This window comes from Finegoldia sp. P1-F-LS, from assembly GCF_052932205.1.
On record NZ_JBRFJH010000001.1, the window covers coordinates 224,984 to 340,326 of the forward strand.

The 115,343-nt window shown below is 28.6% G+C and carries 109 protein-coding genes and 1 other RNA gene (2 of these 110 running past the window's edge); 15 read left to right on the forward strand and 95 right to left on the reverse strand.

Annotation, left to right across the window (positions count from 1 at the left end; genetic code table 11):
* The 7 genes in view from ACU68Y_RS01365 to ACU68Y_RS01395 are tightly spaced (at most 56 nt apart) and all read left to right on the forward strand, a layout consistent with a single transcriptional unit that may run on beyond the window.
* Window positions 1-819: the 3' portion of a PASTA domain-containing protein gene (locus tag ACU68Y_RS01365; protein ID WP_446755248.1), read on the forward strand. It extends 615 nt beyond the left edge of the window; 819 of the gene's 1,434 nt are visible here — the last part of the coding sequence; the start codon falls outside the window, past its left edge; it ends in the stop codon at window positions 817-819.
* Between the two features lies 1 nt (window position 820).
* Window positions 821-1,495, forward strand: a complete 675-nt coding sequence (locus ACU68Y_RS01370; protein ID WP_094225621.1) for a PP2C family protein-serine/threonine phosphatase — start codon at window positions 821-823, stop codon at window positions 1,493-1,495.
* Between the two features lie 56 nt (window positions 1,496-1,551).
* The gene (miaB, locus tag ACU68Y_RS01375) at window positions 1,552-2,937 is read left to right on the forward strand and encodes a tRNA (N6-isopentenyl adenosine(37)-C2)-methylthiotransferase MiaB (protein WP_094225622.1); all 1,386 of its coding nucleotides are present in this window, start codon (window positions 1,552-1,554) and stop codon (window positions 2,935-2,937) included.
* A gap of 1 nt (window position 2,938) precedes the next feature.
* Window positions 2,939-5,509 carry a DNA mismatch repair protein MutS gene (gene mutS / locus ACU68Y_RS01380; RefSeq protein ID WP_446755249.1) on the forward strand — a complete coding sequence of 857 codons (2,571 nt, stop codon included), beginning with the start codon at window positions 2,939-2,941 and terminating at the stop codon, window positions 5,507-5,509.
* 1 nt (window position 5,510) lies between these two features.
* Window positions 5,511-7,394 (forward strand): DNA mismatch repair endonuclease MutL, encoded by a 1,884-nt coding sequence (gene mutL, locus ACU68Y_RS01385; RefSeq protein WP_446755250.1) that lies wholly within the window; start codon window positions 5,511-5,513, stop codon window positions 7,392-7,394.
* Window positions 7,391-8,335 carry a tRNA (adenosine(37)-N6)-dimethylallyltransferase MiaA gene (gene miaA, locus ACU68Y_RS01390; protein WP_002838371.1) on the forward strand — a complete coding sequence of 315 codons (945 nt, stop codon included), beginning with the start codon at window positions 7,391-7,393 and terminating at the stop codon, window positions 8,333-8,335. Before mutL ends, miaA begins: the two co-directional genes overlap by 4 nt.
* Complete coding sequence (locus ACU68Y_RS01395) at window positions 8,322-9,596, forward strand: methionine gamma-lyase family protein (protein WP_002838127.1); 1,275 nt, start codon at window positions 8,322-8,324, stop codon at window positions 9,594-9,596. The genes miaA and ACU68Y_RS01395 overlap by 14 nt, the downstream gene beginning before the upstream one ends.
* A gap of 48 nt (window positions 9,597-9,644) precedes the next feature.
* Here ACU68Y_RS01395 and lexA read toward each other — a convergent pair whose 3' ends face one another.
* A complete protein-coding gene (lexA, locus tag ACU68Y_RS01400; protein WP_002838320.1) occupies window positions 9,645-10,271 on the reverse strand; it encodes a transcriptional repressor LexA in 627 nt (208 codons plus the stop codon).
* 174 nt (window positions 10,272-10,445) lie between these two features.
* On the opposite strand from lexA, the gene ACU68Y_RS01405 reads away from it, so the two are divergent.
* Window positions 10,446-10,757, forward strand: coding sequence for a LysM peptidoglycan-binding domain-containing protein (locus ACU68Y_RS01405; protein ID WP_002838135.1), 312 nt, complete (start codon window positions 10,446-10,448; stop codon window positions 10,755-10,757).
* A gap of 77 nt (window positions 10,758-10,834) precedes the next feature.
* Here ACU68Y_RS01405 and ACU68Y_RS01410 read toward each other — a convergent pair whose 3' ends face one another.
* From ACU68Y_RS01410 to lepB, 37 genes are all read right to left on the reverse strand, one after another.
* Complete coding sequence (locus ACU68Y_RS01410; protein WP_094225627.1) at window positions 10,835-11,815, reverse strand: tyrosine recombinase XerC; 981 nt, start codon at window positions 11,813-11,815, stop codon at window positions 10,835-10,837.
* A gap of 102 nt (window positions 11,816-11,917) precedes the next feature.
* Window positions 11,918-13,093, reverse strand: a complete 1,176-nt coding sequence (locus tag ACU68Y_RS01415; RefSeq protein WP_002838204.1) for a pyridoxal phosphate-dependent aminotransferase — start codon at window positions 13,091-13,093, stop codon at window positions 11,918-11,920.
* The gene (locus ACU68Y_RS01420; protein ID WP_446755251.1) at window positions 13,074-13,901 is read right to left on the reverse strand and encodes a PHP domain-containing protein; all 828 of its coding nucleotides are present in this window, start codon (window positions 13,899-13,901) and stop codon (window positions 13,074-13,076) included. The genes ACU68Y_RS01415 and ACU68Y_RS01420 overlap by 20 nt, the downstream gene beginning before the upstream one ends.
* A gap of 68 nt (window positions 13,902-13,969) precedes the next feature.
* Complete coding sequence (gene rny, locus ACU68Y_RS01425) at window positions 13,970-15,511, reverse strand: ribonuclease Y (RefSeq protein WP_446755252.1); 1,542 nt, start codon at window positions 15,509-15,511, stop codon at window positions 13,970-13,972.
* A 118-nt stretch (window positions 15,512-15,629) separates the two neighbouring features.
* Complete coding sequence (locus ACU68Y_RS01430) at window positions 15,630-16,268, reverse strand: chromosome partitioning protein ParA (RefSeq protein WP_231840049.1); 639 nt, start codon at window positions 16,266-16,268, stop codon at window positions 15,630-15,632.
* 10 nt (window positions 16,269-16,278) lie between these two features.
* Window positions 16,279-16,518, reverse strand: coding sequence for a hypothetical protein (locus ACU68Y_RS01435; protein WP_002838254.1), 240 nt, complete (start codon window positions 16,516-16,518; stop codon window positions 16,279-16,281).
* Window positions 16,518-18,101, reverse strand: a complete 1,584-nt coding sequence (locus ACU68Y_RS01440) for an AAA family ATPase (RefSeq protein WP_002838134.1) — start codon at window positions 18,099-18,101, stop codon at window positions 16,518-16,520. The genes ACU68Y_RS01435 and ACU68Y_RS01440 overlap by 1 nt, the downstream gene beginning before the upstream one ends.
* The gene (locus ACU68Y_RS01445; RefSeq protein ID WP_002839010.1) at window positions 18,101-19,051 is read right to left on the reverse strand and encodes a metallophosphoesterase family protein; all 951 of its coding nucleotides are present in this window, start codon (window positions 19,049-19,051) and stop codon (window positions 18,101-18,103) included. The genes ACU68Y_RS01440 and ACU68Y_RS01445 overlap by 1 nt, the downstream gene beginning before the upstream one ends.
* A 36-nt stretch (window positions 19,052-19,087) precedes the next feature.
* On the reverse strand, window positions 19,088-20,173 hold the full coding sequence (gene recA / locus ACU68Y_RS01450; RefSeq protein ID WP_002838340.1) for a recombinase RecA: 1,086 nt from the start codon (window positions 20,171-20,173) through the stop codon (window positions 19,088-19,090).
* 69 nt (window positions 20,174-20,242) lie between these two features.
* A complete protein-coding gene (gene pgsA, locus ACU68Y_RS01455) occupies window positions 20,243-20,779 on the reverse strand; it encodes a CDP-diacylglycerol--glycerol-3-phosphate 3-phosphatidyltransferase (RefSeq protein WP_002838234.1) in 537 nt (178 codons plus the stop codon).
* 1 nt (window position 20,780) lies between these two features.
* Complete coding sequence (locus ACU68Y_RS01460) at window positions 20,781-23,003, reverse strand: DNA translocase FtsK (protein ID WP_446755253.1); 2,223 nt, start codon at window positions 23,001-23,003, stop codon at window positions 20,781-20,783.
* 2 nt (window positions 23,004-23,005) lie between these two features.
* Window positions 23,006-23,437, reverse strand: a complete 432-nt coding sequence (gene dut / locus ACU68Y_RS01465) for a dUTP diphosphatase (protein ID WP_316449234.1) — start codon at window positions 23,435-23,437, stop codon at window positions 23,006-23,008.
* 51 nt (window positions 23,438-23,488) lie between these two features.
* Complete coding sequence (locus tag ACU68Y_RS01470; RefSeq protein WP_002838153.1) at window positions 23,489-25,633, reverse strand: polyribonucleotide nucleotidyltransferase; 2,145 nt, start codon at window positions 25,631-25,633, stop codon at window positions 23,489-23,491.
* Window positions 25,634-25,679: 46 nt separating this feature from the next.
* Entirely contained in the window at window positions 25,680-25,946 is a 267-nt protein-coding gene (gene rpsO / locus ACU68Y_RS01475) for a 30S ribosomal protein S15 (protein WP_002838220.1), read from the reverse strand.
* An 81-nt stretch (window positions 25,947-26,027) separates the two neighbouring features.
* Window positions 26,028-26,954 (reverse strand): bifunctional riboflavin kinase/FAD synthetase, encoded by a 927-nt coding sequence (locus ACU68Y_RS01480; protein ID WP_446755254.1) that lies wholly within the window; start codon window positions 26,952-26,954, stop codon window positions 26,028-26,030.
* Entirely contained in the window at window positions 26,945-27,808 is an 864-nt protein-coding gene (gene truB, locus ACU68Y_RS01485) for a tRNA pseudouridine(55) synthase TruB (RefSeq protein ID WP_094225635.1), read from the reverse strand. Before truB ends, ACU68Y_RS01480 begins: the two co-directional genes overlap by 10 nt.
* Window positions 27,792-28,760, reverse strand: coding sequence for a DHH family phosphoesterase (locus tag ACU68Y_RS01490; protein WP_094225636.1), 969 nt, complete (start codon window positions 28,758-28,760; stop codon window positions 27,792-27,794). The genes truB and ACU68Y_RS01490 overlap by 17 nt, the downstream gene beginning before the upstream one ends.
* On the reverse strand, window positions 28,750-29,115 hold the full coding sequence (gene rbfA, locus ACU68Y_RS01495) for a 30S ribosome-binding factor RbfA (protein WP_002842001.1): 366 nt from the start codon (window positions 29,113-29,115) through the stop codon (window positions 28,750-28,752). The genes ACU68Y_RS01490 and rbfA overlap by 11 nt, the downstream gene beginning before the upstream one ends.
* A 7-nt stretch (window positions 29,116-29,122) precedes the next feature.
* Window positions 29,123-31,414, reverse strand: a complete 2,292-nt coding sequence (gene infB / locus ACU68Y_RS01500) for a translation initiation factor IF-2 (protein WP_446755255.1) — start codon at window positions 31,412-31,414, stop codon at window positions 29,123-29,125.
* A gap of 18 nt (window positions 31,415-31,432) precedes the next feature.
* Window positions 31,433-31,696, reverse strand: a complete 264-nt coding sequence (gene rnpM / locus ACU68Y_RS01505) for an RNase P modulator RnpM (protein WP_002838279.1) — start codon at window positions 31,694-31,696, stop codon at window positions 31,433-31,435.
* A 26-nt stretch (window positions 31,697-31,722) separates the two neighbouring features.
* The gene (nusA, locus tag ACU68Y_RS01510; protein WP_446755256.1) at window positions 31,723-32,991 is read right to left on the reverse strand and encodes a transcription termination factor NusA; all 1,269 of its coding nucleotides are present in this window, start codon (window positions 32,989-32,991) and stop codon (window positions 31,723-31,725) included.
* Window positions 32,992-33,000: 9 nt separating this feature from the next.
* Window positions 33,001-33,465, reverse strand: a complete 465-nt coding sequence (locus tag ACU68Y_RS01515) for a ribosome maturation factor RimP (protein WP_094225639.1) — start codon at window positions 33,463-33,465, stop codon at window positions 33,001-33,003.
* Between the two features lie 106 nt (window positions 33,466-33,571).
* On the reverse strand, window positions 33,572-33,916 hold the full coding sequence (locus ACU68Y_RS01520) for a hypothetical protein (RefSeq protein ID WP_304151348.1): 345 nt from the start codon (window positions 33,914-33,916) through the stop codon (window positions 33,572-33,574).
* A gap of 68 nt (window positions 33,917-33,984) precedes the next feature.
* Complete coding sequence (gene floA / locus ACU68Y_RS01525) at window positions 33,985-34,968, reverse strand: flotillin-like protein FloA (RefSeq protein ID WP_002836436.1); 984 nt, start codon at window positions 34,966-34,968, stop codon at window positions 33,985-33,987.
* Window position 34,969: 1 nt separating this feature from the next.
* Entirely contained in the window at window positions 34,970-35,587 is a 618-nt protein-coding gene (locus tag ACU68Y_RS01530) for an NfeD family protein (protein ID WP_002838331.1), read from the reverse strand.
* A 105-nt stretch (window positions 35,588-35,692) separates the two neighbouring features.
* Window positions 35,693-35,872 carry a 30S ribosomal protein S21 gene (rpsU, locus tag ACU68Y_RS01535; protein ID WP_002836438.1) on the reverse strand — a complete coding sequence of 60 codons (180 nt, stop codon included), beginning with the start codon at window positions 35,870-35,872 and terminating at the stop codon, window positions 35,693-35,695.
* A 94-nt stretch (window positions 35,873-35,966) separates the two neighbouring features.
* Entirely contained in the window at window positions 35,967-36,302 is a 336-nt protein-coding gene (locus ACU68Y_RS01540; protein WP_002838150.1) for a histidine triad nucleotide-binding protein, read from the reverse strand.
* A 46-nt stretch (window positions 36,303-36,348) separates the two neighbouring features.
* Window positions 36,349-37,641: a tRNA (N(6)-L-threonylcarbamoyladenosine(37)-C(2))-methylthiotransferase MtaB gene (gene mtaB, locus ACU68Y_RS01545; protein ID WP_002839072.1), complete on the reverse strand. Its 1,293-nt coding sequence runs from the start codon at window positions 37,639-37,641 to the stop codon at window positions 36,349-36,351.
* Window positions 37,641-38,366: an RsmE family RNA methyltransferase gene (locus tag ACU68Y_RS01550; RefSeq protein WP_446755257.1), complete on the reverse strand. Its 726-nt coding sequence runs from the start codon at window positions 38,364-38,366 to the stop codon at window positions 37,641-37,643. The genes mtaB and ACU68Y_RS01550 overlap by 1 nt, the downstream gene beginning before the upstream one ends.
* Entirely contained in the window at window positions 38,359-39,282 is a 924-nt protein-coding gene (prmA, locus tag ACU68Y_RS01555; protein WP_446755258.1) for a 50S ribosomal protein L11 methyltransferase, read from the reverse strand. The genes ACU68Y_RS01550 and prmA overlap by 8 nt, the downstream gene beginning before the upstream one ends.
* Entirely contained in the window at window positions 39,282-40,400 is a 1,119-nt protein-coding gene (dnaJ, locus tag ACU68Y_RS01560) for a molecular chaperone DnaJ (RefSeq protein ID WP_446755259.1), read from the reverse strand. The genes prmA and dnaJ overlap by 1 nt, the downstream gene beginning before the upstream one ends.
* A gap of 98 nt (window positions 40,401-40,498) precedes the next feature.
* Window positions 40,499-42,325, reverse strand: a complete 1,827-nt coding sequence (gene dnaK, locus ACU68Y_RS01565) for a molecular chaperone DnaK (protein WP_316530198.1) — start codon at window positions 42,323-42,325, stop codon at window positions 40,499-40,501.
* 41 nt (window positions 42,326-42,366) lie between these two features.
* Window positions 42,367-42,927, reverse strand: coding sequence for a nucleotide exchange factor GrpE (locus ACU68Y_RS01570; protein WP_446755260.1), 561 nt, complete (start codon window positions 42,925-42,927; stop codon window positions 42,367-42,369).
* On the reverse strand, window positions 42,917-43,963 hold the full coding sequence (gene hrcA / locus ACU68Y_RS01575; RefSeq protein ID WP_316534697.1) for a heat-inducible transcriptional repressor HrcA: 1,047 nt from the start codon (window positions 43,961-43,963) through the stop codon (window positions 42,917-42,919). Before hrcA ends, ACU68Y_RS01570 begins: the two co-directional genes overlap by 11 nt.
* An 81-nt stretch (window positions 43,964-44,044) precedes the next feature.
* Complete coding sequence (gene hemW / locus ACU68Y_RS01580) at window positions 44,045-45,148, reverse strand: radical SAM family heme chaperone HemW (protein ID WP_446755261.1); 1,104 nt, start codon at window positions 45,146-45,148, stop codon at window positions 44,045-44,047.
* A gap of 47 nt (window positions 45,149-45,195) precedes the next feature.
* On the reverse strand, window positions 45,196-47,007 hold the full coding sequence (gene lepA / locus ACU68Y_RS01585) for a translation elongation factor 4 (RefSeq protein ID WP_304139957.1): 1,812 nt from the start codon (window positions 47,005-47,007) through the stop codon (window positions 45,196-45,198).
* Between the two features lie 9 nt (window positions 47,008-47,016).
* Window positions 47,017-47,541 carry a signal peptidase I gene (gene lepB, locus ACU68Y_RS01590; RefSeq protein ID WP_446755262.1) on the reverse strand — a complete coding sequence of 175 codons (525 nt, stop codon included), beginning with the start codon at window positions 47,539-47,541 and terminating at the stop codon, window positions 47,017-47,019.
* 122 nt (window positions 47,542-47,663) lie between these two features.
* Between lepB and rpsT the strand changes: the two genes are divergently transcribed.
* On the forward strand, window positions 47,664-47,927 hold the full coding sequence (gene rpsT / locus ACU68Y_RS01595; RefSeq protein WP_002838176.1) for a 30S ribosomal protein S20: 264 nt from the start codon (window positions 47,664-47,666) through the stop codon (window positions 47,925-47,927).
* 53 nt (window positions 47,928-47,980) lie between these two features.
* Here the strand turns inward: rpsT and holA are convergent, their stop codons facing one another.
* From holA to ACU68Y_RS01655, 12 genes are all read right to left on the reverse strand, one after another.
* Window positions 47,981-48,979: a DNA polymerase III subunit delta gene (gene holA, locus ACU68Y_RS01600; protein ID WP_002839035.1), complete on the reverse strand. Its 999-nt coding sequence runs from the start codon at window positions 48,977-48,979 to the stop codon at window positions 47,981-47,983.
* Window positions 48,945-51,230 carry a DNA internalization-related competence protein ComEC/Rec2 gene (locus ACU68Y_RS01605; protein WP_446755263.1) on the reverse strand — a complete coding sequence of 762 codons (2,286 nt, stop codon included), beginning with the start codon at window positions 51,228-51,230 and terminating at the stop codon, window positions 48,945-48,947. The genes holA and ACU68Y_RS01605 overlap by 35 nt, the downstream gene beginning before the upstream one ends.
* A 73-nt stretch (window positions 51,231-51,303) precedes the next feature.
* Entirely contained in the window at window positions 51,304-52,590 is a 1,287-nt protein-coding gene (gene eno, locus ACU68Y_RS01610) for a phosphopyruvate hydratase (RefSeq protein WP_002839066.1), read from the reverse strand.
* The gene (gene gpmI, locus ACU68Y_RS01615; RefSeq protein WP_002838094.1) at window positions 52,590-54,140 is read right to left on the reverse strand and encodes a 2,3-bisphosphoglycerate-independent phosphoglycerate mutase; all 1,551 of its coding nucleotides are present in this window, start codon (window positions 54,138-54,140) and stop codon (window positions 52,590-52,592) included. Before gpmI ends, eno begins: the two co-directional genes overlap by 1 nt.
* Window positions 54,130-54,885 (reverse strand): triose-phosphate isomerase, encoded by a 756-nt coding sequence (tpiA, locus tag ACU68Y_RS01620; RefSeq protein WP_002838133.1) that lies wholly within the window; start codon window positions 54,883-54,885, stop codon window positions 54,130-54,132. Before tpiA ends, gpmI begins: the two co-directional genes overlap by 11 nt.
* A 4-nt stretch (window positions 54,886-54,889) precedes the next feature.
* Window positions 54,890-56,077, reverse strand: coding sequence for a phosphoglycerate kinase (locus ACU68Y_RS01625; protein WP_446755264.1), 1,188 nt, complete (start codon window positions 56,075-56,077; stop codon window positions 54,890-54,892).
* A 65-nt stretch (window positions 56,078-56,142) separates the two neighbouring features.
* Entirely contained in the window at window positions 56,143-57,144 is a 1,002-nt protein-coding gene (gene gap / locus ACU68Y_RS01630; RefSeq protein ID WP_002838322.1) for a type I glyceraldehyde-3-phosphate dehydrogenase, read from the reverse strand.
* 73 nt (window positions 57,145-57,217) lie between these two features.
* Window positions 57,218-58,816 (reverse strand): Na/Pi cotransporter family protein, encoded by a 1,599-nt coding sequence (locus ACU68Y_RS01635; protein WP_002838222.1) that lies wholly within the window; start codon window positions 58,814-58,816, stop codon window positions 57,218-57,220.
* Window positions 58,817-58,824: 8 nt separating this feature from the next.
* Entirely contained in the window at window positions 58,825-59,292 is a 468-nt protein-coding gene (locus ACU68Y_RS01640; protein ID WP_002838118.1) for a tRNA (cytidine(34)-2'-O)-methyltransferase, read from the reverse strand.
* 142 nt (window positions 59,293-59,434) lie between these two features.
* The gene (gene tkt / locus ACU68Y_RS01645; protein WP_002838384.1) at window positions 59,435-61,402 is read right to left on the reverse strand and encodes a transketolase; all 1,968 of its coding nucleotides are present in this window, start codon (window positions 61,400-61,402) and stop codon (window positions 59,435-59,437) included.
* Window positions 61,403-61,451: 49 nt separating this feature from the next.
* Window positions 61,452-62,522: a DNA-processing protein DprA gene (dprA, locus tag ACU68Y_RS01650; protein WP_094202640.1), complete on the reverse strand. Its 1,071-nt coding sequence runs from the start codon at window positions 62,520-62,522 to the stop codon at window positions 61,452-61,454.
* 93 nt (window positions 62,523-62,615) lie between these two features.
* Window positions 62,616-64,025 carry a L,D-transpeptidase family protein gene (locus ACU68Y_RS01655; protein ID WP_002838189.1) on the reverse strand — a complete coding sequence of 470 codons (1,410 nt, stop codon included), beginning with the start codon at window positions 64,023-64,025 and terminating at the stop codon, window positions 62,616-62,618.
* 204 nt (window positions 64,026-64,229) lie between these two features.
* Here ACU68Y_RS01655 and ACU68Y_RS01660 point away from each other — a divergent pair, with 204 nt between their 5' ends.
* The 3 genes from ACU68Y_RS01660 to ACU68Y_RS01670 all read left to right on the forward strand — a co-directional run bounded on the left by ACU68Y_RS01660 (window position 64,230) and on the right by ACU68Y_RS01670 (window position 69,034).
* Window positions 64,230-65,048, forward strand: a complete 819-nt coding sequence (locus tag ACU68Y_RS01660) for a pyruvate, water dikinase regulatory protein (protein WP_002838233.1) — start codon at window positions 64,230-64,232, stop codon at window positions 65,046-65,048.
* Window positions 65,049-65,062: 14 nt separating this feature from the next.
* Entirely contained in the window at window positions 65,063-67,693 is a 2,631-nt protein-coding gene (ppdK, locus tag ACU68Y_RS01665; protein ID WP_002838361.1) for a pyruvate, phosphate dikinase, read from the forward strand.
* A 111-nt stretch (window positions 67,694-67,804) separates the two neighbouring features.
* Window positions 67,805-69,034, forward strand: a complete 1,230-nt coding sequence (locus ACU68Y_RS01670; protein ID WP_002838087.1) for a lipid II:glycine glycyltransferase FemX — start codon at window positions 67,805-67,807, stop codon at window positions 69,032-69,034.
* A 42-nt stretch (window positions 69,035-69,076) separates the two neighbouring features.
* Here ACU68Y_RS01670 and ACU68Y_RS01675 read toward each other — a convergent pair whose 3' ends face one another.
* The 16 genes from ACU68Y_RS01675 to ruvC form a co-directional block, all read right to left on the reverse strand.
* Entirely contained in the window at window positions 69,077-70,417 is a 1,341-nt protein-coding gene (locus ACU68Y_RS01675; RefSeq protein WP_002838408.1) for an MATE family efflux transporter, read from the reverse strand.
* Between the two features lie 11 nt (window positions 70,418-70,428).
* The gene (hslO, locus tag ACU68Y_RS01680; protein WP_446755265.1) at window positions 70,429-71,307 is read right to left on the reverse strand and encodes an Hsp33 family molecular chaperone HslO; all 879 of its coding nucleotides are present in this window, start codon (window positions 71,305-71,307) and stop codon (window positions 70,429-70,431) included.
* A 49-nt stretch (window positions 71,308-71,356) separates the two neighbouring features.
* Window positions 71,357-71,560, reverse strand: a complete 204-nt coding sequence (locus ACU68Y_RS01685) for a cold-shock protein (protein ID WP_002838099.1) — start codon at window positions 71,558-71,560, stop codon at window positions 71,357-71,359.
* Between the two features lie 73 nt (window positions 71,561-71,633).
* Window positions 71,634-72,365 carry a class I SAM-dependent DNA methyltransferase gene (locus ACU68Y_RS01690; RefSeq protein WP_446755266.1) on the reverse strand — a complete coding sequence of 244 codons (732 nt, stop codon included), beginning with the start codon at window positions 72,363-72,365 and terminating at the stop codon, window positions 71,634-71,636.
* On the reverse strand, window positions 72,358-72,879 hold the full coding sequence (gene hpt / locus ACU68Y_RS01695; protein ID WP_002838339.1) for a hypoxanthine phosphoribosyltransferase: 522 nt from the start codon (window positions 72,877-72,879) through the stop codon (window positions 72,358-72,360). Before hpt ends, ACU68Y_RS01690 begins: the two co-directional genes overlap by 8 nt.
* Before the next feature lie 144 nt (window positions 72,880-73,023).
* Window positions 73,024-75,642: a valine--tRNA ligase gene (locus tag ACU68Y_RS01700; RefSeq protein WP_002838315.1), complete on the reverse strand. Its 2,619-nt coding sequence runs from the start codon at window positions 75,640-75,642 to the stop codon at window positions 73,024-73,026.
* Between the two features lie 13 nt (window positions 75,643-75,655).
* Complete coding sequence (locus ACU68Y_RS01705) at window positions 75,656-76,264, reverse strand: MBL fold metallo-hydrolase (RefSeq protein ID WP_002838429.1); 609 nt, start codon at window positions 76,262-76,264, stop codon at window positions 75,656-75,658.
* The gene (gene dtd / locus ACU68Y_RS01710) at window positions 76,264-76,710 is read right to left on the reverse strand and encodes a D-aminoacyl-tRNA deacylase (protein WP_002838147.1); all 447 of its coding nucleotides are present in this window, start codon (window positions 76,708-76,710) and stop codon (window positions 76,264-76,266) included. The genes ACU68Y_RS01705 and dtd overlap by 1 nt, the downstream gene beginning before the upstream one ends.
* On the reverse strand, window positions 76,710-78,881 hold the full coding sequence (locus ACU68Y_RS01715) for a RelA/SpoT family protein (protein WP_002838433.1): 2,172 nt from the start codon (window positions 78,879-78,881) through the stop codon (window positions 76,710-76,712). Before ACU68Y_RS01715 ends, dtd begins: the two co-directional genes overlap by 1 nt.
* A gap of 64 nt (window positions 78,882-78,945) precedes the next feature.
* Window positions 78,946-80,688 (reverse strand): single-stranded-DNA-specific exonuclease RecJ, encoded by a 1,743-nt coding sequence (gene recJ, locus ACU68Y_RS01720; protein ID WP_002838139.1) that lies wholly within the window; start codon window positions 80,686-80,688, stop codon window positions 78,946-78,948.
* 66 nt (window positions 80,689-80,754) lie between these two features.
* Window positions 80,755-81,063, reverse strand: a complete 309-nt coding sequence (gene yajC / locus ACU68Y_RS01725; protein ID WP_002838251.1) for a preprotein translocase subunit YajC — start codon at window positions 81,061-81,063, stop codon at window positions 80,755-80,757.
* A gap of 23 nt (window positions 81,064-81,086) precedes the next feature.
* Window positions 81,087-82,226, reverse strand: a complete 1,140-nt coding sequence (gene tgt / locus ACU68Y_RS01730) for a tRNA guanosine(34) transglycosylase Tgt (protein WP_316449562.1) — start codon at window positions 82,224-82,226, stop codon at window positions 81,087-81,089.
* Window positions 82,219-83,256, reverse strand: a complete 1,038-nt coding sequence (queA, locus tag ACU68Y_RS01735) for a tRNA preQ1(34) S-adenosylmethionine ribosyltransferase-isomerase QueA (RefSeq protein WP_002838448.1) — start codon at window positions 83,254-83,256, stop codon at window positions 82,219-82,221. The genes tgt and queA overlap by 8 nt, the downstream gene beginning before the upstream one ends.
* Before the next feature lie 9 nt (window positions 83,257-83,265).
* Window positions 83,266-84,273 (reverse strand): Holliday junction branch migration DNA helicase RuvB, encoded by a 1,008-nt coding sequence (gene ruvB, locus ACU68Y_RS01740; protein ID WP_002838178.1) that lies wholly within the window; start codon window positions 84,271-84,273, stop codon window positions 83,266-83,268.
* Between the two features lie 8 nt (window positions 84,274-84,281).
* On the reverse strand, window positions 84,282-84,878 hold the full coding sequence (gene ruvA, locus ACU68Y_RS01745; protein WP_002838203.1) for a Holliday junction branch migration protein RuvA: 597 nt from the start codon (window positions 84,876-84,878) through the stop codon (window positions 84,282-84,284).
* Between the two features lie 8 nt (window positions 84,879-84,886).
* Window positions 84,887-85,381, reverse strand: a complete 495-nt coding sequence (ruvC, locus tag ACU68Y_RS01750; protein ID WP_002838341.1) for a crossover junction endodeoxyribonuclease RuvC — start codon at window positions 85,379-85,381, stop codon at window positions 84,887-84,889.
* A gap of 117 nt (window positions 85,382-85,498) precedes the next feature.
* On the opposite strand from ruvC, the gene ymfI reads away from it, so the two are divergent.
* The 3 genes from ymfI to ACU68Y_RS01765 are packed head-to-tail and all read left to right on the forward strand — an operon-like array spanning window position 85,499 to window position 88,287.
* Window positions 85,499-86,236, forward strand: a complete 738-nt coding sequence (ymfI, locus tag ACU68Y_RS01755; protein ID WP_446755267.1) for an elongation factor P 5-aminopentanone reductase — start codon at window positions 85,499-85,501, stop codon at window positions 86,234-86,236.
* Window positions 86,229-86,948: a response regulator transcription factor gene (locus ACU68Y_RS01760; RefSeq protein ID WP_002838238.1), complete on the forward strand. Its 720-nt coding sequence runs from the start codon at window positions 86,229-86,231 to the stop codon at window positions 86,946-86,948. The genes ymfI and ACU68Y_RS01760 overlap by 8 nt, the downstream gene beginning before the upstream one ends.
* The gene (locus tag ACU68Y_RS01765) at window positions 86,938-88,287 is read left to right on the forward strand and encodes a sensor histidine kinase (protein WP_446755268.1); all 1,350 of its coding nucleotides are present in this window, start codon (window positions 86,938-86,940) and stop codon (window positions 88,285-88,287) included. The genes ACU68Y_RS01760 and ACU68Y_RS01765 overlap by 11 nt, the downstream gene beginning before the upstream one ends.
* Before the next feature lie 35 nt (window positions 88,288-88,322).
* Here the strand turns inward: ACU68Y_RS01765 and rnpB are convergent.
* The 29 genes from rnpB to rnc all read right to left on the reverse strand — a co-directional run.
* Window positions 88,323-88,652: RNase P RNA component class A (gene rnpB / locus ACU68Y_RS01770), an RNA gene on the reverse strand.
* 19 nt (window positions 88,653-88,671) lie between these two features.
* Window positions 88,672-89,451, reverse strand: a complete 780-nt coding sequence (locus ACU68Y_RS01775) for a Nif3-like dinuclear metal center hexameric protein (protein ID WP_446755269.1) — start codon at window positions 89,449-89,451, stop codon at window positions 88,672-88,674.
* The gene (locus ACU68Y_RS01780) at window positions 89,441-90,133 is read right to left on the reverse strand and encodes a tRNA (adenine(22)-N(1))-methyltransferase (protein ID WP_446755270.1); all 693 of its coding nucleotides are present in this window, start codon (window positions 90,131-90,133) and stop codon (window positions 89,441-89,443) included. Before ACU68Y_RS01780 ends, ACU68Y_RS01775 begins: the two co-directional genes overlap by 11 nt.
* Window position 90,134: 1 nt before the next feature.
* Window positions 90,135-91,301 carry an RNA polymerase sigma factor RpoD gene (gene rpoD, locus ACU68Y_RS01785; protein WP_002838335.1) on the reverse strand — a complete coding sequence of 389 codons (1,167 nt, stop codon included), beginning with the start codon at window positions 91,299-91,301 and terminating at the stop codon, window positions 90,135-90,137.
* 17 nt (window positions 91,302-91,318) lie between these two features.
* Window positions 91,319-93,118: a DNA primase gene (dnaG, locus tag ACU68Y_RS01790; protein ID WP_060790534.1), complete on the reverse strand. Its 1,800-nt coding sequence runs from the start codon at window positions 93,116-93,118 to the stop codon at window positions 91,319-91,321.
* A gap of 2 nt (window positions 93,119-93,120) precedes the next feature.
* A complete protein-coding gene (locus ACU68Y_RS01795; protein ID WP_012290649.1) occupies window positions 93,121-94,131 on the reverse strand; it encodes a deoxyguanosinetriphosphate triphosphohydrolase in 1,011 nt (336 codons plus the stop codon).
* 114 nt (window positions 94,132-94,245) lie between these two features.
* Complete coding sequence (locus ACU68Y_RS01800; RefSeq protein ID WP_002838324.1) at window positions 94,246-96,273, reverse strand: bifunctional 4-hydroxy-3-methylbut-2-enyl diphosphate reductase/30S ribosomal protein S1; 2,028 nt, start codon at window positions 96,271-96,273, stop codon at window positions 94,246-94,248.
* Window positions 96,273-96,842, reverse strand: coding sequence for a lysophospholipid acyltransferase family protein (locus ACU68Y_RS01805; protein WP_094225670.1), 570 nt, complete (start codon window positions 96,840-96,842; stop codon window positions 96,273-96,275). The genes ACU68Y_RS01800 and ACU68Y_RS01805 overlap by 1 nt, the downstream gene beginning before the upstream one ends.
* Window positions 96,832-97,701 (reverse strand): (d)CMP kinase, encoded by an 870-nt coding sequence (cmk, locus tag ACU68Y_RS01810; RefSeq protein ID WP_002839125.1) that lies wholly within the window; start codon window positions 97,699-97,701, stop codon window positions 96,832-96,834. Before cmk ends, ACU68Y_RS01805 begins: the two co-directional genes overlap by 11 nt.
* The gene (locus ACU68Y_RS01815; protein WP_060790533.1) at window positions 97,698-98,900 is read right to left on the reverse strand and encodes an NAD(P)/FAD-dependent oxidoreductase; all 1,203 of its coding nucleotides are present in this window, start codon (window positions 98,898-98,900) and stop codon (window positions 97,698-97,700) included. The genes cmk and ACU68Y_RS01815 overlap by 4 nt, the downstream gene beginning before the upstream one ends.
* Complete coding sequence (locus ACU68Y_RS01820) at window positions 98,900-99,439, reverse strand: tRNA (mnm(5)s(2)U34)-methyltransferase (protein WP_002838383.1); 540 nt, start codon at window positions 99,437-99,439, stop codon at window positions 98,900-98,902. Before ACU68Y_RS01820 ends, ACU68Y_RS01815 begins: the two co-directional genes overlap by 1 nt.
* On the reverse strand, window positions 99,429-99,776 hold the full coding sequence (locus tag ACU68Y_RS01825) for a hypothetical protein (protein ID WP_060790532.1): 348 nt from the start codon (window positions 99,774-99,776) through the stop codon (window positions 99,429-99,431). Before ACU68Y_RS01825 ends, ACU68Y_RS01820 begins: the two co-directional genes overlap by 11 nt.
* A complete protein-coding gene (locus ACU68Y_RS01830) occupies window positions 99,751-100,479 on the reverse strand; it encodes a pseudouridine synthase (protein ID WP_002838423.1) in 729 nt (242 codons plus the stop codon). The genes ACU68Y_RS01825 and ACU68Y_RS01830 overlap by 26 nt, the downstream gene beginning before the upstream one ends.
* A complete protein-coding gene (gene scpB, locus ACU68Y_RS01835; RefSeq protein WP_012290654.1) occupies window positions 100,466-101,014 on the reverse strand; it encodes an SMC-Scp complex subunit ScpB in 549 nt (182 codons plus the stop codon). The genes ACU68Y_RS01830 and scpB overlap by 14 nt, the downstream gene beginning before the upstream one ends.
* 2 nt (window positions 101,015-101,016) lie before the next feature.
* Window positions 101,017-101,724 (reverse strand): segregation and condensation protein A, encoded by a 708-nt coding sequence (locus ACU68Y_RS01840; protein ID WP_060790531.1) that lies wholly within the window; start codon window positions 101,722-101,724, stop codon window positions 101,017-101,019.
* On the reverse strand, window positions 101,721-102,329 hold the full coding sequence (locus ACU68Y_RS01845; RefSeq protein WP_002838146.1) for a site-2 protease family protein: 609 nt from the start codon (window positions 102,327-102,329) through the stop codon (window positions 101,721-101,723). Before ACU68Y_RS01845 ends, ACU68Y_RS01840 begins: the two co-directional genes overlap by 4 nt.
* Entirely contained in the window at window positions 102,329-102,859 is a 531-nt protein-coding gene (locus ACU68Y_RS01850) for an NUDIX hydrolase (protein ID WP_002838462.1), read from the reverse strand. The genes ACU68Y_RS01845 and ACU68Y_RS01850 overlap by 1 nt, the downstream gene beginning before the upstream one ends.
* Before the next feature lie 2 nt (window positions 102,860-102,861).
* The gene (recN, locus tag ACU68Y_RS01855) at window positions 102,862-104,559 is read right to left on the reverse strand and encodes a DNA repair protein RecN (RefSeq protein ID WP_446755271.1); all 1,698 of its coding nucleotides are present in this window, start codon (window positions 104,557-104,559) and stop codon (window positions 102,862-102,864) included.
* Between the two features lie 4 nt (window positions 104,560-104,563).
* Window positions 104,564-105,016: an arginine repressor gene (locus tag ACU68Y_RS01860; protein ID WP_002836519.1), complete on the reverse strand. Its 453-nt coding sequence runs from the start codon at window positions 105,014-105,016 to the stop codon at window positions 104,564-104,566.
* A gap of 4 nt (window positions 105,017-105,020) precedes the next feature.
* Window positions 105,021-105,779 carry a TlyA family RNA methyltransferase gene (locus ACU68Y_RS01865; protein WP_446755272.1) on the reverse strand — a complete coding sequence of 253 codons (759 nt, stop codon included), beginning with the start codon at window positions 105,777-105,779 and terminating at the stop codon, window positions 105,021-105,023.
* A gap of 1 nt (window position 105,780) precedes the next feature.
* The gene (locus tag ACU68Y_RS01870) at window positions 105,781-106,590 is read right to left on the reverse strand and encodes a polyprenyl synthetase family protein (RefSeq protein WP_446755273.1); all 810 of its coding nucleotides are present in this window, start codon (window positions 106,588-106,590) and stop codon (window positions 105,781-105,783) included.
* Window positions 106,583-106,819: an exodeoxyribonuclease VII small subunit gene (gene xseB / locus ACU68Y_RS01875; RefSeq protein WP_012290659.1), complete on the reverse strand. Its 237-nt coding sequence runs from the start codon at window positions 106,817-106,819 to the stop codon at window positions 106,583-106,585. Before xseB ends, ACU68Y_RS01870 begins: the two co-directional genes overlap by 8 nt.
* Window positions 106,812-108,146: an exodeoxyribonuclease VII large subunit gene (gene xseA / locus ACU68Y_RS01880; protein ID WP_446755274.1), complete on the reverse strand. Its 1,335-nt coding sequence runs from the start codon at window positions 108,144-108,146 to the stop codon at window positions 106,812-106,814. The genes xseB and xseA overlap by 8 nt, the downstream gene beginning before the upstream one ends.
* On the reverse strand, window positions 108,133-108,546 hold the full coding sequence (gene nusB / locus ACU68Y_RS01885; RefSeq protein WP_002836525.1) for a transcription antitermination factor NusB: 414 nt from the start codon (window positions 108,544-108,546) through the stop codon (window positions 108,133-108,135). Before nusB ends, xseA begins: the two co-directional genes overlap by 14 nt.
* 40 nt (window positions 108,547-108,586) lie before the next feature.
* The gene (locus ACU68Y_RS01890) at window positions 108,587-108,919 is read right to left on the reverse strand and encodes an Asp23/Gls24 family envelope stress response protein (RefSeq protein WP_002837875.1); all 333 of its coding nucleotides are present in this window, start codon (window positions 108,917-108,919) and stop codon (window positions 108,587-108,589) included.
* A gap of 50 nt (window positions 108,920-108,969) precedes the next feature.
* A complete protein-coding gene (gene ftsY / locus ACU68Y_RS01895; protein ID WP_446755275.1) occupies window positions 108,970-110,106 on the reverse strand; it encodes a signal recognition particle-docking protein FtsY in 1,137 nt (378 codons plus the stop codon).
* Window positions 110,100-113,603 carry a chromosome segregation protein SMC gene (gene smc, locus ACU68Y_RS01900; protein WP_446755276.1) on the reverse strand — a complete coding sequence of 1,168 codons (3,504 nt, stop codon included), beginning with the start codon at window positions 113,601-113,603 and terminating at the stop codon, window positions 110,100-110,102. Before smc ends, ftsY begins: the two co-directional genes overlap by 7 nt.
* Window positions 113,594-114,670, reverse strand: a complete 1,077-nt coding sequence (locus ACU68Y_RS01905) for an elongator complex protein 3 (protein WP_446755277.1) — start codon at window positions 114,668-114,670, stop codon at window positions 113,594-113,596. Before ACU68Y_RS01905 ends, smc begins: the two co-directional genes overlap by 10 nt.
* On the reverse strand, window positions 114,663-115,343 hold the 3' portion of the coding sequence (gene rnc / locus ACU68Y_RS01910; protein WP_002837934.1) for a ribonuclease III. It continues 36 nt past the right edge of the window; the window shows 681 of its 717 coding nt (coding positions 37-717); its start codon lies beyond the right edge, outside the window; it ends in the stop codon at window positions 114,663-114,665. The genes ACU68Y_RS01905 and rnc overlap by 8 nt, the downstream gene beginning before the upstream one ends.

The window sequence follows — 115,343 nt, forward strand, 5'->3', positions numbered from 1 at the left end:
AATTATAATAAAATGCCAAGTTCAAATAATGAGTCAATTGATAATACTATAAAGCTAGACTTGAAAAATGAACACGAGAAAAATATGTCTTATAAAATAGATGAAAATATATTCGAAGAAGAAATAAAGAAAAAAAAGAAATCGCATAATTATCTCAAATCTTTTTTAGTTTATTTTACATCTGTATTATTAGCTTTTTTTGCTGCAGCAGCAATTATTTTTTATTATAATTCGAGACCGAAAGCACCTGATTATGTTGGAAAAAATTTAATGCTAGCTGTTGATCAAGCTACTGCAAATAACATAGAATTGGTAGTAGATAAGTCAGTTAGTGTTGATAAGTCAAACTATAATAAATATGTTGTCATAGGACAAAGTCCTAAAGTAGGAGAGAAACTGTTATTTAAGAAAAAAATAAAAGTAGAACTTGGGTTAGAAAAAGAAAACACAATGATTAACCTAATAGGTTTAAATTTGAAAAAAGCGAAGAAAGAACTATCTAATTTAGGTTTAAATGTTAAGAAAGTTAGATACAAAAAAAGTACCGTATATGATGAAGGTCTTGTTATTGATCAAAGTATTGAAGCAGGCAGAAAAATCCAGAATGGAGATTTTGTTACGATAACTGTAAGTTCTGGTAAAATAAAAAGGAAAGAAACTGTCGATGATGAATATACTCCACCAGAGGAAAATGAAAGGCCTAATGAAGATGAAAATGATAATTCTAGTGTAGATAATAATGATTCTAATTCAAATAATAATCAAGAATCTAATAATGAAAATACTAGAAAAAACGACAATAGTAACAGCGGGGAATAATATGGAGTATTTTTCGATTTCATATAAGGGTGATTTTAGAGATAAAAACGAAGATTACTATAAAAACGAAGCATTTAAAGATACTCAAATATTTTTAATTGCAGATGGCATGGGTGGATGTGAATATGGTGAAAAAGCATCTGAAATCGCAGTAGAAGAGTTTTTAATTTGTTTTAAAAATCACTTCGCAGAAGAACTTAGCATGAAGGATTTGATTTATGGCTCAATTCATCATGCAGGTTATAAAATTTTAGATTTTTCAAATTCAAACAATTGCCCAAACAATATAGGAACAACATTCTTAGCCACTATTATTAGAGAAAACACAATGTATCTATTTAATATTGGAGATAGTAGAGCTTATTTACAAAATGAATATGGTTTTTATCAAATTTCAAAAGATCATGTTGTAAAAAACAATGAAAATCTTAAAAATGCCATAACCAGAGGGCTTGGTTTTAGGAGTATGGATAAACCCGATTATATTATTAAGGAACTAAGCTCTGATGATCAAATACTAATGGCTACTGATGGTTTTTATAAATTTATTGATAAAAGCAATATTCAATCTATTTTGAAATCAAACTTAAGCGTAAAAGAAAAATGCAATAAATTATTAGAGGATGTAATTAATAAATCTGATGATAACATTACAATTACATTGATTAAAATATAGAATTTATTTATAAGCTATCGAGTATCGATGGCTTATATTTTATAAAGGAGATATACATGGAAGAAAATAACGATAAATTAGCCACAAATTCTTATGTTAATTTATTTATAAATAGACACGAACACGCTCCAACCTATTCGATAATTACTCATGGTTGTCAAATGAATGAACATGATTCTGAAAAAATAAAAACATTATTAGAAAATATGGGATTTGAAAAATCTGATGAAAAATTAGATGCGGATTTCATAATTTTCAATACTTGCTTAGTAAGAGAAAATGCAGAGATGAAGGTTTATGGACAACTTGGAGCATTAAAAAATTTAAAAAGAGAGAATCCAGATATGCTTATAGCTGTATGTGGCTGTATGATGCAAACTGGTCCTGCGCGCGATATTATTAGAGAAAAGTATCCACAAGTGGATATAGTATTTGGAGTAAATAACATAAATTCATTACCATATCTTATAGATAGACACCTTAGCAGTGGCAAATTAGTTGTAGACATTGAAAGAAAAGATGACATTGATGAAGATATCGCTATTAAAAGAGATAATGAATATGTCGGATATGTAAATATAATGACTGGATGCAATAATTTTTGTACTTATTGCATAGTTCCATACGCAAGAGGTAGGGAGCAAAGTAGATCTGTTGAAAGTATATTATCTGAAGTGAAAAGAATGGTAGATCAAGGATATAAAGATATAACTCTACTAGGACAGAATGTAAATTCATACGGTAAAACACTTGAAAATCCTGTTACTTTTACAGAGCTTTTAACTAAGGTTAATGATGTTGAAGGACTTGAGAGATTAAGATTTTTAACAAGTCATCCAAAAGATATTTCTGATGAATTAATTGAAGCAATGGGTAAATTAGATAAAGTTTGCGAAAACATTCATTTACCATTTCAAGCAGGATCAAATTCGGTTTTAGAAAGAATGCACAGAAGATATACAAAAGAATCTTACTTAGAAAAGGTAGAGAAATTAAAGAAAAGTGTAAAAGGAATTACTTTTTCAACGGATATTATAGTAGGATTTCCAGGAGAAACTGAAGAAGATTTCCAGGACACTTTAGATGTAGTTAGAAAAGTTGGTTACGAACAAGCTTTTACATTTAAATATAATAGAAGACCTGGAACAAAGGCGGATTTATTTGAAGATCAAGTTGATGAAGATGTAAAACAAGATAGACTAGAAAGACTTTTAGATGTTGCTTATCCGATTTTTTACGAGAAAAACAAATCTTATCTTGGGACTATACAAGAAGTATTAATTGAAGGAGAAAGCAAGAATAATCCAGAAGTCATGACAGGAAGAACTAGAACATTCAAATTGGTAAATGTTAAATGTGATAAATCTTATATTGGTAAATTAGTAAATACGAAAATTGTAGATTTCAATTCTTTTGCATTAACTGGGGAAATGGTGGATTAAAATGGCTTATACTCCTATGATTAAACAATACAAAGAAATAAAAGAACAAAACAAAGATTGTATATTATTTTTTAGATTAGGAGATTTTTATGAAATGTTCTTTGATGATGCTTTGATCGCATCCAAAGAGCTTGAAATTGTTTTGACACAAAGGGATTGTGGAGAAAATAAAAAATGTCCAATGTGTGGTATTCCTTATCATGTGAGTGATGTATATATTAACAAATTAGTCTCAAAAGGGTATAAGGTTGCTATATGTGAGCAATTAGAAGATCCCAAATTAGTTAAAGGTCTAGTAAAAAGAGGAATAATTAAGATTTATACTCCGGCTACAGTAATAGAAAATGAAAATTCTGATACTGGAAACTTTAATTATTTGATGAGTATTTCAAAAAAATCAAATGAGGTCGCTATTTCGTATATAGATATTTCAACAGGTGATGTTTCATATACTAATACCACATCTGATGATATTTATAAAATAATTGAAAATGAGATTTCAAAAATTACTCCAAAAGAAATCATATTTAATGATCATGAGTTTTCAACTAATTCATTAGAAACAATTGCAAGTAAGTTCTCAATTGTATTGACTACTGTTAATAATGGCACTAATTCTATAGATTTCATTAATAGCAAGATAAAATACGATAATAGCAACAGCGAAACAACTAATATTTGTGTTGCTAATTTATTAAAATATGTGTTCAGATATCAGGATGATTTAGTTCATATCAATAGTTCTAGAAAATATTATATAAATGAATTTATGGAAATTGATTCTAATAGCGTTATTAATTTAGAAATTCAAAAAAATTTATACACTAATTCTAAAAATGGTAGTTTGTTTGGAGTGTTGAATCATACAAAAACATCAATGGGATCTAGACTATTGCATAGTTATTTAGAAAGACCATTGATGGATAAAGAAGAAATTTTGATTAGGCAAAATAGAGTTGAAGAAATTTTTGAAGATTATGAGTTATTAGTTAATTTAGAGAATTGCCTAGATGGTATCTACGATTTGGATAGACTTTTAGCGAAATTATCTTATAAAAGTGCTAATGCCAAGGATTTAATTGCTTTAAAGGTCTCTATTGAAAAGATTCCATACCTGAAAAATCTTTTAAATTGTAACAAGAAAAACATACAATTAATAGGAGAAAAATTAGATGATTTACGTGACATATACGATTTGATTGACAAATCAATAGTGGACGATCCTCCTGTAATTTTGACAGAAGGAAATCTAATAAAACCTAATTTTTCTAATGAATTAGATCAATTGCGTTATAACAGAGTTAATGGAAAAAATGAATTAGTAGAATACGAAATGTCTGAAAAAGACAGGTTAGGGATAAAGAATCTAAAAATTGTTTTTAATAAAAAACTTGGATATTTTATCGATGTTACTAAATCTAACTTAAATAAGGTTGGAGAAGATTACGAAAAAAGACAAACGTTGACTAATTCATCAAGGTTTAAGACAAAACAATTAGAAGCTATAGAATCAAAAATATTAGATTCTGAGGATGAGATTTTTGAACTAGAATATAAGATATTTGAGGACATTAGAAAAATAATTTTAGAAAATTTATCGAGAATAAAAAAATCTGCAGATTTGATTGCAATTATTGATGTTTCAAATTCGCTAGCTAAATGTGCGTACTTGAATAATTATATTAAGCCAGATATCAATACTTATGGGTTAATTGATGTTTTAGAATCTAGACATCCTATTGTAGAGCTAAGCGTAGGCCAATCTGAATTTATAACTAATGACATACTAATCGGATCTGGGAAAAATGATATACAGTTAATTACAGGGCCTAATATGAGTGGGAAATCCACTTACCTTAGACAAGTTGCCTTAATTTGCATATTAAATCAAATTGGATCATTCGTACCTGCTACCAAGGCAAATATTTCTATTGTCGACAAAATTTTTACAAGAATAGGATCAAGTGATAACTTATTTAAAGGTGAATCTACTTTCATGGTTGAAATGAAAGAAATGAGCAATATTATTAAATATGCAACTTCAAATAGTTTATTAGTATTAGATGAAATAGGTCGAGGTACATCAACATTTGATGGATTAAGCTTAGCATGGGCTATAGTTGAATATATTTCAAAGAATATTAAAGCAAAAACATTATTTGCAACCCATTACCATGAACTAACAGAATTAGAGAAAAAATTAGATAATCTTATTAATATGAAAGTCGATATTAAAGAAACTAATGATTCTATTATTTTCTTGAGAAAAATTACTAGAGGTTCAACTGATAAAAGTTATGGTATTGAAGTAGCTGAATTAGCTGGAATGCCAAAGACTCTGATAAAACGTGCAAAATCAATCTTAAAAGAAATAGACAAAGAAGATACTAAAATTGATTTTCCAATTGCTGATTTTGCAGTTCAAAATGAAATGGAAGATGATAAAAATATTCATGAATTAAAAGACTTTAAGGATGAAATTAAAAATATTAATGTAAATGAGATTACTCCAATACAGTCTCTACAACTATTAAATGAGCTAGTTATTAAAGCTTCAAAATTAGGTGATTAAAATGATTAAATTATTATCAGAAGATACAATACAAAAAATTGCAGCAGGTGAAGTTATTGAAAGGCCTGTTTCTGTTATTAAAGAATTAGTTGAAAATTCAATAGATGCTGGAAGTGATACCATTATTGTAGAAATTAAAAATGGCGGAAAAGATTATATATCAGTTAGCGATAATGGATCGGGAATTGAAAAAAATGAAATAGAATTAGCGTTTAAAAGACATTCAACTAGTAAACTTGAAAAATTTGATGATTTATATGATATAAGGACATTGGGTTTTAGAGGAGAAGCTTTGGCTAGTATTCTAGCTGTGAGTAAACTTATTGTAAGTACTAGAACAAAATCAGAAAAAATCGGGGAAAAAGTTGAGTTTAGAAATTCAAAAGTTATAAATGAATCAGATGTTGCCATGAATGTAGGAACTAAGATAGTAATAAAAGATCTGTTTTATAATGTACCTGTAAGAAAAAAGTTTATGAAGTCAGATCAGACAGAAGCAAATCTAATAACAACAACAATGTATAAATTTGCTATTTGCAACACAGATGTTTCTATCAAATACATTAAAGATAACAAAACTTTGTTTGAGACTAAGAAGAATTCTTCAATTAAGGAGAATATTATTAATTTATTTGGCACTTCAATGTCCAATAACTTAATAGATATTGATATAAGTTCACACGATTACAAAATTCACGGATACATTTCAAATAATAATTTGTATAGAGCTAATAGGCAGATGCAATATATTTTCTTAAATGGTAGATTTATTAAATCGGAAGATATCAGAAATACTGTTGAATCTAACTATAAATCTGTAATTCCTAACGGGAGATTTCCACTATTTTGGCTTTTTTTTGAAATAAATCCTAAGCTTGTAGATGTTAATGTCCATCCAAATAAACAAAAAGTGAAAATATCTATTTTGGATGAAATATTGGAACAACTCAATAAAAAGGTTAGATTTTTGCTAGAAAATAACGTTAGAATTACAAATATTAGTCAATCAATTCCTGATGATGATAAGTACAAAGATTTAAGAAGAAATTATTTTGAATCTGATTCTAACTTAACTAACTATAAATATGATAAGGTATCAGAGCCAACATATTCTTATAATCTTTTCAACGATAATTCAAAATTAAGCAATTTAAGAAATATAAGATATAAAGATGAGTCAGAAGCATTTAATAAAAAGCCAGAAACTAATAAATATTTTTTTAAAGAGAAAGATATAGCGAAACAAGATAACTTCTTTCTTGACGAAATCGAACAAATTAAAGTTGAATCTTATTTAGCAAAATATGAAAAATTTGATATACTTACAGTTTTATTCAAAACATATATTTTAGCTAAGGATGAATATGACAGTAAAATTTATTTATTTGATCAACATGCCTGTCATGAGAGAATTAATTATGAAAAGTTAACAAAACAAATGTTAGATAAGGAAGTAGTGTCACAAAATTTAGCATTTCCAATTAACATTTCATTAACTGATGAACTCATGGAAATATATACCAATAATAAGAGCATATTTGAAGAATTGGGATATGAAAGTGATGTTTTTTCTGATGATTCAGTAGTGGTTCGTGCTGTCCCTTATCTATTCGGAAACTCAAATGCCGAGTTTTTATTTACCGATATTTTGGATACAATTGCTAAGAATTCAAATGATCCTTTTGATGTAATTGAATCTAAAGTTATAAAAAGATCTTGCAAAATGAGTGTAAAAGCAGGTGACACTTTAAGTAACTTCGAAATAATTAAACTTTTAGAAGATTTGTTTAAATGTGAATATCCATTAACATGTCCTCATGGAAGGCCAACTTTTATTGAAATGAATGAAAAAGATCTAGAAAAAATGTTTATGAGGATAAAATGAGGAAAAAATGTATTGTAATAGTTGGACCTACTGGAGTGGGGAAGACCAGGTTGAGTATTTTTTTAGCAAAAAGATTAAGTAGTGAGATTATTTCTGCAGATTCAATGCAAATATATAAGTATATGGATATTGGAACTGCAAAAGTAGAACCAAAATATCAGAGAGTAATTAAACATCATTTAATAGATATAGTTGAACCATATGAAAATTTTAATGTTGAACAATTTAAAAATCTATGCATAGAAAAAATTGAAGAAATTTCATCTAAAAACAAAATCCCAATTATTGTTGGAGGCACAGGCTTATATATAAACTCGATAACTCATAAGTTAGAGTTTAATGCTGTTAAATCTGATGACAAATTAAGAGAAGAATTGGAAAATATTTCTTTACAATATGGAAATGAGAAACTTCATGAAATATTAGAAGATATAGATCCAAAGTCCGCTGATAAGATTCACATGAACAACGTGAGACGTGTTATTAGAGCAATCGAAGTATGTAAACTAACTGGGCATAAGTTTAGTGAAATTAACGATAAATTTGACCATTATAACGATGATTATGATTTTTATATAATTGGATTAAATGATGACAGACAGGTCCTTTACGAAAGGATTAACAAAAGAGTTGATGAGATGATTGATGAAGGTTTTATGGCTGAATGCAAATACATTTATGAAATGACGGATGAAAACTCTCAATCAATTCAAGCTATAGGCTATAGAGAAGCTTTTATGTATTTAAATAATAAGATATCTTTTAAAGATATGATTAGTCTAATGAAAAAAAATAGTAGAAAATATGCTAAGAGACAGTTAACGTGGTTTAGACAAGATAAAAGAATTCATTGGATGAATTTGAAAGACTTTAGAGAATTTGAAGACATCGAACAAATTTGTTTGAAAAATGTGAAAGAATGGTTATATGATAAGAGATAAAATAAAAGAATGGTACGGTATAGATGATTATAGTTTTGATACAGTTATGGAAAGTGATTATCTACTATCCGAAAAATTTAAAGAATTAGAAAACTTGGAATTTGTTAATCAACTTAAAGTTTTGAAGGCTTTCCAAGATAATAAGTTACAAGCTACTGATTTTGCATCAACAACGGGTTATGGATATGGTGATGTTGGTAGAGATAAATGTGAAGCGATATTTAGAGATATTTTCAAAGCTGAGGATTGTTTAGTTAGACCGTCTATTGCTTCTGGAACTCATGCACTAAGTCTATTGATGAAAGGTGCATTATTACCTGGAGATAAATTATTATATATCACAGGATTACCTTACGATACATTACAAGAAGTTATAGGAATCGAAGGCAATTCTCCGTGTAATTTGAAAGAATTTGGAATTGATTTTGATTATGTAGATTTGGTAGATAATGAAATAAATTTGAAAGCTGTGGAATCAAAGATAGACTCTACTGTAAAAATGATAGCCATACAAAGATCAACAGGTTATAGTTTACGAAATGCTATAAATATTGAACAAATCGAACGAGCAGCTCAATTTATCAAAGAGAAATTTCCTGAAATTATAATCATGGTTGATAATTGTTATGGAGAATTCACTGAATATAAAGAACCTATTGAGGTAGGATGTGATGTTATTGCTGGATCTTTGATAAAAAATCCAGGTGGTGGAATAGCTCTTTCAGGAGGATATATTGCTGGTAAAAAGTCTATTATCGATAGGGTAGCGAATACTTTAACAGCACCAGGAATAGGAAAGGAAGTAGGAATAACTTTTGGTACGACTCGAAACACATTACAAGGCTTATTTTTAGCTCCTAAAATTACTATTGAAGCAATGAAGTCGGCATTATTATTTTCTCATGTTTTCAAAAAATTGGGATTTAAAACAATTCCTGATGTAGAAGATAAAAGAAGTGATATAATTTGTGCGATTATTCTTAAAAACGAAGAAAGAGTTGTTGAGTTTTGTAGATCCATTCAAGAGTCATCTGTTGTAGATTCACATGTAGTTCCTTATCCTTGGGATATGCCAGGTTACGATGATAAAGTAATAATGGCATCAGGAAGCTTTATAGATGGTTCTAGTATAGAGATTTCAGCAGATGGACCTTTAAGAGAACCATATGTAGCTTATTTTCAAGGATCTTTAACCTATAAACAAGCATTACTTGCTTGCATGAAAGTTGTTATGAATTTAAAAAATAAAAACTTAATATAAAATAATAAAAGCCTTCTATTTATAACAATAATTAGAAGGCTTGTTTTTTTAATAAATTGTTCTGTAAAGGCCGATAACTTTTCCTAAAATCTCAACATCTTTTACAATAATAGGATACATCGTTGAATTAGAAGGTCTTAGTTCAATATGATCAGAATGTCTATAAAATCTTTTTACAGTTGCTGATTCATCCATTAACGCAACAACGATATCTCCATTGTTTGCAGTATTTTGTTTGCGAACAATTATCTTATCTCCGTTTAATATTCCGTCTTCAATCATAGATTCCCCTTGAACTTTTAGAATGAATACTATTCCTTGTGATGTATATTCAATAGGAAGAGGAAATGTGTCCTCTACATTTTCTATAGCTAAAATCGGCATTCCAGCTTGAACTTTCCCAACGATAGGAACATCTATAGTTTCTTTTTTGATTTCATTTTCTTGTTCTTCATAAACACTATCTATGATTTCTAATGCTCTATTTTTTAGAGGATCTCTTCTTAAATAACCCTTCATCTCTAATTTCAAAATATTATTGTGGACGGTAGATGTTGAATTTATATTTAAACTATCGCCAATTTCTCGAATAGCAGGGGGATATCCTTTGTAATCTATATATCTTTTTATAAATTTTAATATTTCAATTTGTTTTGAGGTTAAATCATCGTACATTAATATACTCCTTTTCTATTCTTTTCTTGATTATATCATATTTCTTCAAAAAATGAAACATTTGTTTCTTTTTTTAATAGAACATAAAATCTTTTATTGACACACAAGAACATATGTTGTAGAATAAACATATAGAACATATGTACAGAAAGTGATTTCTGGTAGGGAGGAAATATGAAAAAATATAGAATAACAAATAAGTTTAAATTTTTTAGATTCATATCAATTTGTTTTGTAGCACTATGCTTGATGATATTAGTAGTAACTACTAATATGAGTTATGGTAATTATGAGAATTTAGAATATAACACTGAATATTATATTGTAGAGCCATCGGATTCATTGTGGAAAATTTCTACAAAATTCAAACCTGATAGCATGAGTACAAGACAATTTATATCTGTAATAAAACACTACAATAGATTTATAGAAGGCAGTTCAATTAAAGTAGGCGAACATTTGAACATACCTTTAATAAATAAATAATGATACTGTTATACTCCTAATACTATCTAATAACAGTAATGAAGATCAAGCACATGTCTTGATCTTTTTATTTTTTTCTATTTAGTGTTTTTTAAATCGTTATTTAAGCTATTAAGTGGGTTTTTATTTACTGCATTTCTTAAACTGTTATTATCGACATGAGTATATATTTGAGTTGTAGACACTGATTCATGACCTAAAATTTCTTGCAATACTTTTATATCAACATTACCATATTGATACATTAAAGTAGCTGCTGTGTGGCGTAATTTATGAACACTGTATATACTAGTGTCAAATCCACCTATTTTTAAATAATGTTCAATTCTGTATTGTATTGCACGATTACTCATGCGATTTCTTTTTTTGCTAATAAATAAAGCGTCATTATCTATTTCTGGTCTTATTTTAAGATAATTATCGATAGCATCTAAACACATATCATTTAGATAAACAGTTCTTTCTTTGTTTCCTTTTCCGATAACTCTCAAAGTATTTGTTTTTATATGATCAATATTTATGCTGCTAAGCTCAGATAGTCTCATACCACAATTTAAAAATAATACTGTAATACAGTAATCACGGGATTTAATTTCTTCATCTTTTTCGCGAAGGATAACCTTAAGTAAATCTAATGATTCATCAAGCGTAAGATATACTGGTTGTCTAATGTTTTTTTTGGGTGAATCTAAAAGTTCTGCAGGGTTTATTATATCAAGTTTTCTAATATTTATAAGATACTTATAAAACGTTCTGATACTAGAAGTTTTACGGCTACGTGTAGATGATCCATTGGATCTATTGTGATCTAAAAATCCCATGAAAGAGTGCAGATCAATGACATCAATATTTTTGAAAAAATTTAAATCTACATCAGAAGAATCAATATTAACAATATCATCAAATGATTTTAATTTTATATTTTGCTTACGTGCTATAATGTATTTTATCATTAAATTAATATCATAAGCATATTCTTTAACGGTGTTTGACGAACGACCTTTTATAGTTTCTAAGTAGTCTAAAAAGTCCATAAGTATCATAGGATAGCTATTCATAGTACCTCCAAATTCTATAAGCTTAATGTCACAAAATTATTATTTTGTGACATTATAATTTTATCAAAATACTCCTCCATTGTCAAAAAAATATAGCAAATTTTATTTGCTATATTTTTTGTTATCTGCTATGAATTTGTTTAAGTTTTTCATACCTTGTTTTATATCTTCAATACTTGTCGCATAACTCATTCTAATATATTTATCATCACCAAAAACAATACCTGGTACGAATGCAATATTATATTCTGAAAGCAATTTATTACACAATTCTAAAGAATTTTTAATTGTGCTATTATAAAATTGATCCATCTTAATAAATACATAGAATGCTCCATTTGGATAAATATATTCTAAGCTAAGTTCGTCTAATTTAGATACTATATAGTCTCTTCTGGATTTAAATTCAATTATCATTTCATTAACTTCATCAGTTTCATCTTTTAACGCCGCTAAGCCTGCTATTTGGCTTAATGTATTGGCATTGGATGTAATATGTCCTTGAAGCCTTTTTATGAGCGTAGAAACGTCTTTACGGCTACAAGAATATCCTAATCTAAATCCAGTCATTGCATAAGACTTAGAAAAACCATTAATTGTTATTGTTATATCATTAATCTTTTCCGACAATGAAGCCATGCTTATAAATTCTGTATCGTATGATAATCTTTCATAAATTTCATCTGATATTATATAAACATTATTTTCAACTGCCCAGTTGCCAATATTAAACAATTCATCTTTTGAGTATATTACTCCTGTTGGATTAGAAGGGTTATTTAATATAAGGCATTTAGTATTCTCGGTTTTATATTGGTTTAATATATCTACATCCACTTTAAAGTTATCATTATATGGTAAAACTACAGGTTTACAATCAGTGAGTTTACACATTTCTGGGTAACTTAACCAATATGGTGACGGTATAAGAACTTCATCATTAGGGTTTGTTAATGCAAATAAACTATTGACAATTGCTTGTTTAGCGCCAGTAGATACTACTATAGAATCTTTATCACATTTAATATGATTAATATTGTTAAGTTTTGAACTTATTTCTTCTCGCAAATCTGATATTCCACTAGTATCAGTATATCTAACTACTCCATTATCTAAATAATTTATAGTTTTATCAATTATATATCTTGGAGTTTTAAAGTCTGGTTCGCCAACAGTAAAGTTATAAACTTTAACTCCTTCATTTTTTAATTTATTAATTTTAGCACTCAATTCAAGTGTTAAAGATGGATTTATACTGTTAATTTTTTTTGATAGCATAATCGCTCCTTAATTCATGTAGTTTTTTTATAGATTCAAAAGTTGAATAATTTAAGGCGAAATTTCCCATTAAATATTCTTTATCAAATTGCTTTCCGTGACAGTCACTTCCCGCCGTGTATAGTAACTTGTTTTTTAATGCTATATTCAAGTATTTTTTAATATCAGTAAATGAATGTTTAGAATTAATTACTTCAATTCCATCAATACCCATTTCTATGATTTCATTTACTATATTATCATCATTCAATGTTACAGGATGTGCTAAAATACATACACCGTTAGCTGATTTTATAGAATTAATAATGTTTTGTAGTGATGTGAAGCTTTTTTCGACATAGCATTTACCTTTTGGAGATAAATATTCGTTAAAAGCTTCATTTTTATTTTTACAAATATTAATATCTACTAAATATTGAGCTAAATTACTTCTAGAAAAAACTCTGTCTTTACTATAATTCAGGACTTTATCCTTGTCAATTTTTATTCCGATTTTCGAAAAATTTTTTTCAAAAATATCAAGTCTTTTTGCTCTATCATTTATAGCTAATTCAGATATTTTTTGTAATTTTTCATTGGACCTATCTACATAGTATCCTAAAATGTGTACTTCTTTGTTTTTATAAGTTATTCCAAATTCTACAGCTTTTATGATGTTAGCATTACAGAATGGGGTATTAGATGGCATTAGTATATCATGATCAGTAATAGCAATTTTATCAATAGAATTTTTATTTGCATTATATTGAATTTCTTCAATGCTTAATCTCCCATCACTTTCTGTGGAATGTACGTGCATATCAATCATTTTTAAATCCTTTTAAAGTTTTTCATATTAGAAGAAGGTCAACAAATGTTGACCTTCTAAGTTAATTCTTATTTTGCGTAATCAGATACCCTATTTTCTCTTATGACATTTACTTTAATTTGTCCAGGATATTCTAATTCACTTTCAATTTTATGAGCTACATCTTTTGCTAATATAACCATAGAGCTTTCATCAACAACATCAGGTTTTACCATGATTCTAATTTCTCTACCAGCTTGTATAGCATAAGAACTTTCAATACCATCAAATGAATTAGCTATTTGTTCTAGATTTTCTAATCTTTGGATATAGTTTTCCATAGATTCACGTCTAGCTCCAGGTCTTGCTGCGGATATTGCATCAGCAGATTGAACTAATATAGATTCGATACATGTTGGTTCAACATCACCGTGATGAGCCTCAATACAATTAATAACATCTTTTGGCTCTTTAAATCTTTTAGCAGCGTTAACGCCTAGTTCAACGTGAGGTCCCTCGATTTCGTGGTCAATTGCTTTTCCTAAATCGTGTAGTAGTCCACCTCTTTTAGCTAATTTAACATTTACTCCTAATTCACTTGCAAGCATTCCAGCGATATTGGAAACTTCAATAGAATGTTTAAGAACATTTTGACCATAACTTGTTCTGTAATGTAGTTTACCGAGAATTTTAATCAATTCTGGATGTAAACCGTGTACATTTGTTTCATCACAAGCTTCTTCACCTTTTTCTCTTATAGTATTATCTACCTCTTTTCTGGCTTTTTCAACCATTTCTTCAATTCTAGTAGGATGGATTCTTCCATCAACTATAAGTTTTTCCAAAGCAATTCTTGCGATTTCACGTCTTACAGGATCAAAAGCTGATAATACAACAGCTTCTGGAGTATCATCAATAATCAAATCTACGCCTGTTAAAGTTTCAAAAGCTCTTATGTTTCTTCCTTCACGACCAATTATTCTGCCCTTCATGTCGTCATTAGGTAAATTTACGACAGATACGGTAGATTCTGCAACTTGATCTGCGGCATACCTTTGAATTGATGTACTAATGATTTCTCTTGCAAATTTTTCAGATTCTTCCTTAGTTTTGGATTCGATTTCTTTAATAATAGCAGCTTGCTCACGTATTGTTTCAGTTTTAACTCTTTCAAGAACGATGTTTTTAGCTTCGTCACTTGTTAATCCAGCAACTTTTTCCAATTCTAATTCTTTTTCATCTATCAAAGATTGGATTTTAAGTTGCATATCGTCAGCTTTCTTCAATTCAGAATCTAGCTTTTTATGTTTCTTTTCTAATGATGCATTTTTTCTTTCTAAATTCTCTTCTTTAGAATTAAGTCTATCTTCTTGACGACTGATTTCTTTTAATCGAGATTTATTTTCACGATCCAAATCACTTTTCATCTTAAAGATTTCGTCTTTTGCTTCTACTAATAATTCTTTCTTTTTAGTTTCAGCATCTTTATTTGCATCTTCAATTATTTTAACAGCATAATCTTCAGCACTTCTGATTTTTTTCTCAGCTAAGCTTTTTCTAAAAAAGAAACCTATTACAATACCTAAAATTGCAGCAAGTATAGCAATTATTAAAGATGTTGTGGTGCTCATAAATACACCCCCTTTATTCAATTTTCAATATTCATTAAATAAATCTTTTGGATAAATTTACTCTTTAAGTGTAGTACAAATACAGTTGATTGTCAATATTTAGATATATAATAGAAAATTATATAACATTTATTTCTGAAGTGTTATTTCTATTAGTAATTCTGTAGTTAATATCTCCTATTGCCGATAAATGCGCATTATGAGAAATCATTATGATTTGTTTATTATATTCTTCGCTTATTTCGTTAATAAAATTTGCTACATTGTGTATATAGTCTTCACTAACATGCTTACAAGGCTCATCAAGAACAATAATATTAGCTAAACTATTTTCATACAGCATTATAAAGGAAATTCTTAGAGCTAGAGATACAATGTCTACTACCCCACCACCCCTAGCATCAACTATATCGTAAGTGAAAGATTTAATCTCTCCATCGATATCAAGTTCTTCTTCTATGAAGAATTTTGCTGATGGATTGTTATTTTTAATTTTAATCTCTATTTTAAAATTCATTTCTTTTTCAAAAATATAACTTAAACATCTACTAACAAGGTTTTCTATTTGAATTTTGGCTTGTTCTCTTGAATATTCTGAAGTCTTATCATAAAGCATCTTTATAATTTCGAGTTTTTCGATTTGTTTTTCAAGTGCATCAATACTTTCTTTAGTAGATTCAATTTCTTTTTCTATTGATTTCTTTACTGCTAATTCACTTCTATAATTAATTTCCATTGAAGTTATTTTGGATTGCATATCAATTAAATCAATTTTTTGCATCAGGAAGAAGCTCCTCTGCTTTTTGTAGGTCTTGCTCAATTTGATTTTTTAATTTTATAATCTCTGATTCCAAATTTTCAGGATCTATATTTAATTCTTTCAACTGATTAAGTATATCTTCTTTTTGCTTCTCTAAATTTTCTAACGCAATTTCGGCACGATTTTTATCTTCTTTAGCTTTATCAAGTCTTTCTTTTATACTATTAAAACGTTCATTAATATTCATTATTTTCTCAACTCCTTTATTATTTGATCTACATGGTTATCATCTATCTCGCTTAGACAAAATGGACATGTTTTTTCTTTATACAAATTATCCTTGTATTCCTTTATTAACTCATCTATTAATATATTACTTTGATTCAATTCTCTGGATTTCTGTTGACTAATCTCTTGTTGTTTATCCAACGTATTCTTTATAATTTCAAGTTTTGTTAGCAATTCATATGACTTATTAATATTAAATATCATGTTCGGCAAACAATTTATAGACTTCAGTTTATTTAAGTTAAAATTTTTGTCGGAAATCAACCTATTTACATTTTGATATGAAATGTTTAGATTGTTTAGCTGAATATACTTTTCTTTATTTTCCTCAATTCTATCTGTTATTTTTGATATTATAGAAGTATAAAGATTATTTAATATTTTCTTGTTATTGCTTATCTCTAGATTTACTTCATAATAATTTTTATTTAAATTTGATAAATTGCTTAAAACTTGAATATACTTTTGAGTATTAAATAAAATCTCATCTGACACAGCAACGTTTTTTAATTTATTTAATTTAATTTTCAAATTATAGTAACTATTATTCACGTAATTTATTCTATTATATAATGGGTTCATAAACCTAACTAAAGTCAGATTTTTATCAAGGTTGTCAATAATTTCCGATATTAAATCAGTATTTTTTAAATTCTTCAAGCTAATATTATTAAATTCAATTCCTTTTAATATTTGTTGATAATTATCATTTATTTCAGTAAGCTTTGATAAAAATAAAATATTATTTTGAGTATTATGCAAAGTTTTGAAACAAAGGTCTAATCCTTTGTAGTTATCTAAGTATTTATATCCATTTTTAATTCTAGAATTTAATTCAGAAACTTGATCTGATAATGTTTTTAATAAATTTAGATTTTTAGAATTAATTTCTAAATTATTATATAAACTTTTTAACTTGTCGATTTTAATTTTATCTTCATTTAAATGATTATAATTATTTAAAGATTTTTCTTTTTCTTTAATAAAACTTTTTTTAAAGTTTAATTCATTTTTAGTAGTTTTTATTTCTCTGGAAACATTTCTTGATGCATTGTCTAATATATCAACATTTACCAATTTACCTATGGCATTTGCTTTTGTAGAATCAGTTTCTGAAAGCAGAAATGAATTTTCTAATTGTGATGCAATCAATATATTGTATTGTTCGTTTAGTAGATTGACTTTTTTGAAAAGAAAATCATCTTGAATTTCTGTTGGTATTTCCCTACCAAAATTCACGTATTCCTTAATATCTTCATTATCTACATTATTTTTTATGTGATAATAATTAGTATTGCCTTTTCTTCCTCTAAGAATAAAATTACCGTTGTTAAATACAATTTTGACTTCAACATTATTGTATCCATTTCGTATTAGCAAATCGGTTGTATAATCGTTGAATAAAACCCATGATAGCGCTCTAATTAAGGCAGTTTTACCACTATCAGAAGCTCCTGTGATTAAATTAACTTTTTCTGAAAGTTCAAAATGGCCTTGTTCGTAAGATTGAAAATTAGTTAAATATATATCTGTAATATACATTATTCTATTCTCCTTATTGCTTCATCGATAATATCTTCATCGATTTTCATTTCTTTTCCTATATTTTTCAAATTATTATTAATATCTATAATTGGATTACTTGATAATTTTGATAGTTTTTCTTTTATGTCTAGCAAACTTTTGCTTTTTATTGAATAAGGATTTACTTGTTTTTCGGAAAAAATTTCTTCACTTTTTTTAGCACTCTTTAAATAAATATCACTAATATTGATTTCTTCTTTTGTGAGTTCAATTAATAAAACTTTTGGGATTCTCTTTCTTTCTGATTCCGTATTAGTCATTCTTGCGATGCTTCCAGGATTAGAAAAATATTTTTCGTTAACTTTAACAGTTTTAAATCCAGTATGATAATGGCCGCTTAAAACTATATCACAATCTGTATCCATAATCTGATCAATTAAAGTATACTCAATTTGTTCAATAAATTTCTTATATAATAAAAAGCTGTGAATCATTAGTATGTGATAGTCTACATCATCCAATCTTTTCGGATAATAATGTGATTTATCTGATGAATCAATATCGTGCGTATATGGTTGTCCAGATATTTGAACTCTTAAACCATCTTTTTCAATAATTACAGGCTTACCTTCTTCGATTAGCTCTAGTACATCTAACGAATTAAAAAGCCCCATCATAGCTCTATCTATGGAGTTTGGATTATAACCATAGATATCATGATTTCCGCTAATTATAAAAACTTTCTTAGGAAATGTTTGAAACAATTTTCCGAATCTTGATGCTGTTTTGATTCCGACATCAGCTTTATCAAACAAATCTCCACCGTGAAGTATAACATCGACATTTTCATTAATTGATATTTCTCTAATTTCTTCAATTTTTTTATAAATAGAATCTTCATAATCATCTATTCTAGATCTAGGGTTTTTGGATTTTATATGTGTATCAGTAAAAAATAATATCTTCATAATATAAATAATGGGCAAGTATTACTTGCCCTATTCTTATTCATCCTCGCTTATTTCATTTTTTAATTCTTCATCGATTTGATCAATTATTTCTGTTTCAGTATCATCTGAAGAATCTTTTGATTTTAATCCGTAAAATTCGTAAGTTTTATCGATTATTTCTTCGAGTATTTTAGGATTTTCTTCTAAAAATACCTTAGAGTTTTCACGGCCTTGACCTAATTTTTCTTCTTCATAGCTATACCAAGCACCAGCTTTTTTTATTACTTTACAGTCGGTAGCTAAATCTAAAATTGTACCAATTTTGGAAATTCCTTCACCGTACATTATGTCAAATTCTACTTGTTTAAAAGGAGGTGCAACTTTGTTTTTGACGATTTTTACTTTAGTACGATTTCCAACTATATCGTCACCTTTTCTAATAGCTTCTCCTCTTCTAATTTCAATTCTAACTGAAGAATAGAATTTTAATGCTCTACCACCTGTAGTAACTTCAGGATTACCAAACATTATTCCAACTTTTTCTCTAAGTTGGTTTATAAATATAACGGTACAATTACTTTTCGAAATAACACCTGTTAATTTACGTAAAGCTTGAGACATCAGTCTTGCTTGCAAACCAACATGGCTATCTCCCATGTTGCCTTCTATTTCAGCCCTTGGAACTAATGCCGCAACAGAGTCAATGATTATGATATCTACTGCAGAACTTCTTACAAGAGAATCACATATTCCTAAAGCTTGTTCACCTGTATCTGGTTGTGAAATGATAAGATTATCAGTATCAACACCTAAGTTTTTAGCATAAATTGCATCTAATGCATGTTCAGCATCTATAAATGCTGCTGTACCACCCATCTTTTGAGCTTCAGCGACTACATGTAACGCTAAAGTTGTTTTACCAGAAGATTCAGGTCCATATATTTCAATTACTCTACCTCTTGGAAGTCCCCCTATTCCTAAAGCAACATCCAAGTTTATAGCTCCAGTAGGAATAGCCTCGATATCTTTTTGAACATGATCTCCGAGTTTCATAATAGAGCCTTTTCCAAATTGTTTTTCAATACTTGCAAATGCTTCTCTCAAAGCTTGATCCTTTTCTGTACCATTAGAAAAGTCCATGACTACCTCCTAAAAATTTTAAACAGAACATAAGTTCTTGTATTTATTATACCACAAATTAGAAAATATTTATATATTTTTTAAATCTAAAACATTAACATTTTTAAAAATATAATCACACAAGCTGATTACAGTTAATATGATTGAAATATAATATAGGTACATATCTAGAGCAAATCCTAATTTATTACTTGTATTAATTAAAATCAAAACTATAGCAATAAACTGTGTCATAGTTTTAGATTTTCCCCAATAACTTGCAGCTAATGTAACACCGTTAGATGCGGCTAATATTCTAAATCCGCTTATAGTAAGTTCCCTTAGTACTACAATAACAACACTCCATGCAGGAACTTTTCCTAGTTGTACTAGAACAATCAATGCGCTACAGCTCAACATTTTATCAGCCAATGGATCCATAAACTTACCAAATGTAGTAACTAAATTTTTCCTTCTTGCTAGTTGACCATCAATAAAATCTGTTATTGCAGAGATTACAAAAATTAACGCAGGTATATAATTGTCTGTTTTAAATACAAGTAATGATGCTACAAAAAATGGTATAAGAATTACTCTTAATGTTGTGAATTTATTTGCAATATTCATATTAATCACGTCTTTCTAAATAATCTTTTGGTATTAAAATTTTTCTAGGCTTGCTTCCTTCACTAGGGCCAACAATACCTTTTTCTTCCATTTGATCTATGATTCTACCTGCTCTGGCATACCCTATTTTTAATTTTCGTTGTAATAGAGAAATTGAAGCAGATTCTTCATTTAAAATAATTTCTACTGCATCTGTAAATAAAATGTCTGTATCGTCATCATCAATATCTATTGTTTCTGATTTATCAATATCTTCTATAATCTCTTCTTTGTAATCGGTTTCGTTCTTATTTATTAAAAATTTAACTACATTATCGACTTCTTCATCAGAAATAAAAGCTCCTTGAACTCTGCTTGGTTTTGACATTGACGAAGGGAAGAACAACATATCGCCTCTTCCGATAAGTTTTTCTGCACCAGATTGATCTAAAATAGTTCTAGAATCAATTTGGCTACTAACAGCAAAAGAAATTCTTGATGGTACATTTGCCTTTATTGTGCCTGTGATTACATCCACGGTTGGTCTTTGAGTTGCAATTATCAGATGAATACCACAAGCTCTTGCCATTTGAGCTAGTCTGCAAATAGCATCTTCAACATCATTTGCTGAAACCATCATTAAATCACTTAATTCGTCTATTATAATGACTATATATGGTAGTTTTTCAAGTTCATCATTCTTATTCTTCTTATTATAAGCTTTGATATCTCGAACATGATTTTCTGAAAATATTTGGTATCTTCTTTCCATTTCTCTAACAGCCCAATTCAAAGCAGCGCTTGCTTTTTTAGGATCAGTAACAACCGGAATAGCTAGATGAGGAATATTATTGTAAATGCTTAATTCCACAACCTTAGGATCAATCAATATAAGTTTTACGTCATTTGGATTTGACTTATACAAAATACTCATTATTATTGTATTGATGCAAACAGATTTACCACTACCTGTAGCTCCTGCAATAAGTAAATGTGGCATTTTATCTACAGAGGTTACAATACATTTTCCTGAGATATCTTTTCCTAAAGCTATTGGCATCAATGATTTTTCTTTTACAAAATTATCAGACATTAGAATCTCTTTTAACATTACAGAGTTTTTGACGTCATTCTCCACTTCAATACCTACTACGGATTTACCAGGAATTGGAGCTTGTATTCTGATTCCGCTTGTTGCGAGTGAAAGTGATAAATCATCCGCAAGATTAACTATCCTTGAAACTTTTACTCCTGGTTTAGGTTCTAACTCATAGCAAGTAACAGTAGGACCCCTATCAATTTGAACAACAGTTGCATCTATCGAAAAGTTTTTTAGTGTGTCTTCAATCATTTTCGCTTTTTCTAATACTGAATCATCATTATCCTCAAAGTATTCAGCATTTTTTAAAAGTTCCAATGGAGGAAAAGTATAATTACTTTGACCGGATAATTCGCCAAAATCTATAACAGATAATTGTTCTCCAGAATCTTTTTCATTAGATTTATAATCATTTAATTTAGGTTTTGGAGATTCAAAATCTATAGTTTTCTTAAAGTCAGACTTTTCTTTAATAGGACTTTTAGGATTTATTTCTTTTGTAATTTTGTTTTGCTTAGTTACGCGTGATTTTTTGATGTTGTTATTTCTCTTGAACTGATCCATTTTAGTTATTATATCTAAAATGGATTTTTTAACAAAATCGAAGAATTTTTGAAATAATTCTTTTAAAGTTAAATTCATTATTACCGCTATTAAAAATAAAAAACAAAACACAAGTGCAACATATAAACCGATGTATCCTATAGCTATGTTTAATAATGATGCAATGATAGCTCCAATTACTCCAATACCACTGTAGTTATTTGCCAACGTTAAATTTAAATCAATCCTTTGATTAATATTAAGGTTTGGATAATTTGATAAATTAATAAGACTCATTATGAAAATTGATGAAACAGCCAATATAAAAGTAATTTTTTTTATTTTATCCCCATTTTTTATCCCAGATATTGTAGATATTGTAAAAAGTATACCAAGTGATATAAAAACGTATGAAAATAGTCCAAAAGTATTAAAATAAATGTTTTTTACAATTATTCCTAAGACTCCAACTCTACTACTAGCCATAAATATTAGTGAAATGATTAACACTAATATAATTATTAATTTTGTAGAAGAATTGGAGTTTTTTTTGCTTTTGGATTTTGCTTGAGTTTTATTTGGTGATTTAGTATTTCTAGCCATAATTAGTAGCCTGTATGGCCAAATCCGCCATCATTTCTATCTGTTTCATCTAATACTTCAACTTCCGCAAATTCAATATTTTCGTATTTTTGAAGTATCATTTGACAAATTCTATCCCCAGTGGAAATTGTATATTCTTCATTCGACAAATTTACTACAGGGATTTTTAATTCTCCTCTATAATCACTGTCTATTGTGCCTACACAATTTATCAGAGTTATTCCATGCTTAATACTTAAACCACTTCTTGGTCTGATTTGAATTTCATAACCTTCTGGAATGGCAATATAAATTCCGGTAGGTATTAGTGTTCTTTCAAGTGGTTTTAAAGTAATATCATTTTCTGTATAAGCTCTCAAATCCATACCACTAGACCCAATTGTTGAATATTTTGGTAGAGGGTTATTAGATTTATTAATTATTTTAACTTTCATAATGTCCCCTTTCAAAAATATAGTTGAGTAATATAATTACTCAACTATTAATTATTTATCTTCTGAGTTTTGATCTTCAGATTTTTTATCAAAATTCTTTTTTTCTTTTCTTTCCGGTTTTGGTAAAAGAGCTTTTCTGGATAATGTCATCTTACCTTGATCATCTATATCCATAAGTTTTACCATAATTTCATCGTTTTCTTTTAAAACATCTTCAACTTTATTAGTTCTTTCGTGTGCTATATTAGATATATGAAGAAGACCTTCTTTTCCAGGTAATATTTCAACAAAAGCACCAAAATTCATAATCTTAGTAACTCTTCCTAAATATTTTTCACCAATTTCAGGTTCTCTAACTATTTCTTTAATCATATCTATAGCTCTTTGTGCGCTTTCAGTATTTTCACCAGCTACTGTAATTTTACCGTCATCTTCAGTATCTATTTTAACACCGGTCTCATCAATAATTTTGTTGATTACTTTTCCGCCTGGTCCGATAACTTCTCTTACTTTTTCAGGAGCTATATTAATTACCATAATTCTAGGAGCGTACTTTGAAATTTCTTTATTAGGTTCACTTATACACTCGTTCATTAATGATAAGATATGAAGTCTACCAACTCTAGCTCTTTCTAGTGCTTCAGTTAATATTTCTTCAGAAATTCCGGTAATCTTAATATCCATTTGTAATGCAGTTATTCCATCTTTTGTACCTGCAACTTTAAAATCCATATCTCCCAAATGATCTTCTAAACCTTGAATATCAGAAAGAATTACTACATTATCATCTGCTTTAATTAATCCCATAGCAATACCTGCAACAGGTTCTTTGATTGGAACACCGGCATCTAATAAGCTCAAAGTTGATCCACAAACAGATGCTTGAGAACTAGAACCGTTAGAACTTAAAACTTCAGAAACTACTCTTATTGTGTAAGGGAATTCTTCTTCTGATGGAATTACTGGTAAAAGAGCTCTTTCAGCTAAAGCTCCGTGACCAATTTCACGTCTTCCAGGACTTCTTAAAGGTCTAGCATCACCTACAGAGTAAGGTGGGAAATTATATTGATGCATATATCTTTTATCTTCTTGATCAATTAATCCATCTAGTACTTGTGCATCAGATGGAGTTCCTAAAGTTGTAACAGATAAAACTTGAGTTTGACCTCTTTTAAACAAACCTGAACCATGTGGTCTAGGCAAGATATCTACATCACAAGTTATTTCTCTAATTTGATCAAGTTTTCTATTATCAGGTCTGATATGATCTTCCAATATTAAACGTCTTACTTCTGATTTTTCTAAATCATCATATATAGTAGAAACTTTTGAAGCTATACTTTCATCATATTTTTCAACAAAATGATCCACTACACTTCTTTTAAGAGTATTAATGTGATCTTCTCTATCTAATTTATCTTCATTAACTGTAATTTTCTTTAAATCTTCAATGCAAAATGATTTAACTTCTTCATCTAATTCAATATTTTTTTCAGGTTGAATGAATTCTTGCTTTGGCTTTCCACATTCTTTTTGAATTGATTCAATGAATTCACATATTTTTTTGATTTCTTCATGCGCTCTAAGTATAGCCTTCAATACTTGTTGTTCTGTAATATTATTGCAGCCAGCTTCAACCATCATAATAGCATCTTTTGTACCCGCAACAGTCAATTCAAGATCTGACTTTTCTCTTTGTTCTTTTGTAGGATTTATAATAAATTCGCCATCTATCATTCCTACAGCTACAGAGCCAGTAGGTCCTAAGAAAGGAATGTCTGAAATACTCAATGCAATAGATGAACCTATCATAGCTAAAATATCTGGAGTATTGTCTTGATCTACAGAAAGTGCAGTAGCTATAACTTGCACATCGTTATGATATCCTTCTGGGAATAATGGTCTTAAAGGTCTATCTATTAATCTAGCAGTTAATGTAGCTTTTTCACTAGGTCTACCTTCACGTTTTATAAACCCTCCTGGAATTTTTCCAACAGAATAAAGTTTTTCTTCAAAATCACATGTTAATGGGAAAAAATCAACTCCCTCACGAGGTTCTTTTGATCCTACAGCAGTAACTAGAAGTACAGTTTCACCAGATTGAATCAAACACGCTCCGTTTGCTTGTTCGGCAACTTTTCCAATCGTAACTTCTATTTTTTTACCGCATAAATCATATTCGTATTTTTTTATCATATATTCTCCTTATAAATAAAAAGAGCGGAAAAACCCGCTCTTTCAATTATCTTCTAATGTTTAATCTTTTAATTAAATCACGGTATCTTTCAATGTCTTTATTGCTAAGATAGTTAAGAAGATTCCTTCTTTTACCGATCATTTTGAAAAGACCTCTTCTTGAATGGTGATCATTCTTATGAGACTTTAAATGTTCAGTTAAGTAGTTTATTCTGTAAGTTAATAAAGCTACTTGAACTTCTGGAGAACCAGTGTCTCCTTCTTTAGTTTGGTATTCTTTGATTATTTCTTCTTTAATTTCTTTGTTGTACATAATTTCCTCCATAAAATTTATTATTCACCATTACAGTGATATCGTCGAGGTTTCGAATATCAATGTAACAGTAGTACTTATTTATATTATCATATAATCTTGTAATTGTAAATCTAAATCTTGATTTTTTGCAAAGTTGTAATCGTTTTTTAATTTATTGATAAGTTCAATCTCAGAATTAAATTTAATATTGTTTCTTATTTTATTTATAAATACTAATGTCAAATTTTTCCCATACAAATCACCTTTAAAATCTAATATATGAGTTTCAATTTTGACATCATGCTCATCGTATGTTAGGTTTTCTCCTACTGAAGTTATGCCTTTGTATAATTTGTTATCATAAATAACGTTAGTATAATAAACTCCTGCTGCTGGTATAATATATTGTTTACATTCCAAATTAGCAGTAGGATAACCTAAATTTCTCCCTCTATGTTTCCCATCGACAACAACCCCCTTAATGCTAAAGGGTCTGTAAAGTATTGAATTAGCATCCTCAACGTCTCCACTCATCAAAAATTTTCGTATTGTTGTTGATCTAATAGGTACACCATTAATAAATTGATCATCTATAATATAAAGTTTATAATTAAAAACTGCTTGAAAATTTTTCAAAGTAGATACATCACCAGATGCATTAATACCAAATTTAAAATCATTGCCAACAACTAAATTTTTGAAATTGGTATGCTCTTTTACATAATTTAAAAACTCTTTAGGATTTAAGGATAAGAAATCTTTATCAAATGATTTGATTAAACAATAATCTACATTCATTCTTTTTACTAGATAGATTTTATCTTCCATCGTTAATATGTTTTTAAACTTGTCATCTTCTAAAACTTCTGAAGTATGGGACTTGAATATAATAACCCCTGATTTACCTAAACTAACACATTTATTTATAAGTTTTTGATGTGCTAAATGTAATCCATCAAAATTTCCCAGAGTAATAGCATCTATATTAATTTTTACGTTATCTTTGTCTAAATCAATTATTTGCATATATCAAATACCTTATTCATTTTTAAAATATGATCTTCAATACTACCAATACCAATAAATCTATCATTACAAATTACTTTGATATTATCAATGTTATCGTGAACGATATTTATTTTAACACCATTGGTAATTTTTTTATATAAACTTTCATCGAGTTCAATAGATTTCATTTCTTTCAAACTTTCGTAAACAGAATATGATACATCTTCAATATTACATTTTCTAAGTGAATCTATTTTTACTGAATCTTTTATATCGAAACCACCAGAATTTACTCTGATAAGAGACTTCATATAAGCCAATTTATTTAGTTTTTTTGCAATATCTTCTATTAAAACTCTAATGTAAGTTCCTTTCGAACATCGAACTTTAATTATACACGAATTTTCTAAAATATATAAAGGTTCTATGTTAAAAATGGTGATTTTTCTTGATTTTCTCTTAATTTCCTTGTTTTCTCTTGCATATTCGTAAAGTTTTTTTCCATTTACTTTAACTGCTGAATACATTGGAGGTACTTGTTCAATGGTTTTACCATTTAAATCGTCTAGAATTTTCTTTAGTTTTTCTTTATCGTATGTTTTTTCTGAAAAACCTGTGACATTACCAGACAGATCGAGAGTATCAGTACTTATTCCAAAACACATTTCAAATATATATGTTTTTCCGTGTTCCATTAGATATTCTGTTATTTTAGTTCCTTTTCCAACGCCTAGCAACAAAACACCAGTTGCATCAGGGTCTAGTGTTCCAGCGTGTCCAATCTTTTTGGTTTTTAATATTCCCTTGCAGATAGAAACTACATCTTGAGATGTGTAGCCTTTTTCCTTAAAAACATTAATTACACAATCCATATATATCAATTTCTTCTTTAATTTTATTTAATACTGTTTCAAAATCTTCAAAAATTCTTGTCGCAGCAGCATTTTTATGACCGCCTCCGCCAAGATTTTTTGCAATTGCTCCAACATCAATATTTCCCTTGCTCCTGAAACTTACCTTGTATTCTTTTTCAGATTGTTGCTTAATTAAGACTGAAATCTTAATTTTGTCTGTATCTCTGAAAGTATTTATTACACTATCAATATCAGAAATTTCAACATTATACTTATTTAATTGAGATGTATTTACAAACCCAATTGCAACACAATCATTATAGATTTCAGTCTTAGATAAGATTTCATTTTCTAAGAGTTGTGCTTCAAATTTTTTTGACTGATAAATTAATTCATTAATTTTCATCATATTTGCACCATATTCAACTAACTTAGAAGCTTTAGCTAATGTTTCAGCGGTAGTAGCAGAATATAAAAATCTTCCAGTGTCAGTTGAGATACCAGTTAATAGTGACATAGATATTTCTTCATCAATAGGTAGATTTAATTCGTCTATTACATCAAATACTAATTCACAAGTTGAACTATATCCTTTTTTTACTATATTGATATCACCATAATATTCATTACTTTGATGATGATCAATATTTATTTTGTATTTGGCTTTATTAAATAATTTATCAATATTACCTAATCTTTCATAGTTAGCGCAATCTAGGCAAATTATCATATCAATATTAATATCTGTATTATCTGATAGCAAATTCAAATTGGGAAGAAATTTTAAGTTTTCAGGAATTTTATCGAACTCAATAGGATAAACTTCTTTACCAAAATTAAGCAGACTTTTAGATAAACCTGTTAAAGAACCTAGATTATCTCCATCTGGATCTAAGTGTGAAATTAGAGCAATTGAATTTGCTTTATTCAATTGCTCTTTAAATTTCATGATTTCATCTTTAATTTCCATTATGGTTTTCCTCATGAATTGATTTTATTAGATTTTCAATATGCATACTTTGTTCGCTTGTTTCATCAATTTTAAAAATTAATTGTGGTACATGTCTCAAATCTACATTTTCACCAATTTGTTTTTTTAAAAATCCTTTTGCTTTATTTAGTCCTTCAAGAGTTTGTTTTTTCTTTTCATCATCGCCTATTACAGCTATATATACTGTAGCAAAACTCAAATCATTTGTTACTTTTACTTCTGTAACCGAAACATTTAGTTTATCGATTCTAGGATCTTTTAGTGAATTAATTATAGAACTTGAAATAACTTTTTTGATTTCTGATGAAATTCTTCTTACTCTTTTAATATTCATATTTCTCCTATCTTTGTACCTCGTTTAGTACATATGCTTCCAGTACATCTCCTGGTTTAATATCATTATAATTTTCCAAGCCCATTCCGCCTTCATAACCTTGAGTTAATTCTTTAACATCATCTTTATATCTCTTCAATGAAGACACCGGACCTTCGAAAATTAAAATTTCGTCTCTTAAAAGACGAACAGTAGCATTTCTAGTTACCTTTCCAGTATTAACATACACACCGGCAACCGTGCCTACCCCAGGAACTTTGAAAGTATCTCTAACAGTGGCTCTACCTAAAACTTCTTCTTGATATTGAGGTTTTAACATACCAGTGATAGCATTCTTAACATCTTCTATTGCATCATATATAACTCTATAAGTTCTTATTTCTATAGATTCATTTTTAGCCATATCCATTGCAACTTGAGTTGGTCTTACGTTAAATCCAATGATTATAGCACCTGAAGCAGATGCTAAGTTAACGTCAGATTCAGTTATACCACCTACTGCACCATGAATGATATTAACCTTAACTTCTTCGTTACTTAATTTTATTAACGATTGTTTTATGGCATCAATTGTACCTTTAACATCAGTTTTTATTATAATATTTAAATCTTTAGTTTCTCCATCGGAGATTTTTCCGAATAATTCATCTAAGTTCATTGTTGAAGAAGATTTGATTTGTTCTTCGCGGTTATGATCTTTAATTTTTTGTGCATAATTTCTGGCTTCTTTTTCATCTTTTACAGCATATATCATGTCGCCAGCTTCTGGAACTTCGTTTAAACCTAAAATTAAAACAGGAGTAGATGGACCAGCTTTTTTTACTTGCTTACCTTGATCATTAAACATAGCTCTGATACGACCGCTAGCTTGTCCACTAAATACCATATCAGAATGTTTCAAGGTACCTTTTTGAACCAAAATTGTAGCAGTTGGACCCCTTCCTTTATCAAGTTGAGCCTCTATTACTGTTCCTACAGCAAGTCTATTAGGATTAGCTTTTAGTTCTTCCATTTCTGCAACCATTAAAATCATTTCTAATAAATCATCTATACCTTCACCAGTTCTAGCAGAAACTGGAACTAAAACTGTATCTCCACCCCAGTCTTCTGGAACCAATCCATTTTCAGCTAATTCTGTTTTTACTCTCTCTATATTTGCGTTTTCTTTATCTATTTTATTAATAGCTACAATTATTGGAACTCCAGCTGCCTTTGAGTGATTGATAGCTTCGATTGTTTGAGGCATTACCCCGTCATCCGCAGCAACTACTAATATTGAAACGTCTGTTACTTGAGCTCCTCTACTTCTCATTGCCGTGAAAGCTTCGTGGCCAGGCGTATCTAAAAATACTATTTTCTTGTCATTAACTCTAATAGTATATGCACCTATATGTTGCGTAATTCCACCGGCTTCTCTGCCAGCAACTCTTGAATTTCTAATTCTATCAAGTATAGAAGTTTTACCATGGTCAACGTGTCCCATTACGGTGATAACAGGTGGTCTTTCCTTTAAATCTTCCTTCTTGTCTTCAAAATCTAGATTAAAAACATCATCATCATCGAAATCTTCGACTTCATCTTGTTCAACGATAACATCAAACTCACCTGCTACTAAACTTGCAGTATCAAAATCAATTTCTTGATTTTGATTTGCCATAATGCCTAATTCCATTAGTTTCATTATTAACTCACTAATAGATACACTTATTTTTTCAGATAAATCTTTTACTGTTATATGAGGTTGAATAATAAATTTTTTAGGTTCTTTTGTCTCATGTTTTATAGCTTCATCTTTTCTATTATGGTCGTTATTCTTATTATTCTTGTTATTTTTGCTATTTTTATTATTGTTTGAATTCTTATTTTTAGTATTTTTAAAATTCTTATTCTTTTTCTTATCATTTAAATCGCGTTTTCCATTCATTTCAGACTTATTTTTATGCTTGATCTTGTCGAAATGAGAAACAGACTCTTCGTCATTGTTTCTTGGGTGCTTTGGTTTAAATCTTTTGTTAGAATTATTTTGTTTATTTGAGTCAACTGATGAAATTTTTTCTGTTGTTTTTTCAGTATTTTTATTAGTAATTTTTTTATTTTCATCATTAGATTTACTATTATTTTGACTAGTTTGAACTTTTTTTTGATTTTCATAAAAAGATTTAACTTTTGCTATTTGGTCTTTATCTAATGTTGACATATGACTTTTAACTTCGATTTTATTATCTTTTAATTTGCTCATTAAGTCTTTTGTTGAAACGTTCAATTGTTTTGCCAATTCATATACTCTAATTTTTTCCATACAAAGACCTCCTTTTGATTAATCTTCTACATGGTTACTTAACTCCTCATATATAAGTGCGTCCACATCTGTTTTTAAAACTTGACTTAGTCTTCGGTTTTTCTTAGCTTTATTTATACAGTTTAAATTCTTACATAAATAAGCTCCTCTTCCATTTTTCTTATTTGTCAGATCCACGGAAACTCCGTCATCTTTATTAAAAACAACTCTGATTAGTTCTTCCTTTGGCTTATTTTCGCCACAAACTACACATTTTCTTAAAGGAATTTTTTTAGTTTTCATTTAATACTCCAAAACTTAAATATCATTTAATTTTCAGAATCTTCTGCAATTTCGTTGTTATCAGACACTAAAGAATTATCATCTTTGATGTCGTCCATCTCTTCCTCTTTATCATCTGATTCATGATATTTTATTTTTTCAAAAATCTTATCTTTAACTTCTGCTCTTACTTCAATGCCGTTAGCTTCTAAGAAATCAGCTTCACCATCAAATTCAACAGATAAGATACCATCATCATAAGCTTCTAAATATTGGTTAAGCCCTTTGATATCTATTTTCCAATTTGTTAATTTGGCTGCAAGTCTTGCGTTTTGACCCTCTTTTCCTATAGCTAAGGACAATTGATCTTCCGAAACAATTACACGACATATTTTTTGCGCTTCATCAATAAATGTTGCTATCACTTCTGATGGACTTAAACTATTTGATATAAATGTCTTAATATCTTTTGACCAAATGACAATATCTAATTTTTCACCATTCAATTCATCTACAATAGATTTAACTCTAGTTCCACTGAACCCTACACATGAACCAACAGGATCAACATTTTCATCGTTACTGAAAACTGCAATTTTAGTTCTTGAACCAGGTTCCCTTGCAACGCTGAAAATTTCAACAGTTCCATCGTTTATTTCCGGTACCTCTAATTCAAATAATCTTTTAATTAAAGAATTATCTGTTCTAGATAAGATTATTTGAGCTCCTTTTGTAGTGTTTTTGACCTCTTTAATAAAAAGTTTTAATCGTTTGTTTGGAATGTATTCTTCAGTTTTTATTTGCTCTGAAACAGGTATTATTCCTTCTACTCTACCTAAATCTATATAGACAATTCCTCTTTCTACACGTTGAACGGTTCCTGTAATTATCTCTTTTTCTCTGTCAATAAATTCGTTATAAATATTATCGCGTTCTGCATCTTTTAGTTTTTGAATAACAATATTTCTAGCAGTTTGAGCAGCTATTCTTCCAAAATTTTTAGGTGTTATTTCTATTTTTATCTTGTCGCCTAAATCATATTTGTGCTTAATAGCTTTTGCTTCTTCTAAACTTATTTCCGTATTTTTGTCTTCTACGTTTTCAACAACAGTTTTGATTGCATATAAATTAACTTTACCATTGTCTCTATTGATGTTAACTTCTACAGAACTTTCTTCGTTTTCATGGTCTTGATAATCAAAATTTTTCTCATAACTTTTAATCAACGCTTTTTCCAAAGCATCGAAAACAACTTCCCTTGGTATTTTTTTTGATTTTTCTAATTCATCAAGAGCTTTTATAAAATCATTGTTCATATATTACTATCAATCGAATAAAGAAAGTTTAATCGATGATATATTACTCCTTTCAATTTTAATTTCTTTTTTTTCTAATTCCAAAGATATTTCCTTATCGTTGAAATCTTTTAAAATACCTTTGAACTCTTTTTTACTATCTAATTTTTGATATAAGTTTACTATTACAACATTTCCTAAATTCTTTTTAAAATCCTTATCTCTAGTAAATGGTGTGGTAATATCTACTGATGCTATTTCTAAATAATATGGATCTGAAATAGGATCTATTTCATCTAATTTGTCAGATATTTTATTATTTATTAACTCACAATCATCAATCGATATTAGGCCATCATCTTTTTCGATATAGAAAGTTAAAATATTTTTACCGTTATTATTTGAGTATTCTACATCATAAAATTCGATACCAGTATCTTTTATTAAAGGACTAAGATCGTTATTCATGAGGTCTCTAAGGTATTTCTTGTTCATATAACTCCTTTTTTTCAATTACTTAAATAAATAAGAGTGGGATTTCCCACTCTTAGCCACAATTTATTCTATTCATATTATATCATAATTAAACTTAATAATCAAACTATCTTCTGTTTCTCAAACACAAAGGTCTGTCAATAATTTCTTTCATGATAATAGCTTTTTTTAATTCATCATTATGTTTAAATTCATCATTAATTTCAACTCTTATCAATTCCAATTCGTCGTTTCTTTTTTCATCAATATCTTTATCAAGTAATTTTTTGTTTTCCTTTTTAAATTTTGTTTTATCTAAACTATTGATATTAACTTGATTAGATAGCGAATTGTCAGTTTTATCATAAGACAATTTTGTATTTGATTTATCTTTTCTTAAATCTTCTAATGTCTTTTTCTTACGATAATTTTTATTGCGAAAGTTTTTATGATAACTTTTTGAATTATTCATGTGTATAAAATAATTAGCAAAAAACTTTATAACTATTAAGGCAATCAAAAGAGAAATAAAAGAAAACATTATTTATCATCCTCTTTTATTTTTTCACTATTCCCAGAAATTGCTTGTCTCATTTCAGTATCACTTATAATATTTTTCATATTATAATAATCCAATACTCCTAGGTTACCAGACTCTAAAGCTTTGGCAATGGCTAATGGAACTTTTGATTCGCTTTCAACAACTTTAGCTCTCATTGAACGAACTTCAGCTATCATTTCTTGTTCTTTTGCAACGGCCATAGCTCTTCTTTCTTCCGCTTTTGCTTGAGCTATTCTTTTATCAGCTTCAGCTTGATCAGTTTGAAGCTTAGCTCCAATGTTTCTTCCAACATCAACATCTGCTATATCAATTGATAATATTTCAAAAGCTGTTCCTGAATCCAACCCTTTATTTAATACAGTTTTTGAAATTGAATCTGGATTTTCTAAAACAGATGTGTGAGATTCTGATGAACCCACTGTAGTTACAATACCTTCTCCAACTCTAGCTATAATAGTTTCTTCTCCAGCACCACCGATTAATCTTTCTATGTTTGCTCTAACGGTTACTTTCGCTTTGACTATAACTTCGATACCATTCATTGCCACTGCAGCAATATTTGGAGTTTCAATAACTTTAGGATTAACAGAAACTTGAACAGCTTCTAGAACATTTCTACCAGCCAAATCAATAGCTGCTGCTCTCTCAAATTCTAACTCGATATCTGCTCTTTGGGCCGCAATTAAAGCATTTACTAGAGTATTTACATTTCCACCAGCTAGGTAATGCGCTTCAAGTTGATTAGTAGTTAAATTTAAACCTGCTTTTGTCGCTTTAATAAGTGGATTAATAATGTTTTTAGGGATTACTCTACGTAATCTCATACCAATTAATTGTGAAATTTTTACGTGTACTCCTGAGAACTGAGCTGTGACCCATAAACCTACTGGTACTAACGAAAAGAATACTAATAGTAATATAACTATTAATATAGGTACTAAAAATGGAATTTCAAATGGCATTTTACACTCTCCTTACTATAATTTTAAAATCTTTTATTTCACTAACAACAACTTCGCAACCTTTTGGAATAAAATCTCCTCTTGTAATAGCATCAATATAATCTCCGTCTATTTCAACCTTTCCGCTTGGTCTTAAAGGTGTTATAGTAGTTCCTTTTTTGTTTAAATATTTTTTTGATGTTTGTGTAAATGATTTTGAATTAGTTTCCTTTAAAACAAATTTATTAAATTTACTAGAGTCAAATTCTTTACTCAAAAATACCAAAATGAACAAAACATCAATTGTTATGGCAATAACTACAGTCAAAAAAGCAAGATAAAGATTATTAATTATCATACTTATTCCGACAATCATTGATAGAACACCAATGATTCCAGCTATAAAACCGCCTGGAACTATTAGTTCTAATCCAACGAATAAAAGTCCTATTAAAAATACTAATATACCAATTATATCAATATCACCATGATTATAATAAGACAAAATAAATAACACTGAGAAAACAGCAGTTAATAAGCCATATTTGAACTTCTTATTTGATAACATAAGCACAGTAATAGATACAAATGTTACTGATAGAAAAATCATACTCAATATATGATAAGAAAATATGCTCATAGAAAACGATAACACCTCCTAAATATCTTTATATCACAATTATACACCAAATAAAGCAATAAAAAAAGATTCCTTTAAGGAATCTTTCATTAAATATCAATTTCATTAGAAATTTCTTTTTTTTCTTTTAGCTGCTTCAGATTTTTTCTTTTTCTTTACGCTAGGCTTTTCATAATGTTCTCTTTTTCTATATTCAGATAAAACTCCAGATCTAGCACATTGTCTTTTAAATCTCTTTATAGCATTATCTAATGATTCGTTTTCTCCTACTTTAATTTCTGACATGGTTTCCCTCCCCTCTTTATTGCAAGAATGCTCACAAAAGAGCAGAATTTATACCAAAATAGTATAACACAATTCTTATAAAATAACAATATTTTTAAGGCCAGTTAAGTTTTTTCTTACCTAATACGTGGAAGTGCATATGATGTACAGTTTGGCCACCATCTTCTCCACAGTTATTGACTATTCTATAGCCTGACTTATCAATATCGAACTCTTTTGCTAGTTTTGCAATTACTTCAAATACATGAGCAACAATATGTGAATTTGATTCATCAATTTCATTAGCTCCAGAAATATGTTTTTTAGGTATAACTAAAAAATGTACTGGAGTTACAGGATTGATATCGTGAAAAGCATATACTAAATCATCCTCATATATTTTCTTAGAAGGTATTTCTCCATTAACTATTTTACAAAATACACAGTCCATGACTCGCCTCCGTTGTTATTATACCAAAAAATAATTAAACTTTCAATTATTTACAGACCAGTTCTTCATTTTCTCTTCTATCGCAAACAACATCTATTATTTTGTTAGAGAGGTTTGGATTATATTGTCTTTTTACCCTTATATAATTAGTAGTATATCCCTTTATAAATCCATTATCATTTTTTGATTCAAATAAAACTTTTATTGGCTGATTTAACATATTATCTAAAAACTTATCTGTATAGTATTTTGATTTTTCTATCAATCTTTGGCTTCTTTCTTTTTTTACAAGACCAGGTATTTGATTTTTCATCTTGCTTGCTACTGTACCTTTTCTATTGGAGTATTTAAAGACATGAATTTTTGAAAATTTAATCTTATCAACAAAATTCAATGTTTGCTCAAAATCTTCATCAGTTTCTCCTGGGAAACCAACAATTATATCAGTTGTAATTGCAGCATTTGGATAATATTCTCGTATTAAATTTATAGTTCTTTCATACAAATGTGTATCGTATTTTCTATTCATTGATTGAAGAATTGAATCAGAACCACTTTGTAAAGATAAATGAAAATGATCACAAAATTGTTCTACTTGACTTAATCTATCTAGAAATTTTTTGTCTACAATTCTTGGTTCTAATGAACTTAATCTTATTCTTTTAATTTTATCAATATTTGCTATATCTTCTATTACATCGATTAAACCAATATCTTTATTGTCAAAGTCTTTTCCATAGGAAGCTACATGTATGCCTGTAAGCACAATCTCTTTAAAGCCGTTATCCGCTAACCTTTTAGCTTCTAAAACTATATCCCTAATATTTCTAGAACGTATTGGACCTCTAGCGTAAGGAATTATGCAATACGAACAAAATTGACTGCATCCTTCTTGAATTTTAATGTAAGCTCTTGTCATAGAATGTTCAGTATTTATAGTTAATTCTTCAAATTCTTTATTCTTACCAATATTTTCGACCTTATTTATAATTTTATTAGATGATTTTGCCAATTCACACAATTCTACAATTTCTTTTCTATATTTTGTTCCAAGTATTACGTTTACGCCTTGGATATTTTCTATTTCATCAGGGCTAACTTGAGAATAACATCCTACAACAGCAATAACTGCATTACTGTTCTCTGATCTAATTTTAGATATTTGTTGCCTGCTTTTTCTATCTGATAAATTGGTAACAGTACAAGTGTTTAATACGAAAACATCACAATTATAATCGTCCGTTATTTCATAACCTTTCTTAACAAATAATTCAGCCATTGCTTCTGTTTCGTATTGATTAACTTTGCAGCCTAAGGTTGAAAATTTTACTTTTTTCATTATTCTATATCTCCTAATTCATATTGGATAATACTCAAAGCACAAATTGGAGCTGTATCTGCACGTAATATTCTGTTTCCTAATGAAACTGATTTAAATCCTTTCGAACTTAAATCTTGTATATTATCTTCAGATAATCCACCCTCTGGTCCAATGAAAATATTAATATCTTTTTTTTTTGAATTGGACAAAAAAGATTTAAAACTTTCTTTTTCGTTTTCATAAAACACCAAATTTAAACAATTGCTTGTATTCTTTATTTCATTGATTTTGATTAGTCCTTCTATTTCAGGAATAACTGTTCTCTTCGACTGTTTCGATGATTCTAGTGCAATTTTTTCGAATCTATCTTTTTTTTTGTTCCACTTTTTATCATCTAATTTTACAACAGTTCGTTCTGTTTCCACAAATATAATTTTATTTACACCCAATTCAGTGGCTTTTTGTATAATATACTCATTCTTATCTGATTTAAGAATACATTGATACAAAGTAATATTTAATGGTGATTCATACTGTATGCTATCTTCATCTATTATTTTACATATTATTTCATTTGATGTTATTTCTTCAATTTCTGTAACAAAAATTGTATCACCAATGACTTGATGAATTAAAGAACCTTTTGAAAGTCTCAAAGAATTTTTAATATGGTTATAATCCTCACCTTTTATTAGGATTTTATCATCTATCTTATCCTCTTGATTTCTAAAAGTCCTATACATTTTTGAACCTACTTATTATACTAATCCACTCACCTTTTTCAGATACTTCTACAATTTCAAGATTGTTTTTCTCTAAAGTATTTACAATATTATCTCTTTGAGAATTTATTAATCCTGAACAAATAAATACTCCATCTTTTTTTAATGCTTTAGGTAAATCTGGAATTAAGATATCTAATACATTTAGTAATATATTAGCAACTACAACATCATATTTTTTATCTACATTATCTAGTAAAGAGCCTTTTACAGCATTTATATTAGATATTTTATTCAGATTAGCATTTTCTAATGTAGCTTCTATGGCCAACGGATCAATATCTGTAGCAAAAACTTCTTTTGCACCTAATTTTGAAGAAACTACAGAAAGTATACCCGAACCACAACCGATATCTAAAACGATCTTATCTATTAAGTTTAGTTCTTGGAGTTGTTCAATACATAAATTTGTTGTTTCATGAAGTCCTGTTCCAAAAGCCATTCCTGGATTAATTTCTACAACTTTGTGATCTGATTCATCTATATCAATCCAGCTTGGTTTGATAAGAATATTGCCGATATAAAATGGTTCGTAATATTTTTTCCATTCATTAGCCCAGTCCATATCTTCAATTTCTTTATTCTTAGAAATTTGAATATCTATATTGTTATTAGTTGAAAATTCTTTTATTTGAGCTTCAATTTCATCATAATTTACTTTATCGTCTTCATAAAAAGCTTTAATGATTACATTATCATGTTCTACAAAATCTTCATCATCTATAACAACCCAGTATGGCTGATTTTTCTTGAAATCTAAAACATCTTGATAATCGTCGATTTGTAAATTTTCAATTCCTAAATCATATAATATCGAACTAATAATTTCATCGTATCCTTTTGGACATTTTATATCAAAACTTAACCATTTTTCCATTACTCAAACATATCCTTTATTCTATCAAATATTGATTTCTTTTCATTTACATTTAATTCTTGATTCATACTTTCTGAAAATTCAATCAATTTTTCCTTTTGTTCTTTATTTATCTTTTTAGGAACAATAATTTTTACAGTGAATAATATATCCCCTCTAGAATTAGAATTTAGATATGGAACTCCTTTTGATTTAAGTTTAAAAGTTGTATTTGGTTGAGTTCCTTCAGGAAGTTCAAATTCTTCTATACCATCTAAAGTTGGAACTTCGATTTTTGAACCAAGTACGGCTTGTGCATAAGTGATTGGCATATCAAAAACAATATCGTTATTTATTCTTTTAAAAAATTCATGTTCTCTAATTTTTATGATAACATATAAGTCACCTGGACTGCCATTGTTTTCGCCATCATTACCTTCTCCCTTAACGCTCATGATAGCACCATTATTTATTCCTTTTGGTATAGTAATGTTGATTGTTTTTCTTTCGATTTCATAACCTTTACCTTTACAATTTTCACATTTTTCATCAATTACATAACCTTCTCCATGACATTTATCACATTCAGATTGTTGTGTAAAAATTCCAAAAGGTGTTCTTTTAGTATCATTTATAATTCCAGTACCATGACATTTCTCGCATTGTCGTTTTTCTGTTCCAGGTTTCGCGCCATCGCCGTTGCATACATGGCATTTCACTTTTTTCTTGTAAGAAATCTCTTTTTTCGTTCCATTAATAGAGTCTTCAAAATCTATTTCTAATTCAACCTGAATATTTGAACCTTTTCTAGGAGCGTTAGGATTTTTTGAATATGATCTTGAACTAAATCCTCCAAATATATCACCAAAAAAATCACCAAATATATCGCCGAAATCCGAGAATCCCCCTCCTGTACCTTGATCAAACATTCTATCACCGTACATATCATATTTCTTTCGTTTTTCTTTATCACCTAGAACCTCATAGGCACCATTAATTTCTTTAAATTTATTTTCAGCTTCTGAATCACCACTATTTATATCTGGATGATATTTCTTAGCTAATCTTCTATATGATTTTTTTATTTCTTCTTGAGTTGCATTTTCATTAACCTCAAGTATTTCGTACAAATTTTTCATTATTCACCATCCTAATATACTGACTTTTCTATTTTACTAAAAGATATAAAAAAATCAAGGGGTAAGAATTTTACCCCTTTTTTTAGATTTTTTAATCATTATTTATTTTCGTCGTCATCAACTACTTCATAATCAGCATCTACTACATCGTCATCTTTTTTTGCTTCTTGTGAGGCTCCTGGTTGTTGAGCATTATTTTCATATAGTTTAGAACTTAATTTGTACATTTCTTGAGTTAATTCATCAGTTTTAGCTTTAATATCTTTGTTATCTCCAGAATCTAAGATCGATTTTAAAGCTTCTATCTTTGAATTAATATCAGATTTTTCATTTTCTGAAACTTTGTCACCCAAATCTTTAATTGTTTTTTCAACTTGATAGATTACAGATTCAGCGCTATTTTTAGTTTCAATAGTTTCTTTTTTATTCTTATCTTCTTCAGCATATTTGCTGGCTTCGTCAACTTTTCTCTTTATTTCATCATCGCTCATTTTTGTTGAAGATGTGATAGTCATAGCTTGTTGCTTTCCAGATCCTAAATCCTTAGCACTAACATTAACAATACCATTTGCGTCAATATCAAATGTTACTTCGATTTGTGGCACTCCTCTTGGTGCTGCAGGAATTTCAGTTAAGTTAAATTGTCCTAACAAAGTATTGTCAGCTGCCATTTCTCTTTCGCCTTGAAGAACTTTGATTTCTACAGAAGTTTGACCATCAGCAGCAGTTGTAAATACTTGTGATTTTTTTGTTGGAATAGTAGTGTTTCTTTCAATTAGTTTAGTGCAAACGCCACCTAATGTTTCAATACCTAATGACAAAGGTGTAACATCAAGTAATAATAAGTCTTTTACTTCACCTGTCAATACACCACCTTGTAAAGCTGCACCAATTGCTACACATTCATCTGGATTGATGTCTTTTTGTGGATTTTTTCCAATTAATTTCTTAACAGCTTCTTGAACGGCTGGTATTCTTGTAGAACCACCAACTAGTAGTACTTTTTCTATATCATTGTGACTTAATCCAGCATCTTCTAATGCTTGTCTTACTGGTTTTAAGGATTCTTCAACTAAATCAGATGTTAATTCATCAAATTTAGATCTTGTAATATCCATATTTAAGTGAACAGGAGTTCCATTTACTGCAGAAATAAATGGTAAGTTAACATTTGTAGAAACTCTTGTAGATAATTCTTTCTTCGCATTTTCTGCAGCATCTTTAAGTCTTTGTTTTGAAGTAGGATCTTTTCTTAAATCTACACCGTTTTGTTTCATGAATTCATCTGCTAGATAGTTTAATAATTTTTCATCAAAGTCATCTCCACCTAGTCTGTTGTTACCACGTGTAGCTAATACTTCAAATACTCCATCTCCAACTTCAAGAATTGAAACATCAAATGTACCACCACCTAAGTCATAAACCATAACTTTGTGTTGATCAGTTTCTTTATCAATACCATAAGCCAACGCAGCTGCTGTAGGTTCGTTGATAATTCTTTTTACGTTTAATCCAGCAATCTTACCAGCGTTTTTAGTTGCTTGTCTTTGAGAGTCTGTAAAGTATGCAGGAACTGTAATTACAGCTTCTGTAACTTCTTCTCCTAAATAGCTTTCAGTATCAGCTTTTAATTTTTGTAAAATCATCGCCGAAATTTCTTCTGGTGTATAATCTTTTCCATCAATATTTACTTTGTATTCAGTACCCATTTCTCTTTTAATTGAAGTGATTGTTCTATCTGGGTTTGTAATTGCTTGTCTTTTTGCTGTTTCTCCGACTAATCTTTCACCATCCTTAGTGAACGCTACAATTGATGGAGTAGTTCTATTACCTTCGGAGTTAGGAACTATAACTGATTCTCCACCTTCCATAACTGCTACTGCTGAATTTGTTGTACCTAAATCAATACCTATTACTTTACTCATTATAAAATCCCCCTTTAGATTTTTATCTATATTAAAAATTCTTATTTACTAACCTTGACCATTGCAGGTCTAATGCATTTGTTATTCAAAATATATCCTTTTTGGAATACTTCTAGTATCTTATCTGATCCTTTATCACTTTCTTCAGTAATAACTGCATGATGATAATTTGGATCAAATTTGTCTGAACAATCTACTTCTTCTAAGCCAAATTCCTTTAATGATAGAAGCAAGTTATCTCTAATTAACTCTATTCCACTAGAAAACTCATCTTTTTCTTCCTTACTATTAATAGCTCTGTCTAAATCATCTATTATAGGTAGAATTTTCAAAATTAAAGACTCATTAGCCAATTCAATAGACTGCTGTTTTTCTCTATTTGTTCTATTTTTATAATTTATAAAATCTGCTTGTAATCTTTTTAAAGAATCTTTTAAATCCTCTATTTCAGTATTTACTACCTCATCTTTATCAAGATTAATTTCTTCTTCTATAGAATCATTGTCGTTTTTATTAGTATTTTTTATTCCTAAGTCGTGTTCTTCGTTTGTTGTATTATTTGAAGAATGACTTGTTTTCATATTTTCTTCATTATCTTTCATAATAATCCCCCCTAATAATTAATCCGTTAATTCTTCTCGATAATTTAAACATAGCTTCTATTGATAGTTCATAATTCATTCTCATGGGAGCTACGATAGCTATAACACCGATATTGTTTTTATTGAAGAAATAAGAACTTTTAATAATTGTATTTTCAACAAGAGTTTGTTCATTATTCTCATTCCCAATTTTAATGTCTAAAAAATTATCTGAAGAATTTAGAATACTTACAATTTTATCTTTGTCTTCAAGGTACTCTATTATGCTTTGAACTTTGCTTAAGTCATTGTATTCACTATATTTGAAAATATTTGATAAACCTTCAACAGAAACATACATAGAAGATAACTTATCTTTTTCATTTTCAATAATTTCGGTAATCGCTCCTTTAAAAAGATCATTATACTTATATTTTGAAGAAAATTCGTCTAAATTATCATAAACTTCATTTAGGTTTTTCCCTAAGAAAAGTTTTTTTAATAGAAAATTTATCTTAATCAATTCGTTTTGTTCAATGATTTGCTCTGATGAAATTACAGTATGATTTAAATCACCAGAATCATATAAAGTTAATAATACATAATTATATTCACTGATTGGAAGCAACTCTATGTGAGATAGACGCATCTTATCTGATTTTTTTAACATAGAAATCACCGGATACTGGGTTATCTCAGATATGAATTGTGAAGAAGATTTAATTAATTTTTCTGGTTCAACAATTCTTTCATATGGCTTCCTTATAGACATTAATGAAGAACTAGATTCGTCACTTTTATACAGTTTATCCAGGATATAATCTACATACAATCTGAAAGCTTTTTGCGATGGGATTCTTCCCGATGAAATATGGGATTGTACTAAATATCCTAAATCACCTAAATCGCTCATTTCGTTTCTAATTGTTGCTGGACTAAATCCTATATTATAATTTTTCGATAAAACACGTGATCCAATTGGTTGAGCTGTCTTTATATAATTATCTATAGTAGCTAGTAAGATATTAAATTTTCTTTGCGTTAAATGCTCATTCAAAATCTCACCTCTTTTTTGTTAGCAACCTATTACCTTGAGTGATAATAAAATTATACATCACGATTACTACTATGTCAAGTGTTAAACTAAAATATCTATAAAAAAAGTATTAGATACGAAAAATCCCTGATCTGTAAAGCTTAAATGATTATTTTCTAATGTTAATAATCTTTCTTTAATCCACTTATCTATCATGTTTTTGTTATTCTTATATAAATCTATGTCAAACTTTCGATTGTATTCTGTTAAATCTAATCCTTCTTTTAACCTCATATTAGTTATTATAAATTCAAATTCTCTCTTTTCTAAATCAATATTCTCTGAAAAATTTATTGGCTTTTGTTCATTTATTATTTTTCTCTTATAGTTAGGATAGAAAAACTCATTGGTATATCTTTTCTGGTTAATATATCCAGATGAAGATAATCCAAACCCATAATAATTTTCATCTTTCCAGTAAATTTTATTATGTTTGGATTCAAAATCGTCTTTTGCAAAATTTGAAATTTCATAGTGATTATAATCTTCTAATCCTTTACAAATTTTTACATACATTTCATATTCGATATCGTTATTTCTATTGATATCTTCATAATCTTTATAAAATTTAGTTCCTGGTTCTAGAATCATGTTATACCAGGATACGTGATTTGGAGCAAGTTTTCTTATATAATTAAGATCATTGTCCAAAGATTCTAAAGTTTGATTTGGAAATCCGAATATTAAATCAATTGAAATATTATCAATATATTGTTTAATTATCTCAAAAGATTTTAAAACATCTGTTACTTTATGTCCTCTTCCTAAAAATCTGTTATATTCATCATTGAATGATTGAACACCCAAAGATATTCTATCTACACCAATACTTTTATATGATTCTATTTTTTCTTTTGTGACAAATTCAGGATTACATTCAATAGTAAATTCCTTTATTTGTAAATCAAAACTCTTATTTAATAGATTGTATATTTCTTTAATATATTTTGAATCTACAAGATTGGGAGTTCCTCCACCTATATAAATGGTATCTATCTTCTCATTTGGATTTTTGTAAATAGTTATTTCTTTCTGTAGTAATCTAAAGTATTCATCAACTCTATTATATTGTTTTGTCATGGTTGAAAAATCACAGTAATTACATTTATAGTCGCAAAAAGGTATGTGAATATAAATTCCTTTCATAATTCCTCCTACAAAAATAAGCCAAACTTTCGCTTGGCTTAATAATTTTAATTTCCTTCATCGTATTTTAATACTGATAAGAAAGCTTCTTGAGGAACATCTACACTACCTACAGACCTCATTCTCTTCTTACCTTCTTTTTGTTTTTCTAAAAGTTTACGTTTTCTAGTTATATCTCCGCCGTAACATTTAGCAAGTACATCTTTTCTGTATGCTTTAATAGTTTCTCTTGCTATTATCTTGTTTCCTATAGCTGCTTGTACAGGAATTACAAATTGATGTCTAGGTATTTCATCTTTCAGTTTTGTTACTATTTTTCTAGCTCTTTCATAAGCCAAGTCTTCATGTACAATAATTGTTAAAGCGTCGACTTTTTCTGAATTAATCATTATTTCAAGTTTTATTAAATTTGATTTTTCATATCCAATTAATTCATAATCTAATGATGCGTAGCCTCTAGTTTTTGATTTTAATGCGTCATAGAAATCATAAATCACTTCATTTAGTGGTAATTTATACTTTATAGTTACTCTCTTTTCGTCAAGATATGTCATATCTATGAAAGTACCTCTTTTGCCTTGACAAAGTTCCATGATTACTCCTACATAATCAGTAGGTGTCATAATTTCTGCATGAACAACAGGTTCTTCAACATAATCTATTTCAGTCTCTTTTGGGAAATTCGTAGGATTTTGGATCTCTATTTCAGTGCCATCTTTTTTATGAACTTTATAGATTACGCTTGGCGCAGTAGCAATGATATCTAGGTCGAATTCTCTATCTAGTCTTTCTTGAATGATTTCCATGTGTAATAGTCCTAAAAATCCACATCTCAATCCAAAACCTAATGCTATTGACGTTTCGTTTTCAAATGTTAAAGCCGCATCATTAACTTGTAACTTTTCTAGAGCATCTCTTACAGAATTAAAATCTTCTCCTTCAGCTGGATAAATACCACAATAAACCATTGGCGTCACTTGCTTATATCCTTCCAAAGGTTTATCAACAGGATTGTTTTTATCAGTAATAGTGTCGCCCACTCTTGCATCCTTTACATTCTTAATGCTGCAAACAACATATCCAACATCTCCAGCACTGATTTCATCAGTGCTTATCATTCCAGAAGAAGTATATCCACATTCAGTAACTTCAAATGTCTTGTTTGTAGACATCATTAATATTTCTGATCCAGGTTTTATGCATCCATCAAAAACTCTTACATAAACAACAACACCTTTGTAAAAATCATAATAAGAGTCAAATATTAATGCTTTTAAAGGTTTATTTTCATCGCCGATTGGAGCTGGAACATTTTTTACAATATCTTCTAATACATCTACAATATTTATTCCTTCTTTAGCGGATACTGCAGGAACATTTTCAGCATCTAATCCAATAATATCTTCTATCTCTTTCTTTGCAAAATTAATGTCAGCACTCGGTAAATCAATCTTATTAATCACTGGTAAAATTTCTAAATCTTGATCAATGGCTAAGTATACATTTCCAAGTGTTTGTGCTTCTACACCTTGAGTTGCATCAACAATTAATACAGCTCCCTCACATGCTTTTAATGATCTGCTAACTTCATAAGTAAAGTCTACGTGACCAGGAGTATCTATCAAATTAAGTATATATACGTTATTATCTTTTGCTTTGTAAAACAATTTTATGGCTTTTAATTTGATTGTTATTCCTCTCTCACGCTCTAAATCCATGGAATCTAAAACCTGTTCACTCATTTCTCTATGAGTAAGCATACCAGTTTCTTCAATTAATCTATCAGCTAAGGTTGACTTTCCATGATCTATATGTGCAATTATTGAAAAATTTCTTACGTATTTTTTATCATATTTCATTTAAATCTCCTAAATCGAACCAATTTTATCAACAGGATATAGTCTAAAGAAAACAACACCAAGTATGTAATCTTTTTTTATAGGTCCAATATACCTGCTATCATTGTAACTACCAAGCTCTCTATCATCATTTATGACAAAATATTCGTCATCATCTAAAACCCATTTATTATTATTCAACTTCTTCGATTGTTGTAATAAAATATATGGTTCATATATTTTTTTCCCATTTATAAATATATCATCATTTATAATTTCAACGGAATCTTTTGGTTTAGCAATAACTCTTGCGATACAAATTTTTGAATTTTTTTCATCATAATACTCAACTATATCAGTATTTTTTATGTATCCAGTTACCTTATTCAATTTATTAATTAGTAAAAAATCTCCTGAATTCAGTGTTGGACTCATGTTAGATGTTTTTAAAAGTTGCGTTTCTAATATATAAGTTTTGATTACAAATACAACAATAAATGCTATAAATATTGTAAAAAGTATATTTGATAACTTGCTATTCATAAATTTCTTCATATTATCACCATTCTTTACCAACCTATTATAACATAATTTGCGAATAATGTTCTAGATTACTTGAAATAATTAAATCTATAGTGTATAATAATAACACTGTTCAAAAATAAAGGAGGGATATTATGGCAAATATTAAATCAGCAATTAAAAGAATTGATGTAACTAAACTTGAAACAGCTAGAAATAAATCTAAAAAATCAGCTATCAAAACTTTTATTAAGAAATTTGAAGCAGCGATTGAAAAAAACGATAAAGAAGATGCTACTAAATTATTTAACTTAGCAACTAAAAAGATTGATCAAGCCGCAAGCAAAAACACAATTTCTAAAAACAGTGCAGCTAAAAAAATTAGCAGAATGGCTAAAGAATTGAACAAATTAGCATAATAATAATGTAAAGGATCCATTACATTATTTAAAGGTTGAATTAAATTCAACCTTTATTTTTTTGCTAAAATATCGCATATACTATTTTCAATATAATACTTTGAGTTTAAAGTATTAGATTTTAAAGTTATTTCTATTTCGTACATTTTATGAATAGCAAATCTTAATTGATCATATCTCCAAATTTTAACAAAATTTTGAATTTTGTTTAGCTCATATGATGAAATTTTTAACTTTTTTGTAATTTCATTTGGAGATACTTTTAAACGCAACAATTCTTTTAAATATAATAAATTTCTAAACAGTCTAATAATCATATGAAGTGTTTTAAAACTATCTGATGTATCATTTATCAGTAAATCTAAATAGTATATTGTCTCAGATAAATTTTTCTGTGCTATTGAATCCGTTAAATCAAATATATTTTTATCATACTGATTTATTAAAGAATTCAAATCTTGTTCTGTTATTTCTTCTTTTTCTAAGTTTTTAAATTTATCAAGTTCATTATTAACATCAATTAATGTCTTTTCAGAATTTTTAATAAGATATAGAGAATACTCAATGAAAATATTAACAATATTATTATTAAGCTTCTTACCTTTTAGATAATTAATTATATATGCTTTGAATTGATTTCTGTTTAACTTATTGAATTCAATATCAGCACCATAATGTGCTATTTCTTTCAATAATTTCGACTTAAATACATTGCCGTATGATGTTATGATTATCAAAGTATATTCTGGAATATTTTTAATATAAAGCATCAGCTTGTCAATGTTATCTTTATTTTTAGAAATTCCTGTTTTGCTTAAGTCTACATCATCTATTAAAATAAGCCTTTTATCACTGAACATAGGAATAGTCTCGGATGAGCTATATATTTTTTCAAAATCTGATAAGTCGTATTCATCAAAACTTTGAGCATTGTAGTGTTCTTTAATTAATGATAGATATTTTTCTATATAAAATTTTTCTTCTCCGTGTATCAGTACTAAATTGGATAGTAAATTATTATCTAATTTTTGTTTCGCCAATGAAAAATCCATTTTTCACTCCTCTATTTTTAAAGTAAAGCAATATAACAACTGTTGTAATAATCGAATTCTGTTCTTCTACTAGAAAATAAATAATCGAATATTTATCTCTATTGGCTCTAATAGAATTAAAAAATTTGCTAGAAACAACCTCGATATTTCCATCTAAATCAGTTCTTTTTATAGGGATTTTAAGTTTATTTAATCTATCTAATGTTTGATGATGTGGGTGTCCATATTCATTCCTTAATCCTACAGAAATAACAGCCAGTTTCGGTCTAACTATTTTTAAAAAATGAGAATCTGAACTACTTTTACTTCCGTGATGAGAAACTTTTAATATATCAGATTTAATATCATCTTTTAAAATATTTCTTTCATACTCACCAGAAATATCACCCGTAATAAGTAATGAAATATTATTAATATATAATTTGTAAACAATAGATTTGTCGTTTTCTTCGTTACTAATCGGTTTATCTATAATCTTAATATCAACATTACCAATTCTTATATTTTGTTTGTTTCGTAAGCTTACATAAACATTGCCCTGATTGTATTTCTTTTTTAATATTTTGTCTCCATTAATTCTGGATAAAACTATTGGATTATATGATTTGTTAATATTTATTAGATTTTTACTATGATCCTCATCAAAATGTGTTAAAAACACATACTCAAGGTTATTTAAACCTATTTTATGAAGATATTCCATAAGATTCTCTCCAGACTTATCTTCTGACTTATAAGATCCTCCCGTATCTATCATAAAGCTTTTAATATATTGTCTAACAAGTAAACAATCACCTTGTCCAATATCAACAAAATTTATCTTTGTAATCGGATTTATAATATTTAAAATTAAAGGTAATATTAAACTAAGGAATAACATATTTGTTAGAGTCTTTTTATTAAAATTATTTAAAGTTTTGATATAGTGCCTATTATATGTTGTAAATAATATTATATAATATAAAATTATCATTAAAATAGAAAAACTCATGAAATTAGTACTATGTATACCTAAAAAATCAATTGTAGCAAAAATATAGCTTATAGTTTTTAAACACAATTTTATAAGTTGAACAAATATATAATTGATACTATTAGGTATCAAAAGTACAATTGCAGTTAATTGGATTACCACTGTAAAAATCGGCAATATAATGGTATTTCCGATAATAAATCCTAAGGTGTATTCATTAAAAAATCTTAATTGTATCGGTAATAATATTAAATAAACCATTCCAGATAATAAAAAATAATTATATAATTTTTTATTATATTTTTTGAATCTAGGATACAAATAAATTATGGTAAATGTTGCTAAAAAAGAAAAAATGAATCCAACGTCTAACAAATTATAAGGGTTTATCAGCAAAATAATAATAGCTGCGATTGTTAAATTATTTAAATCAAACCAATCTATTTGCATTTGATTAGATAATTCTACTATCACTAACATTATAAAAGCTCTAACAATAGATGAAGGTAAACCTACTGCATATCCGTAAATTGCAATTAATATTAGTGAAATCCAAGAAATAAGTTTTCTATTAATCTTAAATATTCCAAATAATTTATTAAAAATGGTATATAAAATTATAATATGCAGTCCGCTTATCGCAAATACATGACTAATTCCTAGTGCGTTAACAGCATTTGTATAGTCATCGCTCAAAAAGTTAGAACCTGTAAATACAGATTTTAACACTGAAGATTCTTCGCTGTTAAAGTTGGAATCTAATTTAAAAACTATGTGATTTAAAACTAATTTTCTAATTTTTAATAGAGGTGATTTAGATTTCCCTATTATTTCTGGATTAGTTCTACAGTATATATCTCCATATATGTTATTTTTTAGCAAATAATTTTTATAGTTAAACATATATGGATTACCATTTGTGTAAGCCTTATTAACCTTTGATCTGATATTTACTTTATCACCAATTTCTAAATCTTTTTTAGTAGTTACTAAAAATTTTATATTGTTATTATTAGTTAGCTTTACAATATACTTTTTATTAGACCTATTTTTATTAATTACTACGGCATTAACATCTAAAAATTCATTATCTTTGATTGAATTGTATTTAGCATCAATTGTATTCAAATGAATTATAGTCAAAAAAAGTACTAGTAAAGATATAATAAGTTTCTTTTTATCTTTAAATAAAACTATACCTGTTACCACTACATCAATTGCAATAAATATAGGATTAAAATATATGTATAAAATTGTTGCTGAAATTATCTGTATCAAAATGATTGTAGTGATTAGCATTTTACACCTAATTAATAGGAATCACAGCAATTAGCTGTGATTCCTTGTATGTTTATTTGCTTAAATTATAAAAAGTTTTTATCCCATCATAAACTGCAGTAGATTCTAGCATATCTTCAATTCTTAATAATTGATTATATTTGCAGATTCTATCAGTTCTTGAAGTTGAACCAGTTTTAATTTGTCCAGCATTTGTTGCAACCGCAACATCAGCTATAGTTGTATCTTCAGTTTCCCCAGATCTGTGAGATATTACAGCTGTATATCCATGTCTTTTTGCAAGTTCAATTGCATCAAGAGTTTCAGTCAAAGTTCCTATTTGATTTAATTTAATTAAAATAGAATTACAAACTCCCATTTCAATACCTTTTTGCAATCTCTTAACATTTGTTACAAATAAATCATCGCCGACTAATTGAATTTTAGAACCTAATTCTTGAGTCAATTTTTTCCAACCATCCCAATCATCTTCAGCTAATCCATCTTCTATAGAAATTATTGGATATTTCTCAACTAAGTTTTTGTAATATTCTATCATTTCGTCACTTGTTCTAACTGCGTTGTCTCCAGCCATGTTGTATTTACCATCTTCGTAGAATTCACTAGCAGCTGCATCTATAGCAATCATTACATCTTTTCCTGGTTCATATCCAGCTTTTTTTATAGCTTCAACTATAGTTTGTAATGCTTCTTCATTAGACTCAAGGTTTGGTGCAAATCCACCTTCATCCCCAACAGCTGTATTTAGTTTTCTAGACTTTAATACATTTTTTAGATTATGAAATACTTCTGTACCAATTCTTAAAGATTCTTTGAAATTTTCTCCGCCTACTGGCATAATCATAAATTCTTGAATATCAACATTATTATCAGCGTGTTGTCCGCCGTTTAAGATATTCATCATAGGAACAGGTAAAGTTTTTCCATTAACTCCTCCTATATATTCAAATAATCTTTGACCATTTTCATCGGCAGCTGCTTTTGCTACGGCTAGAGATACCCCTAAAATAGCATTAGCACCAAGTCTAGATTTGTTTTCTGTTCCATCTAATTCTATAAGATAATTATCTATTCCAACTTGATCGAACACATCCCATCCTACCAATTCGTCAGCTATTTCTAAGTTAACATTATCAACTGCCGTTTCTACGCCTTTTCCTAAAAATCTTTTTTCATCATTATCTCTTAGCTCTACTGCTTCATGTACTCCTGTAGAGGCACCTGAAGGAACTATTGCTGAACCCATCGCCCCAGCTTCAGTGTAAACTTCCACTTCAACTGTTGGATTTCCCCTTGAATCTAATACTTCTCTTGCGTAAACATCAATTATTGAACTCATTATTTACTCTCCTTTTTAATTAAAGATTTACCTGTCATTTCTGCAGGTTTTTCTATATTCATCAATTCTAAAATTGTTGGTGCTATATCTGCTAAAATTCCATTATTTAATTCGATATCTTTTTCAGGATATTCTATGAATGGCACTGGATTAGTTGTATGTGCCGTAAATGGTCCACCAGTCATTTCATCAATTAAATATTCACTATTCCCGTGATCTGCAGTTATTAAAGCATGATATTTTCCATTTTTATCTATGGCTGTTAATATTTCATCCAAACATTTATCAACAGTTTCGACGGCTATCTTATCTGCAGAAATTACACCTGTGTGACCAACCATATCAGAATTAGCAAAATTTAATATAATTAAGTCATATATATCCTTATTAATAACATCAACAACGTGATTTTTAACTTCGATAGCACTCATTTCTGGCTTAAGATCGTAAGTGGATACTTTTGGAGATGGAACTAAAATTCTATCTTCGTTTTTAAACTCTTTTTCTATACCACCATTAAAGAAAAAAGTTACATGTGCATATTTTTCTGTTTCTGCAATTCTTAATTGTTTTAATCCTTTTTCGGAAACAATTTGACCTAATACATTATTGTATCCTTGTTTTGGATATGCAATTTGTACATTTTTTATAGTTTTATCGTACTCTGTCATTGTAACAAACGAAATGTCTTTGAATTTTTTTCTAGCAAAACCATCAAAATCATCATCAACAAACGCCCTAGTAAGTTGTCTAGCCCTGTCTGGTCTAAAATTAAAGAATACAAATGAATCTCCATTTTCAACTTTTATTCCTTGATTATTTTCATCTACTATCGCACATGGTTCGATAAATTCATCGGTGATATTTCTATCATAACTTTTTTGTAGATATTGTATCGGATCATTTGTCTTATTTCCTTCACAATTGGTAATACAATTATAAGCTTTCTCAACTCTATCCCATCTCTTATCTCTATCCATTGCATAATATCGACCACAAACAGATGCAATTGTTCCAACACCAATTACATTAATATCATCCTGTAATTTTTTTATATCATTTTTTGCTGAAGTTGGAGATACATCTCTTCCATCAGTAAAGCAATGTATTACAACATCTTTAAAGTCTAATTTCTTGCATAATTTCAAAATTGCTACAAGATGATCATAATGTGAATGGACTCCACCAAAAGAAAGTAACCCTAATAAATGAAGTCTTTTTCTGTTTTCTTTAGTTTTTAAAATAATATTTTTTAAGATTTCATTTTCATAAAATTTTCCAGATTCTATTTCATTGGAAATTTTACTTAAATCTTGAAAGATAATTCTACCAGAACCTATATTCATGTGTCCTACTTCAGAATTCCCCATTTGACCGGCTGGTAGTCCTACCTCATTTCCAGATGCAATCAATTGTGAATTCGGGTATTCACTCATGAGTTTATCGAAAGTTGGAGTATCAGCTAGTTTTATAACATTGCCAGGATAATCCTTACCTAGTCCCCAGCCATCTAAAATTATTAGTATTAATTTGTTTTTTTTATTTTCCATAATTAATAAGTTTAGAAAAACTTTCAGCTTCTAAACTTGCACCCCCTACTAAAGCTCCATCAATGTCCTCTTTTGACATTATGTCCAATACATTTTCAGGTTTTACACTTCCACCATATTGTATTCTAACTGAATCAGCTAAATCTTTGCTATACATTTTCGACAATAAATTCCTTATAAATTTACACATAGATTGAGCATCATCACTAGAAGCTGTCTTTCCAGTTCCAATAGCCCATATAGGTTCATAAGCAATGACTAGTTTGGACATTATGTCCTTCTCGTTTATTCCTTTCAAGTCTAATCTGATTTGTGATTCAACTACCTCTTCGTGTCTATTGGATTCTCTTTGTTCTAAATTTTCTCCGCAACAAAGTATTGGTTTAATATCGTGTTTTAATGCAGATGCTATTTTTTTATTTAATAGTTCGTCATCTTCTTTAAATATGGTTCTTCTTTCAGAATGACCAATTATAACATAGTCAACGCCCAAATCTTTAAGCATATTTGGAGAAACTTCTCCAGTAAAAGCACCACATTCTTCATAATACATATTTTGTGCGCCTGTAGAAATATTCGAATTTCTTAAATCTTCAGTAAGTGTTTTTAAAGACGTGAATGGAGATATAATACAAGCTTCAACATTATCAGAAATATCTAAACATTTTAAATCATTTATAAACTGTTTAGTTTCTCCGTCAGTCTTGTTCATTTTCCAATTTCCTGCAATTAAAGGTTTTCTCATAATATTATCTCTCATCAATACAATCTATACCTGGTAAAACTTTGCCTTCTAAGAATTCTAAAGAAGCACCTCCACCAGTTGAAACATGTGTTACTTTATCTTTATTTCCAGATTTTGCAATTGCTGATGCGCTATCTCCACCGCCAACGATAGTTGTAGCTTTTGATTTCACTAAAGAATTTGCAATTTCAAAAGTACCTTTACTAAATTGTTCGATTTCAAATACTCCCATAGGTCCATTCCATACGATAGTTTTAGACTTTTGTATTTCTTCATCAAATATCTTTATTGTTTTAGTACCTATATCAAATCCAGCTATATCATCTGTAAAATCGTCAATATTGATTACTTTAGAATCTGAATCTTCACTCATTTCTTTGGCTACTACAAAGTCAACAGGTAAGAAGATTTTAACACCTTTTTCTTGAGCTTTTTCTAAAAGAGATTTTGCTAAATCTAATTTATCTTCTTCAATCAATGATTTTCCTACATTTTTGCCTTGTGATTTAATAAAAGTAAATGCCATAGCGCCACCTATTAAAATTGTATCAACTTTATCTAATAGATTTTCTATAACACCTATTTTATCAGAAACTTTTGCACCACCTAATATTGCAGTAAAAGGTCTTTCAGGATTTTCTAAAGCTTTACCCATTATTTCTATTTCTTTTTGAACTAAAAATCCTACAGCACTTGGTAAAAATTTCGAAACACCAACATTTGAAGCGTGAGCCCTATGACTAGCTCCAAAAGCATCATTTACATATAAATCTGCTAATTGTGATAATTCTTTAGAAAATTTTTCATCATTCTTTTCTTCCTCTTTTCTAAATCTTGTATTTTGAATTATCATAATTTCTTTAGGTTGCAATTTCTTACTTTCTTCAATAACAGAATCGTCAACGACTTTGTCACTATCTATAAACTTTACGTCTTGTCCAATAATTTCTGATAGCTTTTGTGCGACTGGTTTCAATGAGAACTCAGGTTTAGGTTCTCCTTTTGGTCTGCCTAGATGACTCATTAAAATAACTTTAGCATTGTTATCAATTAAATACTTTATTGTAGTTAAAGAGGCTTCTATTCTATTTGTATCAGTAATTACACCATCTTTAATAGGGACATTAAAATCTACTCTTACAAGTACCCTTTTATTTTCAACATTTAAATCTTTTAGTGTTTTTTTATTCATAGATTAACCTTTCTTTGAAAAGAGTCGATTGTAAAATATTTTACCATCGACTCTTAATTGTTTTATTATCTTGTAGCTATTATTTTTGCTAAATCAAATACTCTTGAACTATAACCCCATTCGTTATCATACCAAGAAGCTATTTTAACCATATTACCTAATGCATATGTCATATCAGCATCAAATATTGAACTTCTCTCATCTCCGATAATATCAGAAGATACCAATTGATCTTCAGAATATCCTAAGATTCCTTTCAATTCACCTTCACTAGCTTTTTTCATTGCATTATTAATTTCTTCTTTTGTAACTTCCTTACCTAAAAGAACAGTTAAATCAGTAATAGATCCAGTAGGAGTTGGTACACGAACTGCTAGTCCAGTCATTTTACCTTCTAATTGAGGAAGAACTTTACCAACTGCTTTCGCAGCACCTGTTGTAGTTGGAATCATACTCAATGCAGCTGCCCTCGCACGTCTTAAATCTTTGTGGTGGGCATCTTGAATATTTTGATCGTTTGTATATGCATGGATTGTTGTCATTAATCCTTTTTCAATTCCAAATTCATCATCTAATACTTTAGCAACTGGAGCCAAGCAATTAGTTGTGCATGATGCATTTGAAACAATGTCATCAGTTTCAGGATTGTATTCTTTATCATTAACACCAACAACAATCATTTTTACATCAGATTTTCCTGGAGCAGTCAATAATACTTTTTTAGCACCAGCTTTAAGATGTTTTGATAAGCCTTCCTTATCTTTAAATGCACCTGTAGAATCGATAACTAAATCAACTCCCAATTCTTTCCATGGCAATTCTTCTGGATTTCTACTATTAACTACCTTAATCTCTTTTCCACCGATTTTAATTTTGTCATCTGCAATTACTTCAACTTCTTTTTCAAAAGTACGATAAATTGAATCAAATTTTAAAAGGTGGGCATTTGTTTTTAAGTCACTTGTAATGTTTAATGCTACTAATTCGAGATCAGGATCATTTTTTTGCATCAAAATCCTAGTCACATCTCTACCTATTCTTCCAAATCCACTAATTGCTACTTTCATTTATTCCTCCTTGAATATTTCTTATTACATACTTTTATTATATACCCGTTTTTTGTTTTTTTAAATCAATATATTATACTTCAATATGAAGTGTATAATTTGATATATTCGTACAGTGGTCAGATATTCTTTCTAAGTTTGATAAAATATCTAGGAAATTTACACCAACTGTTGGATCACATTCATTATTATTAATTCTTTTAATATGATTATGTCTATATTTTTTCTCTAAAAAGTCCACATTATTTTCTATATTTGCAACTTTAGAAGCAAGCGATTGATCGTTGTTTTTGAATGCCATAGTTGAATCAATTATAGCATTTTCAACCTTAGTATATAAATCTTTATACTCATCTATAGCTATCTTGCTAAATTCTTTGTCTTCATCAAAAATAAGTGTGACGATACCACATATATTTTCAACATGGTCTCCTATCCTTTCAAGGTCATTGAGCATATCTTGCATTATGAATATTTGTGTATGTTCTTCATCAGAAATAGATTTATTAGATAATTTAACTAGATATTCCACAATATGTTTTTCTAAATTATTAATTCTTTTTTCTTCTTCTAGTATTTTTGTTTTTAGCTTTTTGTTTCCAGTCATGAAGTACTCATCTACATTCTTGAAGTTTTGATAAACGATATCGCTCATTCTGTTTACTTCAAGCCTTGCTTGTTCAACCGCAATAGAAGGAGTTTCTAAAATTCTGTCATCTAAATATTGTAAATCTTTAGCGTGCTCTTCACCAGGAACAATTTTCATTGCCGCTTTTACTAAAAAGTTCGAGACTGGAAGTTGAAGCGCTACGTTTACTACATTGAAAAGTGTATGATAATTTGCTATTTGTCTAGATACATTGAGTGGAGTTAGCATGTAAACAATATTTTGCATTATCTTATTCAAAAATAGCAACACGATAACTGTACCTATTACATTAAATAATAAGTGAATAATCGCCGCTCTTTTTGCGTTCTTCCCTGCGCCTATTGAAGACAATAGTGCCGTTGTTGTTGTACCAATATTTCCACCTAGCAATAAAGGCGCTGCTTGGTTGATTGATAGTAGTCCTTGTCTACCTAATGCTTGTATTAAACCGATAGATGCTGAAGATGATTGAACAGCTGTTGTTAAGAAAAATCCAACAAAAACACCTATAATTGGTGAATTAAGTTTAAGCAGTGCATTTTTAAACCACAATTCTTTTGATAGCGGATTTAACCCATCGCCCATTGTATTCATTCCGATGAAAATCAATCCTAAACCAACGAAAACCTCACCTAAGTTTTTTTTCCTGTCATCTTTCGCACTCATATATAAAAGTACTCCAAACGCCACAATTAATGGTGCGTATTTTGCAATATCAAACGCAATGATTTGAGCAGTAATAGTTGTACCGACATTAGCACCGATAATTACACCTACAGCTTGATTTAAGGGCATAATACCAGCGTTTACAAAACCTACCACCATTACTGTTGCTGCGGATGATGATTGTATAACCATAGTAACAATAATACCTAAAAGTACCCCTATATATTTGTTTCTAGTTAATGATCCTACTATCATTTTTAATTTATTACCTGACGATTTTTGAAGGCCCTCTCCCATTATTGTCATGCCGAACAAGAATAATGCTAAACCACCTAAAACCGGAGTTATAATTTCCATAAAACCTCCTATTTCAATCCCGGAAAATTAATTTGTCTCAATGCTTCAAACAATACTATATTGCAAGAATTTGCTAAATTCAAAGATCTGTCTATTTCCATATTCATAGGTATTTTTATGGAATGCTCTTTATGTTTACTTACCAAATCTTTGTCTATTCCTGAAGATTCTTTTCCAAACACCAAATAATCTCCATCTTTATACTCCACTTCATGATAATAATGGGTTGCAAAAGTTTCAACATAAAAAACTCTATCATTTCCCTTTATGTATTCCAAAAATTCATCAATATCATCATGAATAACTAAATCAACTTTATCCCAATAATCCATTCCAGACCTTTTTAATAATTTATCATCCAATCTAAAACTAAAAGGTCTAACTAAATGTAACCTCGTATTGGTAAGAACACAAGTTCTTCCAATATTTCCAGTATTTGATGGCTTTTCTGGCTCTAATAGAACAATATTTAACATATCCACCTCTTAACAATCTCATAACTATTCTCTAACAATCCCATAAAAAATATACCATAAAAGAAATAGTATTTCAATTTTAATAATGAATAAAATTTTAAAATAAAAGACCATCTACACAAAAAAGTAGACGGTCTTTTAATTATAAATATTTTTTTATTCTTTCAACTATTTTTTCAGTTGTAAAACCAAAATGTTCCATTATTTTATTTCCTGGAGCACTCATACCGAATTCGTCGATTCCGATATTCAAACCATTTAGTCCAGTATATTTTTGCCATCCATAAGTTGATAAGCACTCAATACTTACTCGTTTTTCTATATTTTTAGGAATAACAGAATCTTTGTATTTTTGATCTTGTTTATCAAAAATTTCTTGACACATCATAGAAACAACTTGCGTTTTAATACCTTCTTTTTCAAGAATTTCGCTGGCATCTAAAGCAAGTTTTACCTCGGAACCTGTAGCAATTATAACTAAGTCTGGAGCTTCTTGTTTTTTAAGAACGTATCCTCCTTTTAAAGCACCTTCATTAGTTTCTTTTAAATTAACTAATGTTTGTCTTGATAATACCAAAGCTGATGGAGTTTCTTTGTTTTCTAATGCTATTTTATATGCCATTGCTGTTTCGAATCCGTCTGCAGGTCTAAGTGTATTTAAATTTGGAATAGTTCTTAACATTGCTAATTGTTCTATAGGTTCATGAGTTGGGCCATCTTCTCCAACACCAATCGAATCGTGTGTTAATATATATATAACTTGTCTCTTCATTAAAGCCGACAATCTCATAGCTGGTTTTAAATAATCTGAGAAAATCATGAATGTAGCACAATATGGAATCAATCCGCCATACAAACTTATACCATTGCTTATAGCGGCCATCGCATGTTCCCTAACACCGAATTGTATATTTCGTCCAGATCTAATTGTTTGTGTAAAGACATCCAATCCATCCATAAATGTTTTATTGGATGGTGCTAGGTCAGCTGAACCACCAACAATATTTAATTGCTTATCTTTTAGTCTATTTAATAATACATGTGAGTATGATCTTGTAGCATCATCTTTTTCAAAACTAGTAAACTCTTCTGATGTTAAATATTCTTCATCAATTTCTTTTGATAAAAATTTCATTAATTTATCGTAAAGATCTCTATGAGTTTGTTTATAGTCTTCAAACATATTTTCCCATTCAGAATAATATTTTTCTTTTTCAATAACAGATTGTTCAAAAAGATCTTTAACTTCTTGTGGAATATAGAACTCTTCAGTAAAGTCTAATCCTAATTTTTCTTTCAAACTCGGAATGTTTTCTTTACCAATTGGAGCTCCGTGTGCCTTTGCAGATCCTTCAACAACACTTCCATAACCAATTTTTGTTTTAATTTCAATAAACGATGGTTTATCAGTTGTTTTTGCATGTTTGATAGTTTCTCTTATTTTTTCTATATTATTACCATCTTCTACAAAGTAAGTATCCCAGCCTAATGCTTCATATCTAGCTCTGACATTTTCCGAAAAAATATTTTTAGTATCACCTTCAATTGTTATATTGTTAGAATCATATAAACAAATCAATTTTGATAACTTTAATGATCCAGCTATAGAACTAGCTTCATTTGTTATGCCTTCTTGAAGACAACCATCACCAACAATTGTATAAGTATAGTTATCAAAAATTTTATGATTTTCAGTATTAAATTGGCTTGCTAAATATTCTTGAGCTATAGCCATACCAACAGCCATGCTCAATCCTTGTCCTAAAGGGCCAGTTGTAGCATCAATTCCTTTTGTGTGCAAATATTCAGGATGTCCTGGTGTCAAGCTGTTATATTGTCTAAACTCTTTTAAATCATCTATTGTTATTCCAAATCCAAATAAATGTAAAAGCGAATATAACATAGCAGAACCATGACCAGCCGATAAAATAAACCTATCTCTATTTATCCAATCACTGTGTTTTGGCGAAAAATGCATTATATCATTAAATAATGTAAATGTCATCGGGCTTGCACCTAAAGGAAGTCCAGGGTGTCCTGAATTTGCTTTTTGAATCATTTCTACAGATAATAATCTAATAGTATTAATAGCTAATTGTTTTTTGTCCATATCATTCTCCTCTTTAAAATTCCAATGTTATTATATCATATAATTCATACTACTTTAATGAATATTTACTTCCAATGTCAACGACAATTCCCAATAATTCCATTTTTGTTAAACTCATCAATACATCAGAGATATTTTCATTTAATTTTAAAGAAATCTCATCTGGCGAATTTGCATCAATTTTTAATAAATTAAATATTTTACTTTCTAGTTCATTTAAATCAAAACTTAATTGAGGCTTTTCTATAAATTTATTTTGAAATTCCGGTATTTGACTTATTATATCCAAAACATCTGTTAATAAGTATGCACCATCTTTGATTAATTGATTAGTACCTGTCGAATAAACTGAGTTAATGTTTCCTGGCACAGCAAATATATCTCTTCCTTGTGATAAAGCATAAGATGATGTAATTAATGTACCGCTTTTTTCTTTTGCTTCTATAACAACAGTAGCTAGTGACAATCCAGATATTATTCTATTTCTAAATGGAAAATTATATGGCATTGGCGCTATTCCAAAAGGATATTCACTCATAATTACTCCATTATGTGATGAAATCATTTCTTGAAAAACTCTATAATTACTTTGAGGATAAACTTGATCTATTCCACATCCTAAAACTCCTATTGTTTTATTGCTATTTTCCAGGGCAGTTTGATGAGAAATTTTGTCAATTCCTAGTGCCAATCCACTTACTACCGGGATTTTATATTGTGAAATCTCTGAAACAAATTTCTTACAAGCATATGATCCATATTGACTACATTTTCTTGCTCCAACAAAAGAAACTGAATTATCAAAATCTTCATTTAGATCTCCTTTGTAATATAAAGTATATGGAGCATCATCAATTTCAAGTAATTTTTTCGGATATTTTGAATCACCATATGTAGTAAATTTTATACTATTTTTCCACAATTTTTCTTTGTACAGATTAATATCAAACTTTTTTATATTTTTAAAAATAAATTCGTAAATTTTAGGATCAACTTCTAAAAGTTTTTTTGCATTATCATAAACAATATCATCAAGTGTATTATAATTTTCAAGAATCGGACCTATCCAATTATAATTTGTATTCAAACTACTTAAAAATAGTAATAAATCTGAATCCATATCATACCCCTTTTCTTTACTTATAGAATACCATTATTAAATATATTTTTACAATAAAAAAAGCCGATTATTATAAAATAATCGACTAGTTTATTAATATATAATAACCGGCATCCCATTTTCAGCAGTATTAAAAATTGTGCGAACTGGTTTTATAGGAGTATTAATACAACCATGGCTTCCGGCACCATTAAATACTTGTCCACCATATGCTGCTCTTGCTTTTGTATCATGTATTCCTACACCAGTATAATCAATTTGCATCCAATAATCGACGTGAACTTTATATTTTGTTCCATCCGGATTATTCCCTCTTAAAAATCTATCTGTTTCTTTAGACCAAATTTCAAATAGTCCAGTCGGAGTATCGTGATTAATCGATGGATCACCTGTAACGACAGGTGTATCTAAAACTAACTTTCCATCCCTATAATACCACAAGTGTTGAGCTCCTAGGCTTATTTCTATATAGCTCTTTCCGAGAATTCCATTATTACGACTTCTTCTACTATAAACCAAATCGCTATCTATTGTTTTTCCATTTTTTAAAGCATCAGTAATCAAAGCAACAGTTTGCTTTTTGTTTATTTCATTTCCAAAAACTTTTGCTTTGACTTTGATAGACTTACCATTATGAGTAGTAAAATCAAAATCTTTTCCAATTACTTCAAATTTTTCTTTTAATTCATCAACAAAAATTCTAACTTTTTTATCCTCAAATTTATAATTTTCGTCTAGAAAAATCGAATTATCTTCAATTTTTTGAGATTCTCCGTTTGGTAATTTTAAAGTTATTGAAGCTTTTGCTATATTTTCAAGTTCTTTTTGACTAGGTTCTAAAGATTTTTTTGTAACCTTAGGATTAATGTACTCTGAAGATAAAGTAATCTCATCTTTATGCTCATTAAAACCCTTTATTACTGATTCACATACTTTGTCTAAATCAAGTTTGTTACCTAATTCTTCAGGCTTTATCGTAGCCTTTTTGTTTTCAAAAATCAATTGAGCATTTTTTGGTTCTTTAATATTTTTGAATAGTTCGCTTTTTTTAATAGTATCTTTTAATTTTTCAGAATCAACAGTCTTCTTAACTTTCACATTTGTTTCTATGCCTTTTATGAGCTCTATTGGCCATAAAAATCCGTGTTGTACATAAGTTTGATTTTCTAGTGCAACTTGTTTTAGTCCAGATTGCGAATTATTTAATGTGACTGTTTTATTGTCGCGTCCAATTATAGTTGTTGTTTGCTCATCAAAAATATTTTTTATCTCAGATATTTTTCTTACTCCTAAATTCTCACCATTTATTTTGGCATTAGGATAAGTCATGATGCTAAAAAATATCGAAACAATTATATAAATTCCTAAAAGAATTGATATAACCCAAATCCAAGGATGAGATTGTTTTGTTTCTTTTAGTTTATAAATGCTATTAGATTTTGAAGAATTATTGCTAGACTTATCTGCAAGCTTTTCATCATCTTTTTTTAATATATTTTTCAAATTATCACCTGCTATTAAATATTTCTGTCAATAGAATGATATCACAAATCTATCAACATAGTAAACATTTATTGAAAATTAAAGTTCTTTTAATCTAAATTTTATCTAATTTTGAATAATTTTAAATTAAATAACAAACAATTGCTTTAAAATTGTAAAAAATGATGTATAATTAAATTGATAATACAATTAAAGGGGTGAATTATGGAAAATATTAATCTGGTAGTTTTATCTGATTCTACCGGGGATACAGGTGATCAAATTGCAAGAGCTGCATTAGCTCAGTTTGATGTTACTTGTGAAAATGCTAAATTTCACTTATTTGGACATATTCGATCCATTGAGCATCTTAATTCCACATTAAAGAAATGCTTAGAAATGGATAATATTATCATTTATTATAGTTTGGTTGAAGAAAGTTTAATTGATAGTTTAAAAAAATTCTGCGATATGCATAATCTTATATCAGTTGATATTTTGACTCCATCAATCGTTGCCATCCAAAGGTTAACAAAACGATCTCCAGCTACAAACCCCGGAGCTTTACGCAAACTTGACGAGCATTATTTCAGAAGAATTGATGCAATTGAATTTGCTGTTAGATACGATGATGGCAAAGATCCTAGAGGAGTTTCAAGAGCCGATATTACTATTATAGGTGTTTCTAGGACTTCCAAAACTCCGTTGTCAATGTATTTAGCAAACAAGCATTATAAAGTTTGCAATATTCCACTTGTTCCAGAGTCTCCAGTTCCCAAAGAACTTTTTGAAATTGAGCCAAAAAGAGTAATTGGACTAACTAACTCACCTGATAAATTAAATAAGATCAGGAAAGAAAGATTAAAATCTATGGGACTGCCAACTGAAAGTACATACTCCGATTTGGGTAGAATACTTGATGAGCTAGACTATGCTGAAAAGATAATGAAGAAAATCGGATGTCCTATTATAAATGTTTCTGATAGAGCAATAGAAGAAACAGCAGAAGTTATTATCAGACATCTAAAAAAAATGAATGATTAAAAAGGAGTTTTTAAATGACAGAAAAATATGTTTACAGTTTTAGAGAAGGTAACAAAGATATGAGAAGCCTTCTTGGTGGAAAAGGTGCTAACTTAGCCGAAATGACTAACATGGATATTCCTGTTCCTACAGGATTTACTATTACTACCGAAGCTTGTAACAAATTTTACCAAGAAGATGAAAAATTATGGGATGGATTATTTGAAGAAATTAAATCTCATATTAAAGAAACAGAAAAAGAATTGAATAAGAAATTTTCTGATGAAGAAAATCCTCTACTATTTTCAGTTCGTTCAGGTGCTGTAATATCAATGCCTGGTATGATGGACACAATTTTAAATCTAGGTTTAAATGATAAATCAGTTATAGGTTTAGCAAAGTCTACAAATAATGAAAGATTTGCTTATGATTCATATAGAAGATTTATTCAAATGTTTTCAGACGTAGCAAGAGAAATTCCTAAAGTATTGTTCGAAAATGAATTAGATAAAATTAAACAAGAAAAAAACGTTACAGACGATACAGATCTTGATAGTGAAGATTTAAAAAAGATTGTAGAAAAATTTAAACAAATCTACAAGGAAGAAATGAATGAAGATTTCCCACAAGACCCTATCGATCAATTAAAATATGCAATCGAAGCGGTTTTTAGATCTTGGAATAACCCAAGAGCAAAAATTTACAGACAATTAAATGGCATTGATGATCATTTAGGAACTGCTGTAAATATCCAATCAATGGTATTTGGTAACATGGGTAATACATCTGGAACTGGTGTTGCTTTCTCAAGAAACCCTGCAACCGGTGAAAACAAATTATTCGGTGAATTTTTAATGAATGCACAAGGCGAAGATGTTGTTGCTGGTATAAGAACTCCTCAACCAATTAGTCAATTACAAGACGTAATGCCAGAAGTATATGAACAATTCCATTCAATCACAAAAAGATTAGAAGAGCATTACAGAGATATGCAAGACTTAGAATTCACAATTGAAAATTCTAAATTATATTTACTTCAAACTAGAAACGGAAAAAGAACTGCTATCAGCGCACTAAATGTCGCAGTAGATCAAGTAAATGAAGGATTGATAACTAAAGAAGAAGCTATTTTAAGAATTGAACCAAATAGTTTAAATCAACTCCTACACCCTACTTTTGATCAAAAAGAATTAGAAAATGCTGAAGTTATTACAAAAGGTTTAGCTGCTTCACCTGGAGCCGCTAGTGGTCACGTTTATTTTAGTGCTGAAGATTGTAAAACAGCTGCTTCTAAGGGAATTAAATCAATATTAGTTCGTCAAGAAACATCTCCTGAAGATATCGAAGGTATGATTAAAGCCGAAGGTATATTAACTGCAAGAGGAGGTATGACATCTCACGCTGCAGTAGTTGCACGAGGAATGGGTGCATGTTGTGTAGCAGGCGCTAGTGAAATAAGGGTAGACGAAGAGAACAAAGTAATCAGAGGTAAAAACATAGAAATCAAAGAAGGAGATTTGATTTCATTAGATGGTAGCACTGGATATGTTTATAAAGGAGAAATTTCTAAAGTAAATCCTAAACTTTCTGGTAACTTTGCCCAATTTATGCAATGGGTTGATGAAATTAAAAGATTAGGTGTAAAAACTAATGCAGACACTCCAAAAGATGCACATCAAGCAAAAGAATTTGGTGCTGAAGGCATTGGACTAACAAGAACTGAGCACATGTTCTTCAATGAAGAAAGAATTCCAATTGTTAGACAAATGATTCTATCAAACACTACTGAAAGAAGACAAAAAGCTCTAGATAAATTAAGACCTTTCCAAGAAGATGACTTTTATAATATTTACAAGGAAATGGGAGATTTATCAGTTACTATAAGACTTTTAGATCCACCTCTTCATGAATTTTTGCCAAAAGAAAAGCACGATATTGAAGAATTAGCAAAAGAAATGGATTTAACATATGATGAAGTAAATGATATTATTTTAGAGCTTCATGAAGTAAACCCAATGCTTGGCCACAGAGGATGTAGATTAGCCGTAACGTATCCTGAAATATACAGAATGCAAGCAAGAGCAATCATAAGTGCTGCTCTAAAAGTAAAAGAAGAAACTTCACATGATATAGTTCCTCAAATCATGATTCCACTTGTAGGAGAAAAGAAAGAATTAAAATATGTTAAAGACCAAATAATTGAAGAAATCAATCAAGTATTTGAAGAAACTAATCAAAAATTAGATTACGAAATCGGTACTATGATTGAAATTCCAAGAGCATGCTTAATGGCTGATGAGATTGCTGAAGAAGCTGACTTCTTCAGTTTTGGTACAAATGACTTAACTCAAATGTCATTTGGATTCTCTAGGGATGATGCAGGTAAGTTCTTATCAGAATATAAAGAAAAGAAGATTTATTCAAGAAGTCCATTTGAAAGATTGGATCAAGAAGGTGTTGGTCAGTTAATAAAAATGGCAATTGAAAAAGGTAAGTCTTCAAATCCTAATTTACACGTAGGTATTTGTGGTGAACACGGTGGAGATCCTGAAAGCGTGGAATTCTGTCACAGAATTGGATTAGACTATGTATCTTGTTCCCCATACAGAGTACCAATCGCTAGATTAGCAGCAGCTCAAGCAGCAGCAAGAGAAAAATTAAAATAATTATTTGAACTTGATAGAGTAAATTCGTTTACTCTATCTTTTTTTGCTTTTAAAAGAAATTATTATTAAGTAGTTTTATGGTATAATGAATAAAGTTAAGGAAGTGATAAAATGGCTTACAAAATGGTTACACTAAGTGCTGAAGAACATGATAATTTTGTTAAAAACCATAAATACGGAGAATTAAATCAAATATATAAATGGCAATATGTAAAAAAAGGATGGATTGGAAAGAATATAGGAGTTAAAAAAGACGACAAACTTATTGGAGCTTGTTTGATTTTATTAAAAAAGCTTCCTATTCTTCCCTATTATTTTGCTTATGCACCTAAAGGGCCAGTAGTTGATTATGAAAATAAAGAGGATTTAAAAGCTACTATCCAAATTTTAAAAGATTTTTGCAAGAAAAATAAAGTTTTCTCTTTAAAGTTTGACCCTCAAGTATCTGTAGAAATTGATGGATTAATTAGTTACTTAAAAAATCTGGGATGTTACCATCACGGATTAAAAAAAGGATTAGAATATAATCAACCTAGATATTATATGATAACTGATATAAACAAATCAGAGAAAGATGTGATGAATTCTTTTCAATCTAGAACAAAAAGTGTTGTAAAAAAATCTTTAAAAAACGGCCTTGAATGTCAACGATGTGATAAGAGTGAGTTACCAAAGTTTTCAAAATTGATGGAAATAACAGCAAAAAGAGACGAATTCAATCATCGAAGTCATGAATATTTTGAGAATTTATATGATGTTTTAGGACCAGATGATGATTGTGAATTATATCTAACTAAACTTATACCATCTCTTGTAAAGAAATCCAATGAAGAAGAATTAAATCAAATAGATAATCAAGAGTTGAAAACTAAAAACAAATTAGAAAAAGATATAACAGAAGATAAAAAGAATAACTTCTTAAAAGAATTAGATGTTTTAGACAATAGAAGAAAAAGATGTAAAGATTTGATTGAGCAAATGAATAAATACATTGAAAATGGTGTTGATGAAATTGTATTATCCGGTGCCTTGCTGACTTTCTGTGGCAAGAAATCATATTACCTTTATGGTGCTTCTTCTAATGATTTCAGAGACTTAAGTCCAAACTACTTAATGCAATGGACTATGATGAAAAGGGCTATAGAAAAAGGATGCACGACTTATGACTTTGGTGGCGTATCTGGTTATACGCCTGAAGATAATGTAGAAGATCATGAAGCAGGATTATATGAATTTAAAAAAAGATTTGGAACAGAAATGCTTGCTACAATTGGTGAGTTTGACATAGTTTTTAATAAACTCATTAATAAATTATTTGAATTTGCATTGAAACACAGATAATAAAAAACCTAGAATTGATGATGAAATCAATCCTAGGTTTTTTTAATCTAATAAATATTTTAATTTATTTTTATAAACTCTTGTGTAGAATATGATAAACAAACTTATACCTTTACATATAACAAGCGAAGATATTATTACCCAGATCCACTCTATTCTCAAATTACTATACATAACCAATAATGACAATGGAATTCTTATGAAATTAAATATAATTCCATTAATTGAAGGATATTTAGTTAATGAAATACCATTTAAGAATCCTGTCGTAGCGATTTCTACACACATTAGAATTTCAGAAATCGAAAGAATTCTTAAATAAACTACTCCGATATTCAAAGTATTTGGATCATCAGGTATAAACAATTTAAATAATTGTGGTGCAAATGTAAATAAAATTATGGTTGTACATATTCCGATACCAATACATATTTTCATTCCCTTTTTATATCCATCCATTACTCTAGAGTATTTTTTAGCTCCATTATTTTGAGCAATAAAAGTAGATAAAGCAACGCTAAATCCACCAACTGTTAACCATGTGATAGATTCTATCTGATTACCTATTTTTTGAGCGGCTATAGCCTCTTTTCCCCAATGAGCTATTATGGCAGCCATAATTATTGAAAAGGTCGCGAAAAGGCATTCTTGAAGTGCAATAGGAAATCCTAAATCAAAAAGTCTTTTTACATAATTTAAGTGCATTTTTTCTTTCAAATATTTAAAATATTCAAATCTAGCAATCATGAACATAATGCATGCTGACATTTGAGCTATAAAAGTTGCCAGTGCCGCTCCTTTGATGCCCATTGGTTTAACAAATCCAAATCCGAATATCAATATAGGATCCAATACGATATTAATTCCTAATGCAATTGTATTTATAATAAAAGGAATTTTACTTTCTCCTTGACCGTTTAAAATCCCAGTCAATACCGGATTTACAAAGTTAAAAAATATTGATGCTACAAAAAAACCATAATATTCAAATGCAAGCTTTGTTACAGATTCATCTAAATTAAAAAAATGTATTATTTGTACTTTAAATAAGATCATCAATGAAATAAAAATAATTCCAACAATCAATGCAAATTTTATAGCATTTGATATATATTTCTGAACAGATTCCATATCCTTTTTACCAATGCAATCTGCAACTGATATTTGTACTCCTACACTTAGCATCATACATATAGCATAACTTAACCACCCAAAAAAGCCTACTGTTCCAGCTGCAGCAACTGATTCAATTGATAATCTGCCCAACCAAAATAAGTCCATCAAATTATAACTCATTTGAATAAAGGAAGTTGCCATTATCGGTAGTGCTAAACTGATTAATTCCTTATAAATATTTCCTTCAGTAAGATTTCTCGTTTTCAATCAACACCATCCTATAAATTGTCTCTAAGTTCTATTAACTCTTCTTTGGAAAAGTTATATTTTTTATTACAAAAATCGCACACTAACTCAGCCTTGCCATCTTCTTCAATCAGTTCAGTTAATGTTTGTTTGCCTAATGAAATTAAAGATCTCTCCACTCTGTCTCTATTACAATCACATAAATATTGGACTTCTTTTTTACCTAATAATTTCAAATCAAAATCCGAAAAATATTGATTTAAAATATCAAATGGATCATCATGTGCTACAAAAAGAGATGAAATTGGTGGAAATTTATTTATATCTGATTCTAATTTATCTATTAATGATTCGTCAAATCCTGGCAATGCTTGGATAAATAATCCCCCAGCACTTTTAATTGATAAATCAGTATCTACTAATACACCTAAAGCTACTACAGTAGGTCTTTGATCAGATTGATAAAAATAATTACTAAAATCTTCCGCTATTTCGCCACTTACTAAACTAGTTTGACCAATATATGGTTCTTTTAGTTTAAAATCTTTTATAACTGTTAGCAATCCTTCATTTCCTACAAAACTACCAACGTCTAATTTTTTATTAGATTTAGTTGGCAAATCAACTTCAGGATGACTAACATAACTTTTTACCTCTCCTCTACCATTAACCGTAGATATTAACATTCCACCTTGTCCATTTCCTTGTAAATTCAAAGTAATATTATGTGATTCGTTTTTTAACTCATGGCTCATTATTGCTGTCATCGTACTCAATCTTCCTAAGGCTGCTGAAGCTGTTGCTGATGTATTGTGAATATTTCTTACTGATTGAACTAAATCTGTAGAATCTACAATAATAAATCTAAATGATTCAGTAGAATCGGTAGCAATATATAATTTATTTATCATATAACCTCCAAATAAAAAACCCCTTAAAAGGGGTGTTTTTAAAATTTTATTATAATTTCTTTACATTACAAGCTTGAAGACCTTTAGGTCCTTCAGAAATTTCAAATTCAACTTCTTGATTTTCTTCTAATTTTCTGTATTCCCCATTATCTTCTATTGCAGTATAATGAACAAAAACGTCTCCTTGATCTTCTGTTGAGATAAATCCGAAACCTTTTGTTGCATTAAACCATTTTACTTTTCCTTTTGTCATGTTTCCTCCATAAAATTTGTTTACTTTTGTTTACTATACTAATATAACATACAAAATAAAAATATACAATGCATTAATCATCGTTACATAAAGCACATACAAATAATGCTCGTTGCGTAATTTCATTAACAGATTTTCCTGTATCAAAGTCTATTAATTTTACATCTGTAAATCCACAATTATAAAGCATAAACCTTAGAGTGTCCAGGCTATAAACTTTTTCTGTTTGTGTTTCCTGAATTCTCTCGTATGAATCATATTTATTTTTCACAAAGAAATCAATATAAAAATCTATTAGGTTATCCTCTTCGTAATATTGATTTACCCAAGTATAGAAAATATCCTCATACTCGTATACAAAGTGATTGTTTCCCATAATATCTATTAACTTATAAGGGGTGTTTACGTCAAACATAAACACTCCTTTACAAATCTTATTAATTTTGAAAAACAAATTCTGTAATTTATCTGGGTCAAGTATATAATTTATTGTATCTAATGTTGAAAATATAAAATCATAATCTTGTTCTAATTCCAATTCACATAAATCTTCATTGATTAAATTAATTCTAGGAAATTTATCAGCACAAATTTCAAGCATTTCTTTGCTAAGATCAACTCCAGTATAATCAACAGAAGAATCGTAAAAGAATTGTGTCATATTTCCACTTCCGATTCCTAATTCTAGGATGGATTCGGGTTTTATATTTAGCTTATTCAATTCTTGTTTAATAACTTCAGAATACTTTTGGTAGTCAATATCAAAAGTTAATTTATCGTAAATATATGCAAATTCGTTATACATCTTGGTTCCAAATAAAAATATAAGGTATATTCCTATATGATGATTTATAATTTAAACCATAACCAACTATGAAGACATCATCAATTTCAAATCCTACATAATCAGCGTTATATTCAACTTGTCGCCTACTTGGTTTATCTAGTAATACGCAAGTTTTTATGCTTTTTGGATTTTTTTGTTTAATGTATTCCACAGTATTTACAATTGTATTTCCAGAATCAATAATATCGTCTACTATAAGCACATCATAATTTTCTAAGTTTTCTCTAACATCAGTAAGAATTTTTACTTTCCCTGTTGATTCTTCACCATCTTCATAAGATGAAGTAGTCATAAAATCAATGCAAATAGGCATATCAATTTGTCTAACCAAATCAGACATGAACATAAAACTTCCTCTAAGAAGAGATATTACACATAGATTTTTATCTTTATAATCCTTTGTGATTTGAGCACCTAATTCTTTAACTTTTTCTTTAATTTGTTGTTCATTTAATAATATTTCTTCTTTCATTATTCACCTCTGAATTTGAATTAATTAATATCTCATTTATGTTTTTCTCAATATTTTTTAATGATACTAAAATTTTATTTAAAGTATACTGTAAACTAGCCAATACCATAATCAAAACAAAACCAAATATGATTTCGAGTTTCATTACATTTTTTCCTTAATAGAGCAAATAGAATTATTAATATCGTCGATTAAATGTGAATATTTTTCAACTTTTTCTTTTTCTTTTTCTACAAGATTTTCAGGAGCACCTTTTAAGAATCCTTCATTTTTAAGCTTAGATTCTGCTCTCTTTAATTCTGATTTAGCAGAGTTCAATTCTTTTTCTAGTCTTTCCAATTCTTTAGAATAATCAATCAAATCATTCAATGGAATAATAATTTTATATGAATCTTTAACAATAACTATGTTATTTTCCTCAGAAATATCTTCATTAACCTTATATTCATTAATGGAAACACTTGATCTAAATAATGATTCTAATTGTTTAAAATCATCTTCTAAGCTCTTATCTGAAGTTAATATATACACATCAGATTGTTTTTTAGGCGCTATATTCATTTCTTGTCTGGAATTTCTAATGCTAATAACGGATTCTACCAATTTATCTATTATTTCTTCTTCTTTCTTAAATGAATTGCTTTCAGAATATTTTGGCCATGTTTCATTTATCAACATATCATTTTTATTAGGAAGATAACTATATATTTCTTCAGTAATATATGGCATAAATGGATGTAATAATTTTATTACATTAGTCAATGTATATATCAAAACTGATATTGCAGATTCTTTTAACTTAGCATTATCTCCATAAAGTCTTGGTTTAACTAATTCGATATACCAATCGCAAAATACATTCCATGTAAAATCATATATTTTTTCAGCTGCGATACCAATTTCGTATTTGTTTAAATTTGTAGATACTTCATCAATTACATTATTTAAACTAGAAATAATCCATTTATCTTCGATTTGCAATTCAACTTCATCTATATTTTTTACATTTTCTTCAACATTCATAAAAACAAAACGAGAAGCATTCCATAATTTATTACAGAAATTTCTATTTGCCTCAACTTTTTCCATGTAGAATCTTGAATCATTTCCTGGAGTATTTCCAGTTATTAAAGCAAATCTTAAAGCATCCGCACCGTATTGATCAATAACCTCTATTGGATCAATTCCATTTCCCAAAGATTTTGACATTTTTCTACCTTGAGAGTCTTTAACTAACCCTGTCAAATAAACATCTTTAAAAGGAACTTCCCCTAAATTATAAAGTGACGAAAATACCATTCTGATTACCCAGAAGAAAATAATATCGTATCCGGTTACTAATACATTTGTTGGGAAGAAATATTTTAAATCTTCTGTTTCATGTGGCCATCCTAAAGTTGAGAAAGGCCATAATGCAGATGAGAACCAAGTATCTAAAGTATCCGGATCTTGAGTGTATTTTTGTTGATCAGGATTTTCTCTTGCAACGACTACTTCTCCAGTTTCATTATGATAATAAACTGGAAGTCTATGTCCCCACCATAATTGACGAGATATACACCAATCTCGTATATTTTCTAGCCAATTTACATAAACTTTTTCGAACCTTTTTGGTATAAATCTAATTTCTTCTTTCTTATATGCATCTAAGGCTAATTTTGCGAGTTTATCCATTTTAACAAACCATTGTTTACTAATTAATGGTTCAACCGTAGTATGACATCTCTCACAATGGCCAACAGCATGTTCATGATCTTTTACTGAATCTAATTGTCCGATTTTTTCCAAATCTTCTATAATTAATTTTCGAGCTTCATATCTGTCTAAACCAGAATATTTACCATATCCTTCAACAATTTTTGCATCTTCGTCAATTACAATACATTGTCCCAAATTGTGTCTTGCACCAACTTCAAAGTCATTAGGATCGTGGGAAGGAGTTATCTTAACAATTCCAGTACCAAATTCCATATCAACATAGCTATCAGCAATAACTTTAATTTCTCTATTAACTAATGGTAATATCAAAGTTTTTCCGACAATATCAGTGTATCTTTCATCATCTGGATTAACTGCAACTGCTAAATCGCCCAATAGTGTTTCCGGTCTAGTTGTTGCTATTACAATATAATCTTCAGAATCTTTGAATTTATATCTTATATTCCAAAAATGTCCCGATTCATCTTCGTGTATAACTTCAATGTCACTTATAGCAGTATGACAATTTGGACACCAATTTACAATTCTGTCCCCTTGATATATCAAATCATCATTGTACATTTTAATGAATACTTCTTCTACTGCTTCAGTTAAATTATCGTCAAGAGTAAATGCCTCTCTACTCCAATCACAAGATACTCCCAATTTTTTTAATTGGTTTTTAATGTTACCACCATATTCACGTGTCCAATCCCACGATGCTTCCAAAAATCCATCTCTACCTAGAGATTCTTTCGATTTTCCTTCTTCTTTTAATTTATTCACAACTTTAGCTTCAGTTGCTATACTAGCATGGTCTGTTCCCGGAACCCAAAGTGCACTGTATCCATCCATTCTATTTTTTCTTATTAAAATATCTTGGATTGTATTATTCAATGCATGACCAAGGTGTAAGTTTCCTGTTACATTTGGTGGAGGCATTACTATCGTAAATGGTTTCTTGTCTTTATCAATAATGCCTTTGAAGTAACCTTCATTTTCCCAGATTTTATATATTTTATCTTCAAATTCTTTTGGATTGTAATTCTTTTCTAAATTTTTCATAATTCTCCTAATTTTATTTAAAATATGGATTGTATTTCTTTTCGTCACCAATATTAGTTTCTGGACCATGTCCTGGATATACTTTTATATTATCATTTAAAAGTTTTAATTTTTCGATGCTGTTTTTAATCTCTCCATAACTTGCAGTTGGTAAATCATATCTACCTATTGAGTTTTTAAACAACATATCTCCAGAAAACATTATATCTTTGTATATATAACAGCAAGAGCCATAAGTATGACCTGGAGTTTCTAAAACCGATATCTTTGAATCATTAAACTCAATAGTATCCCCTTCTTTTACATAATAATCTGCAGTTAGAGTAATTGGATTCCCAACTTTTCTTGTATAGTTTTTTTCAGGATCTTCTAGTAAATCTTTTTCTTTTTCAGGGGCATAAATAACTGTACAAAGTTTGTTTTTTAATTCTTCTGCTGCAAATATATGATCAAAATGACCATGTGTAATTAATATAAATTGTATTTCTAAATTACGATTTTTTATATACTCACAAATATCATCAGCTTGTGCACCTGGATCTACTACGAAACATTTGTTATCTTCTGATAAAATGTACATATTTTCACCATATTTTGTAGTAACTATTTTATCTAATGTCATTATTCACTCCTACTATCTATAATTATTGTAACCGGTCCGTCATTTGTAAGTGATACTTTCATATCTGCTCCAAATTCACCAGTTTGAAAAGGTACATTCTCTAATTTTAACTTTTTTATAAAATTATCATATAAATTTTTAGCGAATTCTCCTTTTGCGCATTTATCAAAAGAAGGTCTGTTTCCTTTCCTTGTACTTGCATATAATGTAAATTGAGATACAAGCAATATTTCATAATTTAAGTCTTTAATAGAAAGGTTAAGTTTATCGTCTTCATCAGAAAATATTCTTAGGTTAATAAGTTTTCGAATACAATAATCAATATCTGATTCATTATCTTCTTTATGAATTCCTAAAAGCACTAGAAATCCGTCATTTATTTTGCTTATTGTTATACCGTTAATATCTACTTTTGCTTCATTTACTCTTTGAACTAATAATTTCATTATGAATTCACCCTAAAAACATCTATAGTTCCTTTTGTGTTTTTTATTCTCGCAATTACAGTATCAATTTCCGAGCTAGAACTTATTTCTAAAATAATATTAATCGTTACTGTTTTGTCTTTATTAGTTCTTGTATTAAATGTTTTGATGTTTAATTTACATTCACTTATGACTTTAGTTATAGCTGCTAAATATCCAACATTATTGAAAGAAATAATTTGAAGTTCAACTTGGTAATTACGATTTAATAAATTATTTCCCCATCTAACCGGGATAAGTCTGTCCTTATCATCTATAGACTTTACATTAGAGCAATCTTTTCTATGAACACTTATTCCTCTACCTCTAGTAATATATCCTACTATTTCATCACCAGGTATCGGATTACAGCATTTAGCTAATTTTATTTCGACATTGTCAATACCATCAATTACAACGCCACTTTCTTTAGGTTCCTCATTGACAAAATCAACATGATTTGGTTTATTAACAACTTGATCTGTTTCATAATAATCTTTATGATACTCTTTTAGTTTTGGAATTACTTGTGTAACTCTTGTCGACCCATATCCAATTGCTGCATACAAATCATCTAACGATGAAAAACTTAGCTTACTAGCAATTTCTTCAAGCCAATCTCTTTTTAGCAATTCATTAAAACTATATCCCATTTTCGCAACTTCTTTTTCAAGCATATCTCGTCCAAAAACGATGTTTTCTGTTCTCTGCTCTTTTTTAAACCACTGCTTAATTTTTGTTTTTGCTTGAGAAGACTTTACGATTTTAAGCCAATCTTTTGAAGGACCTGAGTTTGGATTTGTAAGTATTTCTACCACATTTCCTGTTTTTAGTTTGTAAGTTAATGGTACTATTTTACCGTCTACCTTAGCACCTACACATTTATTTCCAACTGCTGAGTGAACTCTATACGCAAAATCAATAGGTGTCGAACCTGATGGCAAATCCATTACGTCGCCTTTTGGAGAGTAGACAAAAACCTCATCATTGGCAAATTCTTCTTTGAATAAGTCCATGAATTCTTTTGAATCAGTATAATCTTTCTGCCAATCCATTATTTCTCTCAACCAAGCTAATTTGCTATCATATTTTGATTTTTTATTCGAAGTTCCTTCTTTATATTTCCAATGTGCAGCAATACCATACTCAGATGTCTTATGCATTTCCCAAGTTCTTATTTGAATCTCATAAGTTCTTCCATCATGCGCTAATATCGTCGTATGCAATGATTGATACATGTTTGGTTTTGGTGTTGCTATATAATCTTTGAAAGTATTTGGGATTGGCCTGAAAAATCTATGAGCAATTCCCAATACATCATAACATTCACTTTCTTTATTTACGATAACTCTAATTGCAGACAAATCTTTAATTTCTTCAAAAGCCAAATGTTTTTTGTACATTTTCTTATAAATCGAAAATATACTTTTTGGTCTTCCAAATATTTCTGCTTTAATATTGCATTTTTCTAGTTCATTTTGAAATTGTCTTATTATATTTTGTATTTGCGATTCTCTTTGTTGTCTTGTCTCGTTGATTTTATTTACAATATCTTGATAAATATTTGGTTCTAAATATTTTAAGCTTAAATCTTCTAATTCCCATTTTATCGTGGACATCCCAAGTCTATGTGCAAGTGGTGCATAAATTTCTAATACTTCGTTAGCTTTTTCGATTTGCTTTTCACGAGTCATATATTCCAAAGTTCTCATATTATGAAGTCTATCTGATAACTTGATAATAATTACTCTGATATCCTTAGCCATAGCAAGAATCATTTTCTTTAAATTTTCGGCTTGATTGTCCTTTTTTGTTTTAAATTTAATTTGTTTTAATTTTGTTACACCATCGACCAGGTCAGCAATTTCTTTACTAAATAAATACTCTAAATCTTCATAAGTTATTTCAGTATCTTCCACGACGTCGTGAAATAACCCGGCTATGATAGTTGCATCATCCATGTTTAATGAAGCCAAAATTTTGGCTACTGCCATTGGATGAATTGCATAAGGCTCACCAGAGTTTCTAAACTGACCTTCATGAGCTCTAACCATGTAGCCATATGCCCTAGTTATCTCATCTACATCAGTATTTGGATTATAAGATTTTATTGATTTTATCAAACTTTGTAAATCCGATTGTTCATAATGCATAAAGCTACCTCCTAATAATTATTTTGTTATAATTATACCATAACATGAGCATTATTGTTAACATTTATCTTAAATCAATTAAATTTAATTGAATATTTTTGACATTATTAAAATCATTAATTTCTGGATAGTATAAAATATCTATATAAGCTTTACAAGAAATACTATTTTCAAGTTCCTTTAATACATTTTCACCAAATTTTCCTAATAAATAGTTATATTTTTCTATAGCATCCGTAAACAAAATTGCATCTATTGCTTTGTTGTTTTTTAGTAATTTCATTTTTAATACATTTTGATTCTTCCCTATCATTTTGGCAAATATAATTTCAACATCCTTATCTCCTAAAATCGGTCTAGGATTATCTTTTCCAAATGGACGCAAATTACCAATTTCTTCTATCAATTCAAAATCGATTTTATCAATATAAAAGCTAGAGTCTATCAAGATTTTCTTAACAAAATCATCTTCTGTAAGTTTGCTATTTTTATTAATTTTAGTTCTAAACTCATCTAATTTATTTTTTTCAATTGATAATCCACATGCCATAGGATGACCTCCAAAAGATACGAACATATCTCTAAACTCATCAAACTCTTCAAAAATATCATATTCTGATATACTTCTTCCAGATCCTTTTAGTAAATTTTTATTTTCAGATTCCGTTAAGATTAAAGTTGGTTTATTATATTTTTCTTTTATTCTTCCAGCTATTATTCCACAAACACTTTCATGAATTCCTTCCACATTGCAAATTAAAATATCGTCGTTTTTTAGTGCGGTATTTTCGATAATTTCGACAGCTTTATTAAATCCATCTTCTGTTAGTTTTTTTCTTTTTTCATTAAGATCGACTAAAATTTTTGCATATGCTTCAACATTATCCATATTTTCATCTCTAAATAGTTCCACTCCTAATTTTGCAGTATCCAATCTTCCTGCTGCATTGATACAAGGACCAATTATAAATCCTAAACTGTATACATTTATTGAATTTTTAATTCCAGTCATGTTGATCAAGCATTTTAAACCGTAATTATCTGTATTATTGATTTCTTCTAAACCTTTTGTAACAAAATACCTATTCTCATCTTTTAAATCGACTATGTCACATACTGTTCCCATTGCTACATATTGAAGCAAATTTTCACATTCTAGCATTCCATATCCTTTTTTTATATTAATAGCTTGTATTAATTTATAAGCAACCCCTGCACCACATAAACTTTTAAAAGGATATTTGCAAGATTGTTGTTGTGGGTTAACGACCGCATCAGCATTTGGAATTATTTCTTTTCCATCATGTTTTATTGTTTGATGATGATCAGTTACAATTATTTTAATTCCATTTTTCCTTGCATAATCACACTGTTCAATTGCACTAATACCATTGTCACAAGTTATTATTAAATCTATATTATCTTCGATACATTTGTCTATTATACTAAAGGAAATGCCATATCCATCTGTCATTCTATTAGGAATATCATAGGAAATTTTATCTGTAAAATATCCAAGTCCATCTAGTAGAGTCATAGTAGAAGAATTTCCATCTTGATCATAATCTCCTACTATTCTTATTTTTTCATTATGATCTATAGTGCTAATAATTATATCTACTGCCTTATCCATATCCTTCATTAAAAAAGGATTATGATATGAATTTTCTGCATTAGGATTTAAAAATTTTTCAAAATCAGTGATATTTCTATTTAGCAAAATTTTTGCTATTAATGGATGAATATTATATTTTTTTGATACTTCGTTATAATTATTTCCTCTATTATTAATTAACCATTTATTCATTCATTATCTCCAAATAAAAAAATGGATTTATAGCCCAAATGCTAAGTTTGAACTATAAATCAATTTCTATTTTACTTCATTATCTTCTTTTTTATTTTCTGTTACTTTTGATGCTTTAACATTTGAAGCAATTGCATTTCTAACAAATTCAAGTCTAGTTTTTTGTGATGAAGTTTCTAATATAACACTATCATCAGTTACAGAAACTATAGTTCCTTTAACTCCACCAATTGTAATTACTTCGTCTCCAACTTTTATAGCGTTTCTCATATCCATGAGTTGCTTTTGTTGTTTTTGTTGTGGGCGAATCATTAAAAAATACATTACAGCAAAAAGTGCAATCAAAGGCAACAACGATGCTAACATTTTTGGCATAATAATCCTCCTTAAATATTTACTTATTTAATAATATCACATTTTTGGTGATAATCATAACCATAATTTCTATAGAATTCATCTTTAAATTCTAAGTATCTATCTTCTTCTATTGATTTGCGAATATTTTCCATCATGTTAATTAAAAATCTCAAATTATGAATAGACAATAATCTAGCTCCCAATATTTCATCTACATTCAACAAATGTCTAATATATGCTCTAGTATGATTTTTGCAGGCATAGCAATCGCAATTTTCATCAAGAGGTGAAAAATCGTCTTTGTATTTTGCGTTTTTTACTACCAATTTACCTTTAGAAGTTAGAGCAGTTCCATTACGAGCGATTCTTGTAGGAAGAACGCAATCGCACATGTCTACTCCATGTTCTACAGCTTCAAATAAATAATCCGGTGTACCAACGCCCATTAGATATCTCGGTTTGTTCTCAGGCATAAAATCAGTTGTAAAATCTAATAACTCAATCATCAAATCTCGTGGTTCACCAACTGATAGTCCACCTATAGCATATCCAGGCAAGTCAAAATCAATTGTATTCTTTGCAGAATATTCTCTTAAATCTTTGTACATTCCACCCTGAATTATTCCAAAGAGATTTTGTCTGTCAATGTTTTTATGATAATCTTTGCATCTTTTAAGCCATCTTAAAGTCCTTTTCATGGAATCTTCAGTGTATTCATAACTTGCTGGATAAGGAACGCATTCATCAAAAGCCATCATTATATCAGATCCTAAATCATTCTGTATTTCCATTGATTTTTCTGGAGATATAAAATGTTTTGATCCATCAATATGACTTCTGAATTGTACTCCTTCTTCCGTAATTTTTCTCGTCTTACTCAAACTGAAAACTTGAAATCCACCACTATCAGTTAGAATTGGTCTGTCCCAATTCATAAATTTATGAAGGCCATCTGCTTTTCTTATAATTTCTTGCCCTGGTTTCAAATATAAATGATATGTGTTCGAAAGAATAATTTGTGAACCAATTGATTTTAATTCATCATTGTTCATTGCTTTTACTGTAGCTCTTGTTCCTACAGGCATAAACACAGGTGTTTTAATAACACCATGATTCGTTTCTATTGTTCCTGTTCTTGCTTTGCATTGAGAAGAATTTTTCTCTAGTGTAAATTTAAACATTCCTTCCTCCATTTATAAACATAGCGTCTCCAAAGCTAAAAAATCTAAAATCATTTTGTTTTGCTTTTTCATAAGCATCAAAAATATATTCCTTCTTAGAAAAAGCACTAACTAACATCATTAAAGTAGACTTTGGTAAATGGAAGTTAGTGATTAAGCTATCCACGATATTAAATTCAAATCCCGGATAAATAAAAATATCTGTCCAGCCACTTTCAGCCACTAATTTTGAATTATTATTGTGTGTTACAGTCTCTAAAGTTCTTACGCTAGTAGTACCTACCGCTATAATATTGTGACCCTTGCTTTTTTGTCGATTAATTATATCTACAGTTTCTTGACTAATAGTGTAATATTCTGAATGCATGTGATGATCTTTAACATCGTCAACTTTAACTGGCCTAAATGTTCCTAAACCTACGTGTAATGTTAAGAAAACTACATAAATTCCTTTATCTTTGATTTTTTCTAATAATTCATTGGTGAAATGAAGTCCTGCTGTGGGAGCCGCTGCACTTCCATTGTGTTTGGAATAAACAGTTTGGTATCTTTCCTTATCATTCAATTTTTCTTTTATATATGGAGGAAGGGGCATATTTCCCAGTTCATCTAATCGCTCTTCGAATATTCCTTCATATTCAAATTTTAAAATTCTAGATCCATCTTCTGTTATGTCAACAACTTTAGCACTTACACTGTCAGAAAACTCTATAACTTGATTTAATTTCATTTTCTTTCCAGGTTTTACTAAACATTCCCATTTATCCTCAGTTTGTTGTAGAAGTAAAACCTCAATCTTTTCTTCTTTTTCTGGTCTGTGTCCAAAAAGTCTAGCGGGAATAACTCTTGTGTTATTACATACTAAAACATCGCCAGGATTTAAATAATCTATAATATTATAAAACTTTTTAATTTCTGTATTTCCATTAAATCTATCCATAACCATTAGTTTAGATTCATCTCTTTTATCTAATGGAGTTTGTGCTATAAATTTTTCATCTAACTCGTAATCAAAATCATCTGTATTCATCTTATAAAATCACCTCTTTCGAACTATATTAAAATGCTTATATGCTTTATCTGTGACAATTCTTCCTCTGGAAGTTCTGTTGATAAAACCAATTTGTAGCAAATATGGTTCATAAACATCTTCAATAGTAATTCTTTCTTCACCTGTAGCCGCTGCAATTGTATCGACACCAACAGGCCCACCATCAAAGTTATTAATCATTGTCATTATGATTTTTCTATCAACATAATCTAGTCCACATTTATCAACTTCCAACAAATTTAAACCACGATTACTTATTTCTTGTGTTATAGTACCATCTGCCCTTACTTCAGCATAATCTCTTACTCTTTTTAATAGCCTGTTTGCAATTCTTGGAGTACCTCTACTTCTTCTAGCTATTTCCATAGCTCCTTCTTCATCAATTCCTATTCCCAAAACTCCTGCAGATCTTGTAACTATTTTTTTCAAACTTTCTATATCGTATAATTCTAAGTTTAATAGAACACCAAATCTATCACGCAGTGGTCCTGTCAATTGACCAGACCTTGTCGTAGCGCCAATAAGTGTAAATTTCTCCAAATCTATTCTTAAACTTCTTGCAGAAGGTCCTTTTCCAACTATTATATCCAAAGCATAATCTTCCATTGCAGGATACAATATTTCTTCGACCGATCGATTAATCCTATGTATTTCATCTATAAACAAAACATCATCTTTTTGCAAATTTGTGAGGATACTAGCCAAATCAGAAGGCTTTTCTATGGCAGGTCCACTGGTTACTCTCAAATTAACACCCATTTCATTAGCTATAATGTGTGCTAATGTGGTTTTCCCAAGTCCAGGTGGTCCATATAATAGCGCGTGATCTAATGGTTCGTTTCTATTCTTTGCAGCTTCAATAAATATTGATAGTTTCTTTTTTACTTTATCTTGACCAATGTAATCGCTCATCCATTTTGGTCTTAAATTAAAGTCAATGTCTTCATCAATTTTCGTAAAAGATGCTCCGACAATTCTATCATTTTTATCTTCCATCTTCTCACCTACCTACTACTATCTAAACTTTTCATTGCTTTTTTCATTATATCTTCAATGGATAAACCAGAAATATCAGTATTTTCAATAAACGCATCGACATCGTTTTTAAAATAACCAAGCTGTAACAATGCCTCTCTTGCAAATTCTGAATCATTAGATCTTTTCACTTCTTTATTAACAGGCTTTTCTGATGGAACAAAGTCTTTTTCTATTTTTTCTTTTAGTTCTAAAATAATTCTTGATGCAGTTTTTTTACCCACGCCTGGTGCTTGTGTCAAAAGTTTAATATCATCTGTTATAATAGCAGTTTTACATTCATCAACAGTCATCGTTGATAATATATTCATTGCATATTTTGGACCTATAGATGTAACATCTGTTAATAAATTAAATAATTCTCTTTCTTTTTGAGATGAAAAACCATATAATATGCTCGCATCTTCTCTTTCAACGAATTCAGTATAAACTTTATATTCATCAAAAGCACTAACATTATCCCTAAAAAAATCAGTTATGAAAATTTTATAACCAATATTGTTATTTTCTAATACTATGTAGTTTTCATGAACTTCTGTTATAACTCCAATAATATACGAATACATATTATCTCCTATTTCATTTCATTTAAATATTTAAATTTACTACCAAAAATATGACATAAAGCCACTGCAACTGCATCTGCTGCATCATCTGGTTTAGGTATTTCATTAAATTTTAAAATTGTTTTGACAGTTTCCTGAACTTGTCTTTTATCCGCTCTGCCATATCCAACAACCGCTTGTTTTATTTGAAGTGGCGTATACTCATAAAGGCTTAAATCTTTATTTATACAGCTTAGAATTTCTACTCCTCTTGCTTGTGAAACAGTTATAGCTGTCTTTACGTTTTTATTAAAAAATAATTCTTCAAAAGCACAATCATCAGGTTGAAATTCATCAATAATTTTATTCATTTCTTGATAAATGAATGATAGCCTATCAGGTAATGCTGATTTTGAACTGGTTGTAATACAGCCATATTCAAGACATTTTATTTTGTTATTATCATAATCCAATATAGAATAGCCAACTATTGCTATACCAGGATCAATGCCTAAAACTCTCATTTATTATCAAATCCTATACTATAATATATTTTAACATGTTTTAATATTATATCATAAACATTTTAACTTGTTAATTTACCTATATGTTATAATATAATCAGTTAAGAAGGAGATAAAATGAAGACTATTTTAATAACTGGTGCTAGCGGTGGTATTGGTGAAGGAATTTGTAAAATGTTAGAAAATCACCCTGAATACAGAATCGTTGTGCACTACTTTAATAATGAAGATAAAGCGAAACAAATCGTTAAAAATATAAGAAATAAAGGAATAGATGCAATATCTTATAAATGTGATTTAAGAAATTATGACGAATGCGAGGAAATGTTTAAATTTATAAGAAATAAATTTAGATGTGTTGATATATTGATTAATAATGCTGGTATATCAATTGTAGAACAATTTCAAGATATCGAAATAGATGATTGGTATAATATGTTTGATGTTAATGTCCATGGAAATTATCACATTTCAAAATTAGCACTAGAAGATATGCTAGACAATAAAGACGGTAATATCATTAATATAACATCTATTTGGGGTATGATTGGTGGATCAATGGAATCTTGTTATTCTGCAACCAAATCAGCCATAATCGGTTTAACGAAGTCATTAGCTAAAGAATTTGGATATAGTAATATTAAAATAAACGCAATAGCTCCTGGCGCAATTAATACACCGATGTTAAATAATATATCAAAGGATGATTTGGAATACGTAGTAGAAGATACTCCTATGGGTAGGCTTGGAACACCAGAAGATATAGCAAATTTAGTGGAATTTTTAATATCCGATAAAAATTCATTTATGACTGGACAAATATTAAGTCCAAATGGAGGTTTTGTAATTGTTTAAAGAAAACTTAACAGATATTAAAATTTTAATAGTAGAAGATGAAAAAAATATCTCTAATGCTGAAAAAAAATACTTAGAAGTTGAAGGTTTTAGAGTTGAACAAGCTTTTGATGGACAAGAAGCCATCGATATGATTAATTCAACGGATTATTCGATGATTATTTTGGATTTGATGCTTCCTAAAATAAGTGGGGAAAAAGTTATGGAAGTTATTAGGTCCAGAACAGAAACTCCTGTCATAATGGTTACTGCGAAAATAGATGAAGATGAAATATTAGAAGGATTAAAGCTTGGAGCTGACGATTATATAACTAAACCTTTTAGTTTAAAAATTTTAGTACAAAAAGTAAAAACAATCTTGAGGAGAGTTGAAAAACTTGGTCTACCTAAATCAGATAAGATTTATTTTGATAATGGACGAGTTAGTATTTCTTTTGATGATAATACTTTTATTAAAGATGGAGAAAATATTAGTCTTACAAGTAATGAATTTCAAATAATCAAAACTTTATTTTCGAATCCTAACAAAATTTTTACTAGAGATGAAATAATAGAATTATCTTTTGGATATGATTATGAAGCTTTTGACCGAGCTATTGATACTCATATAAAAAACATTAGGCATAAAATTGAAGATAATCCTAAAAAACCTCGATATATAAAAACTATATATGGTGTAGGTTACAAATTGGGTGTTTACGATGAAGCTTAAATCTGAAATTTTGTATGAATTTTTAAGAGCTATTCTATTTCCTATTTTATTATTATCATTTATTGCTGTTTTTGTTTTTCAATTTTCATTTAAAAATTTTGTTGATAATGAAGAGTTAAATAGACGAAATAAGATAGAACAATTAACAAAAAATTTATTTATAGATCACCAACAAGGGTTAAGTAAAAAAAGAATAGATCAATATATGTGGTATCTAAGCGAACTAGACTTAGATGTAATTTTCTATGATAATAACGAAAAAGAACTTTACAGTTTTTCTGAAGGCTTTGAATTAGCTAAGAAAACATCTCTTTATAATACTATTGTAAAAGATGTTTATGATAAGAACAATAAAAAAATAGGTCAAATAAAATATATCTATAGAGTTAATAATAATTTCAAAAAAAGAAGTGAAGTTTTTATAACTAATCTTTTTAGATTTATAATTTTATCTTTGTTTTTATCTTACTTTACAGGATTAATAATTTCTATATATCTTTCACGTAAAATAACCAACCCAATAGAAGAACTCACACAAGCAACTGTTAATATCAGAAAACAGATTTACGCTGTGCCTGATATAAAAAGTAGAATTGTTGAAGTAAATCAACTATCTCAAAACATAAACTATATGGCAAATTCATTAAAATCACAAGAGTTTAATAGAAAACAGTATGCACAAAACATCAGTCATGAATTAAGAACACCTCTTACGAATTTAAGAGTTAACTTAGAGTTAATGCAAGATGGTATTATGGAATCAAATAAAGAAAACGTAAATATGCTTCTTGTGGAGGTTGACAGACTTACAAGTTTAATTAATCAATTAAATAATACATTTAAAAAATCTACACCTGAGACAATTTATAATCCTTCTAAATTCAATTTATCAGATTTTCTAAATGAAATATACAAATCAATGAAGACTCAATATGATAATTCAGGAGTTTTGTTCGATTTAGAAATCTCAGAGAATTTGGACATTATTACTGACAGAGAAAAATTAGCAAATATTATTATTAACTTGTTATCTAACGCATTAAAAGCATGTAAAAAAGGAGACTCAGTTTTATTAAGAGCAAGACACATTAACAAAAAAATTGTGATATCTGTAAAAGATACTGGTATTGGAATTAGCGAAGAAAATAAGCCTAAAATTTTCGAAAGATTTTTCAGAGTTGATGACTGCAGAAATACCAAAACAAATGGTTATGGACTCGGTTTATCTATTGTAAAAAATTATACTGACATAATCGGAGCAAACATTTCAGTAAACTCAAAATTAAACTTAGGAACTGTAATGTTGGTTTCCTTTGATGATAGTATAATTACGAAATAAAAAAAAGATTGGTAACAGCAATGCTACCAATCTTTTTTATGACCAAATCTATAAGCCGTGTTCTGTATTTGATAATCATCTATCTAGACTAATTGTTACCAATTAGTTCAAGCAATCTACCTGCCGGAGACGACGAGCAGCCGTCTTTATTCCTATTTGATTTTGCACTGAATGGGGTTTACATAGCCATAAAGTCACCTTTATGCTGGTAGGCTCTTACCCTACCTTTCCACCCTTACCATTAAATGGCGGTATATCTCTGTTGCACTAGCCTTAGGGTCGCCCCCACTGGACGTTATCCAGCATCCTCGCTCTATAGTGCACGGACTTTCCTCATGAATTCATGCGATTATCTGATTTAGTCACCATAATATTATAACACAACTAGAAAATTTTTCTAGTTGGTTTATCTAAAAAATTTAAATCAACTTTTATGTCCGGAAAAGATGTTTGAATACATTTCTTCAATGGTTCAAGCATAAATTTTTCTGATTCATAATGTCCGATATCAATTAATATTAAATTATTATCTGAAGCATCTATCTGTTGGTCGTGTTTAAATTCTGAAGATATAAATACATCACAATTTTTTTCAACACAATCCTTTATGAAGTGACCTCCACTTCCACCAAGGACCGCAATTCTATTTACATTACACTCAGTATTTCCATATACTATGACATTATCGAGCTTTAGATTTTGTTTTACTAATTGAATAAAATCTTCAGCAAAAATCTCATCTATGTCACTATATTTTCCATAACCAGTATTATTATCACACTCTTTTAAGTTTTTTGTATTTTTAAGTCCTATTTTACTTGCCAAAGCATAACTTACTCCAAATTCCATTCTGTCCAAATTAGTATGTGATGAATAAATACAAATATCGTTTTTGATAGCTTTAATTAATCGAGTATTTACACTGTTTTCTGTTTCAATAATACTTTTCAATGGGTGAAAAATAACAGGATGATGTGTAATAATGAGATCATAATTTTCTCTAATCGCTTTATTCAAGCAATTATCATCTAAATCAAGTGATATCAAAATTTTATTAATCTCTAGTTCAAGATTTCCAAATTGCAGACCGCAATTATCAAAATCTTCCTGAAGTTCCAAAGGAACTAATTTTTCAAACCATTTTATAAAATCTTTAAGTTTCAATTTTATCCAACACTTTCTCAAGATCATTTACTTCAACATTGATATTTTCAACTGCACTTTTAACACTATCTGATTTTTTTCCCGACAAACTAGATAATATCGTGTTCTTACTTTCTATCTGTTGATTTATATATTTTTTCAAATAAACTGATTTATTGTCGATTAAATATTTGCCAAATTCATACTCATATTCATTTACAAACAATTGCTTTCCGACTTTTGCTTTTATAATTTGGTAGTATTTATCATTTTCAAATAAATCAACTTCTTCAATGATTTCAAAAGAATTTTCATGCAGAAATCTTCTTAACAAAGCCAAGGAATTGTTCGCTCCTAAAATTAAACAATTAGCACTCTTAGCAATATCGAGGTTTTTATTTAGAATATCAACTATTAGATTTCCTCCCATTCCAGAAATTATAATAGTATCAACCTGATATTCATTTAAATTATCTAAACCATCTGACACATTCAATACAATCTTTTCGGGTTCGTCTAAATAATCTAACTTTTCTCGCAATTTATCCAAAGATTTTTCACTAATATCTGAAGCTATCACTTTTTTAGCTTTTGCAGATTTTACTAATTCATATGGAACAATCCCATGATCCGTCCCTATATCAGCAACTATAGAATTTTCTTCAACCAACTTAATTATTTCTTCAAGCCTTAGTTTTTTCATTTTATTCCAAAAAATCCTTTAATTTTTGACTTCTAGATGGATGTTTCAATTTTCTTAAAGCCTTTGCTTCTATTTGTCTTATTCTTTCTCTTGTTACATCAAAGTCTTTTCCAACTTCTTCAAGTGTTCTAGGAGTACCATCTACGAGTCCAAATCTTAACGCTAATACTTTTCTTTCTCTTTCATTTAAAGTATTTAAAATACCTTCTAATTCTTCTCTAAGCATAGTAAAGTTTGCTGCTTCATCTGGAGCGATTGCAGTATCATCTTCAATAAAATCTCCCAAATGACTATCTTCTTCTTCACCAATAGGAGTTTCTAAACTTACAGGTTCCTGAGCTATTTTTCTTACTTCTCTAACTTTTTCAACTTCTATTCCCATTTCTTTTGCTATTTCTTCATTAGTAGGATCTCTTCCCAAGTCTTGTAATAATTGTCTTTCAATTCTCACAAGTCTGTTAATAGTTTCTACCATGTGTACAGGAATTCTTATTGTTCTTGCTTGGTCAGCAATAGCTCTTGTTATAGCTTGTCTTATCCACCAAGTAGCATATGTCGAAAACTTAAATCCTCTAGTGTAATCAAACTTATCTACAGCTTTCATAAGGCCAAGATTTCCTTCTTGAATCAAGTCCAAGAAACTCATTCCACGACCAACGTATCTCTTGGCAATACTTACAACCAATCTCAAGTTTGCCTCAGCTAATTTTTTCTTAGCTCTTTTAGATCCATTTTCCATTTCTTGTGCCAATTGAACTTCTTCATCAGCAGATAACAATGGAATCTTACCAATTTCTTTTAGGTACATTTTTACTGGATCATCTACATTAATTCCTTTAATATCAGATACATCTTCAATGACTTTCTTATCATTTTTTTCATCTTCATCATCGTCATCTTCTAATGATTCATCTACGTCTAAATCATCAGTATCGTCATCTTTTGAAGATTTTTTTTCAATATCATCATTGCTCTCAAAAATTTCTATATTATTTTCAATTAACAAATTTCTGATATCTTCTATGTCTTCTTCATCTAAAGATGTCAAATCATCAATTTTCTTGAAATCTTTGATAGTAACAATTCCATCATTTTCATTTCCTATTTCTATTAACTGATTTAATGCATCTTTTTTTATTTGTTCAACATCTAAGTTTTCTTCTGACATAAAAAACTCCCTTCTGATTATTTGCACTCTTTAAGTTGTCTATTGATTTCTAAAATTTTATTTAAGATTTCTTTGTATTTTTGGTTAATTTTATCATTAAAATCAACTGATTGCATAAGGTCAAGCTGCTGTTTTATCTTATCTTTTTCTTGTGTTATAAGATATTTTTTTATTTCTAATATAACCCTATCAATACTATTAATATTTATTGAGTTTCGAGATGTATTAAAGAGATAGTCAATTGTTCTATCCATTTGTATATCATTTTTAAAATAATCTCTGACACTATTTTCGTCAATTTCTTTTTCATTATTTTTCAAATAATAATTATCTGCAAATTCCATAAAATTATTATAATAGATAATATCTGTTTTAAATTTTGAAACATCTTCTTTTATAGTTTCATATATGTCTCTATAAAAACAAGCTATAGTCATTATCTCAATTGCAGTAATTTTTTCTTGAAGATTAATGTCCAAAACATCAGAGTATTCTGTGACCTCTCTATTAACTGATATATTAGGTTTCGCTACACTTAACTTATCACTAACATCTGTTCTTAAACTATTATCGTCAATTTGTAAATCCTCTGCAAATTTTTTAATATATTCATCTCTAATAACTGCTCGATCTAATTTGGATAACAAAGTTGTTAAGTCGTCTATTAGTTGTATCTTTTCTTTAACATCATTTATATCATATTTTTTAAGTATTTTTTTATATTCATATATAATGCTATCCATAGCATTATCGATTAATTTATTAAAACTTTCGTTACCATATTTTTTAATATAATCATCTGGATCTAAGTTATCAGGGATAACTATTATATTAGGACTAATATCTATTTCTTTAAATACTTGTATAGCACGTGATGTCGCATTCTGTCCTGCAGAATCTCCGTCATAACAGATATAAATATTCTTGCAATATCTTTTAATTAATTTGGCTTGATCATGTGTTAGAGATGTACCTAATGAAGCTATGGCAAAATCAAATCCATAATTTGTCAGTGAAATTACATCCATATAACCTTCAACAAGGATAATTTTTCCAACTTTTGTAGAATTTTTTAAATTTGACACTCCATAAACATTTTTGCTCTTATCGTAAGCCAAGCTTTGAGGAGAATTCATGTATTTTGCCTTAGCATCAGCAAGAGTTCTTCCACCAAAACCTATAATATTTCCTCTAATATCTATAATTGGAAACATAAGTCTATTTCTAAACTTATCGAATATATTTCCGCGTTCATCTTGATTTGCGAGTCCAACTTCTATTATATCATCTTTTTGATAACCTTTTTGAAGCAAATGTCTGTAAAGACTATTTTTCCCATCAGCATAGCCTATTATAAATTTATTGATCATAGAATTTGTCAAATCCCTTTTCTTAATGTATTCTTTTGGTACATCATTGATTAACAAATTTTTATAAAAAAACAACTTTGCTTCATTATTGATAGCAAATAATTTCTTGCGATGTTCATATTTTTCTTTATTTACTTCATTAGTTTCGACTAAAATTCCTAATTTATCTGCTAAAAACTTTATTGCTTCAGGATAAGAAAGTCCTTCTTTTTGCATTATAAAAGAAATTACATCTCCACCTACCCCACAACCAAAACAATGGAAAATTCCTTTTGAAGGAGAAACACTAAAAGAAGGAGTCTTTTCATTATGAAAAGGACACAAGCCAATATAATTTGAACCAGATCTTTTAAGCTCAACGTAATCTCCAATTACAGAAACTATATCAGCTACACTTTTTATTTCATCTATTTTATCTTGTGGTATAAATCCCATCTTATCATCCAATCTTATATACTCCAAGAATCTGGTATAAAAATTTCTTTAAATGTTCGTCTTGCAAACGAATCAGTCATACCAGCAATATAATCAGTAACTATATCATCTTTTGTTTTATCTTGTAGTTCAATATTATTATAAATTTCCGTATGTGATTTTGGTAATCTTTTTAAATCTTCGAGGTAATAACCATATAGATTTCTTAGAACATATTCTACTTTTTTATCATCTTTTCTGACAATGTCGTTAAAATAAACCTGTTCAAACATGAAAGCTCTTAAATCTTCCATTAGTTTATAAGTTTTATCAGACATTTTTATACAATTTTTCCCAAAGCTATTATCCACTAAATCATTCACTAAAAAATTAATTCTTTTAGATCCGCTAGTACCTAATTCATTTATTATTTCTGATGGTAAATCACTATTTTTTATAATATTTGATCTAATTGAATCATCAATATCATGATTGATATAAGCTATTCTATCCGAAAACTTTATAATTTGTCCTTCAAGGGTTTTGGCCATATTAGTTCCAGAATGATTAACTATACCATCAAGTGTTTGTTTTGTTAAATTAAGGCCAACTCTTGTAGAATTGTGTTCAAGATATTGCACAACATTAAGTGATTGTTGGTAATGTTTAAATCCTTTTGGGTTCAATTTATCTAATATTTTTTCACCAACATGACCAAATGGTGTATGTCCTAAATCGTGTCCTAATCCTATTGCCTCTACCAAATCCTCATTTAAATTTAAACACCTCGCAATTGTTCGAGCTATCTGTGTCACTTCTAAAGTATGTGTTAATCTTGTTCTATAGTGATCCTTTTCAGGATTTAAGTATACTTGTGTCTTATGTTTAAGTCTTCTAAATGATTTTGAGTGAATAATTCTATCCCTGTCTATTTGAAACGGATTTCTTAAATTATTTTTCTCTTCAAATTTAATTCGTTGTGCATCTTCACTTTTTGTGGCAAATTCACTATAATTTTGTTCATATAATTTAAAATCTATATTCATAATTATCACACCTTCAACCTATATGTGTTATATACCCCAAAAAGCCTTGACTAATTCATAAAAGCATAAAAAAAAGCCAAACAATTGTTTGGCTTTATCGACCTAAAGTAAACTTTAGTTCTCTTCTTCCATTTCTTTTAATTTTAAATCTAATAATGCTCCTAAATCACTGTTAATCAAAGTTTCTTCGCTTGATTCTGATTTAGTTTCAACTTTTTTAGGTTTATCTTTCTTTGGTCTTGGTTTTCTTTCAGGTTTTTCAGGTTTTGGTAATAAAGCTTTCATACTTAAAGCAATTCTCTTCTTTTCAGGATTGATTTCTAAGATTTTAACTTTAACTGTATCACCAATATTTAATTCATCTGATGGTTTATCAACATGTTCATTTGAAATTTCAGAAACGTGAACTAATCCTTCAATTCCTTCAGCTAATTTAACAAATGCACCAAAGTCAACTAAGTTTACAACTTCTCCTTCGATTACATCGCCTTCGTGGTTGTTTTCTACAAAAGCATCGAATGGTTTTTGTTGTAATTGTTTCAAGCCAAGTGAAATTCTATTCTTTTCTCTATTAGCTTTAAGAACTAATGTTTCAATTTCATCTCCAACTTTTAAAACATCTTCTGGTGATTCAATTCTATTCCAAGAAATATCTGAAATATGAAGTAAACCATCTACTCCGCCTAAATCGATAAATGCACCAAAGTCTGTTAATCTTTGTACTTTACCAGTAATTTTTTCACCAACAGTGATGTTTTCCCAAGCTTTATCTTCGATTTCTTTTTGTTCTGCTTCTACAACAGCTCTGTGAGATAAAACTAAACGTCTCTTCTTTTCATCTATATTCAAAACTTTACATACCAAAGTTTCTCCTACATATTTAGATAAATCTTTTACAAAGTGAGTAGTTACTTGTGAACCTGGTATAAAAGCTCTTACATTATCAATTGTCGCTATTAAGCCGCCTTTTACTACTTGTGTTACTTTTGCTTCTACAGTTGAATCATTATCAAAACTAGAAACTAAATTCTTCCAATTTTTAATTCCTTCAACTCTTTTTGTAGATAGTACAACATTTCCTTCTCCGTCATCTAGTTTAATAACATAAACTTCGATTTCATCGCCTTGTTTGTACAAATCTTTAGGTAATTTACCTTCTTCTGTTGATAATTCGTCTAGTTTAATAATACCATCAGCTTTGTAGCCAATATTAACCATGACTTCATCATCTGTTACATAAATAACTTCACCCTTTACGATTTCTTTTGGGTAAATCTTATTCATGCTTTCTTCTACTTGTTCCATAAAATCCTTGCTGTAATTATCCATTAAATTTACAACCTCCTCAATAATCCAAGCCGGTGTGGACGCACCAGCTGTAATACCTAATAATTTAGATTCAATAATACTATCATCGATACAAATATCCTTGTAAGTTTCAATTCTTAAAACTTTTTTGCAATTTTGTTTTGCAATTTCATACAATTTATTTGTGTTAGAACTATTCAAGCCGCCAATCACAATCATACAATCGACATTCTTAGAAAGCTCTAAACAAGCCATTTGTCGGCTCTTTGTAGCCCCACAAATAGTATTATCTATCACAACGTTAGTATTACCTTCTACTATTATATCAGAAATTTCCAAAAATTTCCTCTTTAAATTAGTAGTTTGTGAAATTACATAAAGTTTTTCACCTTTTATTTTTTTCGCCTCATCAATTGAATTAACTACTTCAATATTATTTTCAACCTGTCCTTTCATAGCTATAATTTCTGGATGATTTGGGTCTCCAATAATTATAATTTTGTAGCCTTCATCGTGTTTTTTATTTATTTTTTCATAAATTTTTAATAGAGAAGGACAAGTCAAATCTACTAATTTGTATCCATTATTTATTATTTCTTGCTTTAATTTTAAAGTAGCCCCATGTGACCTAATAAAAATCGTAGAGCCTTTTTCTGCTTGAGTGTAATCATCTATCTGTTTAATACCCAAATTTTCTAATCTTTTGCATTCTTGTTCGTTATGAATAAGCTGACCTAAAGTATACTTTATTTCTGACGGGTCATTTTCAATTATATTTATAGCTCTTTTTACTCCATAACAAAATCCAGCATTTTGTTGCACTATTATATTCATCAATTCACCTTGTATATATTTTTGTAAATTGCTTTTGTAATTTCTTTGTTTTTAATATCTTTCGATACATCATCAAAACTCGATATAGCTATTTTTTCTCTTATAAATACTTCAACTGTTGATCTGAACTTATAATCAGATTTGATAAATACAGGTATAACATCAGCATCAGCTCTTGATGCAATCATAGCAACCCCTGTTTTCATGTTTTCCTCACTAACAGTTTTGACTCTTGTTCCTTCTGGAAATATACCTAATACCTCGTTGTTCTTTACAAGTTTAATAGCATCTTTAATGGTTTTTACATTCACGTTTTCTCTGTCAACCGGAAAAGCACCAAACTTGTACAGTAAAAATCCTAAAATTTTATTTTCAAATAATTCTTTTTTTGCCATAAATCTTATAGGCCTATCAAAAATTATCGCCAATAAAATTGGATCCCATAAGTTGATGTGATTTGCACAAATAACTAAAGGAGTTTCCGGTAATCTAGTGTTCCCATGGATATCTAATTTGTATTTTATTGTAAATACTATTTTCATTAAAAATCTTGCAAATCTATAAAACATTTCTACCTCTAATTATTTCTAATATTTTTTCGACCACTTGATCGATATTCATATTATCAGAATTTATCAATACAGCGTCTTCAGCTTTTCTCAAAGGAGCATATTTTCTATTTTTATCCTGCTCATCTCGCAATTTTATATCTTCAAGAATAGTTTCATAAGATGAATCGTCTTTTTGTTCATCAAATCTTCTTTTAGCTCTTATCTCAGCAGATGCATCCAAATAAAACTTATAATCGGCATTTTTTAATATATTAGTACCAGCATCTCTTCCATCAATAATTATAGCTTTATCACTTGCAATATGTCTTTGAATGTCAACTAACTTTTCTCTAACAGAATAATATGCGGAAACTTTTGATGCTGCCATTGATACTTCATTAGTTCTTATTTTGTCTCTCAAAAATTCATTATTAACTTTAATTTCAGATGATTCAAATGTTATTTCTAAATTATTCAAAATTTTTACAACTTTTTCTTCGTCTTCCAAATTAACATTTTGTTTTAAGCAATAATAAGCAAGTGATCGATACATTGAGCCTGTATCTAAATACTCAATGTTTAAAATTTTAGATATCAATTTGCAAACTGTTGATTTCCCAGAACCACTAGGGCCATCTACTGTCACAGAATATACATCATTATTAATTAATTCAATATATACATTATCATCATCTTTTTTTCGAAGCATTCTTGATGAAGTTAAAATATTTTTATTTGTATTAATCAATTTATCATTCAAAACTTTCTTCATAATTTTAGGTGTAGATATCAATAAAATATCGAAATTCTTGTCTTTGATATATTCATTAATTTCATCATACAGTTTATGTTCGTTTTCGTACTTGATTTTTTTCATATATTTATCCCCGCTAAATAACCCGTTGAAAAAGCAAATTGTAAGTTAAATCCTCCTGTAAACCCATCAACATCGATGACCTCTCCACAGAAATACAAATCTTTTACAATCTTTGATTCCATTGTGCTTGGGTCAATCTCGTTTACATCAACTCCCCCAACACTAATAATTGCATAATCAAGCTTTTCATTTGAAACGTAAGTTAAATCGAAACTTTTTATGATTTTTCTTAAATTGTCACGTTCAAATTTTGTTATTTCATTTACTTTTTTATTTGGATTTATATTTGCAGATTTTAAAATAGGCAATATCAATTTTTTGATAGTTATTTTACTTATTGCATTTTCAATGGTTTTGTTTTGATTATCGCTGAAATCTCTTAAAATCCTATCATCAAGTTTTTGATCTGTCAATCCTGGTTTCAAGTCTATAGATATTTTAATATCTCCATTTTTCTTGGATAAAATACTTGATAAAGTAAGCACTAAAGGTCCGGAAATTCCTTTTCTTGTAAAAATCATTTCACCTATTTCGTTGAATATCATTTTATTATTGATATAACATTTTAGGCCTATATTTTTAAGACTAACTCCCTCTAATTCTTCCACATTTTCTTTTAAAATAATTGCGCTTAGGCCTGGCTTCATTTCATTAATAGTATGACCTAACCTGGTTATTTGATTGTAAAGTGATCCATCCGATCCAGTGTTTGGATATGATTTACCGCCACACGCTATAATAACTTTATCAAACGAATATTTGTTAATGCTTGTAGTCAGATAAAATTTATCAGATTTATAAATTTTATTTACTTGTTCATTCAAGTGTAAATTTACATTTTTATTTTTTAAAATCTTTTCAAATACTTTAATAACATCTGATGATTTATCGCTTTTTGGAAAAACTCTATTTCCACGTTCAATTTTAGTTTTTAGTCCATTGGAATTAAAAAAATTTATGACTTGTTCGTTTGTAAAGTCATAAAATGGGCTGTAACAAAAATATTTATTTGTATTTATATTTTCAATCAAATCTTGAACTTCACATGAATTGGTAATATTACATCTTCCTTTTCCAGTAATGAACAGTTTTTTACCTATTTTCTCATTATGGTCAAAAATATGTATTTCATATTCTTCTTTAATAAAACTTGCAGCCATCAACCCTGCTGCACCAGCTCCTATTATTGCTACATTCATTATTTTATCCTTTCAATCAAACATACAAAAGGTGGATTATTAATCTGATTTAAAAAATCGTATCGTATAACATTGAATTCTTTTTGGTTTAATGTTCGCAAAAAATTAATTATGTTTATACTTTCTTCAAATCCAGGCCTATGCCCTGGATAAAAAGTAATAACAATTTGACCTTCAATGTTCATTAATTTCAAAAGTTTTTCTAAAGTTTTAATAACAGTATCATAATTAGTTGTAATGTTTTTATCTCCACCTGGAAGATATCCTAGGTTAAATACAGCAAAATCAATTTTTTCATTAGTATACTTTTCAAAATTTAAGTGCGAATCATTTATAACTTTTAGGTTATTGGTTTTCTTTGCATTATCAATACAAATTTTTTGAATATCGAACCCGTAAACTTGTATACTTTTATTTATAGATAGCATTTTATATGAATCATTTCCATTTCCAAATGTCATATCTAAACAAATTTTTGAAGTTGGTATTTTATCATTCATCAATGATTCAACTAATGTTTTAGTATTATTATAAATCATTGCAAAAGCCTCTAAAAAGAACGCTAAAGTTTATCTTACCGTTATTATTAAAAAATGAATTTACCAATCTATCATTATCGTAGAATTCCTCAATACCAAAATCTTTCAAATTCATACCTATACTTTTTAGGAAAAACAACTTTTTTGAATCGTCTTCGTCCAGTTGAAATTTAGAAATATTCGCTTTTATACCATCAATTTCTATCAATGAGTATCCTTTAGAAACTGAGTCATCAATATATAAAAAGCAAAAATTCCCAATAATTTCATCAATTTCTAATTCAAAGTTTTTTAAAATTAATTCATCATTGCTATTTGCTAGTCTTACTTCTATCATTATTACCTCGTATTAAATCCAAATCTTTACTTTTTAACAGCTTGTATTCTCCACTTTTTAAGCTATTTTCCATTTTGTAATTTCCAATTTGAACCCTTTTTAAATCCAAAACTGGATGATTAATAAAATCAAACATTCTTCTAATTTGTCTATTTCTACCTTCAAAAATAGTAACCCTATACTTAGTGTCATTTTTTATATTTTCTATAAATTCAATTTTGGATTTTTTTAATTTATAACCATCCAATAATATTCCATCTTTCAATTGTTTGATTTCTGTTTTGTTTGGTTTTCCTTTTACCAAAACCTCATAAATTTTTTTGTGCTCAAATTTCGGATGAGTTAGCTCATAAGTAAACTCCCCATCATTTGTCAAGATTAGTAATCCATGAGAATCTTTATCTAAACGCCCAACCGGATAAACTCTTGTATCAGATTTTATCAAATCTACAACCTTCTTGTCAGCGAATTTATCCTTGACTGTTGAAGCGTAACCAATGGGCTTATTAATCGCAATATAAATTTTATCTTCTTTCAAATTTATTTTTTTGCCTTCAACTTCAACAATATCAGTATCATTTACTTGATATGATAAATCTAGAAGTATTGTTCCATTAACATAGACTTTTGAGTTTTTGATTAATTCATCAGCATTTCTTCTAGAACAATATCCGCTTTGTGCAATGAACTTATTTATTCTCATTTTCTTTTTCCCTAATAAGTTTCTCTATCTCATTTAATTTTGGAAGATCTTCTAATGAATTTATATTGAAATAAAACAAGAACTCATCGGTTGTACCATATAATATAGGCTTTCCTATTTTATCTAATCTTCCAACTTCCTTTATAAGATTTTTTTTAGTTAAAGTATCAATTGATGAACTTGATTTTACTCCTCTTATCTCATCTATTTCAATTCTTGTAATTGGCTGTTTGTAAGCTATAATTGATAAAACTTCCATTGTGGTATTAGTTAATCTCGTATTTTTATTCTTAATAAAAATTTCTTTTAAAAATTCGAAATATTCTTTTTTAGTTTGTATTTGGTAGCTATCGTTTATGCATCTGATTTCAAGAGAAGTATTTCTGTATTCATACTCTTTTATTAAATCATCAAGCATATTTCTAGTTTCTTTTTTGCTAAGGTTTATGGCCTCAGATATAGAAGAAATATCTAATGGTTCACCCCATATGAAAAGTAAAGATTCAATTTTATTTCTAATAATTTTATCTTCCATAATTACCTCATTAATATTTCCATATTATCCTCATTTTTTACAACTTTCAATATGTTTGATTTTAATAATTCTAATAAAGCTAGAAACACTGAAATAACTTCATTTCTATTAGACTTCTTAGACAGAAAAGATGCAAAATTATATTTTTTATTTTTTTCTACCTTCCACAATATATCCTCTATACAATCTTCGATTTTATACTCTTCCGCTTCTATAATCTCTGTTTCTTCGATTACTATTCTATTTTCGTCTCTACTTAAGATATCTAACAAAGTTTCAGATAATAAATTAATATCTGGTACAATAAAATTTTCTTTTTCTGATTGATAAACTGACAAATCCTCTTGAATTTTTCTAAAATGCTTAGATGAGATGTTTTCTAATTCAATCAATTGTTTAGAAATTTCTTTAAATTTTTTGTACTCGATTAATCGTTGTTTAATCAAATCTTCATCGATTTGATCATCCTCATCAAAGTCATTTTTTGGCAACAACTTTTTTGATTTGATATATAACAAAGTAGAAGCTAAGTAAATGAAATCAGTCAAATCTTTAGTAGAATGATTTTTCAAATTCTCAACTTCTTCAATAAATTTATTTGTAATTTTTGCTAAATCAACATTTTCTATATCGATTTTCTCTTTTTCTACCAAGTTCAATAGAAGATCCATCGGACCGTTAAATTCTTCAGTTTCAATTATTAAACTCATAACGCAATTGCTAACCTTAAAAATTTATCTATTATAAATGATGTTATAGGAGTTAAAACTTTTCCTAAAACACCTGAAAATATTAATATCAGTAATATAAAGTAAGTATATTTCTCGTATTTTGCCATGAAATCTAAAAATTTACCCGGGAAAAACGCAGTTACAACTTTTGATCCATCTAATGGCGGAACAGGTATCAAGTTAAAAACTGCAAAATATACATTATATACTATGAATAAGCTCAAAATCTCTGATACTACTGGATTTACATGCGAAAATCTAACATATAAAAACGAGAATATTAGTCCTAAAATTAAATTTACAGTAACCCCTGCTATTGAAACTAAAAACATTCCTAGGTGCCTTTTTCTAAAATTATAAGAGTTAATTGGAACTGGCTTTGCCCAACCAAACTTAAATAAAATCAAACTGATTGCACCTAATGGGTCAATATGATCAATAGGATTAAAACTCAATCTACCCATGTTTTTAGCAGTATTATCTCCCATCCAGTACGCAACATAACCATGAGCTAATTCATGAAGAACAATCGTTGGAAGTAATACAAATATAATTATAATGTAATGGTTTATTGTTTCTAACATTAATTCACATTCCTTAGATAATATAGAATTCCCATAATTGTTTTGCCATCAATTATAACGCCATCTTCTATCATCTGCATTAATTTATCTTGTTCGATGAGCTCTATATTCAAAAATTCATCATCATCGGCTTCAAGTTCGTCTTTAAATAAATCTTGTGCCATGAAGAAACTTACTTTTTCGTCGCTGAAACCTGGAGATGAATATGCATCAAATAAGTAAGTTAAACTATTACAATTATAGCCAATTTCTTCTCTCATTTCCCTAATGGCTGCGTCCTTTGGTGTTTCGTTGTGTTCAATTAATCCAGCAGGCAATTCCATTAATTGTTGATCAATAGCTTTTCTATATTGACTAACGAAAAATAATTTGTTATCTTTTAATGCAATTATGCATACAGCATTTGCATGTTCTATAATTTCTCTTTTTGAATATTTTCTGTTAGGAAGTTCAACAGTATCTAATCGGAGGTTTAAAATTCTCCCCTCATATATCATTTCACTTTTTATAGTTTTTTCTTCATAATCCATAATTATCTCCTATATTTTTTTAATTCATTTGCTTGATTGATCATTAGTTTTGCTTGTTCAGTTGTAGTTTCTGTTATATTTATACCGCCAATCAATCTTGAAATTTCGTTTACCTTTTCTTCAGGAGTTAATACTTTTAAAATTGACTTAGTTTCATTGTCGCAATCAATTTTTTCAATTAAAATGTGGTTATCACTCAATGAAGCAATTTGAGGTAAATGACTTATTGAAATCACTTGTTTATCCTTTGATAAATCAATAAGTTTTTCACCTACTACCAAAGCAGTCCTTCCACTTATTCCTGTATCAATTTCATCAAAAATAAGAGTATTGATATCTTCAAAATCTGATATGACTGATTTAAATCCAAGCATAATTCTTGAAATTTCACCACCAGAAGCAATAGATGCCATCGGTTTTAAATCTTGTCCTAAATTCGTTTTAATAAGAAAATCCAGTGAATCATAACCTTTTTCATTGAAATCAGAAAGTTTTTCGAATTTAACTTTAAAATCAGCATGTTTCATATTCAAATCTTTTAGATTTTGAACAATCAAGTTTTCCAATTTTGAAACAATTTGTTTTCTGATTGAATGAAGCCTATCCGATAGTTCAATTCCTTTTTTATGCTCTGAATCAATTAATTCTTTAAATTTTCTTTTGTTTTCAGTAATTTCATTAAGTTCTTTAAGTCGATTCTCTAAATCTATTTTAAATGAAATAATATCATCAATAGATTTTCCGTATTTTCTCTTTAAATTTGTAATTATTGCTATTTTATTTTCTAAGTCATTTAATTTAAATTCATCTTGATAGATGCTTGATGAATATGAACTAATTCTAGAAAACAAGTCATCCATATCATAATATATCTTATCCAAATCTTGTTTGAAGGAATTGACTTCATTATCGAACTCAGAGATCGAATCTATCTTGCTCAAAACAATATTAAACATAGTGTTGATATCTTGTTCATTGTAATTTTCATCTGAATACATATTTAATATTTCACCAATATTGTTTCTAATTAAATTGACATTTGATAATTTATTGTACTCGTTTTCAAGCTCTTCTTCATCCAAATTCTCAAGATCTATTTGCGATATTTCATCAATTTGATAGTTAATTATATCGAGCTGTCTATCTTTTTCTTCGTTTGAAATATTAAAACTTTTATATGATTTTTTGTAATCTACAATATTTTTTAGAATTTCACTTAACCCGCTCTTAATTTTTACAGTTTCTTCCTTATCAAAAGAATCAATTAAATCTATATAAAAATCCTTGTTCAAAAGTGATTGAGTTCCGTTTTGTCCATGAATATCAACAAATTTACTCATAAGTTCATTTAATGTGTTGAGAGTTATTGATCTATTGTTTAGTTTATTTATGCTTTTGAAATTAGTGTCTACAATCCTAGAGATTATTATTACTCCATCTTCTACATTGTATCCCATATCTTCTAAAAATTTAATTTTAGATTTATCATTAATTGTAAATGTAGCTTCAACTATTGTCTTTTTTGAAGAATCTCTAATAAAACTTTTGTTGAATCTTTGTCCTAGAAGAAGTTCGAAGGCTTCTATAAGAATTGACTTTCCTGAACCAGTTTCTCCAGTTATTATATTAAGTCCTTCCGTAAAATCAACATTTATTTTATCAATTATCGCAAAATTTTCTATATAAAGAGAATTTAACATTTTTTTACCTAATTATTGATTTAATTTCTGATACTAATTTTTCCAATCCTGATTTATCTTCAACAGTTATATAAATAGTGTCATTGCCTGTTAGTATTCCTGCAATATTATCTAATTTAGCATTTGTAATTGCCATTCCACATACTGTTGCAGTGTGAGATATAGTTTTTATTATTACCATATCTTCGTTATGCTTGATAGTTAAAACTGCAGATCTAAAAATTTTATCTAATCTTTCGTTTAAAGAATCGTGTACAGTATCAATTATTGCATAATGATACTCGCCTTCTCTAGTTTGAACTTTCGAAATTCTCAATTCTTTTATGTCTCTGGAAATAGTAGCTTGTGTAGCTCTAACCCCATGAGCTTCTAAATAATCAGAAAGTTCTTCTTGAGTTCTTATTTCATTTTCTTCTATTAAGTCTAGAATTAATCTTTGTCTTGTGTATTTTTTCATTTTTCTACCTCAATTTATTAAATGCTGTTTCTACAACATCTTCGAATTTAATATTTTTATTATCCAAATTTGTGATATGGATTAAATACTCTATATTTCCACTTTTACCTTTTATTGGACTATTTATAATCTCAGAAATAAACAAATCCTTATCATTTAGATAATTATTAATATCATTTATTATAGATAAGTGTTCCTTTTTATTATTAATTATATGATTTTTGGACTTTAATTCAAACTGTGGTTTTATCAAAAACACCATTTCTCCATCATTTTTTAGCATTTTAACTGCATTTGGAATGATCATTTTCAATGATATAAAAGATACATCACATACAATTAAATCAAATTTCGGGTATTCATCTACATTAATATTTCGAAAATTAGTATTTTCAAATAACTTAACCCTGCTATCATGTCTAACTTCATCAACCATTTGATTATCGCCGACATCAATAGCATAGACCTCTTTGGCATTGTTTTGTAATAGAACCTGAGTAAATCCACCCGTAGATGATCCTATGTCTAAACACAAATCATGTTCACCAATATTAAATACTTCAAAAGCTTTTAAAAGTTTTAAAGCACCTCTTCCAACGTATTCAGTGTGTGTTTTTACCTCAACTTCATCAGAATTTATCTCGAGTGATGGTTTCTTAACTAATTTTTCTTGATAGTAAACCAGTTCATTTTCAATTAGAGCTTTTGCTTTAGTTCGAGAAGACGCAAATTTGTTTTCACATAAATACACATCAATTCTCATATTAATATTTCCTGTCTAATAATTTATTTGTAAGTTCAATCAAAGATTGTGAATTATCAATATCCTTAATACAATCTATGGCTTTTTGAGAGTATTCATTTGCGGCATAAATACCTTTTTCTTTTCCTAAAATAGTCACATAAGTTTTTTTATTAATTTTTATATCATTTTCATAATCCATTATGTCATCAATTATTTGAAAAGCCATTCCCAAGTTAAATGCGTAATTTTCAAGTTTCAATAAAGTAGTATCGTCAACTTTACTTAATATTCCAGCAGATACAGTAGATGCTTTAAGCAAATTACACGTTTTCTTATCGTAAATTTCAATAATATTATCTTTTGAAATTTCACTGTCAATATCTAATAGTTGACCTCTTATCATACCGAAACAACCTGATTTCTTTACGATATAATTTGCACACATAGCGTCAACTCCATTTTTAATTGATTCAGATAAAACCTCAAAAGAGTAATTTAGTAACGCGTCTCCTACTAAAACTGCAATGTCTTCTCCATATTTTTTATGAACTGTTAATTTTCCTCTTCTATAATCGTCATTGTCCATACATTCCAAGTCATCGTGAACTAATGAATAATTGTGAATTAGTTCTATTGCAAGTGCATAATTCATAGGTTCAGAAATAGATTCATTAAACATCTGGTAAGTTAGCAAGAACAAAAGAGGTCTCAATCTTTTTGCTCCATCATCAACTAGAGTATACTTCATTGCTTCCCCAATTTTATCATTGGAAAAACTCAAGTCTTTTAATGAATTGTTAATTAACTTTACAATTTCCTTATTATTCATTATCATCACTTAAAAGCATATTTATTTGAAAATCTTCTTCTTTGTTATCCTTAATCAAGGTCATTTTACCTTCTTGTTCTTTTAAAATAGAACTTAATCTTTTGTGAAGTTTCATGCCTTCTTCGTATAACTTTATATTTTCTTCAAGGCTTAACTCTCTATCTTCTAATTTTTCAACGATTTCACTAAGTCTTTTTAATCCTTCGTCATATTCTCTGTATTCATTCATTGAACTTCTCCTTATTTTGAACAAGTGTATCAAGTTTACCATCTTTCATTATCAGAATAATATTATCATTCTTCTTGACATCATCAACAGAAGATATATTCTTATCATCTTTTAATACTTTTGCATATCCCTTTTCTAAAATAGTGCTTGGATTAAGATGCAACAAATTATTCTTATAAGAATCTAAAATCAATTTTTTATAACTAATATTTGAAATCAAATTTTTAATCATTGTTATTCGAATTTTATTTAGTTTGTCAATTTCCAAAGATAATAACTTGTCAGGTTTTAACAAATTTAATTTGTGATAAATATTTAATTCTTGATTGTATTTATCTACCAAATTTTTCTTATAAGCTTTCTTTAGATTATCTTTAAGTTGTTTAAGATTATCCATATGTTCCTTAATTATATTTTTTGGACCCAAAAATTCTAACTGCTTCCCGTAATACTCTAATTCTTGATTTTCATCTTCAAATCTTCTTGATAAAATTCTATTTATTTTAGCGTAACTTTCTTGTAAATAGATTTTTAATTCCTCAAAATCTGCTGTTGCTAATTCAGCGGCAGCTGTTGGAGTAGATGCTCTTAAATCAGCTACAAAATCAGAAAGCATAAAATCATTTTCGTGACCAACAGCGCTGATAATAGGAGTCTTTGCATTGTAAATAGCTTTTAATAGATTTTCATCATTATAAGAATTTAAATTCTCAAAACTTCCGCCGCCTCTTCCCACAATCATAGTATCTAAATTTTGCTCGTCCATATATTTAATACCTTCAATAATAGATTGGGCAGATTGTTCTCCTTGGACAACACAGTGATATATCAATATGTCGCAAATTGGATATCTCCTCTTTATTGTTCTACAAATATCATTTACAGCAGCACCTGTAGAAGATGTAATTACTCCGATAGATTTAGGATATTTAGTTATGGATTTTTTCGTTAACTCTGAAAAATAACCTTCTTTCTCAAGTTTTTCTTTTAACTCTAAATACTTTTGAAAAAGATCTCCAGTTCCCGATTTTTTACATTCTTTTACAAGTAGTTGATAAGTACTTGAACCCTGATATGTTGTTATACTTCCTCTTAGCTGAACTTTATCTCCATCCTTTAGATTTATAGTCTTTGCAAGAGACATCGTTTTGAATATCATACAAGAAATCAATGCCTTTTCATCTTTTAATCTAAAATACACATGTCCCGAAATATTTTTATTAAAATTCGAAATCTCGCCTTCAACCCACACGTTAGAGAGAATCGGATCTTTCTTTAATGTGTTTTGAATATAATCAGATATTTCCTTTACACTATAAACTTGCATTTTCTTTTCTCTTTAACACAGAGCCCAGTATTCCATTTATAAAACTGTATGATTTTTCAGTTGAATATTCTTTTGCTAATTCAACTGCCTCATTAATAGCAACACTATCTGGTGTACTTTCAACGTATAGAATTTCGCAAACTCCAACTTGTAAAATTGATAAATCTAGTTTATTAATTCTGTCCAAATTCCATTGCTTTGTATTATTTTCTATGATATTTACTATGTCATCAATATGTTCGATAAAGTTTAATACAATTTCTTTGAAAAATTCAATATCATTTTTATTAATATTCTGATATTTGCAAAATTCTTCAATTCTTTGCTTATCATAATCTCCGTTCATATTCATTTCATAGATTAATTGCATTGCACTTTTTCTTGATTGTCTTCTTGACATATTTCCTCCATGAAAATAACCCTCTGATTAGAGGGTTACTTTAAATACTTATTTTCTCACAAACAACATCTACATTTATGACAACTAACCCCGTCATCATGCCGATATTTTCTTTTATTTTCTTTTGCACCTTATAGCATACATCCTTGATGTTATATTCAGAATCTACTTCAATATGAGCTCTAACATTTACAGCATTATCTAAAATTTCGATGATTACTGATTTTTGAGCTCCTTTTTGTATATTTACTTTTTCTGATTGAGGTGTCATAATAGCTTTTACACCTTCAACTTCCATGCAAGCTTCCGCTGCAATAAGTGAAATTATGTCATTAGAAATCTTTACAGATCCGTTATTAAATTTATTATTCATATTATTCCTCCACACACAAATTTTATCAAAAAATGAAAAAAAATTCAATTTTAATTTATTATTGCTTCAATAAATTTTTCTGGTTCGAACTTTACCAAATCATTAACTTGTTCACCAATACCGATGAATTTTACTGGAATTCCTAATTCCATTTCTAGTGGAAATATCATTCCACCTTTTGCAGTACCATCAAGTTTTGTAATTATAGCTCCTGTTAAATCTGTTGCATTCATAAATTCTTTTGCTTGAATAATTGCATTTTGACCAGTTGTACCATCAACAATAAGTAAAATTTCCTTTTTTGCTTCTGGATACTCTTTTTCAATAACTCTTTTAATTTTATTCAACTCGTTCATTAAATTCTTTTTATTATGAAGTCTTCCAGCTGTATCACAAATTAAAATATCTGTGTTCCTACTTTTCATTGCGTTTACTCCATCAAAAACAACACTAGCAGGATCAGCTCCTTCTTTATGGCTAATAATATCAACTTTAGCTCTATTTGACCATTCTGTAAGCTGTTCAATAGCTGCTGCTCTAAAAGTATCAGCTGCAACCATTAAAACTTTTTTGCCATCTTTCTTATACTTCATAGCTAACTTACCAATTGTAGTAGTCTTCCCAACACCATTTACGCCTACTACTAAAATAATAGTTTTCTCATTTACATTTAAATTATTGTCTATTTTCTCATTAATTATATTTTCTTTTAAAATATCTGCTAACACACTTTTTATTTTGCTTGGATCTTGAATATTTCTAAGTTTTACTTGATCTCGCAATTGACCTACAATTTTTAGTGTAGTATCCACGCCTATATCTGCTGAAATCAAAGTTTCCTCAATTTCTTCGAATAATTCCTCATCAACAGTTCTATAATTAGCCAATACTTGATCTATCTTATTAGAGATATTATCACGTGTCTTAAGTAAAGAGTTTTTTAATTTTTCAAAAAATCCTTCCTTACTTTCTTCTTTTTCTTCGCTAATTTCTTCTATTTGTTCTGTATTTGTTTCGTAATCAACTTCAGAATCTTCTTTTTTATCTTCAATGATTTCTTCGCTGTTTTCTTTATATTCATTTGATGGATCAGTTTCTAATCCATCTTGTTGTAAATCTTCTTTTGTATTTTTAATTTCTTCGTCGTCTTTTTTTGACTTAAACTTATCAAAGAACTTATTTAGCATATCTCTCTCCTATCTACATCTAATTTAATCATTTTAGATATTCCATCTTTTTCCATACTTATTCCATATAAAATGTTTGCTATTTCCATTGTACTCTTTCTATGTGTAATAATAATGAATTGAGTTTTTTCTTTAAATTTAATTAAATATTCTTTGTATCTTTTAATATTTATTTCATCCAAAGCAGCGTCTATTTCGTCTAATATACAAAAAGAAGATGGTCTTGTCTCAAAGATAGCAAAAAGCAAAGCTACCGCTGTCAAGGATCTTTCGCCACCAGATAATAAGTTTAGGCTTTGAAGTTTTTTCCCAGGCGGTTGAGCTGTTATTTCAATCCCTGAGTTAAGCACATCGTCCTCAGTCAATTTAAGACTGGCATAACCTCCATTAAATAGCTGCTTGAAAATTGCCACAAATTTAGTATTAATTTCTTCAAATTTCTTTGTGAACACTTCTTTCATTTCTCTGTTAAGCTTATTAATTGCGCTCATGATATCTTCTCTTGATTCAATTAAATCATTTTTGTTTTTTGTCATAAAGTCAAATTCTCTTTTTACTGATTCATATTCTTGTATACTATCTACGGAAAATGATCCAATATTTCTTAAATCATTAGTAATTTTATTGATTTCTTTCTGACTTATTTTAATATCAGGATTAGAATCTATTGTATCTATATTAATATCATAAAGCTCATTAATATCTATTTTGATATTATTTAACTTCTCTGTTGTATTTAAAGCTTTCTCTATTAATGAGTTATTATTAATTTCTGTTTTTTGAACACTTGCATTTGAATCGTAAATAGATTGCTCAATACTAGATAAACTTGCTTTGAAATCATTTAAGCTTGATTTCATATCTAATATCTCACTGTTCAATTTAGAAATTACATCATCATAATCTACTGTTTTGGATTCTATATCATTTCTATTTATCGTATATTGCGAGATATTTTTATTAATTTCATCTATTTTAATAGAATTGGATTTTATGTTATCTTCCAAATAATCTTTTCGAATTATTGCGTCATTTAGCTGATTATTAAATATATTCAAATCTCTTTTATTAGAAGAGTATTCTGATTTCAAACTAATCATATTCATTTTGTCTGAGTTGTATTTTTCTTGTAATTTTTCTATTTCAACATTTATAGTTTTTAAATCACATTCTAATTCATTAATTTGATTTTTTAAATCAGTTTCTTGTAAATCGTCAACTTCAGTTTGTGAAGTATTTGTATCCAATTTAAGATTAAAATCATTAATATTAGATTTCAAATATTTAATCTCAAACTGCTTGTCTTTTATATTGCTATTACTATCATCTATTTCATTTCGTAATTTTCCTATCTTATCTACAATAATCTCCAAATCACATTTGTTTTTATCAATTATATCGATATTTTCATCATAAGATTTTTTCAAAGTGTTGTATTCATTAACACAATTTTCATATATAGATTTAGCTGTATTCAAGCTATTTTTTGTAGAAAGTATAGAGTAATTGGATGGTTTTTTATATCCACCTACCATCGATCCCCAACTATTAATGATGTCTCCGTCTAATGTAACTATTCTAAAGTTTTTGTATCTAGAACTAACAGAGATTGCATCATCCATGTTCTCAGTTACAAGTGTTTTCTGTGCAAAATAATCAATAATATCTCGATACTTTTCATCTGATTTTATAAACTGATTCAAGTGGCCAAGAACTAAATTGTCATTTACATAATTTAGATTTCTTGGTTTTATTTTATTCAAAGGTAAAAATGTTAGCCTACCAATCTTATTAACTTTCAAAAAATTAATTAATTCCTTGCCATCATTTTCATTTCTAACTATGATATTTTGAAAAGCTGATGACATTATAGCGTCTACAGATTTCTCGTACTTTTTGTCAACACTTATCAAATCTCCGAGGGTTCCGATTACTTTCTCATGTAATTTGTTATTTAATTTTTTAAAGAAATTTTGAACAGTGAAATTGTATCCTTCATGATTATCTATAGTATTTTTCAAAAACAAATATTTGTTTTTGTTAGTTATAGATTCTTCTTTTAAGCTAGATAATTTGTCTCTTAGGTTCAGTAAATATTCTTCTTTTTCATTTATAATGCTAGAGATTTGCTCTTTATCATTATTTAAATTATCCAAACTTTTATCATAATCTCTTATGATTGTTTCATAATTTCGTAATTCTTCTTCTAATCGATTTAATTTTAATTCAGATTCTTCTTTGTGCTTTCTTATCTCTGATATTTCCTTTAATCTTTCTTTTTCAATAGCATCTCGTGAAGATTTTTCTATGATATGTTGCGTGTAAATTGATTGTAGTCTATTTAAGTCTTCGGATTTCTTTTCGCTTAATTGTTTTTTTATATTAAGTTCGTTTTCAAAATCATCAATGTTGTATGTTTCTAAATTAGAATTTATTTCTTCAATCTTTTTTTCAGAATCTTCTATTGTTTTTCTTAAGTTATCAATTTTTGTAATTAAATTTTTAACTTCTAATGAAGAATTCTCATTTTCTTCTGTTAATCTTTCTAATTCTGATTTGCTATTTTTAAGTCTTTCATCATTCAATTGAATATCTGATTCATTTTTTATTTTTTGACTTTTAATATCATTCAAATTAGAAATCTTTAATTCTACATCAATATCAATCTTATTTATATTTTCCAATAGTTCATTTCTTTTGTTTTCATATTCTACGAGTTTAGATTTTATTTCGATTAAACTTTGGTCATTAATTTCTTTTTTATCGATGACATCACTTAATGTTATAGAAAGCTTTTCGATATCCAATATAGCTTTTTGGATTTCCATCTCTTTTAGTTGTTCTTCTAGAACCATACCTTTTTTAGCTTTGCTGCTTTCTTTTTCTAAATATTTTAATCTATCAATTTGGGAAACAAGTATATCTTCAATTCTTAGTAAATTTTCATTAGTTTGCTCTAGCTTTTTTACACTTTGTTCTTTGATATATTTTTGTTTAGAAATTCCAGATGCCTCTTCGAATAATTCTCTTCTATCTTCACTTTTTGATGACAAAATTTCATCGATTTTACCTTGACCTATTACAGAATATCCTTCTTTTCCGATTCCTGTATTTAAAAATAGTTCCTTAACATCTTTCAAACGTACTTGGTTTTTATTGATATAATACTCACTCTCGCCCGTTCGGAAAACTCTTCTAGTTACAGTGATTTCTTGATAATCAATGTCTTTCCATAAGTCATTTTCAAATGTAATCGAAACTTGTGCAAAGTTAACAGCTTTTTCCTTTTGGGTTCCTGCAAATATAACATCCTGCATTTTATTACCACGTAAATTTTTTGCAGATTGTTCTCCTAAAACCCATAATATGGCGTCGGAAATATTTGACTTCCCACTGCCATTTGGCCCAACAATTGCTGTAATGGGATTATCAAAATTCAATTTTATTTTATCTTTAAAAGATTTAAAACCTTGTATTTCAACCGATTTTAATCCCATAGACTTACCTCTTTTTCGATATTTATAAATATATTTTTCAAATCAATATCAACTCGATTAGTGTGATTTATCAATATAAAATTATTATCTGAATTGCAATATTTTATATTTTTAAATCCATATTTCTCTGAAAAATATTTTTTATTTTCTCCATTATATCCAACAAAATTATTTAATATATTTGGCTTTACATGTATTTCTAAAGTTTCAGGATTATTATCTTCTAAAATATAATCTACAACTTTCCTGTACAAATTATCTTCTACAAGTTGTCTGTAATTCGGATGAATTGCTCCTGCAATTACATCTTCGCCTTCTTTTATGTTATCAGTATTTAATAAACCTAGTCTAATAACCGGTATGTTGGCGTTAATAAATTTCAAATATATTTTGGTACTATTTTCTACCGAATCATGTAAATTTTCAGGAATATATTTATTCTTATTAGTATAAGTTTCGAGCATTGTGTTTTTAATCACCAAAGTTGGATATATTCTTACGAAATCTGGCTTTAACTTAATTAATTCTTCTGCGGTATACATGTCCATCTCAGATGTAGACTTGTATAAACCTGTCATCATTTGAAGCCCCAATTTAAATCCAAATGATTTGATAAGCTTCGTAGACATCTTAACGCAACTACTATTATGGCATCTTAAATTAGCATCTAATACACTGTTAACCATTGATTGAACTCCCAATTCTATGGTTTCTACGTTAAATTCTTTAAGAATATTTAAAATATGTTCATCAATGTAATCAGGTCTTGTTGAAAGTCTTATTGATCTAACTTTACCGTCTTCAATAAATTCATTAGCAATTTTTAAATAGTCAATCATCGCAGATTCTTCAATACCTGTAAATGATCCACCGTAGAAAGCTATTTGGATTTGCTCTTGAGACTTATCTGGAAAGTTTGCAAGTTGGCTTTTAATTTCGTCTCGTATCTCATCTTTTTTAACAACTTCAACATAATTTGTTATTTTACGTTGATTGCAAAAAATACAATCATTGGGACAACCTAGATGAGGTATAAACAATGAAACAATGTAATTTTTTTTACTCATCTATAACCCTTAACTTAATCAAGGCATTTCTTGCAGCGTCCTGTTCTGCATGTTTTTTTGAAGACCCAAATCCAGAACCGATTACTAAATTACCTTCATAAACATCAACATAGAATTTCTTATCGTGATCCGGTCCTTCTTCTTTAACAATCTTATATTTTAATTTATCTCTCGACTTTTTTTGATTGTTTTCTTGTAGCATAGTCTTATAATCAATAAAACTAGACTTTGTTTCTATTTCAGCTATGAATAGACTTTTAAACTTATTTTCTACAATTTTAAAAGCCGATTCATAACCAGAATCTAAATATATAGCACCAAATACTGCTTCAAATGTGTCGGCAAGTACACTAGGTTTTTCGCTTCCACCCGAAATAAATTCACCATGGCCCATCATTAAGTATTTACCTAATTCTAAATATTTAGCCATATTTGAAAAAGATTTTTCACATACCATTTGACTTCTAATCTTAGTCATAGCACCTTCTTTTAATGAAGATTTACTATTATATAAGAAATCACTGACTACTAAATCTAAGACTGAATCTCCTAAGAATTCTAATCTTTCATTAGAAATATTTTTATATGCCTTGTTCTCATTGCCATATGAGCTATGAAAAAAAGCCAGGTTTAACAGATTAATATCTGTAAACCTGTAATCTAATTTTTCTTC

What these genes read in the sequence shown, in the direction of transcription:
- ACU68Y_RS01370 (WP_094225621.1), top strand. Translation starts at nt 821, where the DNA reads ATGGAGTATTTTTCGATTTCATATAAGGGTGATTTTAGAGATAAAAAC.
- miaB (WP_094225622.1), top strand. Translation starts at nt 1,552, where the DNA reads ATGGAAGAAAATAACGATAAATTAGCCACAAATTCTTATGTTAATTTA.
- mutS (WP_446755249.1), top strand. Translation starts at nt 2,939, where the DNA reads ATGGCTTATACTCCTATGATTAAACAATACAAAGAAATAAAAGAACAA.
- mutL (WP_446755250.1), top strand. Translation starts at nt 5,511, where the DNA reads ATGATTAAATTATTATCAGAAGATACAATACAAAAAATTGCAGCAGGT.
- miaA (WP_002838371.1), top strand. Translation starts at nt 7,391, where the DNA reads ATGAGGAAAAAATGTATTGTAATAGTTGGACCTACTGGAGTGGGGAAG.
- ACU68Y_RS01395 (WP_002838127.1), top strand. Translation starts at nt 8,322, where the DNA reads ATGATAAGAGATAAAATAAAAGAATGGTACGGTATAGATGATTATAGT.
- lexA (WP_002838320.1), bottom strand. Translation starts at nt 10,271, where the DNA reads ATGTACGATGATTTAACCTCAAAACAAATTGAAATATTAAAATTTATA.
- ACU68Y_RS01405 (WP_002838135.1), top strand. Translation starts at nt 10,446, where the DNA reads ATGAAAAAATATAGAATAACAAATAAGTTTAAATTTTTTAGATTCATA.
- ACU68Y_RS01410 (WP_094225627.1), bottom strand. Translation starts at nt 11,815, where the DNA reads ATGAATAGCTATCCTATGATACTTATGGACTTTTTAGACTACTTAGAA.
- ACU68Y_RS01415 (WP_002838204.1), bottom strand. Translation starts at nt 13,093, where the DNA reads ATGCTATCAAAAAAAATTAACAGTATAAATCCATCTTTAACACTTGAA.
- ACU68Y_RS01420 (WP_446755251.1), bottom strand. Translation starts at nt 13,901, where the DNA reads ATGATTGATATGCACGTACATTCCACAGAAAGTGATGGGAGATTAAGC.
- rny (WP_446755252.1), bottom strand. Translation starts at nt 15,511, where the DNA reads ATGAGCACCACAACATCTTTAATAATTGCTATACTTGCTGCAATTTTA.
- ACU68Y_RS01430 (WP_231840049.1), bottom strand. Translation starts at nt 16,268, where the DNA reads ATGCAATCCAAAATAACTTCAATGGAAATTAATTATAGAAGTGAATTA.
- ACU68Y_RS01435 (WP_002838254.1), bottom strand. Translation starts at nt 16,518, where the DNA reads ATGAATATTAATGAACGTTTTAATAGTATAAAAGAAAGACTTGATAAA.
- ACU68Y_RS01440 (WP_002838134.1), bottom strand. Translation starts at nt 18,101, where the DNA reads ATGTATATTACAGATATATATTTAACTAATTTTCAATCTTACGAACAA.
- ACU68Y_RS01445 (WP_002839010.1), bottom strand. Translation starts at nt 19,051, where the DNA reads ATGAAGATATTATTTTTTACTGATACACATATAAAATCCAAAAACCCT.
- recA (WP_002838340.1), bottom strand. Translation starts at nt 20,173, where the DNA reads ATGGACTTTTCTAATGGTACAGAAAAGGATCAAGCTTTGAGAGAAGCA.
- pgsA (WP_002838234.1), bottom strand. Translation starts at nt 20,779, where the DNA reads ATGAATATTGCAAATAAATTCACAACATTAAGAGTAATTCTTATACCA.
- ACU68Y_RS01460 (WP_446755253.1), bottom strand. Translation starts at nt 23,003, where the DNA reads ATGGCTAGAAATACTAAATCACCAAATAAAACTCAAGCAAAATCCAAA.
- dut (WP_316449234.1), bottom strand. Translation starts at nt 23,437, where the DNA reads ATGAAAGTTAAAATAATTAATAAATCTAATAACCCTCTACCAAAATAT.
- ACU68Y_RS01470 (WP_002838153.1), bottom strand. Translation starts at nt 25,633, where the DNA reads ATGATAAAAAAATACGAATATGATTTATGCGGTAAAAAAATAGAAGTT.
- rpsO (WP_002838220.1), bottom strand. Translation starts at nt 25,946, where the DNA reads ATGTACAACAAAGAAATTAAAGAAGAAATAATCAAAGAATACCAAACT.
- ACU68Y_RS01480 (WP_446755254.1), bottom strand. Translation starts at nt 26,954, where the DNA reads ATGCAAATAATTGATTTAGACAAAGATAACGTAAAAATTAATATAGAT.
- truB (WP_094225635.1), bottom strand. Translation starts at nt 27,808, where the DNA reads ATGGATTGTGTAATTAATGTTTTTAAGGAAAAAGGCTACACATCTCAA.
- ACU68Y_RS01490 (WP_094225636.1), bottom strand. Translation starts at nt 28,760, where the DNA reads ATGGAAATTAAAGATGAAATCATGAAATTTAAAGAGCAATTGAATAAA.
- rbfA (WP_002842001.1), bottom strand. Translation starts at nt 29,115, where the DNA reads ATGAATATTAAAAGAGTAAGAAGAATTTCATCAGAAATCAAAAAAGTT.
- infB (WP_446755255.1), bottom strand. Translation starts at nt 31,414, where the DNA reads ATGGAAAAAATTAGAGTATATGAATTGGCAAAACAATTGAACGTTTCA.
- rnpM (WP_002838279.1), bottom strand. Translation starts at nt 31,696, where the DNA reads ATGAAAACTAAAAAAATTCCTTTAAGAAAATGTGTAGTTTGTGGCGAA.
- nusA (WP_446755256.1), bottom strand. Translation starts at nt 32,991, where the DNA reads ATGAACAATGATTTTATAAAAGCTCTTGATGAATTAGAAAAATCAAAA.
- ACU68Y_RS01515 (WP_094225639.1), bottom strand. Translation starts at nt 33,465, where the DNA reads ATGAACAAGAAATACCTTAGAGACCTCATGAATAACGATCTTAGTCCT.
- ACU68Y_RS01520 (WP_304151348.1), bottom strand. Translation starts at nt 33,916, where the DNA reads ATGAATAATTCAAAAAGTTATCATAAAAACTTTCGCAATAAAAATTAT.
- floA (WP_002836436.1), bottom strand. Translation starts at nt 34,968, where the DNA reads ATGCCATTTGAAATTCCATTTTTAGTACCTATATTAATAGTTATATTA.
- ACU68Y_RS01530 (WP_002838331.1), bottom strand. Translation starts at nt 35,587, where the DNA reads ATGAGCATATTTTCTTATCATATATTGAGTATGATTTTTCTATCAGTA.
- rpsU (WP_002836438.1), bottom strand. Translation starts at nt 35,872, where the DNA reads ATGTCAGAAATTAAAGTAGGAGAAAACGAATCATTAGATAATGCTATA.
- ACU68Y_RS01540 (WP_002838150.1), bottom strand. Translation starts at nt 36,302, where the DNA reads ATGGACTGTGTATTTTGTAAAATAGTTAATGGAGAAATACCTTCTAAG.
- mtaB (WP_002839072.1), bottom strand. Translation starts at nt 37,641, where the DNA reads ATGAAAAAAGTAAAATTTTCAACCTTAGGCTGCAAAGTTAATCAATAC.
- ACU68Y_RS01550 (WP_446755257.1), bottom strand. Translation starts at nt 38,366, where the DNA reads ATGTATAGGACTTTTAGAAATCAAGAGGATAAGATAGATGATAAAATC.
- prmA (WP_446755258.1), bottom strand. Translation starts at nt 39,282, where the DNA reads ATGGAAAAATGGTTAAGTTTTGATATAAAATGTCCAAAAGGATACGAT.
- dnaJ (WP_446755259.1), bottom strand. Translation starts at nt 40,400, where the DNA reads ATGAAAAATTTGTACGAAATACTTGAGGTTAATGAAAATGCAACTCAA.
- dnaK (WP_316530198.1), bottom strand. Translation starts at nt 42,325, where the DNA reads ATGAGTAAAGTAATAGGTATTGATTTAGGTACAACAAATTCAGCAGTA.
- ACU68Y_RS01570 (WP_446755260.1), bottom strand. Translation starts at nt 42,927, where the DNA reads ATGAAAGATAATGAAGAAAATATGAAAACAAGTCATTCTTCAAATAAT.
- hemW (WP_446755261.1), bottom strand. Translation starts at nt 45,148, where the DNA reads ATGAAAGGAATTTATATTCACATACCTTTTTGCGACTATAAATGTAAT.
- lepA (WP_304139957.1), bottom strand. Translation starts at nt 47,007, where the DNA reads ATGAAATATGATAAAAAATACGTAAGAAATTTTTCAATAATTGCACAT.
- lepB (WP_446755262.1), bottom strand. Translation starts at nt 47,541, where the DNA reads ATGAAGAAATTTATGAATAGCAAGTTATCAAATATACTTTTTACAATA.
- rpsT (WP_002838176.1), top strand. Translation starts at nt 47,664, where the DNA reads ATGGCAAATATTAAATCAGCAATTAAAAGAATTGATGTAACTAAACTT.
- holA (WP_002839035.1), bottom strand. Translation starts at nt 48,979, where the DNA reads ATGGATTTTTCATTGGCGAAACAAAAATTAGATAATAATTTACTATCC.
- eno (WP_002839066.1), bottom strand. Translation starts at nt 52,590, where the DNA reads ATGAGTTCAATAATTGATGTTTACGCAAGAGAAGTATTAGATTCAAGG.
- gpmI (WP_002838094.1), bottom strand. Translation starts at nt 54,140, where the DNA reads ATGGAAAATAAAAAAAACAAATTAATACTAATAATTTTAGATGGCTGG.
- tpiA (WP_002838133.1), bottom strand. Translation starts at nt 54,885, where the DNA reads ATGAGAAAACCTTTAATTGCAGGAAATTGGAAAATGAACAAGACTGAC.
- ACU68Y_RS01625 (WP_446755264.1), bottom strand. Translation starts at nt 56,077, where the DNA reads ATGAATAAAAAAACACTAAAAGATTTAAATGTTGAAAATAAAAGGGTA.
- gap (WP_002838322.1), bottom strand. Translation starts at nt 57,144, where the DNA reads ATGAAAGTAGCAATTAGTGGATTTGGAAGAATAGGTAGAGATGTGACT.
- ACU68Y_RS01635 (WP_002838222.1), bottom strand. Translation starts at nt 58,816, where the DNA reads ATGGAAATTATAACTCCGGTTTTAGGTGGTTTAGCATTATTCTTGTTC.
- ACU68Y_RS01640 (WP_002838118.1), bottom strand. Translation starts at nt 59,292, where the DNA reads ATGTTAAATATTGTTCTATTAGAGCCAGAAAAGCCATCAAATACTGGA.
- tkt (WP_002838384.1), bottom strand. Translation starts at nt 61,402, where the DNA reads ATGGACAAAAAACAATTAGCTATTAATACTATTAGATTATTATCTGTA.
- dprA (WP_094202640.1), bottom strand. Translation starts at nt 62,522, where the DNA reads ATGGATTCAGATTTATTACTATTTTTAAGTAGTTTGAATACAAATTAT.
- ACU68Y_RS01660 (WP_002838233.1), top strand. Translation starts at nt 64,230, where the DNA reads ATGGAAAATATTAATCTGGTAGTTTTATCTGATTCTACCGGGGATACA.
- ppdK (WP_002838361.1), top strand. Translation starts at nt 65,063, where the DNA reads ATGACAGAAAAATATGTTTACAGTTTTAGAGAAGGTAACAAAGATATG.
- ACU68Y_RS01670 (WP_002838087.1), top strand. Translation starts at nt 67,805, where the DNA reads ATGGCTTACAAAATGGTTACACTAAGTGCTGAAGAACATGATAATTTT.
- hslO (WP_446755265.1), bottom strand. Translation starts at nt 71,307, where the DNA reads ATGATAAATAAATTATATATTGCTACCGATTCTACTGAATCATTTAGA.
- ACU68Y_RS01685 (WP_002838099.1), bottom strand. Translation starts at nt 71,560, where the DNA reads ATGACAAAAGGAAAAGTAAAATGGTTTAATGCAACAAAAGGTTTCGGA.
- ACU68Y_RS01690 (WP_446755266.1), bottom strand. Translation starts at nt 72,365, where the DNA reads ATGTATAACGAATTTGCATATATTTACGATAAATTAACTTTTGATATT.
- hpt (WP_002838339.1), bottom strand. Translation starts at nt 72,879, where the DNA reads ATGAAAGAAGAAATATTATTAAATGAACAACAAATTAAAGAAAAAGTT.
- ACU68Y_RS01700 (WP_002838315.1), bottom strand. Translation starts at nt 75,642, where the DNA reads ATGAAAAATTTAGAAAAGAATTACAATCCAAAAGAATTTGAAGATAAA.
- ACU68Y_RS01705 (WP_002838429.1), bottom strand. Translation starts at nt 76,264, where the DNA reads ATGACATTAGATAAAATAGTTACTACAAAATATGGTGAAAATATGTAC.
- dtd (WP_002838147.1), bottom strand. Translation starts at nt 76,710, where the DNA reads ATGAAATTATTAGTTCAAAGAGTAAATGAAGCAAAAGTAGATATTAAC.
- ACU68Y_RS01715 (WP_002838433.1), bottom strand. Translation starts at nt 78,881, where the DNA reads ATGCATTATGAACAATCGGATTTACAAAGTTTGATAAAATCAATAAAA.
- recJ (WP_002838139.1), bottom strand. Translation starts at nt 80,688, where the DNA reads ATGAATAAATGGTTAATTAATAATAGAGGAAATAATTATAACGAAGTA.
- yajC (WP_002838251.1), bottom strand. Translation starts at nt 81,063, where the DNA reads ATGCCAAAAATGTTAGCATCGTTGTTGCCTTTGATTGCACTTTTTGCT.
- tgt (WP_316449562.1), bottom strand. Translation starts at nt 82,226, where the DNA reads ATGTTTAAATTTACACTAGAGAAAAATTCTTCTCAATGCAAAGCAAGA.
- queA (WP_002838448.1), bottom strand. Translation starts at nt 83,256, where the DNA reads ATGAATACAGATGATTTTGATTACGAGTTAGATGAAAAATTTATAGCA.
- ruvB (WP_002838178.1), bottom strand. Translation starts at nt 84,273, where the DNA reads ATGGAAGATAAAAATGATAGAATTGTCGGAGCATCTTTTACGAAAATT.
- ruvA (WP_002838203.1), bottom strand. Translation starts at nt 84,878, where the DNA reads ATGTATTCGTATATTATTGGAGTTATAACAGAAGTTCATGAAAACTAC.
- ruvC (WP_002838341.1), bottom strand. Translation starts at nt 85,381, where the DNA reads ATGAGAGTTTTAGGCATTGATCCTGGTATAGCAATAGTTGGCTATTCT.
- ymfI (WP_446755267.1), top strand. Translation starts at nt 85,499, where the DNA reads ATGAAGACTATTTTAATAACTGGTGCTAGCGGTGGTATTGGTGAAGGA.
- ACU68Y_RS01765 (WP_446755268.1), top strand. Translation starts at nt 86,938, where the DNA reads ATGAAGCTTAAATCTGAAATTTTGTATGAATTTTTAAGAGCTATTCTA.
- ACU68Y_RS01780 (WP_446755270.1), bottom strand. Translation starts at nt 90,133, where the DNA reads ATGAAAAAACTAAGGCTTGAAGAAATAATTAAGTTGGTTGAAGAAAAT.
- rpoD (WP_002838335.1), bottom strand. Translation starts at nt 91,301, where the DNA reads ATGTCAGAAGAAAACTTAGATGTTGAACAAATAAAAAAAGATGCATTA.
- ACU68Y_RS01795 (WP_012290649.1), bottom strand. Translation starts at nt 94,131, where the DNA reads ATGAATATAGATTTTAAATTATATGAACAAAATTATAGTGAATTTGCC.
- ACU68Y_RS01800 (WP_002838324.1), bottom strand. Translation starts at nt 96,273, where the DNA reads ATGAATATAATAGTGCAACAAAATGCTGGATTTTGTTATGGAGTAAAA.
- ACU68Y_RS01805 (WP_094225670.1), bottom strand. Translation starts at nt 96,842, where the DNA reads ATGTTTTATAGATTTGCAAGATTTTTAATGAAAATAGTATTTACAATA.
- cmk (WP_002839125.1), bottom strand. Translation starts at nt 97,701, where the DNA reads ATGAAAAAAATCAAGTACGAAAACGAACATAAACTGTATGATGAAATT.
- ACU68Y_RS01815 (WP_060790533.1), bottom strand. Translation starts at nt 98,900, where the DNA reads ATGAATGTAGCAATAATAGGAGCTGGTGCAGCAGGGTTGATGGCTGCA.
- ACU68Y_RS01820 (WP_002838383.1), bottom strand. Translation starts at nt 99,439, where the DNA reads ATGATTTATAATAATACTAAAACATTAGTTGAATCATTGATGAATGAT.
- ACU68Y_RS01825 (WP_060790532.1), bottom strand. Translation starts at nt 99,776, where the DNA reads ATGATAGAAGTAAGACTAGCAAATAGCAATGATGAATTAATTTTAAAA.
- ACU68Y_RS01830 (WP_002838423.1), bottom strand. Translation starts at nt 100,479, where the DNA reads ATGAGAATAAATAAGTTCATTGCACAAAGCGGATATTGTTCTAGAAGA.
- scpB (WP_012290654.1), bottom strand. Translation starts at nt 101,014, where the DNA reads ATGGAAGATAAAATTATTAGAAATAAAATTGAATCTTTACTTTTCATA.
- ACU68Y_RS01840 (WP_060790531.1), bottom strand. Translation starts at nt 101,724, where the DNA reads ATGAGTTTAATAATTGAAACTGAAGAATTTAACGGTCCGATGGATCTT.
- ACU68Y_RS01845 (WP_002838146.1), bottom strand. Translation starts at nt 102,329, where the DNA reads ATGTTAGAAACAATAAACCATTACATTATAATTATATTTGTATTACTT.
- ACU68Y_RS01850 (WP_002838462.1), bottom strand. Translation starts at nt 102,859, where the DNA reads ATGGATTATGAAGAAAAAACTATAAAAAGTGAAATGATATATGAGGGG.
- recN (WP_446755271.1), bottom strand. Translation starts at nt 104,559, where the DNA reads ATGTTAAATTCTCTTTATATAGAAAATTTTGCGATAATTGATAAAATA.
- ACU68Y_RS01860 (WP_002836519.1), bottom strand. Translation starts at nt 105,016, where the DNA reads ATGAAAAAATACACAAGACAAAGATTAATTCTAGACTTAATAGAAGAA.
- ACU68Y_RS01865 (WP_446755272.1), bottom strand. Translation starts at nt 105,779, where the DNA reads ATGAGAATTGATGTGTATTTATGTGAAAACAAATTTGCGTCTTCTCGA.
- ACU68Y_RS01870 (WP_446755273.1), bottom strand. Translation starts at nt 106,590, where the DNA reads ATGAATAATAAGGAAATTGTAAAGTTAATTAACAATTCATTAAAAGAC.
- xseB (WP_012290659.1), bottom strand. Translation starts at nt 106,819, where the DNA reads ATGAATGAATACAGAGAATATGACGAAGGATTAAAAAGACTTAGTGAA.
- xseA (WP_446755274.1), bottom strand. Translation starts at nt 108,146, where the DNA reads ATGCAAGTTTATAGTGTAAAGGAAATATCTGATTATATTCAAAACACA.
- nusB (WP_002836525.1), bottom strand. Translation starts at nt 108,546, where the DNA reads ATGTCAAGAAGACAATCAAGAAAAAGTGCAATGCAATTAATCTATGAA.
- ACU68Y_RS01890 (WP_002837875.1), bottom strand. Translation starts at nt 108,919, where the DNA reads ATGAATAATAAATTTAATAACGGATCTGTAAAGATTTCTAATGACATA.
- ftsY (WP_446755275.1), bottom strand. Translation starts at nt 110,106, where the DNA reads ATGCTAAATAAGTTCTTTGATAAGTTTAAGTCAAAAAAAGACGACGAA.
- smc (WP_446755276.1), bottom strand. Translation starts at nt 113,603, where the DNA reads ATGGGATTAAAATCGGTTGAAATACAAGGTTTTAAATCTTTTAAAGAT.
- ACU68Y_RS01905 (WP_446755277.1), bottom strand. Translation starts at nt 114,670, where the DNA reads ATGAGTAAAAAAAATTACATTGTTTCATTGTTTATACCTCATCTAGGT.